This is a genomic window from Bacillus sp. FJAT-42376, assembly GCF_003816055.1.
GTDB lineage: Bacteria > Bacillota > Bacilli > Bacillales > Bacillaceae > Metabacillus_B.
Map to the genome: position 1 here is coordinate 2,695,823 of NZ_CP033906.1, position 115,343 is coordinate 2,811,165.

Annotated in this window: 118 protein-coding genes, 1 other RNA gene and 1 riboswitch (2 of these 120 running past the window's edge); of the genes, 15 read left to right on the forward strand and 104 right to left on the reverse strand. The window is 44.4% G+C overall.

All coding sequences use genetic code 11. The features are described from left to right. From CEF21_RS13510 to CEF21_RS13555, 10 genes are all read right to left on the reverse strand, one after another. Positions 1-122 carry the start of an ATP-dependent DNA helicase gene (locus tag CEF21_RS13510; RefSeq protein ID WP_123917178.1) on the reverse strand. The gene continues 1,807 nt to the left of window position 1, outside the view, so the window shows 122 of its 1,929 coding nt (coding positions 1-122); its start codon is at positions 120-122; its stop codon lies beyond the left edge, outside the window. A gap of 149 nt (positions 123-271) precedes the next feature. After that, the gene (locus CEF21_RS13515; protein WP_123917180.1) at positions 272-463 is read right to left on the reverse strand and encodes a hypothetical protein; all 192 of its coding nucleotides are present in this window, start codon (positions 461-463) and stop codon (positions 272-274) included. Between the two features lie 57 nt (positions 464-520). Next, a complete protein-coding gene (locus CEF21_RS13520) occupies positions 521-1,663 on the reverse strand; it encodes a THUMP domain-containing class I SAM-dependent RNA methyltransferase (protein ID WP_123917182.1) in 1,143 nt (380 codons plus the stop codon). A gap of 135 nt (positions 1,664-1,798) precedes the next feature. After that, an RNA gene (gene rnpB, locus CEF21_RS13525) (RNase P RNA component class B) lies at positions 1,799-2,191 on the reverse strand. Positions 2,192-2,285: 94 nt separating this feature from the next. Next, positions 2,286-2,582, reverse strand: a complete 297-nt coding sequence (gene gpsB, locus CEF21_RS13530) for a cell division regulator GpsB (protein ID WP_123917184.1) — start codon at positions 2,580-2,582, stop codon at positions 2,286-2,288. A gap of 96 nt (positions 2,583-2,678) precedes the next feature. Next, positions 2,679-3,227: an SLOG family protein gene (locus tag CEF21_RS13535; protein ID WP_123920238.1), complete on the reverse strand. Its 549-nt coding sequence runs from the start codon at positions 3,225-3,227 to the stop codon at positions 2,679-2,681. Positions 3,228-3,283: 56 nt separating this feature from the next. Further along, positions 3,284-3,508: a CotD family spore coat protein gene (locus CEF21_RS13540; protein WP_164462190.1), complete on the reverse strand. Its 225-nt coding sequence runs from the start codon at positions 3,506-3,508 to the stop codon at positions 3,284-3,286. A gap of 353 nt (positions 3,509-3,861) precedes the next feature. Beyond that, complete coding sequence (locus CEF21_RS13545) at positions 3,862-5,091, reverse strand: DUF6340 family protein (protein WP_123917186.1); 1,230 nt, start codon at positions 5,089-5,091, stop codon at positions 3,862-3,864. Further along, positions 5,060-7,360, reverse strand: coding sequence for a DEAD/DEAH box helicase (locus CEF21_RS13550; protein ID WP_123917188.1), 2,301 nt, complete (start codon positions 7,358-7,360; stop codon positions 5,060-5,062). Before CEF21_RS13550 ends, CEF21_RS13545 begins: the two co-directional genes overlap by 32 nt. Before the next feature lie 115 nt (positions 7,361-7,475). Then, positions 7,476-7,976, reverse strand: coding sequence for a PTS sugar transporter subunit IIA (locus CEF21_RS13555; protein ID WP_123917190.1), 501 nt, complete (start codon positions 7,974-7,976; stop codon positions 7,476-7,478). 186 nt (positions 7,977-8,162) lie between these two features. On the opposite strand from CEF21_RS13555, the gene CEF21_RS13560 reads away from it, so the two are divergent. Further along, positions 8,163-8,603, forward strand: coding sequence for an Hsp20/alpha crystallin family protein (locus tag CEF21_RS13560; RefSeq protein ID WP_123917192.1), 441 nt, complete (start codon positions 8,163-8,165; stop codon positions 8,601-8,603). 227 nt (positions 8,604-8,830) lie between these two features. Further along, a complete protein-coding gene (locus tag CEF21_RS21310) occupies positions 8,831-8,971 on the forward strand; it encodes a hypothetical protein (protein ID WP_164462048.1) in 141 nt (46 codons plus the stop codon). Between the two features lie 34 nt (positions 8,972-9,005). Here CEF21_RS21310 and CEF21_RS13565 read toward each other — a convergent pair whose 3' ends face one another. Then, positions 9,006-9,464, reverse strand: coding sequence for a YppG family protein (locus CEF21_RS13565; protein WP_123917194.1), 459 nt, complete (start codon positions 9,462-9,464; stop codon positions 9,006-9,008). A 184-nt stretch (positions 9,465-9,648) separates the two neighbouring features. Between CEF21_RS13565 and CEF21_RS21315 the strand changes: the two genes are divergently transcribed. After that, a complete protein-coding gene (locus CEF21_RS21315) occupies positions 9,649-9,816 on the forward strand; it encodes a hypothetical protein (protein ID WP_164462049.1) in 168 nt (55 codons plus the stop codon). Between the two features lie 164 nt (positions 9,817-9,980). On the opposite strand, the gene CEF21_RS13570 is transcribed toward CEF21_RS21315, so the two are convergent. The 3 genes from CEF21_RS13570 to CEF21_RS13580 form a co-directional block, all read right to left on the reverse strand. Next, entirely contained in the window at positions 9,981-10,343 is a 363-nt protein-coding gene (locus tag CEF21_RS13570) for a DUF1798 family protein (RefSeq protein ID WP_123917196.1), read from the reverse strand. 49 nt (positions 10,344-10,392) lie between these two features. Then, entirely contained in the window at positions 10,393-10,635 is a 243-nt protein-coding gene (locus CEF21_RS13575) for a hypothetical protein (RefSeq protein ID WP_123917198.1), read from the reverse strand. 527 nt (positions 10,636-11,162) lie between these two features. Further along, positions 11,163-12,158, reverse strand: a complete 996-nt coding sequence (locus tag CEF21_RS13580; protein WP_123917200.1) for a DUF2515 family protein — start codon at positions 12,156-12,158, stop codon at positions 11,163-11,165. 117 nt (positions 12,159-12,275) lie between these two features. Between CEF21_RS13580 and recU the strand changes: the two genes are divergently transcribed. Both recU and CEF21_RS13590 read left to right on the forward strand, forming a co-directional pair. Continuing rightward, on the forward strand, positions 12,276-12,878 hold the full coding sequence (recU, locus tag CEF21_RS13585; protein ID WP_123917202.1) for a Holliday junction resolvase RecU: 603 nt from the start codon (positions 12,276-12,278) through the stop codon (positions 12,876-12,878). A 54-nt stretch (positions 12,879-12,932) separates the two neighbouring features. Then, positions 12,933-15,572: a PBP1A family penicillin-binding protein gene (locus tag CEF21_RS13590; protein ID WP_123917204.1), complete on the forward strand. Its 2,640-nt coding sequence runs from the start codon at positions 12,933-12,935 to the stop codon at positions 15,570-15,572. Between the two features lie 24 nt (positions 15,573-15,596). Here the strand turns inward: CEF21_RS13590 and CEF21_RS13595 are convergent, their stop codons facing one another. From CEF21_RS13595 to CEF21_RS13675, 17 genes are all read right to left on the reverse strand, one after another. After that, the gene (locus tag CEF21_RS13595) at positions 15,597-16,133 is read right to left on the reverse strand and encodes a YpoC family protein (protein ID WP_123917206.1); all 537 of its coding nucleotides are present in this window, start codon (positions 16,131-16,133) and stop codon (positions 15,597-15,599) included. Next, entirely contained in the window at positions 16,123-16,770 is a 648-nt protein-coding gene (nth, locus tag CEF21_RS13600; RefSeq protein ID WP_164462280.1) for an endonuclease III, read from the reverse strand. The genes CEF21_RS13595 and nth overlap by 11 nt, the downstream gene beginning before the upstream one ends. A 45-nt stretch (positions 16,771-16,815) precedes the next feature. Then, the gene (locus CEF21_RS13605) at positions 16,816-17,517 is read right to left on the reverse strand and encodes a DnaD domain-containing protein (protein ID WP_123917210.1); all 702 of its coding nucleotides are present in this window, start codon (positions 17,515-17,517) and stop codon (positions 16,816-16,818) included. 203 nt (positions 17,518-17,720) lie between these two features. Then, positions 17,721-19,013, reverse strand: a complete 1,293-nt coding sequence (asnS, locus tag CEF21_RS13610; RefSeq protein ID WP_123917212.1) for an asparagine--tRNA ligase — start codon at positions 19,011-19,013, stop codon at positions 17,721-17,723. A gap of 323 nt (positions 19,014-19,336) precedes the next feature. After that, positions 19,337-20,521 (reverse strand): pyridoxal phosphate-dependent aminotransferase, encoded by a 1,185-nt coding sequence (locus CEF21_RS13615; protein WP_123917214.1) that lies wholly within the window; start codon positions 20,519-20,521, stop codon positions 19,337-19,339. A gap of 14 nt (positions 20,522-20,535) precedes the next feature. Continuing rightward, positions 20,536-21,060, reverse strand: a complete 525-nt coding sequence (locus CEF21_RS13620; protein WP_123917216.1) for a hypothetical protein — start codon at positions 21,058-21,060, stop codon at positions 20,536-20,538. Positions 21,061-21,073: 13 nt separating this feature from the next. Then, positions 21,074-21,244 carry a YpmA family protein gene (locus CEF21_RS13625; protein WP_123917218.1) on the reverse strand — a complete coding sequence of 57 codons (171 nt, stop codon included), beginning with the start codon at positions 21,242-21,244 and terminating at the stop codon, positions 21,074-21,076. 232 nt (positions 21,245-21,476) lie between these two features. Continuing rightward, the gene (dinG, locus tag CEF21_RS13630; protein WP_123917220.1) at positions 21,477-24,278 is read right to left on the reverse strand and encodes an ATP-dependent DNA helicase DinG; all 2,802 of its coding nucleotides are present in this window, start codon (positions 24,276-24,278) and stop codon (positions 21,477-21,479) included. A gap of 126 nt (positions 24,279-24,404) precedes the next feature. After that, the gene (gene panD, locus CEF21_RS13635; protein ID WP_123917222.1) at positions 24,405-24,791 is read right to left on the reverse strand and encodes an aspartate 1-decarboxylase; all 387 of its coding nucleotides are present in this window, start codon (positions 24,789-24,791) and stop codon (positions 24,405-24,407) included. 21 nt (positions 24,792-24,812) lie between these two features. After that, positions 24,813-25,670, reverse strand: coding sequence for a pantoate--beta-alanine ligase (gene panC / locus CEF21_RS13640; RefSeq protein ID WP_123917224.1), 858 nt, complete (start codon positions 25,668-25,670; stop codon positions 24,813-24,815). After that, the gene (gene panB / locus CEF21_RS13645) at positions 25,667-26,506 is read right to left on the reverse strand and encodes a 3-methyl-2-oxobutanoate hydroxymethyltransferase (protein ID WP_123917226.1); all 840 of its coding nucleotides are present in this window, start codon (positions 26,504-26,506) and stop codon (positions 25,667-25,669) included. The genes panC and panB overlap by 4 nt, the downstream gene beginning before the upstream one ends. 438 nt (positions 26,507-26,944) lie before the next feature. Then, complete coding sequence (locus tag CEF21_RS13650) at positions 26,945-27,934, reverse strand: biotin--[acetyl-CoA-carboxylase] ligase (protein WP_241156676.1); 990 nt, start codon at positions 27,932-27,934, stop codon at positions 26,945-26,947. Beyond that, positions 27,910-29,109 (reverse strand): CCA tRNA nucleotidyltransferase, encoded by a 1,200-nt coding sequence (locus CEF21_RS13655; protein WP_123917228.1) that lies wholly within the window; start codon positions 29,107-29,109, stop codon positions 27,910-27,912. Before CEF21_RS13655 ends, CEF21_RS13650 begins: the two co-directional genes overlap by 25 nt. Before the next feature lie 4 nt (positions 29,110-29,113). Then, positions 29,114-30,250, reverse strand: a complete 1,137-nt coding sequence (gene bshA / locus CEF21_RS13660; RefSeq protein WP_123917230.1) for an N-acetyl-alpha-D-glucosaminyl L-malate synthase BshA — start codon at positions 30,248-30,250, stop codon at positions 29,114-29,116. Between the two features lie 217 nt (positions 30,251-30,467). Further along, positions 30,468-30,890 carry a methylglyoxal synthase gene (gene mgsA / locus CEF21_RS13665; protein WP_123917232.1) on the reverse strand — a complete coding sequence of 141 codons (423 nt, stop codon included), beginning with the start codon at positions 30,888-30,890 and terminating at the stop codon, positions 30,468-30,470. Between the two features lie 14 nt (positions 30,891-30,904). After that, entirely contained in the window at positions 30,905-31,705 is an 801-nt protein-coding gene (gene dapB / locus CEF21_RS13670) for a 4-hydroxy-tetrahydrodipicolinate reductase (protein WP_123917234.1), read from the reverse strand. A 3-nt stretch (positions 31,706-31,708) separates the two neighbouring features. Beyond that, a complete protein-coding gene (locus tag CEF21_RS13675; protein ID WP_123917236.1) occupies positions 31,709-32,041 on the reverse strand; it encodes a nucleotide pyrophosphohydrolase in 333 nt (110 codons plus the stop codon). Between the two features lie 137 nt (positions 32,042-32,178). Here CEF21_RS13675 and CEF21_RS13680 point away from each other — a divergent pair, with 137 nt between their 5' ends. Continuing rightward, the gene (locus CEF21_RS13680) at positions 32,179-33,051 is read left to right on the forward strand and encodes a YitT family protein (protein ID WP_123917238.1); all 873 of its coding nucleotides are present in this window, start codon (positions 32,179-32,181) and stop codon (positions 33,049-33,051) included. 167 nt (positions 33,052-33,218) lie between these two features. Here the strand turns inward: CEF21_RS13680 and ypjB are convergent, their stop codons facing one another. From ypjB to hbs, 29 genes are all read right to left on the reverse strand, one after another. Next, positions 33,219-34,007 carry a sporulation protein YpjB gene (ypjB, locus tag CEF21_RS13685; protein ID WP_123917240.1) on the reverse strand — a complete coding sequence of 263 codons (789 nt, stop codon included), beginning with the start codon at positions 34,005-34,007 and terminating at the stop codon, positions 33,219-33,221. A 71-nt stretch (positions 34,008-34,078) separates the two neighbouring features. Further along, a complete protein-coding gene (lhaT, locus tag CEF21_RS13690; RefSeq protein ID WP_123920244.1) occupies positions 34,079-34,672 on the reverse strand; it encodes a lipoprotein heptaprenylglyceryl N-acetyltransferase LhaT in 594 nt (197 codons plus the stop codon). Positions 34,673-34,793: 121 nt separating this feature from the next. Beyond that, positions 34,794-35,561, reverse strand: a complete 768-nt coding sequence (locus tag CEF21_RS13695; RefSeq protein WP_123917242.1) for a menaquinol-cytochrome c reductase cytochrome b/c subunit — start codon at positions 35,559-35,561, stop codon at positions 34,794-34,796. 48 nt (positions 35,562-35,609) lie between these two features. Then, positions 35,610-36,284 (reverse strand): menaquinol-cytochrome c reductase cytochrome b subunit, encoded by a 675-nt coding sequence (qcrB, locus tag CEF21_RS13700; RefSeq protein ID WP_035408687.1) that lies wholly within the window; start codon positions 36,282-36,284, stop codon positions 35,610-35,612. 3 nt (positions 36,285-36,287) lie between these two features. Beyond that, positions 36,288-36,794, reverse strand: a complete 507-nt coding sequence (locus tag CEF21_RS13705; protein WP_123917244.1) for a QcrA and Rieske domain-containing protein — start codon at positions 36,792-36,794, stop codon at positions 36,288-36,290. Between the two features lie 144 nt (positions 36,795-36,938). Continuing rightward, positions 36,939-37,394: a DUF2487 family protein gene (locus CEF21_RS13710; protein ID WP_123917246.1), complete on the reverse strand. Its 456-nt coding sequence runs from the start codon at positions 37,392-37,394 to the stop codon at positions 36,939-36,941. A 107-nt stretch (positions 37,395-37,501) separates the two neighbouring features. Beyond that, positions 37,502-43,150, reverse strand: coding sequence for a type I pullulanase (gene pulA / locus CEF21_RS13715; protein ID WP_123917248.1), 5,649 nt, complete (start codon positions 43,148-43,150; stop codon positions 37,502-37,504). Positions 43,151-43,321: 171 nt separating this feature from the next. Next, entirely contained in the window at positions 43,322-43,861 is a 540-nt protein-coding gene (locus CEF21_RS13720) for a ReoY family proteolytic degradation factor (RefSeq protein ID WP_123917250.1), read from the reverse strand. A gap of 73 nt (positions 43,862-43,934) precedes the next feature. Beyond that, positions 43,935-45,206, reverse strand: a complete 1,272-nt coding sequence (locus tag CEF21_RS13725) for a tetratricopeptide repeat protein (protein ID WP_123917252.1) — start codon at positions 45,204-45,206, stop codon at positions 43,935-43,937. Positions 45,207-46,038: 832 nt separating this feature from the next. Then, positions 46,039-47,325 carry a 3-phosphoshikimate 1-carboxyvinyltransferase gene (gene aroA / locus CEF21_RS13730; protein WP_123917254.1) on the reverse strand — a complete coding sequence of 429 codons (1,287 nt, stop codon included), beginning with the start codon at positions 47,323-47,325 and terminating at the stop codon, positions 46,039-46,041. Positions 47,326-47,336: 11 nt separating this feature from the next. Continuing rightward, on the reverse strand, positions 47,337-48,440 hold the full coding sequence (locus CEF21_RS13735) for a prephenate dehydrogenase (protein WP_123917256.1): 1,104 nt from the start codon (positions 48,438-48,440) through the stop codon (positions 47,337-47,339). Between the two features lie 81 nt (positions 48,441-48,521). Continuing rightward, positions 48,522-49,601: a histidinol-phosphate transaminase gene (hisC, locus tag CEF21_RS13740; protein WP_123917258.1), complete on the reverse strand. Its 1,080-nt coding sequence runs from the start codon at positions 49,599-49,601 to the stop codon at positions 48,522-48,524. A 16-nt stretch (positions 49,602-49,617) separates the two neighbouring features. After that, positions 49,618-50,418, reverse strand: coding sequence for a tryptophan synthase subunit alpha (trpA, locus tag CEF21_RS13745; RefSeq protein WP_123917260.1), 801 nt, complete (start codon positions 50,416-50,418; stop codon positions 49,618-49,620). Then, complete coding sequence (gene trpB, locus CEF21_RS13750) at positions 50,384-51,607, reverse strand: tryptophan synthase subunit beta (RefSeq protein ID WP_123917262.1); 1,224 nt, start codon at positions 51,605-51,607, stop codon at positions 50,384-50,386. The genes trpA and trpB overlap by 35 nt, the downstream gene beginning before the upstream one ends. Continuing rightward, positions 51,594-52,247 (reverse strand): phosphoribosylanthranilate isomerase, encoded by a 654-nt coding sequence (locus CEF21_RS13755; RefSeq protein WP_123917264.1) that lies wholly within the window; start codon positions 52,245-52,247, stop codon positions 51,594-51,596. The genes trpB and CEF21_RS13755 overlap by 14 nt, the downstream gene beginning before the upstream one ends. Further along, entirely contained in the window at positions 52,244-53,002 is a 759-nt protein-coding gene (gene trpC, locus CEF21_RS13760; RefSeq protein ID WP_123917266.1) for an indole-3-glycerol phosphate synthase TrpC, read from the reverse strand. Before trpC ends, CEF21_RS13755 begins: the two co-directional genes overlap by 4 nt. Next, a complete protein-coding gene (trpD, locus tag CEF21_RS13765; RefSeq protein WP_123917268.1) occupies positions 52,995-54,014 on the reverse strand; it encodes an anthranilate phosphoribosyltransferase in 1,020 nt (339 codons plus the stop codon). Before trpD ends, trpC begins: the two co-directional genes overlap by 8 nt. Beyond that, positions 53,983-55,521, reverse strand: a complete 1,539-nt coding sequence (gene trpE / locus CEF21_RS13770) for an anthranilate synthase component I (protein ID WP_123917270.1) — start codon at positions 55,519-55,521, stop codon at positions 53,983-53,985. The genes trpD and trpE overlap by 32 nt, the downstream gene beginning before the upstream one ends. A gap of 289 nt (positions 55,522-55,810) precedes the next feature. Continuing rightward, positions 55,811-56,203 (reverse strand): chorismate mutase, encoded by a 393-nt coding sequence (gene aroH / locus CEF21_RS13775; protein WP_123917273.1) that lies wholly within the window; start codon positions 56,201-56,203, stop codon positions 55,811-55,813. Next, positions 56,200-57,291, reverse strand: a complete 1,092-nt coding sequence (aroB, locus tag CEF21_RS13780) for a 3-dehydroquinate synthase (protein ID WP_123917275.1) — start codon at positions 57,289-57,291, stop codon at positions 56,200-56,202. Before aroB ends, aroH begins: the two co-directional genes overlap by 4 nt. Next, positions 57,291-58,463 (reverse strand): chorismate synthase, encoded by a 1,173-nt coding sequence (gene aroC, locus CEF21_RS13785; protein WP_123917277.1) that lies wholly within the window; start codon positions 58,461-58,463, stop codon positions 57,291-57,293. Before aroC ends, aroB begins: the two co-directional genes overlap by 1 nt. Positions 58,464-58,556: 93 nt before the next feature. After that, positions 58,557-59,324: a CheR family methyltransferase gene (locus CEF21_RS13790; RefSeq protein WP_123917279.1), complete on the reverse strand. Its 768-nt coding sequence runs from the start codon at positions 59,322-59,324 to the stop codon at positions 58,557-58,559. A gap of 247 nt (positions 59,325-59,571) precedes the next feature. Beyond that, a complete protein-coding gene (gene ndk, locus CEF21_RS13795; RefSeq protein ID WP_123917281.1) occupies positions 59,572-60,018 on the reverse strand; it encodes a nucleoside-diphosphate kinase in 447 nt (148 codons plus the stop codon). A gap of 101 nt (positions 60,019-60,119) precedes the next feature. Beyond that, positions 60,120-61,082 carry a heptaprenyl diphosphate synthase component II gene (gene hepT / locus CEF21_RS13800; protein WP_123917283.1) on the reverse strand — a complete coding sequence of 321 codons (963 nt, stop codon included), beginning with the start codon at positions 61,080-61,082 and terminating at the stop codon, positions 60,120-60,122. Positions 61,083-61,106: 24 nt separating this feature from the next. After that, entirely contained in the window at positions 61,107-61,817 is a 711-nt protein-coding gene (locus tag CEF21_RS13805) for a demethylmenaquinone methyltransferase (protein WP_123917285.1), read from the reverse strand. Between the two features lie 2 nt (positions 61,818-61,819). Then, positions 61,820-62,635, reverse strand: a complete 816-nt coding sequence (locus CEF21_RS13810) for a heptaprenyl diphosphate synthase component 1 (RefSeq protein WP_123917287.1) — start codon at positions 62,633-62,635, stop codon at positions 61,820-61,822. Between the two features lie 175 nt (positions 62,636-62,810). Then, entirely contained in the window at positions 62,811-63,038 is a 228-nt protein-coding gene (gene mtrB, locus CEF21_RS13815; RefSeq protein WP_123917289.1) for a trp RNA-binding attenuation protein MtrB, read from the reverse strand. 34 nt (positions 63,039-63,072) lie between these two features. Beyond that, on the reverse strand, positions 63,073-63,639 hold the full coding sequence (gene folE / locus CEF21_RS13820; RefSeq protein ID WP_123917291.1) for a GTP cyclohydrolase I FolE: 567 nt from the start codon (positions 63,637-63,639) through the stop codon (positions 63,073-63,075). A 251-nt stretch (positions 63,640-63,890) separates the two neighbouring features. After that, positions 63,891-64,169 (reverse strand): non-specific DNA-binding protein Hbs, encoded by a 279-nt coding sequence (gene hbs / locus CEF21_RS13825; RefSeq protein WP_035408626.1) that lies wholly within the window; start codon positions 64,167-64,169, stop codon positions 63,891-63,893. Between the two features lie 408 nt (positions 64,170-64,577). Here hbs and CEF21_RS21320 point away from each other — a divergent pair, with 408 nt between their 5' ends. From CEF21_RS21320 to CEF21_RS13845, 4 genes are all read left to right on the forward strand, one after another. Next, complete coding sequence (locus CEF21_RS21320; RefSeq protein ID WP_164462191.1) at positions 64,578-64,967, forward strand: hypothetical protein; 390 nt, start codon at positions 64,578-64,580, stop codon at positions 64,965-64,967. A gap of 153 nt (positions 64,968-65,120) precedes the next feature. Beyond that, positions 65,121-66,227 carry a CotH kinase family protein gene (locus CEF21_RS13835; RefSeq protein ID WP_241156677.1) on the forward strand — a complete coding sequence of 369 codons (1,107 nt, stop codon included), beginning with the start codon at positions 65,121-65,123 and terminating at the stop codon, positions 66,225-66,227. Positions 66,228-66,355: 128 nt separating this feature from the next. Further along, positions 66,356-67,291 carry a DUF2642 domain-containing protein gene (locus tag CEF21_RS13840; protein ID WP_164462192.1) on the forward strand — a complete coding sequence of 312 codons (936 nt, stop codon included), beginning with the start codon at positions 66,356-66,358 and terminating at the stop codon, positions 67,289-67,291. Between the two features lie 35 nt (positions 67,292-67,326). After that, complete coding sequence (locus CEF21_RS13845) at positions 67,327-67,986, forward strand: DUF2642 domain-containing protein (protein ID WP_123917297.1); 660 nt, start codon at positions 67,327-67,329, stop codon at positions 67,984-67,986. Between the two features lie 32 nt (positions 67,987-68,018). On the opposite strand, the gene CEF21_RS21325 is transcribed toward CEF21_RS13845, so the two are convergent. The 8 genes from CEF21_RS21325 to CEF21_RS13880 all read right to left on the reverse strand — a co-directional run bounded on the left by CEF21_RS21325 (position 68,019) and on the right by CEF21_RS13880 (position 76,272). Beyond that, positions 68,019-68,174 (reverse strand): hypothetical protein, encoded by a 156-nt coding sequence (locus CEF21_RS21325; protein WP_164462193.1) that lies wholly within the window; start codon positions 68,172-68,174, stop codon positions 68,019-68,021. A gap of 35 nt (positions 68,175-68,209) precedes the next feature. Further along, entirely contained in the window at positions 68,210-69,559 is a 1,350-nt protein-coding gene (locus CEF21_RS13850; protein WP_123917299.1) for an ArsB/NhaD family transporter, read from the reverse strand. Between the two features lie 280 nt (positions 69,560-69,839). After that, positions 69,840-71,318, reverse strand: coding sequence for a stage IV sporulation protein A (gene spoIVA / locus CEF21_RS13855; RefSeq protein ID WP_123917301.1), 1,479 nt, complete (start codon positions 71,316-71,318; stop codon positions 69,840-69,842). Positions 71,319-71,646: 328 nt separating this feature from the next. Continuing rightward, a complete protein-coding gene (locus tag CEF21_RS13860; protein WP_123917303.1) occupies positions 71,647-72,363 on the reverse strand; it encodes a hypothetical protein in 717 nt (238 codons plus the stop codon). 17 nt (positions 72,364-72,380) lie between these two features. Then, positions 72,381-72,584 (reverse strand): DUF2768 domain-containing protein, encoded by a 204-nt coding sequence (locus CEF21_RS13865; protein ID WP_123917305.1) that lies wholly within the window; start codon positions 72,582-72,584, stop codon positions 72,381-72,383. A 307-nt stretch (positions 72,585-72,891) separates the two neighbouring features. Continuing rightward, entirely contained in the window at positions 72,892-73,929 is a 1,038-nt protein-coding gene (locus tag CEF21_RS13870) for an NAD(P)H-dependent glycerol-3-phosphate dehydrogenase (protein ID WP_123917307.1), read from the reverse strand. A gap of 34 nt (positions 73,930-73,963) precedes the next feature. Beyond that, positions 73,964-75,274, reverse strand: coding sequence for a ribosome biogenesis GTPase Der (gene der, locus CEF21_RS13875; protein ID WP_123920248.1), 1,311 nt, complete (start codon positions 75,272-75,274; stop codon positions 73,964-73,966). A 386-nt stretch (positions 75,275-75,660) separates the two neighbouring features. After that, positions 75,661-76,272: a YphA family membrane protein gene (locus tag CEF21_RS13880; protein ID WP_123917309.1), complete on the reverse strand. Its 612-nt coding sequence runs from the start codon at positions 76,270-76,272 to the stop codon at positions 75,661-75,663. 123 nt (positions 76,273-76,395) lie between these two features. On the opposite strand from CEF21_RS13880, the gene CEF21_RS13885 reads away from it, so the two are divergent. Continuing rightward, the gene (locus CEF21_RS13885) at positions 76,396-76,530 is read left to right on the forward strand and encodes a YpzI family protein (RefSeq protein ID WP_123917311.1); all 135 of its coding nucleotides are present in this window, start codon (positions 76,396-76,398) and stop codon (positions 76,528-76,530) included. Positions 76,531-76,591: 61 nt separating this feature from the next. Here CEF21_RS13885 and fni read toward each other — a convergent pair whose 3' ends face one another. From fni to CEF21_RS13980, 20 genes are all read right to left on the reverse strand, one after another. Continuing rightward, on the reverse strand, positions 76,592-77,641 hold the full coding sequence (gene fni / locus CEF21_RS13890) for a type 2 isopentenyl-diphosphate Delta-isomerase (RefSeq protein ID WP_123917313.1): 1,050 nt from the start codon (positions 77,639-77,641) through the stop codon (positions 76,592-76,594). 12 nt (positions 77,642-77,653) lie between these two features. Continuing rightward, positions 77,654-78,802, reverse strand: coding sequence for a 30S ribosomal protein S1 (gene rpsA / locus CEF21_RS13895; protein ID WP_123920250.1), 1,149 nt, complete (start codon positions 78,800-78,802; stop codon positions 77,654-77,656). 150 nt (positions 78,803-78,952) lie between these two features. Continuing rightward, a complete protein-coding gene (locus CEF21_RS13900; RefSeq protein WP_123917315.1) occupies positions 78,953-79,534 on the reverse strand; it encodes a lysophospholipid acyltransferase family protein in 582 nt (193 codons plus the stop codon). A gap of 5 nt (positions 79,535-79,539) precedes the next feature. Next, positions 79,540-80,211: a (d)CMP kinase gene (cmk, locus tag CEF21_RS13905; RefSeq protein WP_123917317.1), complete on the reverse strand. Its 672-nt coding sequence runs from the start codon at positions 80,209-80,211 to the stop codon at positions 79,540-79,542. A 79-nt stretch (positions 80,212-80,290) separates the two neighbouring features. Next, positions 80,291-80,464, reverse strand: a complete 174-nt coding sequence (locus tag CEF21_RS21330; protein WP_164462194.1) for a DUF5359 family protein — start codon at positions 80,462-80,464, stop codon at positions 80,291-80,293. A 51-nt stretch (positions 80,465-80,515) separates the two neighbouring features. Then, positions 80,516-81,175, reverse strand: a complete 660-nt coding sequence (locus CEF21_RS13910; RefSeq protein ID WP_123917319.1) for a flagellar brake protein — start codon at positions 81,173-81,175, stop codon at positions 80,516-80,518. A gap of 122 nt (positions 81,176-81,297) precedes the next feature. Next, positions 81,298-82,647: a germination protein YpeB gene (gene ypeB, locus CEF21_RS13915; protein WP_123917321.1), complete on the reverse strand. Its 1,350-nt coding sequence runs from the start codon at positions 82,645-82,647 to the stop codon at positions 81,298-81,300. Between the two features lie 15 nt (positions 82,648-82,662). Next, positions 82,663-83,589, reverse strand: coding sequence for a spore cortex-lytic enzyme (gene sleB / locus CEF21_RS13920; RefSeq protein ID WP_123917323.1), 927 nt, complete (start codon positions 83,587-83,589; stop codon positions 82,663-82,665). Between the two features lie 456 nt (positions 83,590-84,045). Further along, positions 84,046-84,702 (reverse strand): glutamic-type intramembrane protease PrsW, encoded by a 657-nt coding sequence (gene prsW / locus CEF21_RS13925; protein ID WP_123917325.1) that lies wholly within the window; start codon positions 84,700-84,702, stop codon positions 84,046-84,048. A gap of 84 nt (positions 84,703-84,786) precedes the next feature. Beyond that, entirely contained in the window at positions 84,787-85,758 is a 972-nt protein-coding gene (locus CEF21_RS13930; RefSeq protein WP_123917327.1) for an asparaginase, read from the reverse strand. Further along, positions 85,755-86,726, reverse strand: coding sequence for a YpdA family putative bacillithiol disulfide reductase (locus CEF21_RS13935; protein WP_123917329.1), 972 nt, complete (start codon positions 86,724-86,726; stop codon positions 85,755-85,757). The genes CEF21_RS13930 and CEF21_RS13935 overlap by 4 nt, the downstream gene beginning before the upstream one ends. A 124-nt stretch (positions 86,727-86,850) precedes the next feature. Then, a complete protein-coding gene (locus tag CEF21_RS13940) occupies positions 86,851-88,122 on the reverse strand; it encodes a Glu/Leu/Phe/Val family dehydrogenase (protein WP_123917331.1) in 1,272 nt (423 codons plus the stop codon). A 245-nt stretch (positions 88,123-88,367) separates the two neighbouring features. Further along, positions 88,368-88,952, reverse strand: a complete 585-nt coding sequence (locus CEF21_RS13945; protein WP_123917333.1) for a genetic competence negative regulator — start codon at positions 88,950-88,952, stop codon at positions 88,368-88,370. Positions 88,953-89,074: 122 nt separating this feature from the next. Then, positions 89,075-89,992 carry a MerR family transcriptional regulator gene (locus CEF21_RS13950; RefSeq protein ID WP_123917335.1) on the reverse strand — a complete coding sequence of 306 codons (918 nt, stop codon included), beginning with the start codon at positions 89,990-89,992 and terminating at the stop codon, positions 89,075-89,077. A 100-nt stretch (positions 89,993-90,092) separates the two neighbouring features. Beyond that, a complete protein-coding gene (locus CEF21_RS13955) occupies positions 90,093-90,869 on the reverse strand; it encodes a metallophosphoesterase (protein ID WP_123917337.1) in 777 nt (258 codons plus the stop codon). Between the two features lie 19 nt (positions 90,870-90,888). Beyond that, positions 90,889-91,347, reverse strand: coding sequence for a DUF2663 family protein (locus CEF21_RS13960; protein ID WP_123917339.1), 459 nt, complete (start codon positions 91,345-91,347; stop codon positions 90,889-90,891). Between the two features lie 102 nt (positions 91,348-91,449). Continuing rightward, positions 91,450-92,220, reverse strand: coding sequence for a LysM peptidoglycan-binding domain-containing protein (locus tag CEF21_RS13965; RefSeq protein WP_123917341.1), 771 nt, complete (start codon positions 92,218-92,220; stop codon positions 91,450-91,452). 4 nt (positions 92,221-92,224) lie between these two features. Then, positions 92,225-92,812, reverse strand: a complete 588-nt coding sequence (locus tag CEF21_RS13970) for a CPBP family intramembrane glutamic endopeptidase (RefSeq protein ID WP_123917343.1) — start codon at positions 92,810-92,812, stop codon at positions 92,225-92,227. After that, complete coding sequence (locus tag CEF21_RS13975) at positions 92,793-94,271, reverse strand: RecQ family ATP-dependent DNA helicase (protein WP_164462195.1); 1,479 nt, start codon at positions 94,269-94,271, stop codon at positions 92,793-92,795. Before CEF21_RS13975 ends, CEF21_RS13970 begins: the two co-directional genes overlap by 20 nt. 7 nt (positions 94,272-94,278) lie before the next feature. Further along, positions 94,279-95,319, reverse strand: a complete 1,041-nt coding sequence (locus tag CEF21_RS13980; protein WP_123917347.1) for a YpbB family protein — start codon at positions 95,317-95,319, stop codon at positions 94,279-94,281. Between the two features lie 267 nt (positions 95,320-95,586). On the opposite strand from CEF21_RS13980, the gene CEF21_RS13985 reads away from it, so the two are divergent. Beyond that, complete coding sequence (locus CEF21_RS13985) at positions 95,587-95,835, forward strand: ferredoxin (RefSeq protein ID WP_123917349.1); 249 nt, start codon at positions 95,587-95,589, stop codon at positions 95,833-95,835. 51 nt (positions 95,836-95,886) lie between these two features. Here the strand turns inward: CEF21_RS13985 and CEF21_RS13990 are convergent, their stop codons facing one another. Further along, on the reverse strand, positions 95,887-96,462 hold the full coding sequence (locus CEF21_RS13990) for an ECF transporter S component (protein WP_123917351.1): 576 nt from the start codon (positions 96,460-96,462) through the stop codon (positions 95,887-95,889). Between the two features lie 140 nt (positions 96,463-96,602). Further along, a riboswitch (FMN riboswitch) is annotated at positions 96,603-96,737 on the reverse strand. A 189-nt stretch (positions 96,738-96,926) separates the two neighbouring features. Here CEF21_RS13990 and serA point away from each other — a divergent pair. Then, positions 96,927-98,498, forward strand: a complete 1,572-nt coding sequence (serA, locus tag CEF21_RS13995) for a phosphoglycerate dehydrogenase (protein ID WP_123917353.1) — start codon at positions 96,927-96,929, stop codon at positions 98,496-98,498. Between the two features lie 199 nt (positions 98,499-98,697). Here the strand turns inward: serA and CEF21_RS14000 are convergent, their stop codons facing one another. The 9 genes from CEF21_RS14000 to resA all read right to left on the reverse strand — a co-directional run bounded on the left by CEF21_RS14000 (position 98,698) and on the right by resA (position 108,199). Continuing rightward, positions 98,698-99,510, reverse strand: coding sequence for a histidinol-phosphatase (locus CEF21_RS14000; protein WP_123920252.1), 813 nt, complete (start codon positions 99,508-99,510; stop codon positions 98,698-98,700). Between the two features lie 105 nt (positions 99,511-99,615). Beyond that, on the reverse strand, positions 99,616-100,842 hold the full coding sequence (locus CEF21_RS14005) for a GerMN domain-containing protein (protein ID WP_123917355.1): 1,227 nt from the start codon (positions 100,840-100,842) through the stop codon (positions 99,616-99,618). Then, complete coding sequence (gene sigX / locus CEF21_RS14010) at positions 100,823-101,368, reverse strand: RNA polymerase sigma factor SigX (RefSeq protein WP_123917357.1); 546 nt, start codon at positions 101,366-101,368, stop codon at positions 100,823-100,825. The genes CEF21_RS14005 and sigX overlap by 20 nt, the downstream gene beginning before the upstream one ends. A gap of 160 nt (positions 101,369-101,528) precedes the next feature. Then, entirely contained in the window at positions 101,529-102,110 is a 582-nt protein-coding gene (locus tag CEF21_RS14015) for a cob(I)yrinic acid a,c-diamide adenosyltransferase (RefSeq protein ID WP_123917359.1), read from the reverse strand. Then, the gene (locus CEF21_RS14020) at positions 102,107-103,930 is read right to left on the reverse strand and encodes an ATP-binding protein (protein WP_123917361.1); all 1,824 of its coding nucleotides are present in this window, start codon (positions 103,928-103,930) and stop codon (positions 102,107-102,109) included. The genes CEF21_RS14015 and CEF21_RS14020 overlap by 4 nt, the downstream gene beginning before the upstream one ends. After that, entirely contained in the window at positions 103,927-104,649 is a 723-nt protein-coding gene (locus CEF21_RS14025; protein WP_123917363.1) for a response regulator transcription factor, read from the reverse strand. The genes CEF21_RS14020 and CEF21_RS14025 overlap by 4 nt, the downstream gene beginning before the upstream one ends. 182 nt (positions 104,650-104,831) lie before the next feature. Beyond that, on the reverse strand, positions 104,832-106,007 hold the full coding sequence (gene ccsB / locus CEF21_RS14030) for a c-type cytochrome biogenesis protein CcsB (protein ID WP_123917365.1): 1,176 nt from the start codon (positions 106,005-106,007) through the stop codon (positions 104,832-104,834). After that, positions 105,994-107,658, reverse strand: a complete 1,665-nt coding sequence (gene resB, locus CEF21_RS14035) for a cytochrome c biogenesis protein ResB (protein WP_123917367.1) — start codon at positions 107,656-107,658, stop codon at positions 105,994-105,996. Before resB ends, ccsB begins: the two co-directional genes overlap by 14 nt. Before the next feature lie 16 nt (positions 107,659-107,674). Next, positions 107,675-108,199 (reverse strand): thiol-disulfide oxidoreductase ResA, encoded by a 525-nt coding sequence (resA, locus tag CEF21_RS14040; RefSeq protein ID WP_123917369.1) that lies wholly within the window; start codon positions 108,197-108,199, stop codon positions 107,675-107,677. An 817-nt stretch (positions 108,200-109,016) separates the two neighbouring features. Between resA and CEF21_RS14045 the strand changes: the two genes are divergently transcribed. Both CEF21_RS14045 and CEF21_RS14050 read left to right on the forward strand, forming a co-directional pair. Next, positions 109,017-109,325: a helix-turn-helix domain-containing protein gene (locus CEF21_RS14045; protein ID WP_123917371.1), complete on the forward strand. Its 309-nt coding sequence runs from the start codon at positions 109,017-109,019 to the stop codon at positions 109,323-109,325. Positions 109,326-109,357: 32 nt separating this feature from the next. Then, entirely contained in the window at positions 109,358-110,281 is a 924-nt protein-coding gene (locus CEF21_RS14050; protein WP_164462196.1) for an IS3 family transposase, read from the forward strand. Between the two features lie 999 nt (positions 110,282-111,280). Here CEF21_RS14050 and rluB read toward each other — a convergent pair. The 6 genes from rluB to scpB all read right to left on the reverse strand — a co-directional run. Then, entirely contained in the window at positions 111,281-112,015 is a 735-nt protein-coding gene (rluB, locus tag CEF21_RS14055) for a 23S rRNA pseudouridine(2605) synthase RluB (RefSeq protein ID WP_123917375.1), read from the reverse strand. Positions 112,016-112,114: 99 nt separating this feature from the next. Next, entirely contained in the window at positions 112,115-112,642 is a 528-nt protein-coding gene (locus CEF21_RS14060; protein ID WP_123917377.1) for a spore maturation protein, read from the reverse strand. After that, the gene (locus tag CEF21_RS14065) at positions 112,642-113,235 is read right to left on the reverse strand and encodes a nucleoside recognition domain-containing protein (protein WP_123917379.1); all 594 of its coding nucleotides are present in this window, start codon (positions 113,233-113,235) and stop codon (positions 112,642-112,644) included. Before CEF21_RS14065 ends, CEF21_RS14060 begins: the two co-directional genes overlap by 1 nt. Continuing rightward, a complete protein-coding gene (locus CEF21_RS14070) occupies positions 113,228-114,340 on the reverse strand; it encodes a D-alanyl-D-alanine carboxypeptidase family protein (protein ID WP_241156870.1) in 1,113 nt (370 codons plus the stop codon). Before CEF21_RS14070 ends, CEF21_RS14065 begins: the two co-directional genes overlap by 8 nt. A 206-nt stretch (positions 114,341-114,546) precedes the next feature. Further along, positions 114,547-115,035, reverse strand: coding sequence for a YpuI family protein (locus CEF21_RS14075; protein ID WP_123917383.1), 489 nt, complete (start codon positions 115,033-115,035; stop codon positions 114,547-114,549). A 195-nt stretch (positions 115,036-115,230) separates the two neighbouring features. Beyond that, positions 115,231-115,343 carry the end of an SMC-Scp complex subunit ScpB gene (scpB, locus tag CEF21_RS14080; RefSeq protein WP_123917385.1) on the reverse strand. It continues 478 nt past the right edge of the window, so the window shows 113 of its 591 coding nt (coding positions 479-591); its start codon lies off the right edge, out of view; it ends in the stop codon at positions 115,231-115,233.

Sequence of the window (115,343 nt, forward strand, 5' to 3'; positions counted from 1 at the left end):
TCTCTTAAATCGAATCCTTTTTCGGGCAAAATATCGTAAAAAACGTCCCCAATCCAATTGGATAACCCTTCATAAAACGTTTCTTCTTTAGAAATAGGAAAAGGCAATCGAGCAGTTGTCATATATAAACACCGTTCCTCTTTGTGAAATTCAGAATTTTAATTTTACCACGATGTTCAAACCACTGCAACCGGTATACATAATAAAAAGAGGACCCGGGATACGGCCCCTCTTCAATCCTGCTAATTGATCCATCATCCATGAATGTCTTTCACCGGTCATACAGTGTATGAACGATTAATTTTCTTTCAATAGAAGAAGCGTGGGACATTGCCTGAAGCAAATCCTCCCTGGCCGTTCCGATCGATTGAATTCCTGCCTGTCCGGCTCCCTGCTCAGATAATTGCTCATATGTCCGATTCAGCGCTCTCGTAATCAGCTGAAAGTCTTCATTGCCCAGCATAAACGGCTCCACTCCTTTTTGCACAGTTACTAGCAGTTTATGCCGGGCTTACGTATTTTATACGTTTCTTGGAGGCCTAGGTCCCCAATATTGATAATAATCGGTTCGGATAAACCCGTTGAACAGTTTTCGTTTTTTTGTCGCTTTTTTCCCGTAGAATTTCTCAAACTCAGGGTGTGAGGTCAGCATATAGACAGACCACGTATCAATCCCATCGAATGCCTGTCCCATTTCCCGGTACATTTGCTCGACCTGTTTTTTATCTCCCAGTCTTTCTCCGTATGGAGGATTGCCTACAACCACACCATATTTCAAGGGAGAGGTAAAATCCCTGACCTGCATTTGCTTGAATTGAATCAAATCAGACAATCCGGCCTCTTCCGCATTTTCCTTTGCGATTTCCACCATGCGGTGATCAATGTCGCTGCCCTGAATCTCAAGTTTCTGGTCATACCGGGCGAGGTCTTCCACTTCCATTCTCGCCTCCTGCCAGATGCTCTTGCCGATCCAGTCCCATTGTTCGGATGCAAAGTCACGATTGAAGCCCGGTGCAATGTTTTGTCCAATCAATGCCGCTTCCATGGGAATGGTGCCGGAACCGCAGAACGGATCTGCAAATGGTTTATCGGCATTCCAATTTGTCAGCATCACCAAAGCCGCCGCAAGCGTTTCTTTAATAGGCGCTTCCCCCTGGGCTATCCTGAATCCGCGTCTGTGGAGCCCGGTTCCGGAAGTGTCCAGAGTTAATGTACAGATATCTTTATGCAGAGCCACTTCTATTCGGTACAGCGGCCCTTTTTCTTCAAACCATCCGGATTGATGGTTATAATGCTTCTTCAGTTTTTCCACGACCGCTTTTTTTACGATACTTTGGCAGTCAGGTACAGAAAACAGTTTGGATTTAACGGATTTTCCGATAACCGGAAACTCCGCATTCTCCGGTATGTAGTCGCCCCAGTTTAACGCCTTTGTCTGTTCAAACAGATCATCAAATGTTTCCGCTTTAAACTCGCCGACTCTGATTTTAATCCGGTCAGCCGTGCGAAGCCATAGATTGGATCGGGCGATCGCGCGGCCATCCCCTTTGAAAATGACTTTTCCGTTTTCTGTTTCATATTCATATCCAAGATCTCCAACCTCTTTGGCAACAAGGGATTCAAGACCCATGGCACAGGTGGCAATCAGGGTAAGTTCTTTCATATTTACAGCTCTCCAATCTATCAGATGGCGGCGCCCTCATAACAGACGTCCGTACATATTGTAACGAAAAAGCTCCCCTTTCACAAGGAGAGCCGGAACAATCTTCATATTGTGGGTAACTTTTACCTAATAACGTTCGATAAGCCATGTTTTGTTCCTTCGTACTGCAAACGGCTGTCGCCTCGTACTCAGGCGGCAATCATCTATCTACAGAGACCACGGTCTCTGTCTTTCCCTTCGTTCAATTCCTCCGGGAAAATGCCCCTACCATTATTTGGGTTTCTCGCTCGAGGGGTTTACCGCGTTCCACTCCTGCAATTTCTTGCAGGACTACGTCACTGTGGCACTTTCAGAGTAGTTAAGCCATATTCCGTACGGAACTTAGGCTTGTTCCCCGCCGTTAGCCCAGAAATTCCGGGCTACCCTGGCTTATGAATTCGCCAGGCACGAACACTACGGGCATCTCAGCACCGTGCGAGCATGGACTTTCCTCTGCAGCCCTGAAGACTGCAGCGATTACCTGAACGTCATTATTTAGTTAGCCGCTGTTAACAGCAAAACTCATTATAACTTGTTATGATAAAAAAAACAAGAGCCTTTTTGGAAGATGAAAGAATATGTATCAGTCGTACAGTTTGCTTCCGAAAACATGTTTTTCAAGATTAGACAGCCGTTTGAGAATATCAAAATTTGTTGTATTTGTCTGGGAAGGCTGTTTTTTATACGCTTCCTCCAGCTGCTTCTTCAACCGGAGATTTTCCTGCTGAAGTTCTTCAATCTCCTGATGGAGTGTTTCATAATCCTTAATTATATAATCAAGGTATTTATCCACATCTTCCTGTCTGTATCCTCTTACAGAGGTTTTAAATTCTTTTTCAAGTATGTCTTTTGCCGTCAGCTTCACTTTATCAGAAAGCATCTCTTTCACCCCGATCGAAAATGGTTACTTCATATTTTTTCAGAAATCCTTCCAATTGTCAATTTCCCCATTAAAGTATATTTTTAAACAAGCTCTTTATTCATCTTCCTGGAGTTCTTCCACAATATTCTGAAGGTCATAAAAACTAAAGGCTCTAATGGTATATTCGTTTTGGGATTTCATTTTACGGGCGGTTTCCAGCATAAATTGCGGAGAACCCGGTTTTTCTTCGTCATAAATAAGCAAAAGCCCATCGGTTTTCTTTATAACAAACTGATTTTTCATCATAAACTGCTTCGGGTTTTCATATGGACGTTTTGTAATACTGTCAACAAAATCAGCTTCCATCAGAACCCTTTCATATTGCTCCTTGTTCGAGTCCTTCCACCTCTCTTCCTGATTAAGGAACGGAGTCAGAACAGCAAGGTTCAGCTGCGGATAGTCCAATCTTAATTCAATCACCACTTCCGCCGCCCACAGTTCCACGCCAAGCTGACCGGAAATGATGACCCATTCCAGTCCTTCATCAAGGAGAACTTTCAACTCCTTTTCAATTAACTTCTTTATGTAAAAAACAGCAGGGTGGCTTTTTGTAAAAACACCCAGCTCATGCGGCTTGTATCCTGTAATGGCTATTGTTTTCATCATCATCACCTGCAAAATAAGTAAAGGAGCTGAAACAGTCAGCTCCTCCCTGAATCTTAGCGTGGTCCTGGACCGCCGCAGTTAAAGTGCTGGTGGGAAACCTCATTCACAGCAGATTGAGTTTGCGGATGATAGTGCAGATGCTGATACATTTGATGGTTTACAAATGTAGTATGCTGAGGATGAATGTGGGGCACTGCTGTTGTTGAAAATGAATTTTGCACACAGCACTGGGTAGGGTGCACAATAGGAGGCATCATACATGGTCTTCTTCCAAACATTTCTTCCACTCCTTTAGTTGATCATCTTGCTTTCCATACAAGTTATGTGAAAAGGAGTGTACATGTACTATTATAAACACCTATTTTTTTGTGCAAATTACAAATACGCGTAAAACGTTTCCTTAAAAGCAGAGAAAACATAGACCGTTACAATCAGAACGATAAAAAACAAATAGAATACACCTTTATACATTTGAGCATTCTCCTAACAGATGATTGGCTTACAGTCATCTATTTTACATGGTTCTGCAGCATTCTACAATTAATGTTTTGATTTGTTTGAAAATGTCACAAAAACGTTAAAAAATTGGCGGATTTTCTCATTTCCTGCGCTTGCCCGGGGAATAATTTCTTCATAATTTCCCTTTAAGGCGTTCGATTCGTTTCTGCCCATCCTTCAGTGCCCGGTCGATTCCGGCGGTTCCAAGAAGCCGCTGCCGTTCTTTTACTTGAAACAAAGCCTTTTCTGCCCACTTAAGCGCCGTTTCAGGATTTTTCTCCACATGTTCATAATACATTGCCAGCTGAATGCAGGAATGAATGCTTAATTTCCCGGGTGCTCCCGCAGCAATTTCTTCCCACGCTTTTACAGCGGGAATCCAGTCTTTATCTTTTTTTAGTTTTGCCGCCACCTTGAATTTGGCCTCGTTTGACTTTTGATGGCCTTCCTCTGCAATCTTTTCGTATTCATTCATGGCAGTCCGCTGTTCACCTGCTGTTTCAAACCACCTCGCAATTTCATATTGCTCCACCTCATCCCGGGTATTTCCCGATCCGATATTAAGAAGGATTTTTGATAAGTGTGTGTACAGGGTGATCAGGGTTAATACGTCCAGTTCGTTATGCTTCATGATTCCTTCGAGGACCGACTCATCCCCTGTCTGCACATAATGCTGGTAAATGATCGGCGCCAGATACCCGGGAACATCGTCTTCCCTGTGTATTCCCAGTATTTCCGATTCCACATTTACAAGCTTAATTGGAAAGTCCCTATGCTTCCAAAGCCTTCTGGATGCATGATATAAATCGAAGTGTCCGAAGGATGGAAGTTCCGGTACGAAATCCCGGATCAGTGTGTGTCTCGTTTTTACCTGCGGCCAGTCGAATGATTTTCCATTATAGGTAACCAAAGTGGTGATATCCACGTACTTCAGGAAATTCTGATAGAGCGCAACCTCATGCCCCGGCTTTGGGAGCAGATGCTGGCGGATGATAACCTCATTATCTGTGAATGAGGCATGTCCAAGCAGAAAAATCATGTTTCCTGTCCCTCCGCCAAGTCCGGTTGTCTCCGTATCGAAAAAAAACAAGTCTCCCGGACTGTGCCCCTTTGAAGAAAGCGGATGGTTCAGCATGCTTTCATTCCAGTCCGATACAGCCTCCGCGCACTCCTTAAGCTTGTATAATCCGTGCCGGTGCTCAAGAGGATAGACGGACTCGCGCATCAGACAATAATCATCCCCGTACCTGACTTCTGCCAATCCGGAAGAACTTCTTTCCGCCGCAGCCGGTATAGGGGCGGTTTCTTCCTGTTCTTTAATTATATGATGTTTAAGTCTGTTTAATTTGTTTTTTAAAGACATGATCTTCCCTCAAATCATTTAAAAGAGTCAGCGTGTCGCGCTTTTGAGAATCCATGCTGCCGTCAGTGCCGATGCAGGACGGGCACCCGTGCTCGCAAGGACATTTAAAGATTAGTTCATAGCTTTCTCCAATAAGCTCATGAAATTGTTCAAAGATCTTTTTGGAAAGACCTACTCCGCCAGGATACCGGTCATACAAAAAGACCGTTGGCCGTTCATTGTGAGATGCTTTAACCTGGGATACAACATGAAGGTCGGAAGGGTCGCACATCACCTTCAGCGGGGCTATGTGGCGGAAAACATTGGCCATCCCCATAAGCGCTTCTTCAATCCGGTCCTCTCTCCAGTCCCGGTTCTCCATATGGAGACTCAGCCAGGCGGCATTCGTGTGCAGAATTTCCTCGGGAAGAGATATTGGACCGGAGCCGATGTTTTCATGGGTATCAAATTTTATCTTCTTAAAGATGGTCGCCATTGCCTGTACAGCCGCATCTCCAAATCCCGTTTCATATTCTGGAGCCTGGCTGGATAAATCGGTTTCCAGCACCTTTAAATGAACAGCTAGATTTGCATCGGTATAATAATCCGTCTTTACTTCCCTGACAAATGCCTTTTTTTCTTCCCAGTCTAAAAATTCAACCTGGAATTGAATGCCCTGATGCAGATAGATTGCCTCATCATGCAAAAGAGTCATGGCGCTGAAACGGTCCATCTCTCCGATAACTTTGACGGCCGATATGTCCGACTGATCAATAATGACGACATTTTCCTGGGAAGCGGACCTTAAAGAGATGTTGTGGGCGGGAAAAGATGCATTCATCCAGTGAAATTGGCCTCTGTTCCGGACGAGAACGTGTTCCTCGGCAAGGTAATCAAGAATCTCTGTAATGTCTGCCTCCCCGAATGTATCCTGCTCGCGGAAAGGAAGTTCAAATGCCGCACACTTAATGTGATCCACCAGCACAATTAAATTATCCGGATCAATAACCGCCGTTTCCGGATTTTGATTGAAAAAATAATCAGGGTTCTGGATGATGTACTGATCCAGAGGATTGGAGCTTGCAACCATGACAATGAAGGCTTCTCCGTGGCGCCTTCCCGCTCTGCCTGCCTGCTGCCATGCACTGGCAATCGTTCCGGGATACCCTGTCATTATACACGTTTGCAGCTGACCGATATCCACACCAAGCTCAAGTGCGTTTGTGCTTACGACTCCGATAATATCCCCTGAACGCAATCCTTTCTCAATCTCTCTTCGCTGCTTGGGCAGATAGCCGCCCCGGTAGCCTCTTATCGTTTTAGGTCCGAGCTTTTTCTTAATCAGTTCCTGTAAATAGGTCAGGATAATCTCTACCCTTACCCTGCTTCTCGCAAAAACAATCGTCTGAATGCCATTGCTCAGGAAATGGCCGGCAAGGTCCCTCACTTCAAGCGTTGCACTTTTCCGGATATTCATTGCCTTGTTCACAATCGGGGGATTGTAAAACACAAAATGCTTTTTCCCCGAGGGTGCACCGTTGTTATCAATGAGTTCCATGGCACTTCCCGTCAGGCGCTCACCAAGTTCCTTCGGGTTGGCAATGGTCGCGGATGTACATATGAATACAGGCTCACTTCCGTAATACCGGCAGATCCGCAGCAGGCGCCTCAAAACATTCGCCACATGGCTGCCAAATATTCCTCTGTATGTGTGCAATTCATCAATCACAATGTATTTGAGATTCTCAAAAAGCGAAATCCATTTTGTATGGTGGGGCAGAATGGCAGAATGGAGCATATCAGGATTCGTCATCACCACATGGCCGGCTTTTCTGATTACCTGCCTGATTGCAGGTGACGTATCCCCATCATAGGTATAAGAATGAATGTCCGCATCCATCGCCTGAATGAGTTCATTGATTTCGCTTTTTTGATCCTGTGCCAATGCCTTTGTCGGAAAGAGATAAAGGGCACGGCTGTCCGGTTTTTCCATAATGCTTTGCAGCACCGGCAAGTTGTAGCAGAGTGTCTTTCCGGAAGCCGTCGGGGTAACGGCCACAAAGCTCCTTCCATTCCTTGCTTCTGTATAGGCTGTTTTTTGATGCGTATAGAGTTCATGAATTCCCCTCGTATGAAGAGCTTCCAGGAGCTTTGGATGCAAATCCTCAGGCATAGCTGCCGTTTTCGCCTCTCTCGGCTCAATCGTCCTCCAGTGCACGATTTTATCTTTGAAGGCTTCATCCTTTTTCAGCCAGCTTACTAGCTGGTCCAGTGTTTTTTTCTTAAACAAAACGATCACCTCTTTCCTGCTATTGTATCGAATACACGTTCGTTTTAAAAGTTTTTTATCAGGATGTCCACGCTAAAAAAAAAGAGCCCCTTCCCGGGCGCTCCTGTATTTTCCTTTATTTAGCTGTAACATTGAAGATTTTCGTTTGTCCTTCCACTGTATCCTGCGAATCCATTTTCTCAACGGACTGAAGAATATCTCCATTTGTGATCACAATCGGAGTGATGGTACTGGATGCTTTTTCATTAATTAAGTTTAAGTCGCATGTAATCAGATGATCGCCGGCAGACACCTTGTCGCCTTCCTTCACGTGGGCTTCAAAGCCTTCGCCGTTCATTCCCACTGTTTCAAGGCCAATATGAATGAGAAGTTCCATGCCTGTTTCAGAGCGGAGTCCAATCGCATGTTTTGTGTGAAAAAGCTGGATGACTTCTCCATTAACAGGGGAAACAACCTTTCCTTCTGCAGGAATGATCGCCGCGCCGTCTCCCATCATCTTTTGTGAGAAAACCGGATCCGGAACTTCCTCCAGTGATACAAGCTTCCCTTTCATCGGGGCAAAGACCGTTTCATGTTTTGAAGCTTCTTCTTTTTTTCCAAATAGTTTTTTAAACATCGGGATTCCTCCTACCGCAATGGTCATTATTAAACATACCCTTGATTGGTGTCCATAAACACGCTTTTCTGCAAGAACTTGTATGTACAGGAATATTAAAGCATAAAGGACGCTGTGATTCAATCAATAACCTTTTCTTTTCCTCTGCATATTGTATGGTAGCCCAAAAGAAAGGCGTGAGCTGCATTGAAGGAAAAAAACCAAAAAGACAGCCATTCAGAATTGATCAATTTTGACGGAGATTTGACACAGGCAGTGGATTATTTTTTTAACTCCTCACCAGTGAAGCATTTTTTAAGGCAGTTTGAAGATATGCTGCTTCAAAACGCCTCTTTTCCGTACATGGATATTGAAACATTTGATTCTGATGAGGAAGTGATCGTCGAAGCGAACCTTCCTCCTGTTGCGATGGAGGATATCGAAATCGATATTACCGGGCGGACATTAACACTGGAAATTGATCATAAAGTACAGCATTCCGAGAATAAAGAAGATTTTTACTTTTCCCAATCGACCACCTACAGTCATTTTTCAAGATCCGTTTATCTCCCTGCCGAAGTAGATGACACCCAAATGATTACAGCTTTTCATAATGGAAAGCTCCTCATACGCATTCCAAAAAAATGACGCGCCGGGCGCGTCTTTTTTTTTGCTTACTCTTTCCTAACCCACTGTACCGTAGAGTCAGACAATTCCATCACAGGTAATGAATCCATCCCCTTTAAGATTTCCCGTCCATGAATGGTCCGGGCTGATCCGCAAATACTACAAGAGGTGAGTGCAGGGTCGCCTGTTTTTACGGAGCACCCTCCCGCCAAGCACTTTAAGACCCGTTCAGAGGAAGAAGGCAGGATATGATGGAAAAACGTTCCCTTTTAAAAACCTATTCCGATACAGATGCTGAAAAAGTAAAACAGGCGAACGCCAATTCAGGCTTGTCCTACCGGGAGACAATAAACAGACTCGCATCTGAATTTCAGATGAAACGGCAATAAATGGACCTCCAGGAGAACCCGGAGGCCGCTTTAGCTATTTAAAAAAGCCGGTAACGCCTTTAAACAAAGAACTCATTTGATTAACCGCACTCATCATCTGCCCGGCTGTGTCCATCATTTTATTGTAGTCATATTGTCCATTCGGTTTCTTGAACTGGGACATAACGGACTGCATACCGCCCTGCGGCTGCTGTTTTGGGAACGGTCCCTGTTTTGGGTATGGGTACGGGTATGGAGATTGAGGCTGAAAAACTGTATTTGGAGTAAATTGGCCGAGATTCTGCATATACGGCAGCGTAGGTGTAACTGGCTGATATTGATACAGCGTTTGGTTATAAAAAGGATTCGCCTGCTGATAGGCTTCATATGGATAAGCGTGCTGCTGAGGGCTCTGCTGGTAATTGAATCCCCAGCCTGCTTCTCTGCTTCCGCGTCTCCGCTTTATTCTGGGAGCTGTTTCAGATGTACCATCTGTGCCATACGGATAAAACATTGGGTTTTCCCCTCCTACACTGATTAATCGCTGGTCCATTCTGTACGAATGACCGGACGGATTGGGCTAATAACCATTTTATTCAATTTTTCCGCAAAGGTTCTTTTAAAAAGCAAGAGTTGATAAATCAGGAAAAGCTTGCATCGCAGTATTCAAAAATACGCTTTGGAGGAAGGAGGGATGGATGATGGGAAGAGGCGAACATTTTAACCACAAGCAAAAGGGACACAAACCGGAACAGCCGGCATATGGAAAAGACGTTCCGGCTAAACAGCATGAAGCTACAGGCTATGCAATTGAAACGACTGCATCAGCGGATCACGGTCCTGTTCAAGTGATATCTGAAAAATAAAGCTCTGATTGCAGCTGGCAGTCGTTCGCTTATCCATGGGCGGGCTGTGAGTCTCCTCCTGGTTTCGCCTGGGCCGCTTCTTAGCCCGGAGTCTCTCGCCATGGTCTTAAATATCAGCAACATGCTTTAAAATAGCAAAAAAAAAGCCTGGCCGGAATACCCGGTCAGCTTTCTTTTTTAATGAGCCAGTCAATGACTGAATTCACCACATAATCAATGGATTCTTTCGTGTTTTTATAGCGCACCGACTTAGCCTTCGGATCAAAGGATTGGAGAATCTGCTGCTCGATATTCGATACAGCCGATTCCAGCTGTGATGGATGAATATGTTTAGGACGGTCGGTTTTATACCGCTCTTCTATCAATTCCTTCCATTTCACAGCAATTCGTGAGCCCTCTTCAAAAACAGGCTTTATATCTTCATAAAAATCAAATGGACGTTCTTCCGCCTTGTTTTGTAAATAACGTTTCATTGATTCGTCGTTTATTTGTTTCACCTTATAGGATAATTCCAATTCGATATTCAAACAGGTTCACCTCTTCAAATATCATATCAGAAACGGTTTAGGAATGAAATCAGGTATTCAGGCCAAACGAGATCTCCCCCGGCCATACACGTTCAGCCGATGCGAGACGAGCCGTGTATTCAATATTATCCATCGTATCCATTGCCGCACATGTTTTGGCCGTAATGGACAGTTCCTTTTTATTACTCTCTGTCATGATTGCTGTCCCCATTTTTTCCTCAAGCCTTCTCATATCCTCTTCAATTTCTTTAAGAAGCTCCTCAATTTCACTGCGGTCGATCAATTTCTCCATGTCCGATCACTCCTTTCATGCTAATAGACATTCTCTCTTTTCCCCCCGCTCCCTTCCTGTTTGACAAAACTAGAAGCGTTTCGGCAAACAAAGAAATAAGCTCCCCCATTCCCCTTTCATTCGACAGCCTGCAAAGCGGCAAAAAGAATGAAATTTTTTTAAAGGTAAACAATAGAATACAGGAGGTGCGAACATGGAAAAACAAAAGCCAGCGCAAAAAAAGGAACAGCAAGAACGAAAAACCGGAGATAAAAAACTGGACGGACCAAATCGTCCTTCCGTATAAAGTTTAAAGCTTCTCTCCCTTTTTACCATTCGATTGTTTTGGCTGATTTCTGCTCCAGGCTGCTTGTTCATTTGGCGGGCGGTGAGCCTGCCCGGCGAATTTGCACATGCCGGGTCTCACCTGTCCTGCTGCTCATAGCACCTTCTGCTCCAATCAGCCAATATCAAGTAGGTTCAAAAAAAATAAACCTCCTGAATGCCATGAGCGTTCAGGAGGTTTTGGTTTTCATTATTTCCTCCCTTCAAGACTTTTCAGACGGCCCCTTTTTTTGCATCGTCCAAAATTCCTTCAGCGAGGAAATCAGCTGAAGCTGATTCCGTTTTTTACGGTGCCATTCCGTCAATTCGCTCCGCCCGTTAATGCGAGGGGCTTTGTAAAACCGGGATAAATCTTGTCCGTGAAACCAATTTCGCTTTGTCTCGTCTATATGATGAGAAACAGCAGGACAGACCATCCTTAAGATCGGAGACTGCCTTTTGCGCTTGTTTTTAAAATAGGCTTCGTAGTCAAATCTGGAACCTGTATGCGGAGCTTTAGCGGCAAAGGAATAAAAGTCGCTGCTCCATTTACTTTGAAACAGCAGCCAGGCCAGTTTTTTGCCGAGTTCTATTCTCGCTGCCGGGTTCTTAAAATCATAAACAGAAAACCCGAACAGGTGCCCGTCCAATGTCGGAAAAAGAACAGTTGAAAAATGGAACATATCCTGGAAGCGGTATACGAATGATGTAAAAACAGCTTTTTTAAAAACAGGATGACAAATAATGGGATGATGAATCAGGTGCTGCTCATTAATGATAAGCGACGTGAGAAGGTTCACCACGCTATTATCCTTCCAAAAAGATTCCCATACGGAAATCATAAACGGGGACACCGAAAAGGCCTTAAGGAGATGAAACAATGGAGTACCGGCGGATTTGGAGTACTCATAGACCAGAAGCTGCGGATAGGCATCGGAAAAAATCAGCCAATTGGCATCCTCATAGGTTAAAAACAGCTGATCCCGCATATTTTGATTAAGCGCAGCCGTGAAACAGGCAGTGTGCAAGTCTGTCATGTTGTATCCCGCATTGCGGGATACCATGCTTGCAAGAAAAGCCCATTGAATTTCCGGATTTCTCCTATAATAATGGAAATACGCATTTGTTCTTGAAATGTTATCAAAATTTGCACACTCTGTTCTCTCTTTTATAAGGGCCACGAGCCTGTTTTCTTTTCTTAGATCATATTCAATACGCATCCTTTCACCTCCGTGACGGTGCTTATAATGACAATCATGGGAAAAATCTCATTTTTTTATGACAAGGAACTTTTTTCTGATATGATAAGATATAGTCTTTGCCATGGGAGGGGAAATATGACTTATCGGTATCCTAACGGTAAAATATATTCACCGGCGGAAAAAGAGAGAGCTCCTGCAGCCAGGAAAAGCAATTCGATTTACAGCAACAGAGGCATGACGCTTGAAGAGGATTTAAATGAAACGAATCAGTTTTATCTGAATCGGGGAATTGCCGTTGTTCACAAAAAACCCACTCCAGTCCAAATCGTTAATGTGGATTATCCCCGCAGAAGCGCAGCTGTTATAAAGGAGGCTTATTTCAAACAGTCATCCACTACAGATTATAATGGGATTTATAAAGGCCGATATTTGGATTTTGAAGCAAAGGAAACAAAAAATGCGTCCTCATTTCCGCTCCAGAATTTTCACGGACATCAAATATCCCATATGAAGCAGGTTCTCGATCAGGACGGGATCTGTTTTGTCATTTTGTCCGCATTCGGGAATATTTACCTGCTTCCGGCCAATCATCTGATTGGCTATTGGAACCGCCGTGAAAGCGGGGGACGAAAATCGATTACGAAGCTGGAAATTGAAGAAAACGGCTTCCGGATTCCGCTCGGCCTGCATCCGAGAATCGATTATATTAAAGTTTTAGATGCACTTTATTTTAATTAGTTTCGTACATGGTTAAAATACAATCATGGTTTCGCAGCGAAAGGTAGAGATCAAATGTCAGATAATTATCAGAGTCGTGAAGAACGAAGAAGGGCCTCAAAACCCGGCAAACAGAAAAAAACTCCTAAAACCCGCAAAAACGGGCCTTTATGGAAGAAAATAGTTCTCGGTGTACTGGCAGCATGTATCGTTTTAATGATTGCAGGAGGCGTGGCCTTTGGCGTCATCGTCGCGAAGTCCCCTTCCCTTGACCAGAAGAAGCTTAAATCCATCTACACTTCCCAGGTGTATGATAAGAATAATGAAAAGCTCTTTGAAATTGGCGGCGAAGAAAAACGGACCTATGTTGCTTATAAAGATATACCGAAGAACGTGGAAAACGCGTTTTTGGCTACAGAAGATGCCCGCTTTTATGAACACAGCGGAGTCGACTTCATCCGTCTTGGCGGAGCCGTTCTCGCAAACTTTAAAGAAGGCTTTGGAGCAGAAGGCGGAAGTACAATCAGCCAGCAGGTGATCAAGAACTATTTGCTGACCAATGAAAAATCCGTGCAAAGGAAAGTCCAGGAAGTCTGGCTTGCCTTCCAGCTTGAGCGGAAATTTTCCAAGCAGGAAATCATGGAATTATATTTAAATAAGCTTTATTACACCGGCAACACATACGGAATCGGAAAAGCGGCAGAGAACTTTTATGGAAAAGAAGTAAAAGATCTGACATTGGATGAAGCCGCGATGCTTGCAGGTATGGTTAAGGCTCCGAATAATTACAACCCGCGCGTTGAGCCTGAACGGGCAACACAGCGGAGGAACACCGTGCTTAACTTAATGGCGAAGCATGGCTTCATCACAGAAGCGGAGGCTGAAAAAGCCAAACAGGCGGATGTTACAGCTGATATCGTTGCGCCAAAAGAGGATAAAAATCCGTACAAAGCATTTGTGGATAAAATAACAGATGAAATTAAAGACAAAACGGATGTAGAAGTCAGCTCTTCCGGTTTGAAAATTTATACAAGCATCGATCCTGATGCCCAGGATTATGTTAATCGTGTGATGCAGGGTGATGAAGTGAACTTGCCTGACAGTGAAGAATTCCAGGCAGGTCTGACATTGACAGATACGCAGACCGGAGAAATCAAGGCACTTGGAAGCCATGGACCGAAAAACGACTTTAACTATGCAACCATGCCAAAAAGGTCTCCCGGATCCACAATCAAGCCTGTTTTGGATTACGGTCCTGCGGTTGAATATTTAAAATGGTCGACCTATCATCAGATTACTGATGAAAAGTATCAGTACACCAACGGAAAACCCTTCAAAAATTTTGGGGATAATTACCACGGAAGAGTTTCTATCAGACAGGCTTTAAAAGGATCCTATAATACGCCTGCTGTTAAGACGCTTCAGGAAGTGGGATTGGATAAAGCGAAAGAATTTGCGCTGAAGCTTGGCATGCCGAGTGAAAATTTCTATGAATCCTCCGCAATCGGCGGATATGATTATGTTTCAAGTATGCATATGGCCGGTGCTTACAGTGCATTCGGAAATGGCGGAATCTACATTGAACCCCATGTGGTAAAATCGATCGAGTTCCAGGACGGAACGAAGATGGATCTTGCTCCGGAGCCTGTGGCAGCAATGAGTGATGCCACTGCCTTCATTATTACTGACATGCTGCGCTCCGTTATGGAAACAGGCGGAACGGGAGCCAAGGCAAACGTTCCGGGATTGGATATTGCGGGTAAGTCCGGAACTTCTAATGATGTCAGAGATTCGTGGTTTGTTGGCTATACTCCTTCCACTACCCTTTCAGTATGGACAGGGAAAGATAAAGGATTGAATGTCGACGCAGGCGAAAGCGATATAGCCAAGAAAATATTCAAATCCATAATGTCAGAAGTGGCTTCTGATGATAAATCAACTTTCAAAAAACCGGCAAGTGTATCAAAGGTTGAAGTATTAAAAGGATCTAATCCTGCAGCTGCTGCCGGACCTTACACACCGGACAGCGAAAAAACAACAGAGTATTTCGTAAAAGGCACTGAGCCTTCTGAGGATACGGAGCAATACACAGAACCTCCAAAAGAGGAAGAGCCTGAAGATGAACCGAAAACGGTGTCCAAACCGGACGTTTCCGTCAATTATGATCAGGCATCCAACGCGATTTCTCTCACATGGGGATACGATGAAGCAGAAAAGGCAAATGTTACATTTGAAGTGACACAATCCCAGGATGGCGGCCCTGGACAGGTGGTTACAAGCACGAAGGATACGTCCTTCTCGGTTTCCAATCCTCAGCCTGGGTCGACGTACCAATTTCAGGTAACAGCCATCCGGGACAGCGACAGTTCCCGCAGCGCCCCTGCAGCCGCATCGGTTACGATTCCAGCCGCGGAAGAAGAGCCTGCACCGGATGAAGGCGGCCAGACACCTGAGGAACCTCCTGCAGACGGGGAACAGCCTCCGGGTACAGAGCCTCCTGCGGGTGAGGAGCCTCCTCCTGGCCAAGAGCCACCGACTCCTCCAGCTGATGGCGGGAATGGCGGCGGCCAAGGTCAGGGCGGTCAGGGCGGTCAGGGCGGTCAGGGAGGCCAAGGCGGCCAGCAGCCAGGCCAGCCTGCTACACCGCCGCCTGGACAAGGCGGAACCGGCGGGACCGGCGGGACCGGAAATACCGGCGGAACAACGAATCAGTAAAATAGACTGCGAAAAAGCCGCTTGCTATTGCAAGCGGCTTTTTTCTTCCTTTATTTTCAGGAGAGCCATTTGTTTATGATGCATTTTTTCCAGCTCTTCAAAAAGCTGTTTTAACTGGATGAATGAGTGAAATTGAAGAGGATTATTCATAATATAGGATAGCCTATCTTCAACATTCACCGGTTTTCTTGTCAAGGGCCCGATGCTGCTGGATACAGACGGGGCGTGCTGTCCATTTATCCAGTGGATACAGGCTATAAAAGCGCTATAGGAATAACCCATCAACGCCAAATCTGCTTTCCCTCTTTTGTTTTGGAATCTTCTCTCCTGCTCTTCTTTTGCCGCTGACCAGGCCTTGAACAAGTGCTCAATGGGCTCCCTCCCATGATTCCACGGCTCATATGGAGCGGTTCCTTCATTTTCAGCGAGCATATCGAAAATCAGCGGGTATTTCCCGATTGTTTTAAGAGGATCCTCTCCCGGATCCAGGGATAATTCCGTTTCCTTCATCATAGCAGGCAGCATAAAGGACGGCGGAATGTTGAAGCGTTTATTTGGCATACTGGATAAGTCCTTTTTTCATTCTCTTTGTGCCTTCCCTGCACATGTGGAATAAAGGACACTCCGCACATTTTGGAGCCTGTGCCTTGCAATGGTACCTTCCGAAGAAAATCATGCGGTGATGGGTATCAGACCATTCTGAAGAAGGAATTTTTCGCATCAGCGTTTTCTCCACTTCCAATACAGAATCTTTCCATCTGCAGAACCCAAGTCTTTTGGAGACTCTCTCCACATGAGTATCAACCGCTATTGCCGGGATGCCAAAGGCTACAGACACGACAACATTTGCTGTTTTCCGGCCCACTCCGGGCAATTTCACCAGCTCGTCCCTGTCCATCGGAACCTCCCCGCCATACTGTTCCAGAAGAAGGGCACAGAGATTGCGGATATTTTTTGCTTTATTCCGATACAGACCAATCGAGCGGATATCTTGCTGCAGTTCTTCCAAGGTGACAGCAAGATAGTCTTCCGGTTTTTTATACTTGCTGAACAAGGATTTTGTTACTTTATTAACGAGCACATCCGTACATTGCGCTGAAAGGGCTACAGCGATGACAAGCTCAAAGGGATTATCATGGACCAATTCACAATGGGCATCAGGAAAAAGCTCCCCCATGGTATCGAGAGCTTCCCTCATTTGAATTTTTGTCAGCACGTCCGATCCTCCTTTCGACAGTCCCCTCTAGTTTTCGAGCCAATTATAGAATGGGACTTTTCTTTTATAAGGCTCGTTTGTATTTGAATCCGGCTGGCGAGTTTTACCCTGGCTTTGTCTGAATTGGCGGGAATGGGTTTTGGCTTGCTCAATCGATTTAATTCCATTTCTTTTCCACTCGAACAGAATTCGGTCAATGTACCGGAAATTGAGCTTTCCTGAGATGACCGATTCCCTTAATGCTGCTTTGATGATGTCGTGATCATGATGATCCTGATCGATCCAAATCCCAAGTGTTTCACATTCAAAAGGAGATAAAGGACGCCCGAATTCCTGCTCAAAAACAGAATAAAGGCTTTCTTCTGTCACTTCAGGCTCACACTCTTCTCTTTTCGCCTCTGTCAGGAACCGGTAAAGCTTGTCCCAAAGAGGTTCAAGAGAGTATTTTTCAAAACGGACGGATTGGATTTCTTCATCTTCGATTTTCAGAAACCCTCTCTGGATCAGGCTTCTGAGCATCATAGAGCAGTCCGGGGAAGAAGCAGACATTCTTCCGGCAAGCTCTTCCGGTGTAGGAAATGGCTTCCCCTGCTGGATATAGAGCTGCACCTGAAATAGAAGCAGCATTTCTGGTTCTGTGAGTCCGAGTTTTGGATAATTCAGCAGAAGGACACCGGGGATGGATAGAGACCCCTCTAACTGGACGGAAACAAACTGTTCTTTTTTCATTTTTATCCCCCCTTTTTAAATCGTTTTTGTCATGCTTGCTGTTCATTCCAGCTATAATTTAATCTTCTGGCTCAAGGATATGCTCCATAAGCCGCATCTGTACAGATCTCTTCCTGTCTGTACAGATGCGGCCATCATAAGATTCTCTTACTTATATGGCTGAAAAAAGTCTCCAATAATGGAGACTCTCGTTTGTTTGATTATTAAGGGTACAAACGGTTAAGCAGACGCGGGAATGGGATAGACTCCCGTACATGCTCCACTCCGCTGATCCATGCTACAGTCCGTTCTAATCCAAGACCAAATCCTGAATGAGGCACGGAACCATACTTACGTAGTTCAAGATACCACTTATAGGCGCTGCTATCCAATCCATGTTCTTCCAGGCGCTGCTGAAGCAGTTCCTGATCGTGAATTCTTTCAGAACCGCCTATAATTTCACCGTACCCTTCCGGAGCAATTAAGTCGGCACAAAGCACAACATCCTCACGGTTTTTATCAGGCTGCATATAGAAAGGCTTGAGAGAAGTCGGATAATGAGTAATAAACACCGGTTTGTCAAAGCTTTCCGCTATCGCTGTTTCATGAGGCGCTCCAAAGTCATCTCCCCACTGAACATCATCGAATCCTTTTTCATGAAGCAATGTTAGCGCATCATCATATGTGATTCTAGGGAATGGGGCTTTAATGTTTTCAAGCTTTGACACGTCCCGTCCCAGTGTATTCAATTCTAATGCACAATTTTCCAGTACGCTCTGAACGATGAAAGATACATAATTTTCCTGAACAACAAGGTTATCCTCAAACTCATAGAAAGCCATTTCAGGCTCAATCATCCAGAACTCAATTAAATGACGGCGTGTTTTTGATTTTTCAGCACGGAACGTCGGTCCGAATGAAAAGACTTTTCCAAGAGCCATAGCTGCTGCTTCCATGTATAGCTGGCCGCTCTGGGAAAGATAGGCATCCTCATCAAAATATTTCGTGTGGAACAGTTCGGATGTCCCCTCAGGCGCGCTGCCGGTAAGAATTGGAGGATCTACTTTAGCAAACCCTTCTTTATTAAAGAATTCATACGTTGCGCGGATAATCTCGTTTCTGATTTTCATCACGCTGTGCTGGCGTTTAGACCGCAGCCATAAATGACGGTGATCCATCAAAAACTCAGTCCCGTGCTCTTTAGGCGTGATCGGGTAATCTGTAGCCTCATGAATGACCTCCACGTTCGTTACGCCCATTTCATAGCCAAAAGGAGAACGCTCGTCCTCCCGGATGATTCCCGTCACATAAACAGACGTTTCCTGAGTTACAGATTTCGCTTTTTGGAATACTTCTTCCGGCACCTCAGCTTTAACGACTACACCCTGAATGAATCCAGTCCCGTCTCTTAATTGCAAAAAGGCAATTTTCCCGCTGGAACGCTTATTGGCAATCCAAGCTCCGATTGTCACTTTTTTACCTGTATACTGATGTACTTGTGATATGGTTGTTTTCAATTTCAGAATTCCCTCCACGGACTCTTTGTCCGAATATGTATGTTTTCTATTATACTAATCCTCTTCCCGGATGGTCAACAAGAGCCGGTTACGTTAAACGGGCGGTTTAACACCGCCCTCATCATCCCGCGCCATGCAGCTTCTTTATCCTTAGCTCTGTTAAACTTAGCTGTTGATTGCAGCTAGCAGGCCGTGAGCCTCCCCGCCGCTTTGCGTCCTGCTGCTCTTAGCAGGAGTCCCGCACCTTCCACTCCAATCAACAGGTGTTAAAATCACCATCAGGCTTTAACAGAGCCTTAAAAGCATTATGGAACTATTTTTCTTTACGCTTTGTGTTTCTCCATAAAGCGCTTCATTCTGGAAATCGCTTCGGTCAGAAGATCCTGAGAGGTCGCATAGGACAATCTGACATGGTCAGGCGAACCGAATCCTGAACCTGGAACAAGGGCTACTTTTTCTTCTTCAAGCAGGGCTTCTACGAAGGCATCGACAGAATCATGTCCTGTCATTTCCGCTGCTTCTGCTGCATTGGCGAACAGATAAAATGCTCCTTGAGGCTTGATGCAGGAAAAGCCCGGTATCTGTACAAGCAAATCATACGTTTCATTCAGTCTGCTTTCAAACGCTTTTCTCATCGCTTCAACCGGCTCCTGTGAACCTCTGTAAGCTTCAATTGCACCGTATTGGGCCATGGAGGCGGGATTGGATGTACTATGGCTCGCAAGGTTCGTCATAGCGCTGATAATATCCTTTGGACCTGCTGCATAACCAATTCTCCATCCAGTCATGGAATGGGATTTTGACACGCCATTAATGACGACTGTCCGCTCTTTAAGCTCAGGAGAAATTTCAGCAATGGATATATGATTAGCCTTTCCATAGATGAGCTTTTCATAAATTTCATCGGATATAATGAGCAAATCGTGTTTTTCACACACTTCTCCTATAGCTTTCAGCTCTTCAAGGGAGTAGATCATGCCTGTCGGATTGCTCGGGGAGTTGATGATGACAGCTTTCGTTTTCGCATTTGCTGCCTTTTCAATCTGTTCAGGTGTTATTTTAAACTGTTTCTCTTCCGTCCCTTCAATAATGACCGGAATTCCGCCGGCAAGCTTCACTTGCTCCGGATAGCTTACCCAGTATGGAGATGGAACGATCACTTCATCTCCCTCGTTTAGGATCACTTGGAACAGGGTGTAAAGTGCATGCTTTGCGCCAGTGCAGACAATAATTTCAGAATGCGCATAATCCAGTTTCTGATCAGTTTTAAACTTTTCGATGATGGCATCTTTAAGTGTCTTTAAACCGCCTGATGGAGTATATTTCGTGAAGCCTTCTTCCATCGAAGCCGCCGCTGCTTTAATAATGGCTTCAGGAGTGTTAAAATCCGGTTCACCCGCTCCAAGACCAATTACATCATGTCCTGCATCCTTTAATTCTTTTGCCTTGGCTGTGATCGCCAAAGTTGTTGAAGGTGTTAATGAAGCTGCTCGATCCGCTAATTTCATTTTCCTGTTCCCTCCTATTTCACTGCATAATGAGCCAATAACTTTCCGGTTTTAAATTCATAGTAATCATATGTATAACGGTCGTAACTGTCGATATATTTTACTTCCCAAACCGGCACCCGGCTTTCCTTTTGCATCAGGATGCCCATTTTGCTGCTGATCATTTTTCGGGGAGAATAATTCTTTTCTGCAAGATTTTCTGCTTGTTTTGCGGTAATCCCAGCAGACAATTCCAATACCGCCGGCTTAGCACCGAGGTCCCTTGCCGGAAGGAGTGCGACTGACTCTTTGCCTTTAGAATTTATTCCGTGTACAGCATAATAAGAAGCAGGTTTGTTATCCGAGCCGGGATAAGGTCCGTTAAACGTGGTCACCTTATCAGCAGATACCAGCATTCCTCCGCTGATCACGGCAGATTTCGCACGGTTCTGCCCTTTATTCAGCTCATTTATACCGCCCTGAACGGCAGAAAACACGTACCAGCCGGCAGCAAGAGCCGCCATAACAGCAATAATTGCGAACAGCCATCTTTTTTTCATGATGTCCGCTCCGTTATGTCCGGTAAATCGTGAATACAGCCTGGTTTTTATCTTCTTCATCAAGGGCCAGGCCAAACATCAGATTTTCCCGTTTCAGTGTCCGGTTTAATGAATCCACAATTTTGTACAAATCATCAGAATGTTCTACTTTAACAGTAGAGAGAATTTCAATTTTGCTTTCCATTACAAATTCCTCCTGCGAACCACAAATATTGTAACTAATATATGCCCGGGTCCGGGACAAACTACTAGTACGACAGCAAAGACTGCTGTACATGTTCCCATTATAACAAGAACCGTTCCATGTAGTGAAAATAAATTTCTCCCTAACCCACACCAACCATTGACTAGAGGCGCAGCCTGCCCTTCTAGTCCTTTTTTTGTTTACCATTCCTTGCGCTATCGGCAGCGGAGGATTAGTTTTGAAGCCAATCGGATGCCATTTCCGCAAGCTCCTCTGCCGGACTGTAATGAACGCCTACCTCCGGCATTGCCTGCAGAAAATATTTTCCGTAGCGGGCTGACAAAATGCGGCGGTCGAGCACAATCAATAGGCCTTTATCTTTTTCCGTCCGGATCAGCCGCCCAAATCCCTGTTTATATTTTAAAATGGCTTCCGGCAATGAATATTCATAAAATGCGTTGATTCCGGCATTCTCAAGCTTTTTGGATTTAGCTGATACAACGGGCTGATCGGGTGGCGCAAACGGCAATCTGACCATCATGACCGCTTTTACTTGTTCGCCGGGAAAATCAATTCCCTCCCAAAAACTATTCGTGCCGAGCAGAATACTTTTATCGGCCTGGCGGAACGATCTGATCAGCTTCATCTTGCTCCCACCCCCTATTCCCTGTCCGAGAATCGCATAATCATCCAATTCTTCCCCTTCTTTCAGCCAGGTATAGGTGCTTTTCAGCATATCATAAGAGGTAAAGAGAACAAGAATTTTACCGTTCACGGCAGGGGCAAATTTTTTGATGGCGGAAGCCACCGCCTCTGTATATACTTCCTGTGAAACATCCCTGATTCCGGGAACGTCTGATGGGACGAGCAGCTTTGTTTGCTTTTTGTAATCAAACGAAGAAGGAAGCATAAGCTGTTTAGGATAAAAATCGGTCAAGCCGAGCTGTCTGATGGCATGATTGAAAGACCCATTGACAGAAAGTGTTCCCGATACAAGAATCACCGAACGCTTTTTTTCAAACAGAGAGGCCGCAAGCTGTTCGGAAACATCAACAGGCCTGCTGCAGATCACGGCTGCATTTTTGGCCCCTTTTGCTTCCGCTTCAATCCAAAAAGCGGAATCGCCGCTGCCGTTTGAAAACAGATCATTGATTGCTTCACTCGCGTATTCAAACCGGTTGGCATAAGAGAAATATTCATTCATCTTCGACTGGGTTTTCAAAGGAAGATCAGCCGCATTCAATAATTGTTTTTGCTTTTTCATGACAAAAAGAATGTCATATATGTAAAACCGGATCCGGTCCCCCAATTCTTCAATCACAGACCAATAAGGTTCTGCCGCGGCATGATCCGCGACTGAATAGGAAACACGGTTCGCTGATCCTTTTTTTCTTTTCAATACAAAAGAATGCAGCGTGGTAAAAAAATCATTCAATTCATCTGCAAATTCTTTCAGTAAAACATCCATTTCCAGGCAGTAGTCATAGCCTTTTTCCCCTTCGAGCTCAAACCAGTCTGCTACCGATGCCAGCAAATCCCCGGAGTACAGGTGTCCAATCCTCTGAAGCCATGAATGCATCGTTACATATTCCAATCTGTACCCCCACTGCTCACCCGCCATTCTTTCTAAATGGTGGGCTTCATCGATCAGCAGATCATCAAAGTCAGGAAGCTGCTTTCTTTCGGCAGCCGCATCGTTCAGCAGTAATGCATGGTTTACGATAATAAGGGTGCTGTGCTCTGCTTTTTTCCTTGCCAGATCATAAAAGGACCGTTCCCGATATGGATTCTTCGGATGATTTGAAAGTTTATCGTGATGGATTCTCATCCAAAGATTTTTACCGCCTGAGGGCAGATTTAATTCATCCGCATCTCCTGTTTCTGTTTGCATCAGCCATATCAATATTTGGGCCTTCGCCAGGTTTGAGTCATAATTCTCATCTGTTTCCAGCAGAGAAAGCTCAAATTTGTGAGGGCAAATATAATGAGATTCCCCTTTTAAAATGACCGCTGTTATCTCTTTAGAAAAGATGCGCCCGGCTAGTTTTGCATCCCTGTCAATCAGCTGATTTTGCAGCGCTGTCGTATGGGTGCTGTAGACAATTCTAGTTCCGTTATCCATTGCGTATTTGATTGCAGGAATTAAAAGCCCCAGTGACTTTCCGCTGCCGGCCGGCGCTTCTGCCAGCATATGCTCCCGATTAAGCAGGGCTTCATACACTTCAGCTATCAGCTTTTGCTGCTGCGGCCTTGATTCGTAACGATCCAATCTGCTTTTCATGATTTCTGTCAGTTCGCTAAGTTCAGGCTGTGTTTCTTTCTTTCCCTGCTGTTCCATTTCTTCGTTCCTGTTAAAAACAGGCGAGAATGCAAACGAGCCGAATAGATCCACATCTCCGCCCTCTTTGCTGAATCCCGATTGGTTACCTTCTGCGATCAGCTCATCCAGCAATTCATGGAGATCACTGATAAAAACGTCGGAAAGATTTCTCAGCTTTCTAAGTGTCACCATAGGCAGTGCTGACAGCTTTTTCAGGATGATTCCAAAAATTTCAGCGGTCACTTCTGCGTCGCTGTCTGCCTGGTGAGGCCGGTCATGCTGAATCGCCAGTTCCCGGCAAAGCTCGGACAGCTTATAGCTTTCAAATGACGGGAACATCATTCGCGAAAGCTCAACCGTGTCCATGATACCGCCCGAAAAACGGGGATAGCCTGCCTGTTCAAGCTCTGCCTGGACAAAGGACAAATCAAAATGAACATTATGGGCAACGAACCATGCGCCATCCAGCATGCTGTTTACTTTGTCAGCAATTTCTGAAAAGACAGGTGCATTTTCCACGTCCTCATCACTAATTCCCGTCAAGGATTGTATAAAAGCGGGGATGGGCTGAAGAGGATTGACATAACTCATAAAACGGTCTGTTATTTTCCCATCTTCAAAAACCACGGCCGCAAATTGTATAATTTTTTCTCCCTTTTTAGGGGAAGTTCCAGTTGTTTCAACGTCCAAAACGACATAACGCCGATGCTCCATTATTGACACCTCAATCAGCTTGCATTCCTGCTTATTGTACCATTAACCGAAGCAAAACGCTCGGGAGCCCCGAAGAAATGAAAACAGCCGGCGATACGGCAGCCGGCCAATTTCCGCTTAATATAGTTACATGCGGACGGTTGATGCGGGTTCCGTCCCCAGCATTTCAACAATCCGGTTATTTTCATCCATTATGGCAACCTTTGGAGTATGGGTGCGGATTTTTTCTTCCGCCATCATTGCGTACGAAATGATAATGACCACATCTCCTTCCTGAACCAGTCTGGCAGCTGCCCCATTTAAGCAGACGACACCGGAATCCCTTGGACCGGGAATAATATAGGTTTCAAAACGTGCGCCGTTATTATTATTAACAATCTGCACTTTTTCATTGGCTGCCATCCCGACAGCATCCAGAAGATCTTCGTCAATCGTAATGCTTCCCACATAATTTAAGTTGGCTTCTGTAACACGGGCACGATGGATTTTGGCATTCATCATGGTGCGGAACATAGGATCTCCTCCAGTAGGTGATTATTTATCGTTTACCTTCCAAATCAAGTTATCAATCAGCCTGGCACCGGAAAATTTAACAGCGGCAGCCGCAATGATTTCCCGGCTGTTTTCCGTGACCGGAATCAGTTCAGGGTATTGCAAGACTTCGATATAGTCCATTTCTGCCCCTTTAATTTCTCTCAGCAGGCTTAATATATGGTTCTGGATATCTTCAGCACTTCGATTTGCCTCTTTTGCAAAGGTATAGCCAGCCTGGAGACTTTCGTAAATTTTCGGTGCCTCTTTTCGCTCTGCTTCTGTCAAAAACACATTTCTTGAGCTTTTAGCCAGACCATCTTCTTCCCGGACTGTATTTACCGGCACTATATCCAGGGGAAAGAAGAACTCATCGACGAGTCCTCTGATCACAGCTACTTGCTGAGCATCCTTTTGGCCGAAATACGCACGGTCAGGCTGAATAATATGAAACAGCTTGGTCAGGACGGTGACCACCCCGTCAAAATGACCGGGTCTTGATTTTCCGCACAGCACATCTGTTCTCGCAGCGGCTTTAAGAGTAACGTAAGGAGCATGGCCATACATTTCGTCAGGTTCCGGGGTGAATACGAGATCCGCTCCTGCCTCTTCAGCCAATTTCAAATCTCTTTCAATATCCCGGGGATAAGATTCAAAATCTTCATTTGGACCGAATTGAGTTGGATTTACAAAAATGCTGACGGCTACTTTTTCATTTTCTTTTCGTGCCCGTCTCATTAATTCCAGATGTCCTTCATGCAAATAGCCCATAGTAGGCACAAATCCAAGTGAACGGCTGTTTTCTGCTTTCCATCCTGCCACAATTTCTTTAGCTTCGCTCACTTTTTTTACAACGATCATTTTGAGACCCCTCCGTACAAGCCATTCAGCAATTCTTCATTCATCGTAAACGTGTGCTCCTGTGCAGGAAACTTCCGTTTTTTCACATCTTCAACATATTGGTTCAACGCCTTTTGCATTTCTCCATCTGCGTTTCCATATTGTTTAACGAACTTCGGTGTCCGCTCCACTCCATACCCTGCTACATCATGATAGACAAGAACCTGTCCGTCTGTATCCGCACCGGCACCGATTCCGATTACCGGAATGGCGAGCTGCTCTGACAGGAGAGCGGCAAGCTGACGGGGAACACATTCTAAAACAAGAGCGATGGCGCCAGCCTGTTCGCATTGTTTTGCATCATGAAGCAATTTCGCCGCAGCTTCAGGCGTTTTGCCCTGCACCTTATATCCGCCAAGCACTCCGACAGACTGCGGCGTCAGACCAAGATGTGCAACAACAGGAACTCCCGCTTTCGTTAATGCATCGATCATGCCGGCAACTTCGTCTGCTCCCTCCAGCTTTAACGCATCACTTCCAGCTTCCTGCATCAGCCTTGCACCATTCCGAAGCGTATCTTCTTTGGAAAGATGGTAACTCATAAAGGGCATATCCGTTACGATAAACGTCTCAGGAGCCCCCCTTTTTACAGCTTTCGTATGATGAATCATATCTTCCATCGTTACCGGAATGGTTGAATCATACCCCAGTACAACCATTCCAAGGGAATCCCCTACGAGAATCATGTCTGCACCCGATTTTTCCGCTTGTTTGGCAGACGGATAATCATAGGCTGTAATCATGGCAATCGCTTCGGAATCCTGTTTCATTTTTTGAAAATCTGCTCTGCTTTTCATTCGTTTCCCTCCTCTTTATAGAGGAACAAAGGGATCCACAACATAAAAATTCCTTCTTCTGCAAGTGGAGAAGAAGGAATGGACATACCAAATTAGCCGGATCATTCCTCTGTCCCAGTCCTCTGGATCAAGGCAGATTTACTATGGTTTATTTTTTGGATAAGCTCTGTTAAACTTTGCTATTGATTTCCGTTACAGGCGCTCGCTTTCCGCGGGGCGGGCGGTGAGCCTCCTCGCCGCTTTGCGCCTGCGGGGTCACACCTGTCCCGCTGCTCCCGCAGGAGTCTCGCGCCTTCCACTACAATCAACTGGTGTTAAAATCAACAAAATGCTTTAACATAGCCTATGGATAAAAAACCGGTGGTGAAGTTCCGTGAAAACGGATACTGCCCGCATTAAGTATACCAAAACCGGCTTATTTTTCAATCCATTTACCTTTTAGACGATTTCAATATCAGCTGAATAAATCTTTTCTATTGAGCCTTCAGCTGTTTCAACAAGCAGGACACCGTCATCGTTGATTCCGAGCGCTTTCCCGCAAATCGTCCCCTGGAGCGTTCTTGCCTTAATTTCGCGGCCCAGACTAATCGCATACGATTCCCAGAGGAGCTTGACCGGACGGAACCCGACTGAAAGATAGGTGGTGTACAGCTGCTCCAAATTGTACAGAATCGACTGGATGAGCCTGGATCTTGAAACTTCCTTTCCCTCTGCCATCTTCAAAGAGGTCGCGATCGTTCTTATTTCCTCTGGAAAGTCTTCAGCATCCTGATTTACATTGATGCCCATTCCGATAATGACAGAATGCACCGAGTCCGCTTCCGCCTGCAGTTCAGTTAAGATCCCGACAGCTTTTTTTCCATTGATCAAAATATCGTTCGGCCATTTAATGGAAGGATGGATACCGGTTGTTTCTTCGATCGCCTGAACGATGGCAACCGCCGTAAGCAGAGTTAGCTGAGGCGTCCGGCTGAGAGGGATTTCGGGCTTTAAAATACAGCTCATCCAAATCCCTGTATTGATGGGAGAATGCCAAACCCTGGCGAGCCTCCCTCTTCCCTCTGTCTGTTCATCGGCAATGATAATCGTCCCTTCATCTGCTCCCTCACCGGCGTGCACGTACGCGATTTTCTGGGTGGAAGGCACGGATTTTTCATAAATGATGGACTGCCCGATAAAGGAAGTACGGAGTCCGGATTGGATCTCTGCTGCACTCAGGACTGATGGCTTTTTCTTCAGCCGGTATCCTACCCTTCTGACGGCTTCGACCTCATATCCTTCCTTCCGGAGACTTTCAATATGTTTCCAAACAGCTGTCCTGGAACAGCCGAGCATATCGCTGATTCTCTGGCCGGAGACATATTCCTGACCGGATTCGGCAAAGGCCTCCAGCAGCTTTAGCTTTACATTTCTCTTTGCTTGCTCCAACGGACAAACCACCTTTTTATATCTGTACTAGAGTTTGGCAGCCTGGCTGCCAGTACTTCCAATTCAATCTTGCGCAGCGCTTCCGCAATCCATGGACCAGGCTTTTGCTCAGCTGCTGCCAAAAGATCATTTCCATTTATTTTTAAATCATTTCGTGAATGGATCGGGAGCTTGCGATACCTGTAAACTGCATGATCTGGACCGCCTTCATCGACCCATTCAGGCTGCAAGCTGCAAATTTTCTCCGTTAAAGCAACGGTCTCTTCCCCTGCCTCGTAGAGCATGACGTTCGTCCATGGACTGTTTAATCTTTTCAGCAAAAAAGAATGGATGGAACAGATCTTATCGATTCTTTTTGAGGACATTTTCCACCGTTTTAAAAATGCTGCTGGATTTTCTGTTTTCAGGTCGAAAAGGAGAAGAGCCCACCTTTCCATTAACCCAAGTTCAGCTGAGAGCATCCTTTTCAGGAAATTCGTCCATCCCGGACGATCCAAACCAGGCAAATGACGGATCAGTCCTGTTCTTTCAAGAAGCACCGATGCAGAGGAAAAAGCTTGTCCTGTAAGGAGCTTGTCAAACTCCGCCAGCTTTCTTTCAATGGAAATGTGCTCCATCAGATGGGACAGCTGACGGATTGCCTGAACGGATTCATCTGCGATCATAAAATCAAGCTGGCTTGAAAATCTTAAAGCCCTCAGCATTCGCAGCGCATCCTCAGTAAACCTCTCTTCCGCTTTTCCCACTGTTTCAATTCTTCTTTCCCGCAGGGCTTCCCGCCCGCTGAAGTAATCATGCAGCGTGCCGTTCTTATCCATAGCGATGGCATTCATAGTGAAATCCCTTCGCTTCAAATCCTCTTTCAAGGATGAAACAAAATCAACCTTTTCGGGCCTTCTAAAATCCGCATAACCCGACTCTGTGCGGAACGTCGTCACTTCGTAAGATTCTCCATCCTGAAGGACGAGGACTGTCCCATGGGCCGCCCCGACATCCGCAGTTTTCACAAAAATCCTCTGGACTTCTGCGGGCACAGCCGATGTCGCAATATCCACATCATGAATCTCCCTGCCAAGCAGAGAATCGCGGACCGCTCCTCCAACAAAATAAGCTTCATAGCCTTCTTTTTCAAGCTTGCTGATGATAGGCAGTGCGTTCAGAAATTCCTTTTCCATCGCATCAGTCTCCCTGAAGCAATCCGTAATAGATGGATTCATACTGCCCGACAATTTGATCCCGCTTAAAAATTTCCTGAGAATCAATCATTGCCTGCTCTGAAAAACGGCTGTGCAGCTCTTCGTTTTCCAATAAGGAAAGGACATTCTCCGCCGCCGCTTCTACATCCCCTACTTCCACAATGAATCCATTCTTTCCGTCTGAAATGACTTCCGGAATGCCGCCTATATTGGTTCCGATGCATGGAACACCGCATGCCATTGCTTCAAGAAGGACAAGGCCGAAGCTTTCCTTCTCTGACATGAGCAGCTTGATATCACTAATGGAGTAAAGCTCGTCCAGATTCTCCTGTTTGCCTAAAAACAGCACCTTATCCCGCAACCCCATTTCTTCAACGAGTGCGCACACACCTGACATTTCAGGACCGTCTCCGACTAAAAGAAGTTTAGAAGGCATTTTCTCAGCAACACGGGCAAAGATTTTCACAACATCCGTTACCCTTTTTACCTTCCTGAAGTTCGACACATGAATGAGCACTCTTTCATCGTCCTGAATGCCAAAATCCTTCTTCAGATAGGCTGCGTCCTTTTTGAAATAGACTCGTTCATCAATAAAGTTGTAAACGGTTTCGATGTGCTTGTTCGGAGCAATCAAATCGTATGTCTGCTGAACGAGAGCATTTGAAACGGCTGTCACCCGGTCGGAGGCTTCGATCCCAAACCTGATCAGCTGGGCCATAGAAGGGTCTGAGCCGAGTACGGTAATGTCTGTCCCGTGAAGGGTCGTAACGATTTTCAGCTGATCGCCGGTCATCTGCTTAGCCAAAAATGCACATATCGCATGCGGAATCGCATAATGGACGTGAAGGATGTCCAGATTCTCTCTTTGCGCTACCTCTGCCATCTTACTTGAAAGAGCAAGGTCATACGGAGGATTTTTAAAAACTGAATATTGGTTCACTTCAACACCGTGAAAATAGATATTGCTGTAGACTTTATTGAGGCGAAACGGGATGCTGGAGGTAATAAAATGGATTTCATGCCCCTTTTCTGCAAGCAGCTTCCCGAGTTCTGTGGCTACGACTCCCGATCCTCCTACAGAAGGATAACAGGTTATGCCAATTTTAAGTTTCTTTTTCATTTTTTTCACCTAGCAATTCACTTATTACGAATGGATTTTCGCTGACTAACTCTTCAGCACTCTGTTAGTGGGCGGCCTTCCAAAACCGCTTCAGAATACGGAAGAATGGCGGTCCGGATTCGACTTGTTTCCAAACACCGGTCTTCAAGACCTGCCAAAGGCACGGCCCGCATTATTTCCTCAAAGGTACAGGCCGTTTTTAAAAGAATTCTGCGGATTACGATTCATCATGCTCTTCTTTTCGCTGGTGAATCACTTTTCTCCATGTTAAGTCCCCTCTGTTTAATCCATGGATGACTATTTCTGCGGTACCCATATTGGTTGCGAGAGGAATGGCATACACATCACATAGCCGAATAAGAGCTGAGACATCAGGTTCATGCGGCTGAGCGGTCAGCGGATCCCTGAAAAAGATGACAATATCCATTTCATTTCTTGCAATCATCGCACCGATTTCCTGGTCTCCCCCAAGAGGGCCCGACTGGCATCTTGTAACAGATAATCCGGTTGCCTCCATTATCCGCAGTCCGGTCGTACCTGTCGCATACAAATCATGCTCTTCTAAAATACTTTTATAAGCCGTAGAAAATTGAACCATATCATTCTTTTTTTTATCATGGGCAATCAAGGCTATTTTCATCAGCTAATCCCTCGCTATTCAATGATATTCTCCAGTCCATAAACAAGTGTTTCAATCTTCATTACCTGCTCTGCAGAAAGTCTGACTCCTGACATAAAAGATTTGCGGTCATATGAATCATGCCTGATCTTCAGCGTTTGCCCTTCTCCTCCGAATAAAACCTCCTGATGGGCCACAAGCCCCGGAAGCCTTACACTATGTATTCTGATTCCGCTGTAAGAAGCTCCTCTTGCACCGGAGAGCGTCTCTTTCTCATCCGGATGGCCCTGCTGTTTCTCCTGTCTGACTTCTGAAATCATTTCAGCTGTTTTCAGACCGGTGCCTGATGGCGCATCCAGTTTCTGATCATGGTGCTGCTCGATAATTTCTACATCGGGAAAGTATTTGGCTGCCATCTGTGAGAATTTCATCATGAGAACGGCTCCAAGCGCAAAGTTGGGGGCGATGATCACACCGAGGCCGTTTCTCTCGGATAACTCTTTCAGTTCTCTTAAATCGTCCTCTGTGAACCCTGTCGTTCCTACAACCGGCCGCACTCCCATCTCAAGCGCCGTTCTGGCATGAAGCATTCCGGTTTCAGGCGTTGTCAGGTCGATGAGCACATCCGGCTTCGTTTCAAACAAGCACGTTTTTAGATCTTGATAAATTAGGGCTTCACTTGCAAACCCTTCACCGGTCTCATTTAATTTTTGACCGCCATTTTTCCGGTCCAGAACCCCGGCCAGTTGAAAATGCTCCGTTTCTTCCACTAAAGCTACTGCTTCTCTCCCCATTCGCCCGCGGGGGCCGGCTACAACGATTTTAATGGTTTCCATCACTTAAAGCTCCTCTTTCTTTGTCCAGCGGTCTTGGTCCCGGACAGTAAATTTTTTCATGACGAGATCATGTGCATCCGCTAAGTTAATATTTAAAGAATTAGCCATACAGACTAACACGAAAAGAACATCGCCCAGCTCTTCTTCAATGGCTTTATCCGCTTCCGTTGATTTTTTAGGTTTTTCACCATACCGGTGATTGATTTCACGGGCCAATTCTCCAAGTTCCTCTGTCAGCCTGGCGGTCATGGCAAGCGGACTGAAGTAGCCTTCTTTAAACTGGCCGATATACTGGTCTACTTCCTGCTGAATGTCATTCATCGTTTTCTCATTCATCTATGACACCTGCTTTCTATATGTACGATTATGCACTTAATTATATCATTTCAATAGGGGATACGTGCTGATTTGCTGTTTCTTCTCCGGTGAACTATAATATTATCGCCATTATAAGCAGAATTGGGAGCTGATTTATTTTGAAAGGATTGAAAATTCGCAACATCCTCTTTATCCTGCTTGGATCTGCAATTTTTGCATTCGGACTTGTTCATTTTAACATGCAGAACAAGCTCGCTGAAGGCGGATTTACAGGGATTACGCTTCTTCTTTATTTTATCTTTACCATTGACCCTTCCATATCCAATCTTGTCCTGAACATACCTCTGTTTTTCTTGGGATGGAAGCTTTTAGGGAGAATCTCCTTTATTTATACGATGATTGGGACGGTCAGCTTGTCCGTATTCTTATGGATCTTCCAGCGGTATCAGTTCAATCTCCACTTATCGGACGATCTTCTCCTCGTTTCCCTTTTCGCCGGTGTCTTTATAGGCGTCGGACTTGGGATCATCTTCCGCTATGGAGGGACGACCGGAGGTGTGGATATTATCGCAAGACTTGTCCAGAAATATAAAGGAGTCAGTATGGGGAAGACCATGTTCCTATTCGACGTCTGTGTCATTGGATTGTCGCTTTTGACCTATCTCGATCTCAGAAAAGCAATGTATACACTGGTGGCAGTCTTTGTTGGAGCAAGGGTCATTGACTTCATGCAGGATGGCGCCTATGGAGCAAAAGGGGCCACAATCATCTCCTCGCAAAACCAGAAGATTTCCAGAAAAATTCTGGAGGAAATGGACCGGGGTGTAACCATTCTTAAAGGCCAGGGCTCGTATTCCGGTCATGCTATGGATGTATTATACTGTGTGGTAGATAAAAATGAAATTGTCCGGCTTAAGCAGGTTATTACGTCCGTTGATCCGCATGCCTTTGTTGCCGTTACCGATGTTCATGATGTGCTTGGAGAAGGATTTACGCTTGACAGCGAGAAAAACCCTATCCAGCGTTAAACAGCATGCCAGTGGGGGTCCCTTTTCCTTAGCGGGTAGTCATCCCGCAGCTTCCTCTCTGATCCGTCTTGCCTCTAAATAAATAACCCCCGGACTGCTGAGCCCCGGGGGTTGTTCATTTGAATCCGTTCTTTACGTGAAGGCCGTTTTGAGAGCCGTATAATTGTTTATCTTTCCCGCTCTCTTTCCACCTGCTTTTCCTTTTCTCCCTTAAACTTTCTCCACCCGGCATAAATTAAGGTTAAAATGATCATTCCTCCTGTAGTAATAATCACCCACAGTAAAGATGGATCTGCCTCATCATCTTTCACCCGGTCGAATATATTTTTGAACTCTGTCTGCATTTCTGTTAACTGACTGATTCTTTCCGCTTTAGGCAGGCTTTTTGATAAGTCCGACTCCACATTTGCGATCATTGCTTCTACTTTTCTGATTTGGCCCGGCGGAACATCTACAGAGACGGAAGGATAAATTGTATCATAGAGAGTCCGAAACTCATTCCAGTCCTGTTCAAATGAAACCTGCTTTCCTCCCTTTGTATCTTGTTTCAAGTGATCGAAAGAAGACATCACGCTCGCTTCCATCGAACTCCACAGGGGCTCATTTTCTGTGAATGCCGCATCTACGACCATATGGAACTGGGTAATGGCCCGCATTTTTGATTCTTGGTCGCCGTCCTGGTCCTCCAGCGTTTCAATGGCCTTTCCGTGAACCGCTGAGATGGTGCGGACCGTTTGGCTCGATACAGCCTTTCTGGCTGCAGGCTGTTTATTAAACTGCCTGGCAAAATATTTCAGCATTTGAAGAGATTCGTCCGTTCTCCCCTGCTTGGCCAGCTGAAAGGCATTAAAGGACGTTTCAGATAAGCGATTCCATCTATTGGTCTCTTCCGCTTTCCCCTTCGTTCCTGAGATAAGAAGAAACAGGATCGTGAAGTATACAATGAATCTTTTCATGTTTGTCCCCCCCAAATCATCTAGTAAAAAATATGTTGGCGGGGACAAGATTAGACCACTATGAAGACCCTTTAAAAAATCTCAAGCTTCCATCTTTTTTCCTTTATGACAAACCAATAGGCAATTCCAAGGGAAACGACACTCAGCCAAAAAGTAAAGTAGCCGATATTCGGCAAATAATCCATAAGAGAATAATAGATTGGCATCTGTCCAAATACATAATCAATCACATCATTGTGCATAGTCCAGACGGCAGCAATGATAAGGTGGCTCATTTTAAAACGGTAAAATGGAATATAAAGCAGCCCCTGGATCGCCATCGCCATGTGAGAGGCCATCAGCATATATCCTGTCGGCTCAAGCTCCCCGGTTGTGATCAGAAGCAGCAAGTTCATTACCGTAGCCCATATTCCATATTTGAAAAGAGTCACGACTGCCAGCGCCTCCATCAGGCGGGAACGTTTTCCGAACAGATAAAATAACAGAACCAGTGTAAAGAACAGACTTGCCGTCGGGCTGTCCGGGACAAATAGTAAAAATTTCGGCTCTGTAATCACAAGCTGGCCTGTATACCAATAATACCCGTATAGTGTTCCAAGCAGATTAACGATAAATAATAACAGAAGAAACGGCTTTCCGGCTAAAACGTAATAGATGGTCTTCATATAAACAGCACTCTTTTCAATTAAATTTCGGGCTGATCCCGGATACGGGATCTCTGGCTCTTTTTGCATGAGCAAGACCTGTTTTTTAATCATATAAAAAAGCTGACAGATTGTCAGCTTTTTACTTGGATGAAACTTTTGAAACAAATTCGCTCAGAACCTTCAGCTCTTCATCGGTTCCTTTAAATACGCCGGCGGGCATGCCACCCCGGCCTTCTTTCGCGATTTTGGCAATTTCCTCAGGTTTGAGTCCGTTATCAACTAGAGAAGGTCCTGCTGCTCCCCCTTGAAGATTATCCCCATGGCAGGAAACACAAGTCTGCTCCTGAAAAACTTTGTATCCAGGTGAACTCGTATCTATTTTTGCTTCAGCCTGAATTTTCCCCTGCTGCTCTACTTTTTCCCAGTTCGTCGTCGAGACGGATTGCCAGGTAAGAAAAATAATCGCTGCTGTTGCAAGAAGCATCATCCCGACGGTTACCGGACGTTTAGCAGGCCGCCGCTCAGGACCGGGATCTAAAAACGGGGCTAAAATAAGAGCCCCCGCAGCGATGCCGGGCATGATCATTGCTCCAAGAACCGTATACGGGCCGGAAGCATATGTGTATTTCAGAAGCTGGTATAGAAACAGGAAATACCAGTCCGGAAGCGGAATGTATCCCGTATCTGTAGGGTCTGCTACCCGCTCAAGCGGTGATGGGTGAGCAACTGTCAGGCAAAGGAACCCAATTAAAAACACAGCTCCGACAAGCCATTCCTTCAAAAGGAAATTTGGCCAAAACGCTTCTGTTTTCCCTGGAAATTCCGAATAATCTTTCGGAATGTTCGGTTTTCTTTCGGCAGGAACCCTTGAATCCCCGACGAACTTCATGCCTTTTCCGCGATGCATGAATCCCCCTCCTTATTTAGATGGTTCTGCAATCATAACTCGGGCATTTTAAAGCGGCCCGGAAATTCCCTGCTTTCTGATCATGAGAAAATGGGCAGCCATCAGACCGAATAAAGCGGCCGGCAGGAAGAATACATGGATCGCAAAGAATCTCGTAAGTGTCTGTGCTCCGACGATTTCAGGGTGTCCTGAGAGGAGCACTTTTACCTGGGTTCCGATAAAAGGCGTCGCTTCTGCAATCTGCAGGCCTACCTTCGTGGCGAAAAGCGCTTTCATATCCCAGGGCAGCAAATAACCTGTAAAACCAAGTCCAAGCATGACAAAAAAGATCAAAACACCGACAATCCAGTTCAGTTCACGCGGTTTCTTATAGGCACCCTGGAAAAAGACGCGAAGTGTATGAAGAAACATCATGACAATAACAAGACTTGCTCCCCAGTGATGCATCCCTCTGACGATTTGCCCGAATGCAACTTCATTCTGGAGATAGTACACCGATTCCCAGGCATTTTTAATGTCCGGAACATAGTACATCGTTAAAAACATCCCGGAAAGCACCTGGATAACCGTTACAAAAAAGGTCAATCCGCCAAAGCAATACACAAAAGCAGAAAAATGGTGGGCAGGGTTGACATGCTCCGGCACTTCATGATCGGCAATATCCCGCCATAAAGGGGTAATATCGAGACGCTCATCGACCCAGTCGTAAATTTTATTCAGCATCTGCTAAGCTCCCCTCTTCTTGGCTTTCCCGAGAAATAAGTAGCCGTCTTTTACCTGCTGTTCAAATACATCGAGTGGTGCGAGCGGAGGCGTTCCCGGAACGTTTTTCCCGTCCTTTTCGTAGCGTCCGTAATGGCATGGACAGAAGAACTGATTTTTGTTCTCAGGATCCCCGTTCCAGCTGACCGTACATCCCAGGTGTTTGCAGACAGGCGATAAAGCGATAATATCTCCTTTATCATCCTTATACACCCATGCTGAGCGCGGTTCATCTGATTTGTGCCAGGCATCTACCTGCTTGATCTTAAAGTTGAATCGTTTTGGCTCTTTTGTAATTTCATCCACTTTGACCACCTGAACCAACTCCTGGCCTGCAACAGGGCGCAGAACCGGGTCAAGGGCAAACCGGACCATCGGCATAATCATTCCTGCGGCCATAAATCCGCCTACGCCTGTCAGCGTATAATTTAGGAATTGCCTTCTTGATACCCCGTGTTTTCTCTCGCTCATTTTTCTCCCCCTTCTATCCCCTATAGATGAAGTCTGGATGCAAGGTTATAAAAATTTATAGTACTAGGACATTCTAATGATATATCAATCTTCCAAACCGGTCAATATCATCCTTTTATGGAAAAAAGTATTATGACAGGGTTTTCATTTACAATTCCAAAATTGTAATAAAATGTTCATAATTTGCTGCAAATGACTGTCCAGGAGCTGTCCTGTTACTTCTTCATTCATATTTTGCAAAGGAATGGAGGGCATCCAAAGCAGCGTTTCCTGGAATCCTTCTTCTCCTGCTGTTTTCCAGGCGGAATCGGTAGTCAGAAAAAAGATATACTTAAAAGTCCCCTCCATATCTCTTTTCCAATCCATCAGTCTCGAATTCTTGTCTTTTTCGTACGGATGGTAAGTAAACGGCGGGCTAAGCAGGATTCTTCCCCTGAGCTGTCTTTCCAGTTCATCCGCAAGGAGCATCGCGAATTCTCCTGCTTCAACATTTTGGAGGAGTGAGGGGCTTGCTCCTGCCGGTATGAGCGGAATAACCAGCGTGTCTATGTATTGCTTTTCTTTCTCGAAAGCCAGTGCGTCATCAGCAGCCCATTTCATTCAGTTCACCCCCTGTTTAACTCATCATAATCAAAAGAAGACAATGGAGACAAGCCCCATTGTCTTTATTTTACATGATTTCAGGCAAAAATTTTAGAAAATTTTCATTATTTCCAATTTGTCAAGATGACGGTTCCGCCATCGGATCTTGGCGGAATCTCCACCGTAACTTTGCCATCTTTTGATTTTTTATAATCTTTATTGCTGTATAAGTCTTTTACATGCGGGAACTTAGAATCTTTGATCGTAAGGGTCACTGTTTTAGCAGTATTCCCGGTATTAATCCCAATCCACAGCTCCTGGCTTTCATATTTTCTCGAAAATACGATATAGCCATCTTCATTGCTGCCTGCAACCTTTTTGCGGTCCCCTTTTGAGAAAACTTTAGAATAATGTTTTCTCGTTTGAAGAAGTTTCGCGTAATGGACCGTCAAATCATTTCCTTTAATCCGGTCCCAGGCCATGTCATAGCGGTTTTCGTTGAATTCTCCTTTATCAAAATCTCCTCCCACTTTCCCCGAAAGGCCCAGTTCTTCACCGTAGTAAATGACAGGCTGTCCTTTTGAAGTGATTTGAAGAGATGCGGCAATTTTTTGTTTGGAAAGATCTCCTTTAGCATGGGCATAGAGGAAACCATCCTCATCATGACTGCTTAAAAATTGACCAAGTGAAGCCGTGTTATTGATCAGTTTGTCCCTTTTCTCCAGATTTGCTTCCGTTTCATCAACCTTGCCCTGGATAAATGCTGCTGCTTCGTTTTTAAAGCCAAAGTCAAGCAGAGAATCCATTTGTCCGCTGTTCAGGTAGCCTCCTGTGTTATCAGCACTCGCTCCGAAGTTTTCCCCAATCAGCTTGAAATCAGGCTTGATTTTCGTCAGTTCATTTTTAAAGGCGCTCCATGTAGTGGAATCTACATGTTTTACGGTATCCACCCTGAAATAATCAATGGTGTCACCGCGCTTTGTTTTTGCATTTTTCAGCCAGTCTGTCTGCCATTTGATGATTTGGTCCCTAACTGCCGGATCCTCTGTTTTAAAATCAGGAAGTCCTGCCAATTCACCTTTAATGACGTCAGTTCCCCCGTCACGGAGCATGTCTTTGAAACGCAGGGAATCTTCAATGGTCGGATAGTTGCGGATGTTTTTTTGTCCGCCATCCTTCACACCATATCCTGCATGATTCAATACGACATCCACCATAATTTTGATGCCTTTGTCATGGGCTTTATCAATCAGCTTCTGGAAAGTCTTCATATCTCCCAGATGTTCATCCAGCTTAGTGAAATCCTTCGCCCAGTACCCATGGTACGCATATTGCGGACCTTCTTTGCCTGAACGGATGTTCCAGTCCACATTGTCGACGATTGGCGAAATCCAGATTGTGTTAATCCCCATATCTTCAAGATAATCCAGTTTCTTCGTAATACCCGCCAGATCCCCACCGTGATAGGTTTCCGGATGCTTTTTATCATAGTTTTCTTTATTCGGATCATTATTAGACGGATCGCCGTCATAGAAACGGTCTGTCAGCATGAAGTAGATTCGGGCTTCATCCCAGTCAAATTGGTCCTTGCCGGATCCGGAAACCTGAATCGGCTTTACTTCAAGCTGTACTTTCCCTTTATGAGTATTTCCATACTGATCTTTTACAATAATCGGAAGAGTTTTCATTCCGGCTGTTATACTGTCTTTAACTGGCACGCTAATCTCACTCAGGGCCGGATCGATCGGTGTATTTTCAGCCCCTCCGAGAGCCCGCAGATCAATCGACATGCCCGTTATTTTGGCGTCTTCACCGGCTTCGGCAGCCACCGTGATGACCGCATTTTCCCTTGAGGAGATTTTTTTAGGATAAGCGGACGCTGAGACATTGATTTTCGGCACAACATACTTAACAACCGATTTTCCATCCTCACCCGTATTGTATGGATCACTGATTTCTGTTGTTTTGCCGTCTTTTGTTACTAGAAACGTATATTCATAGTTTCCTTCTTTGAGCTCATCCAATATGTAGCTGAAATATTGATGTTTTGCATCATACGTCATCGGGAAAAGCTTGCCGTTGATTTTTACCTGGACACGCTCTATTTGCTCTTGGGAACTTGTTTCATAAAGCTCCTGATCCCGGTACAGGAAGGTGAGTTTTCCGCCTGCCAATACCGGTCCCTTGACTGGAGGAACGGTGTCAAATTCGCCAACTCCGCTTGTTACGGTAACCTTCGTGACAGATTGAGATAAATCTGCATCGATGTAGCGGTCCTGTCCATATGGATCCTTGACCGCCCAGTCTGTTCCTTTTCTTAATACGAAACCGATTTTTGTTGTGTCAGGCCCAATTGGGAACTTTGCCACAGCCCCATTGCTTGTGACGCTTGAAAACCGTTTTTCTCCATCTTCTACACCTGTCTGCCATGTCCAGATATTCCAGCCATCGTATTGGCTGTCTGCTCTTTTATACGTGAATTCTACAAATCTCTGTACATATTTTTTCACTTCGATTTGCTTTTGAGCAGAAACAGAACCGATTTTGGCTGTTACAACCGCTTTTCCGGCGCTGAGTCCCGTGATCTCGCCTGATGAAGAGACAGACGCAATTTTCGGATTGGATGATGTCCATTCAATCGCCGGATCTCCGACCGTCTGGCCAAACTGATCCTTCACCGTGCTTTGCAGCTGGATGGAGCTTGATTCATAAACAGAATCTTTCCCCTGCAGAACGATGGATGCAGGCTTAATATCGGCTACTGTTACCGTTACGGTCGTTTTCAAAGATCCGCTTGAAACAGTCACATTCGTTTTGCCGTTCTTTTTGGCTGTCAGCTTCCCTCTGGAATCTGCCGCAGCAACTTCTTCATCTCCGCTTGTCCAAGTAATCTTCTGATCTTTCAGATATCCTCCAAATTGATCCTTTACAGAAGCCTGGAGCATTCGGGATTCACCGGCCGTCATGTATATATTTTCAGACGAAACGGTCAGCACGGACGGAACCGGCTTTTCGGTTCTTTCCTCATCGTATAAAACCATCATCGATAGCGGCTGAACCTGCGCCTCTGTTCCTTTAATTTCTTCAAGGATTCCTGTTCCCGCCTTTTTATCGTTTACAACTGCTTTCCATCCTGCTGGAGAGGCAGGAAGCTGAACTTTTTTCGCTGCTGTATTCGCATTGTAAATCACGACGATGTTCTTCCACTTGTCGCCGTTTGCATTATTTTTGAGCTGATAAGCGACCAAATTATCTTGCTTCTGCAGGATTTCCACATTCGCTTCTACCTGCTGTTTCCCAGTCATTTTAAAAGCAGGATGACTGTTGCGCAATTGGTATAAACCTTGATAGTACAGATTGACCTGGTCAAAATCCGAAACATTCTTCCAGCGGATCTGGTTGATGGCATCAGGACTCCTGTAGCTGTTATGATCACCGTATTTTGTCCGCAGCATTTCATCACCGGCATGAATGAACGGAATGCCTTGAGCGGTAATGGCAATTCCATTTGAAAGCAAAGAACGCTTAACGGTCTCGTTCGCAAGCTCGTCCTCTTTGTTTACTGCATGATATGGAGTGGCTGCAGCGACCGCCTCTTCTACCGTTTTGTATCGATTAGCGTCTTCTCCCTGCAGTTTTCCGTCTTTTATATCCACGAAGCCCTCTTTTTCCTCAAGCCCCTGTGTTTTTATAATCTTATCCCACATATTTAAGTTGTCATGAGCGGTTACATAGTTAATGGATTCTGCGGGGGAATTCGTAAAATCGGTAATGGATCCTTTAACACCCGCTGCAATGGCTTCTTCTTTTCCCTTTTCTCCCGTTGCAAATCCTTTTGAAGCGTCATCGCTTCCGCCTTTGATTGCCCCGCGGATGTTATCGTTGAATACCGCAAACCCCTTGTCTTTCTGAGCACCTTTAGTGGTCTGGAGACTCTCTGCGAGCGGAGAACCGCCTGCCTGCCATGGCTCTCCATAAACAAGCATGGAAGGATCCACTTGTTCTTTCAATTCTTTTGTCAGCTGTTCCATCGTATTTACATCAATCAGACCCATTAAATCAAAACGGAATCCGTCTACACCGTATTCCTCAGCCCAATATTTCACTGAATCTTTAATATATTTTCTTACCATCGGTCTCTCGGAAGCTACTTCATTTCCGGTTCCGCTCCCGTTTGTATAAGTTCCGGCATCATTGCTTCTGTAATAATAGCCAGGCACTATTTTATTGAATGGACCGTTTTCAATTTCGAACGTATGGTTGTAGACAACGTCCATTACAACGCGAATCCCTTTATTGTGCAGAGCTTGTACCATTTCTTTAAATTCAAGAATCCTTGTTTTCGGATTGGCGGGATCTGTTGAGTAGGATCCTTCTGGAACATTAAAGTTCTGCGGATCATATCCCCAGTTAAACTTCGGCTCTTTGGATGAAGGATCATCCACCTTCAATTCATTCACTGTTTTGAAATCATAGGAAGGAAGTAAATGGACATAGGTAATACCCAAATTGGCAAGATGATCGATTCCTGTCGAATCGCCCTTGCTGTTTTTCGTCCCTGTTTCTGTAAACGCTTTAAATTTACCTTTGTTTTTCATACCCGAATCTTTGTCCGATGAGAAATCTCTTACATGCAGCTCATACAGAGAAGCATCGGCAGGTGATGAAACCTCCGGCTTGTCCATCGGCTTCCAATTCGCAGGATCTGTTTCGTCAAGGCTCACGACAGCAGACCTTTGGCCGTTCGCGCTGACTGCCTTTGCATAAGGATCGACTGCATAATTCACTTTTCCATCAGAGAATTCGACCTTGTACATATAGAATTTTCCGTTTAGATCACCAGAAGCGGAGGCCGACCAAACTCCGTTTTCAGCTCTTTCCATGCTTTGCTCATTTCCATCTTTGTGCTGTTCTACTGTTCCCTGCTCTGTGTATGTACCAGCGCTGTCAAAAAGAACAAGACTGACTTTTTGAGCTGTGGGAGCCCATACTTTAAAGGTCGTATTTGAAGGTGTATAAGAGGATCCTAAATCATTTCCTGCATAGAAAAATTTTTTATCATCCAGCGCTTTTCTTACGGTTACCTTCTTTTTGCCGAATCGGGTGCTTTTTACAGAATAGGCATTCCTCACATCAATGGAACGGGAATCACCGATTAAAAGCATAACCTGGTTGTCTTTCACTTTTTTTGATTGTGCATCCATTTCTTTTCCCGTTGTTTCATCGATAAGGGTAAAATCATTGATATCTTGTTCATTAAGAGGATGCGAGGAAGTGACCATGATCCGGTCCATGGAATCCATCATCGCAGAAGTCATTCTTTCTCCTACATTTGCTTCTTCCCTGCTGTAATAGACAGCCGGATCCCCCTCCACGATATACGCTTCAGCAGCTTTTTCCCCTTCAGGAATCTGAATCACTCTCGTCATTTCCTGCGAAGTCCAGTTCCCCGGCCTGGCGATGACGTTAATTTTATTCGAAGCAGCTTCAACCTTGACTTGGGCAAAGCCATCTGTTACTTGACTGAAATCAACCTCTTTCCCATCTTTTCCATCTTCCCAAATCCATAAGTCCCAATCTTTCGCTTTCCCATCGTACCTGTAATAATTTAGTGTGAAGCTATACGTTTGCTGCGTCTGATCAGCATTTGCACCTTCCAATGCAACCGTTTGCAAATTAGACTGTGCAAACGCTGAAGGTACACCGCCTAACGTACTGAGTACGAGCAAAACGGCCAGTAAAGATGAAATAATTCCTTTAGCTCTCCCTTTCATTGCCTTCCCCCCATGATTCGGACTGTGAAATCGATTGCGCTTGCAAGCGGTTTCAAGTTTTATTTTCACACGTTAATGAGATAAAATCAATCAGTTGCAGAAAATTGAGATAAATTTACTATCATTTAAAAATACAAGAAAAAAAGCCCTCGAAACCCGAGGACTTTCAGCTTATTTTATCGCATTCAATTTGCTCGTTAATTCTTTGAATGCATGTTCATCATGGCGGTCCAGCGCTTCATCGATTAATTGAAGCAATTTATCTTTCTGATAGGACTGAATGGCACGTTCAAGCACTCTTTCGGCAATAAGGCGGTCTTTCTCATTTCCGTTTAAATGTTTCGGCAAAAATGGATTGGTTTCCATCACTGCAGCGTATTGCGGAGACTGATAGGACGATCTGAAATTAATCTGAATATAGAGCTCTTCATCCCTGTTTAACCGAATGTCGTGAAATGACTTTTCCGCATCCGTAGTCATGACATTTTCTTTGTAAAACCTGAATGGAACCTCTTCCACACAGTGGGTTGACATGATAATTCCGCGGGGACAATACTGAGCCTGCTCTACAAAATGGACTCTTTCCATCAATGCGTCATGGCTCATCAGGTAATTCAGAATCCATACGCATTCTCTTCGCTTTAGCTGATAGTGATTCAAAAACCATCTGATAAAATCTTTCTTCTCGTGAACAGATACAGGGGTCATCATTATCGTTCCCTCCTCTGCAAGAACGTTTCTATATATGAAAATTTCAACATCGAGAAATCAAAATCCTGCATTTTTACTGTTTAAATTCGTCTTCTAAATGCATCAATAATGCTTCAATTTCGACATTGGCGGGATCTATGGATAGGATTCTTCTGAATAATTCCATCGCTTTTTGGCGATTTCCCTCTTCTACAAGGAAGCGGGCATATTCTTCAAGAAATTCAACGTGGTCTTTAAAGAATTTATATGCACGCTCATAATAGTCCGATGCCTGAGAAAAGTTTTCTGTTTCATTGTAGCTCTTGCCCAGCAGCCAGAAATATTGAGGATCTTCTTCTTCATATTTCATCACTTCCTCAAGCAGTTCAATAATCTCATCATACTGTTCCTGCTGGAGATAAATATTGGCAAGGATCAGAACTGCCTCAGCATGTCCGGGATCAATTGCTGCCGCTTCCCGCAGCAATTCAGCTGCTTTCTCAGGCTGCTGATTTTTCAGAGAGATTTTCCCCGCAAATACGTACAGCTCTTTGTTGAATTCATCTTCCCGGATTCCCTCAAGGGCCGTATCCATGCTTTCGGTAAGCAATCCCTCTTCTTCATATGACCGGGCCAGCGGCAAATAAAGGGAGGAGAAGGATGGGTCAAGCTCTTTTAATTTTTCGAGCTGCTGGATCGCGGTTTTCGTCTGGCCCGCTCTTAATGCCGCGAGTCCGTATCCGAATACCGAATGGGGATCAACCTTCTCAGCGATTGCTTTTTCATAATATGGCATGGCCGCTTCAAATTCTCCGGATCCGCTCAATGCATCTGCTAAACGCTGGCTGATGCTCACCCCGGCGTATATCTCTGAAGTGAGTGCCGCTTTCTCATAGTAGGCAACAGCGGTTTTGTCATCACCGCTATGATAATAAAATTCCCCCAGGGCAAAATCAATAAGCGGTTCATCAGGCAGCAGCTTTTTGGCCTCTTTTAGTTTTTTCTCACTGACTTCCTGCAGTCCCTGAAGCTGATACAAATCTGCCTGGAGAAGAAGAGCTTGCGGATAGGCAGCATCCTCCGGACTGATTTCCCCCAGAATGGAAATGGCTTCATCCTCCTGCTCCAAATCAATATAGGCTTCCGCCATAAGAAGGGATATATCCGTTTCATGAGGGTAAAGAAGGTGGAGATCGGTCAGCAGTTCCAAGGCCTGATCAGGCAGGCCCCACTCGTAATATTTATCTGCCAATCGAAATTTTTCTTCATCATGAATAGAAGCCCTGATTTCGGAAAGTTTCCTTAATCCCTCTTCCGCTTCTCCATTTTCCACGAGGATAATAGCTTCTTCTAAAGAGCTTGTCACGCAGCATGTTCCTTTCTATAAAAGAGGCAGAGCAGGCGAAAAAGGGGAATGAACCGGCTCATGCCGATTATCCTCAAATCCAGACTGAAATGCATGGAACCGTCCGGCATTACCATACCCTGCCTCTATGAATTGTTATGGTTGGAATATGACTATCATAATCGAGAAGCGGGATCGTTTCAACCGAATCGCTTAAACTGCCTCTTTTATAAACCCTTTGTCAGCATCTCCATCCAACACAGGATATCCCTTTAATAGCGGGTCCGGCTTTGCGTGATACCGGAGCATGTAATGATTCCCGGCAGGCGCGTTTTCAAAAGCACTTCTGTTCAGACATTGCCAATCTTCCATTTCATTCAGCCGATAGAGATTTCTTCAGATATCCAGTGCGGGCTCCCTGGCCGGACGGAAACGGGTACCGCCAGCTTATCGGAGCTTGTCTATTAAAAATGCACGGTTAAACTTGGCTGGTGATTCATACAGCTGGCGTTCGCTTCCATCAGCATAGCCTCGAAAAAAGTAAGTTGATCCGTCATGACAACAGTTTTTCATGGCGCCTCTTTATAAGACAAGTTATGCGAATGGACATATGATTATGACGGGGGCGCACTGGTTTAAATGCGGAGAAGATAAAAAGAAGCTTACAAGACTGTGATTTCTGATTTGTAATCCCACTTTGTCTGACTGTATCCGCTGCCTTATTCCGGCAGCGGAGCCACTTCCTCTTTAGAACACAAAACCCAGGATCGCTCAAATAATCTGCGTTCCTGGGTTTTTGACTCAATATCGTCTCTCGGCAGAACTTTTCAAACTGCTTCATTCCCTAAGCAGATTATTGTTCGTTTACCCGCTTTAAGTCCGTGAAAAAGTCCGGATAAGATACTTTAATCGCATCAGCCCCAGACAGGTCAAGAGGACTTTCTGTCAGACAGGCAGCAATGGCCAGCATCATACCAATCCGATGATCACCGTGGCTCGATACCTCTGCCCCGCCTTTTAAAATTGCAGGACCATTAATAATCATTCCATCTTCAGTAGCTTCGATGTCGGCTCCAAGCTTTTTGAGCTCGTTTACGACAGTATCAATCCGGTTTGTTTCTTTTACTTTCAATTCTTCTGCATCTTTTATAATTGTTTTTCCTTCAGCCTGTGTTGCCATCAGGGCAATTACTGGAATTTCATCGATTAGCTTTGGAATCAAGTCTCCGGAAATGGTGATTCCCTTTAAATTCGACGTTTCGATTGTAATGTCTGCCATAGGCTCATATGTTGAAGTTTTGAGTTCAGTCACCTGGATAACCGCACCCATTTGCTCAAGAACCTCCAGAATACCTGAACGGGTAGGATTAATTCCCACTCTTCGCAACACAAGTTTGCTGTTCGGCACGATGGCACCGGCAGCCAAAAAAAAGGCGGCAGAGGAAATATCTCCAGGTACTTCAATCCTTGCACCCTTCAAGTGCTGTCCGCCTTTTACAGAAACGGTCAATCCTTCCTCTTTCACACTTGCTCCGAACGATTTCAGCATTCTTTCTGTATGATCTCTGGATTTATGGGGCTCTGTAACACTTGTCCAATCCCCATCTGTACGAAGGCCCGCAAGCAGAATAGCCGATTTCACCTGGGCGCTTGCAACAGAAGATTCATAGCTGATTCCTTTTAGCTTTCCTCCTCTTACAGAAATTGGTGTCAGGTTCCCCCGTTCTCTGCCATCGATGGAAGCTCCCATCTGTTTGAGTGGCTCTGTTACTCTCTTCATCGGCCTTTTAGCGATGGATTCATCCCCAATCAGACAGGAGTGAAAAGAAGTTCCCGCGAGAAGACCTAAAATAAGCCGTGTTGTGGTGCCTGAATTGCCGACATCCAAAATGTCTGAAGGCTCAACGAGTCCATCTATTCCCTTTCCCGTCACTTCCACATTTGTTCCATCCACTTTAATGTCTGCTCCCATGCTTCTAAAACAGGAAATCGTGCTTAGGCAGTCCGCTCCATTTAAGAAATTCGTGATCACGGTTTTTCCTTCTGCAATCGAACCGAACATCACGGCACGGTGGGAAATGGATTTGTCGCCGGGTATCTGGATTTCTCCCTTAAGCCCGCTGCTTGAATAAAGTTTCATATTTATTCCTCCTAGCCAAAAAACGTTCCGTAATTTGTATATTTGGCGATGCACGTTTTCGCGCGCTCGCGGTCTGCTTCTCTTTGAAAGCTAATCCGCAGCACTCCATTTATATCCTCTCTCGTTTCAATGATGCGAATATTGGTTATGCTGATGCTTTCTTTAGCAAGATAGCCTGTAATTTCTGAGATGACCCCCGGATAATCGGGCACATCAATGTACAAATCATAAAAAGAAGGAATTGCTCCCTGCTGCTTAACAGGGAGACCGTCCCGGAATTCTTTTGCATCATAAAAGTATGTAAGTATTTTCGCGCCGTCCTCTTCCCTGATCAAGTGACGGACATGCTCCATTTCCTTCATCCATTGCTCTAAAAGCTTGAGCATATGTTCTTTGTTCTGCAGAAGGATATCACGCCACATTTCCGGGCTGCTGGAAGCAATCCTTGTAATATCCCGGAAGCCTCCCGCTGCAAGCCGCCTTGTCAGCGGATATTCCTCCTCATGCTGCACAGCCTGATGAACAAGACCTGCTGCAACAATATGAGGGAAATGGCTGATTACGCCTGTTACTAAATCATGTTCTTTAGGTGTCATGGTAACGAAATTCGCTTTTGTACCGGAAAAAAGGTTTTTTAATTCTTCTGCATAGGGTTTATGCTCTTCAAGATGATGACATAAAACGTAAAAAGCATTTTCAAACAAATGGGCTTTTGCGGCTGAAACTCCTGATTTATGGGATCCTGCCATTGGATGACCGCCGATAAAAATAATGTTCTCACTGAACACCTTTTTAGCATGGCGGTCAATTGTTTCCTTTGTGCTTCCGACATCGGTTATAATGACTTGTTTTTTTAGCGGAAGCCTGCTTAATTCGCTCATAATCAGCAGCGTCTGCTGCACAGGAGCAGACAGAATGATGCAGTCTGCTTCTCTCGCACCTTCCTCTATTGACGAAACAGCTTCATCAATGACGCCTAATGTAACAGCGAGCTGTGCTTGCTCCGGATCAATATCCAGACCTGTTATTTTACAGGAAGGATGCTCCTTTTTAATCGCCATAGCCAAAGATCCGCCAATCAAACCGAGTCCGATAAAAAATACGTGATTTCTCATTGCGGGCACATCCTATCGTTATGTAAAAATCTCCTGGCTGATCAAGCCTATGTAAGGGTCTGCTGAAGAGGCACGCGCCTCTTACAGCAGAGTTTTCAGCAGCTCAATGATTTCCCTGTTCTGCCCTTCAGAACCGACAGTGATTCTTAGTGATGTCGGAAATCCGAGTGCAGCACCGGATCTGACAATATATCCCCGTTCAAGCAGCTGCTGGAATAAGGAATTTGCATCCTGATTGAAGTCAATGAGGATAAAATTCCCTTCAGAAGGGTAATAGGAAAGATTATTTTCCTCGCAAAATGCATAATATTGCTTCAAACCCGCACGATTTCGCTCACGGCAGGTTTGAATAAACTCCTGATCATCCAGTGCAGCAAGGGCAGCGGCTTGAGCAATCCTGCTTGTATTAAATGGCTCTCTTGCAGGCTCAATCATTTGAACGAGCTTCCTGCACCCAATTCCATACCCGATTCTTAAGGCAGCAAGGCCGTATGCTTTGGAAAACGTTCTGAGAATCATCACATTTTCATATGTTTGCAGGTAAGGAACCGAATCTGGATAATCCTCTGCCGTAACGTATTCAGCATACGCTTCATCAAGGACAACCAGTACGGACGGCGGCACTTTTTTCAGAAAGGCTTCCATACTGCTTTTATTTACATAATTTCCTGTTGGATTATTCGGGCTGCATACCCAGACAACCTTCGTGTAATCATCAATTGCCTCAAGCATAGCATCCAAATCATGCTCGCCTGCTTTTAGAGGAACCTCTCTGATTTCTGCATTTTCAATTATGGCATTATGTCTGTATTGCGGAAAAGTCGGTGTTGCCATAACGGTGTTGGAATTTTGGTCCAGCAGCGCTCTGCAAATGATTTGGACGATTTCATCTGATCCATTTCCAAAGATGAGCTGATCTTGATCGACTCCCACCATACTTGAAAGTTTCTCACGCAGTTCCGCGCTGTATCCATCCGGATAAAGCGCAAGCTGGCTGATCTCCCTTTCAACGGCTTGTTTCACTTTCGCTGAACTCCCATAAGGATTTTCATTGGATGCCAATTTTACAATATGGTCCAATCCATATTCCTTTTTCACCTCATCAATGGGCTTTCCCGGCTGATACGGCTTCAAGTTGAGAAGCTGGCTTTTCACTTCCATTTTTTAAACACCTCTCCTAGACAGTATGGACAAACGACCTGGCGAAATCCTCCACTTTTTGAAGGGCTTGTTCCCGTTCTGAAACTGAAATGAGTTCATCCTGAAGTTCTTCAACCTGACGGATGATGGCACTCCCTACAACCACTCCATCGCTCACTTCATTCATTTGCATAGCCTGCTCGCCGGAAGATATCCCAAATCCTACAGCCACAGGGATGGGGGAAACGGCCTTTACCTCTTTAATAAATTCAAACACGTTTTCATTAAAGGCTTTTCTCTCTCCCGTTACTCCCAGAGAAGATACGCAGTATAGAAATCCTTCTGAAGATTGAGCGATTTTCTTTAACCTGGAAGAGGATGTTGGGGCAACCATTGAGATAAAGTACAGATTTTCCGCTTTGCAGCGTTCCCGCATCCGTTCATTCTCTTCAAATGGCAAGTCAGGAACAAGCAGGCCATTTACATCATTTTCGCGCATTAAAGCGAAAAAGTTTTCTTCTCCCAATTGTAACACAGGATTATAATAAGTGAACAGGATGATTGGGATCCTTACCCCATTTTCCCTCATTTGCGGAACAAGTTCCATTGCTTTTACAATGTTCATTCCCTGCTTCAGCGCCCTTGCTGATGCACGCTGTATGACCGGGCCATCCGCCAGCGGATCCGAATAGGGAATGCCGAGCTCAATTGCGTCAGCCCCTGCATTCTGAAGAGATAAGGCCAAATCAATCGTAGCGGCTGGAGATGGATCACCTGCCGTAATAAAAGGAATAAATAGTTTTTTATTTTGCTCCAGAAGAGACTGAAAGTAATTCATCTTGATCCACTTCTCCTTTCAAGGCTTTCATCAGCGTATGAACATCTTTGTCGCCGCGTCCGGACAGGCAGACAAGAATGGACTGATCCGGAGACATATCCTTTGCCATTGAAAAGGCCTGCGCCAGAGCATGGGCAGATTCTATGGCAGCGAGCAGTCCCTCTTCCTTCGCAGTCCTGTGCAGCGCATCAAGGGCTTCCTGATCGGTAGCATGAACGTATTTGACCCTGCCTGTGCTCGCCAGATGAGCGTGCTCAGGTCCCACTCCGGGATAATCAAGCCCAGCAGAAATAGAATACGGCTCAACGATCTGTCCAAATCTATCTTGGATTAAGTAAGTCAGGGAACCGTGAATGACTCCATTCGTTCCTTTTGTAATGGTTGCCGCATGAAGAGGTGTGTCAATTCCTTTACCGGCCGCTTCTACTCCAATCAGCTCCACTTCATCTTGAAGAAAGGGATGGAACATGCCAATCGCATTGCTTCCTCCGCCTATACAGGCAATGACTTTATCCGGAAGGCCGCCAGTCCGTTCCAGGAATTGTTTCTTTGATTCTTCCCCGATTACTTTCTGAAAGTCCCTTACCATCATTGGGTATGGATGGGGACCGACAACAGAACCAATCATATAGAAATGGTCTTCACAATGCTGGACCCAGTAGCGGATTGCCTCATTTGTCGCATCCTTCAATGTCTTATTCCCGGAGTGAACGGGAACGACTTCTGCACCGAGCAGTTCCATCCGGAATACATTCAGCTGCTGTCTCTCCACATCCTCATGTCCCATAAACACTTTGCATTTCATTCCAAATTTAGCTGCTACAGTCGCAGCCGCTACTCCGTGCTGTCCTGCCCCGGTTTCAGCGATCAGCTGATTTTTCCCCATCCGTTTCGCAAGCAAAGCCTGGCCTATTGCGTTATTAATTTTATGGGCACCCGTATGGTTAAGGTCCTCTCTTTTTAAATAGATTTTGGCTCCGCCAATTGATTTCGTTAGATTATCTGCAAAAGTCAATGCTGTCGGCCTTCCGGAATATTCTTTCAAAAGCCGGACGTATTCTTCTCCAAATGAAGGATCAGCTATTGCCTCTCTATAGGCTGCTTCAAGCTCCTCAAGGGGCTCCATCAGTGTTTCAGGTACAAATTTCCCGCCAAATTCTCCGTATCTGCCTTTATTATCGGGATACATATTCAAACACCCTCTTCTCTAAATTTCTGATTCTCTCTGCATTCTTCATTCCATTCCGTTCAATTCCGCTTGCCAGATCAATGCCATGCGGATCGGTTTGTAACAGATCTGCAATATTTTCAGGATTAACTCCTCCTGCTATAAAACATGCTTTCCCTAATTTTTCAGCTTTTTCCGAATAGACGCGGACGGCTGACCAATCGAATGCTATCCCTGTCCCCCCCCGCGAACCCGGAACCTTGCTGTCGATTAAAAATACATCAGTAAACGGGGCATACCGTTCCATTTTTTCAACTGCTTTTTCATCATGGGGTATCGCTTTCCATATTTCCGCGGAGCCGTTTTTTTGCCTGAATTCTTTTAGAAAATCAGTGGTTTCTTCTCCATGGAATTGGACGGCATCGAGACTGAGAATATCGCACGCCCTTTGTATCTCTTCGTGTGAAGGATGAACGAAAACTCCCGTAAGCTTCTTTCCGTTTCTTCCGAATTCCTCTACCCACTCTGCGGCCGTTTCAGGTTCTGTCTTCCTCTTGCTGTCTGCAAAAATCAGACCAAGATAATCAGCTTCCGAATGAATCGCCAGTTCATAATCTTCTCTGCTTTTATTTCCGCAATATTTCAGCAGGGGGCGAATCATGCATATTCACCAAAAAGGTTCAAAACCGCTTCCTCCTGGCTTTGATGCTTCATGAGAGATTCTCCTACCAGAACAGCCTGGGCTCCGTATTCTTTTACCAAGGTCAGATCTTGAGACGTATGAATCCCACTCTCGCTTACAAGCAGAGAATCTTTCGGAATGTATCCTTTAAACTCCGCAGCACGGCGGATGTCTGTATGAAATGTGGTTAAATCCCGGTTATTGATGCCGATTAATTCAGGAGTGATCTGTTTTAAAATCCTCTCAAGGACCGGTAATGAGTGAACTTCCACTAAAGCATCCATTCCCCGTTCTATTGCATGATGATAAAGTTCAGACAGATATACAGGATCCAGCGCCTCCCCGATAAGCAGGATGGCGTCAGCGCCAAGATAATCCGACTCCTCGACCTGAAGGTGGTCTACGATAAAATCTTTCCTTAGTACAGGCAGATTCGTTTCTCGTTTGGCGATGCTTAAGTAGGCATTGTCGCCCTTGAAAAATTTAGAGTCGGTCAGTACGGAAAGACAGTCCGCTCCCCCTTTTTCATATTGTGCTGCGTGCATTTCAGGTTTAAAATTTTCTTTTATGATGCCTTTTGAAGGAGATGCCTTTTTCACTTCTGCAATCAGCCCTACTGTTCTGTTAGGATGTTTTAGCGCTTCATAAAAAGAGCGTTTCGGGAGTTTCTGGTCTTCGGGCTGAATTAAAGTTTGAATTTCAGTTTTTTTATGTTCAAGAATTCGGTCAAGCATACTTTTCCACCTTCTTTTTCTGGAGTTTTTGAAGCTGGGCAAGGGCTTGCCCGGAAATAATGGCCTGTTCGGATAGTTGGACACCTTCGTTCAGAGTCTGCGCATAGCCGGATGCATAAAGGGCTGCGCCCGCATTTAAAGAAATAATATCTTTAACGGCTTGCGGCCCCCTGTTCTGAAAGGCTTTGCAGATCATCGCCGCGCTTTCTTGCGGGCTGCCAGCCTTCAAATCGAGGGGATTTCCCCGGCTCATGCCGAATTGCTCCGGTGAGATTGTATAGCGGCTGATGGTTTCACCTTTTACTTCCAATACCATCGTTTCGTCTGTTACCGTAATCTCATCAAGCCCGTCTGCGCCTGTAACAAGGAGAGCATGCTTTGTACCAAGCTTGCAGAGAGCTTCAGCCATTAATTGGGCATAACGCTCTGAGAAGACTCCAATTACCTGTTTGGAAGCATTGGCGGGATTCGCCAGAGGTCCCAGCAGATTAAATGCCGTCCTGAATCCGATCTCCTTTCTTGGATTCACGGCATGCTTCATGGATGTGTGATAGAGCGGTGCAAACAGGAACCCCATGTGGTATTTTCCAAGTTCCTCCGCTGCCTGGCATGGAGATTCCAGCGGCTTAATATCCAGCGCCTCCAATACATCCGCGCTTCCGCTTTTTGACGTAAAGGACCGGTTTCCATGCTTTGCCACTTTCACCCCGAATGAGGACGCCGTTATTGCTGCTGAAGTCGAAATATTGAATGTGGAGGCCTGATCTCCTCCTGTTCCGCATGTATCTACCGCATCTTCGAGCCCTTTAATTACAACCATCTTCTCTTTCATGGCCTCAGTAAAACCGATAATTTCTTCTACTGTTTCTCCCCGGAGTCTCAATATGGATAAAAAACTGGCAATCTGGGCTTCTGTTGCACGCCCCTCCATAATGGACCGCATTGCTTCCTTCGCTTCGAATCTCGTAAATCGTTCTCCTTCAACGGCTCTGGATAGTATGGATTTCATCATTTGCCTCCTTTCCGAATTGACGGTTGGCAAGCTCAATGGCTTTTATAAGTGCGCTCGCTTTGCTCCGGGTTTCTTCCCATTCGCTTTCAGGCACAGAATCCGCTACAATACCCGCACCAGCCTGGATATAAGCTTTATTATTCTTCACAACCGCCGTCCGGATCGCAATACAGGAATCGATGTTTCCATCAAAACCGATATAGGCGATGCTTCCCGCATATTGGTTTCTCGGTGTAGGCTCAAGCTCTTGCAGAATTTCCATAGCCCTGACCTTCGGAGCTCCGGAAACGGTACCTGCCGGGAACGAGGCAAGCAGGGCATCCGTAGGATGAACATCCTTCCTTAAGCTCCCGGTCACCTTTGAAAACAGGTGCATCACATGAGAAAAATAGGTCAATTCCATATAATTTTCCGTTTTTACAGAATGATAGTTTGCTACTCTTCCAATGTCGTTTCTAGCCAAGTCGACAAGCATCAGATGTTCGGCTTTCTCTTTTTCATCGGCCAGGAGGCTTTCAGCAAGCTGTGCGTCTTCTTTCTCATCTTTCCCCCTCTTTCTGGTGCCTGCAATCGGGTGAATTTCGAGGTGCCCGTTCTGAACATGAATCAGTCTCTCTGGAGAGCTCCCTACAATTTCCGTTTCATCATTTTTTAAATAGAATAGATAAGGGGATGGATTTACTTTCCTGAGTATTCGGTAAAGTTCGAATCCATTTGCCTCCATGGGCATTTCAAAACGCTGGGAAAGAACCGTTTGAAAGACATCGCCTGCCGCAATATAATTTTTAATTTTCTGGACTTTTTGTATAAACTCATGTTTTTCCATATTGGAATGAACATGGTCGAAGCTAACCAATGAGCGCTGATCATAGTTCAAAAACAGTTCCTGAAGGGGCTCCTTGTTTTGAAGTTCTTTCACCAATTCCTGAATCTTCGCTTCCGCTTTCTTATAAAGCGCAATCTTTTCATCTTCCTGCTCATTTCCATTCAAAAAAGAGAATTGTATAAAATAAAGCTGGTTCTCCGCATGGTCAAACGCTATATACGTGCTGCATACGGCGAGACTGCATACGGGGTCTGAATCGTTTAGCCCTGAATGCTTTTGCACCTTTTCAAAGAGGCTGACAGAATCATATCCGATAAAACCGACTGCTCCTCCTTTAAAAGGAATCGGAAGATCAGGCAATTTAATTTGAAGGGACTGATCAAGGTGCCGGAACACATCAGAGAAGCTGGAAGATTTATACTTTACAGCTCCATTCTTTTCCTGAATGACAAAGTGCCCCTGTTTTTCTTTTATTGTCATAACGGCATTTAATCCGATAAAGGAGTAATTAGACCAGTTGGATTCCCGGTCATTGCTTTCCAATATATAAACTGCCTGCTGTTTTAAGGAGTTAAAAATCTGAATGGGAGTTAATGTATCGATTTTGTAGGACTGCACAACCGGGATTGTCCGGCAGGTCTTTGCATCCTCTAAAAATGAAGGTAAATCTGAATGGGTCATACCTGTTTCCTCCTCTTTAATTCGCAGAGGAGAATGGGATGAGTCGGAGGGAATGAACGGCTATGCCTATGCTGAATAAGCAGCTTACACAGCATATTTGTTATGAAAGAAATAACGAAATAAGCCCAAAAACACATAAATGTGTCTTTGGGCAGCATAGTCCGAATCATGGACAAGAAAGTGATTCCTCAGCTATACTCAATCATTCTCAGCTACCCTAAACTCTTCTCTGCTCTTGCTCTCAACTAATACTCTCTTGTAACTTATTGATTATTCTAGTACGTTCCCTCTACTCTGTCAATGGAGAAGATTCTTGCCTGGAATTTGTCAAGTCCGGTCTTAAAACAGATGCGCCTTTCAGATATACATGCTGTACTTCATTTTGGTTCAAATCCGTTTCCACATGCATCATGACCCTGATGCATTTTTGCAAGGCCCCGGGAACGTCAATTTCAGCCATGCACATAACCGGAACATGGTTCCAGCCTGTTAATTCTCTCAATGCTTTTGCCGGAAATGCCGCATCCAGATCCTTCGTCACCGTCACAAGGACACTGCTGACTTTTTCAGGAACAATTTGATTGTCAGCCGCCATTTTTTTATAAAGCTCCTCCGCTGAACTTAATACAGATTGAACGGTGTTTTCAGAAGCTGTTGTAGCCCCTCTAATCCCTCTTATCAATTCAGCTCCTCCTTTCGATACTGCTCAAGCAATTCCTGCAGTCTCACAGGAAGAAAAGAATGAATCACCGGAGATCCGATTTCTTCAAGGAGCACCATATTCACGTTTCCAGATGCCGATTTCTTATCTTTGAGCATATAGGAAACCAGTTCTTCCGTACGAACTTTTTCTGGAATCGCAACGGGAAAACCGATCTCCTTAAACCACATTTTATGTTCTGTATAATAAATGCTCGAACCTAGTTCCTTTTCACTTAGCCAGGAAGCAAAAAGCATGCCCTGGGCAACTGCATCACCGTGCGTAATCTTTCCATACCCGAGCGCTGCTTCAATGGCATGGCCGAGCGTATGGCCAAAATTCAAAAAAGCCCTGACTCCGGTTTCTTTTTCATCTTCAGACACAATAGCTGCTTTTACCCGAATGCCTTCCGTAATCATCTTAATGAGCTGTTCTTCATTCGGACTCCTGACAGCGGTCAGGTCCTTTTGCAGCCATGACAGGAAAGACGGATTTGCAATCAGCGCATGTTTGATGACCTCTGCCATACCCGAACGCATCTCTCTGTCCGGAAGGGATGCCAGAAATTCAGGATGATAAAAGACCGCTTTGGGCTGATGGAAAGCGCCGATCATATTCTTCCCTTTAGGATGATTGATACCGGTCTTGCCTCCGACTGCACTATCGTGGGCGAGGAGTGTCGTTGGAATCTGGATAAACGGAATGCCTCTCATGAAAGTGGCAGCAGCAAACCCCGCAAGGTCTCCCACAACTCCCCCTCCAAGAGCGGCAATCATGCTTTTCCTGTCCAGTCCTATTTCAAGCGCATATGAAAGAATTGCATAATACTGCTCAAAGGATTTTGCTTCTTCTCCATTTGGAACAGCCATTACCTCAACGGGTGCATATTCACATAGGGATGCTTTCACTTTTTCCCCATACAGGCGATAAACTTCATCATCCGTAATGAGAAGAATTTTCTCAGGTTTTATCCCGGAGTCCGTGAGTACATGTTTAAAAGATGACAAGGCCCCGTTACCGATTATAACCTGGTAGGAATGATCAGCCGACGCAACGGTGACAGCTTCCATTAAAATTCCCTCGCACGCTGGCGCATTTTTTCAGCGTTTTCCCGGATGAGATCCATTCTGTCCTGGCCGAATTGTTCCGTAATCGCTGCAGCAAGCTCCCATGCGACAACTGCTTCCGCCACAACACTTGCAGCAGGGACTGCACAGCTGTCTGAACGCTCAATGCTTGCCGAAAACGGTTCTTTCGTCTCTATATCTACACTTTGCAATGGTTTATACAGCGTTGGAATGGGTTTCATGACACCGCGGGCTATGATTGGCATACCGGTGGTCATTCCGCCTTCAAGTCCGCCGAGACGATTGGTTTTCCGGTAATAGCCGCGCTCCTGATCCCAGGCAATCTCATCATGAACTTCACTTCCGAACAATCGTCCAGCTTCAAATCCAATCCCGATTTCCGCTCCTTTAAAAGCATTGATGCTCATAATCGCAGCTGCAATTTTCGCATCGAGCTTCCGGTCGTAGTGAACGTAGCTTCCCACTCCCGGAGGCATTCCTTCCGCAACCACCTCTACAATGCCGCCGATCGAATCGCCGTTTTCCTTGGCACGGTCGATGGCCTCCATCATTTTGGCTGCCGCCTTTTCATCAGCACATCGTACCGGAGATTCCTCTGTTTTTGCTAAAAGTTCATCAACATCGGAAAAGGCAGGATGCCCGGAACGGATTCCGCCGATTTCCAGGACATGTCCCGCGATTTTTATTCCGCACTCAGCAAGGATCCGTTTGGCCACAGCTCCTGCAGCCACACGGACTGTCGTTTCTCTGGCAGAAGATCTCTCTAATACATTTCTCATATCCCGATGGCCATACTTAATCGCCCCGTTTAAATCCGCATGCCCCGGGCGCGGTCGGCTGATCTGCCTTTTTACCTCTGAATCTTCCATATCTTCCAGAGGCTCAGCCCCCATTATTTTCGTCCAGTGCTTCCAGTCTTTATTTTCTACAATGAGGGCAATCGGAGAACCGAGCGTTTTGCCATGGCGCACCCCGCCGGCTATAACCACCTGATCCTTCTCGATTTGCATTCTGCGTCCTCTGCCATATCCCTTTTGTCTGCGTGCCAAATCTCTATTGATGTCCTCCGCAGTAAGACTCAGACCTGCGGGGATTCCTTCTAATATCGCTGTCAGCTGAGGACCGTGTGACTCCCCGGATGTTAAATACCTCATTGTGATCTCTCCCTTCAACGCGTTAACGCTTTTATGTATGTAAATGATTAGTTAACACTATACCACAATTTTTTTATAAAAAGTAGCATCTGTCTATTTTTTGCGGTAGAAAAAAGGTTCAGCCGATTCAAACCCGTATCTGTCCGGATGAAAAATCTGCTCCGTACTGCCCACAAACAAATATCCGTCTTTTTTCAGTGCCTGACTGAACTTTTGATAAATGATTTCTTTTGCTTCCTCTGTGAAATAAATTAATACATTTCGGCAGACAATTAAATCCAGCTGATTTTCATAAGGATCTGAAAGCAGATTATGCTTTTTGAACTGGACCATTTTTTTTATCTCTTCTTTTACTTCAAATGCATCCCCGTTCGACGTAAAAAACCGGTTTTTACTGGTTACAGGTACTTCTTTAAGCGACCTTTCAGCATATAGTCCGAGCTTTGCCCGAGCCAGCACATTTTCGTCTAAATCTGTTGCGGTAATCATCGGAGAGGATACTCCAAGATTCTTTGAAATCATAGCCAGGGTATATGGTTCTTCACCTGTGGAACAAGCAGCACTCCAGATTTTAAGCCTGCCTGTTTTTAAAGCGAGCTCAGGCAGTATGGTTTTTTCTAAAGTCTCCCACCGTTTTCCGTTCCGGTAAAATTCGGAAACGTTAATCGTCATCCGGTCAAGGAATTCAAGCAAAAGAGAATCCTCTTTTTTTATTGCCTGGAAATATTGCGAAAAGGAAGCAAATCCTTTTTTTTCATACAAAGAAGTTAAACGGCGTTTCATTTGCGCTTCTTTATATAATGACAAATCAATCCGGGTTAACTCATACATATTTTTTGCAAAAAGCTGATATTCATCCATCGTCTCTTCTCCTGTTTCCTGCATTCTGCTAATACTTTACAATGAGTATATCGTGAACCGGCCACTCCTTACCACCCTTTCAGACTGCTTAGTGCAGGGTTTTCAGTCATAACCTCTTTCATTTTCCAAGGCAGCCGGAAGGGCCGGAATACCTTCTTTGCCCTTCACAGATGCTGATGAAGGAATATACTGTCGAACGATTGAATCGGCAAAAATAAAAGGCCAGCCCGGAAGGCTGACCAAAGTATTAATAAATGCAGCTATTCATTAGTTTTTCATACCCAACAAGCTCTTCCTGCTTAAAGAAAAGATCAATTTCTCTCTCTGCGCTTTCGGGCGAGTCAGAGCCGTGAATAATATTCTTTCCGACAATCACACCATAATCCCCTCTGATGGTGCCGGGAAGAGCTTCCTTCGGATTGGTTTTGCCCATCATCTGGCGTGATGTCTCAATGACATTCTCCCCTTGCCATACCATAGCAAATACCGGTCCTGAAGTAATAAAATCCACTAATTCATTATAAAAACCTTTCCCCTTATGTTCCCCGTAATGCTGTTCTGCAAGCTCCTGTGAAATTTGCATAAGCTTCGCTCCGGCTAATTGAAAGCCCTTTCTTTCGAATCTTTGCAAAATTTCTCCGATTAACTGCCTTTGAACACCATCAGGTTTGACCATCAAAAATGTCTTTTCCATATACAATTCTCCACCCCGTCAAATTATGTATGGGTTTTCATTTACCCTTTAAAATCGTAACACTTTTACAGGAATTATTCAATCAGGAGTGGAGAAAGTATTCAAATTTTTCTTTTTCCAATATATTTGGCAATCGAATGCATGGTGCTTCTCGCTTTATTTGAAGGCATCTCATTCAAAAGAGCAAACGCTTTTTCCAAATATCGATTGCTCACCTCATAGGACTGTTCAATCGCACCTGATTTTTTTATCGCTTCAATCAGAGGCTTGATTTCATCCGGCTTTGTTGATGGTCCGACCTTCATGATCTCTGCCTTCAAATCATTGTCTTTCATGGCAATGAGCACAGGCAGAGTAATATTGCCTTGAAGAAGATCGCTGCCGACTGGTTTTCCAAGCTGTTTTTCAGTAGATGTAAAATCAAGAATATCATCAATGATTTGAAAGGACATGCCGACATTATAGCCAAAGAGGTAAAGCTTTTTATGCAGGAATTCGTCGGTTCCAGCAGCAATTGCTCCAAGCTGACAGCTTGTCGCAATCAAGATGGCCGTTTTTCTTTTGATTCTTTTCAGGTAATCTTTAAAAGATTGCTCATACCGGTACTTATCCTTCAGCTGCTCAATTTCTCCTACCACAACATCAACAATTGTGCGTGAGAGAATTTTATGCGCGATAGGATCGTGCAGTTCGGTCATAAGCTCAAGCGATTTAGCAAACAGATAATCCCCTGTGTACATAGCAATCCGGTTATCCCACCGCGCCTTAATCGTTGGCTTTCCCCTTCTCAGCTCGGCATCATCAATTACATCGTCATGAACGAGCGTAGCCATGTGGATAATTTCAAGTGCAACAGCCACATCTTTAATTTTTTCGATACGGTAATCGCCAAACATTCCGGAAAGGAGAACAAATACCGGACGAATCCGTTTTCCTCCTGCCTGAAGCATATCCAGCCCGGCTTCGCTCAGCATCGCATAGTTTGACTGAACCACTTTTTCAAGCTCCTGTTCAATCAAATCCAGATCTTTGTTTAAAAACGTATATAAATTTTTAAATTTCATTCCATCCACCAACAATCAAGTGTGTTATTTAACCGGCTTTGTGCCCATATGCATCGCTGCTACCCCGCCTGTAAAAGGTTTTACTTCCACCTTCTCCAAACCGGCAGACCTGAACATATCCGCGAGCTCCTTCATTCCCGGGAAATCTCTTGCGGATTCCTGAAGCCATGAATACTCTTTGAAGCTTTTTGCAAATACTTTGCCGAACAAAGGCATTACATACCGGAAATAGGCATAGTAAAGCTGCTTGAATCCCGGCATCTCCGGCTGGGATGTTTCAAGGCAGACCACTTTTCCGCCTGGTTTTACTACTCTCTGCATTTCTTTAAGGACAGTCATATAGTCGGGAACGTTCCTTAACCCGAATCCGATTGTGACATAATCAAAAGAGTCATCCTCAAAAGGAAGTTTCATGGCATTGCCATGAAGCAGGGATACTTGCTTCATACCTGAAGACTTAACCTTTTCCTGCCCGACCGAAAGCATATTCCGGCTGAAATCCAGTCCGACTGCTTTGCCTGAGGGACCTGCTGCTTCTCCAAGCGCAAGCGTCCAGTCTGCCGTGCCGCAGCATACATCCAGTGCGGTTTCTCCCGGCTGGACATTCATTCGTTTCATCGTTTCTTTGCGCCACGCCACATGCCGCTGAAAGCTGATGACCGAATTCATTTTATCATAATGAGGCGATATTTTTTCAAATACCCCATGCACTCGTTCTTCTTTAGATTGCTGCATTTTTAAAACCCTTCTTCCGCAAGCTTGCCTGACAGAGAATCCTCATGAAACTTGATGTTTTCGAGCCTGCCAAGCAGGGCGTGCTTCAATGTATTCGAGCTTTCAAGACTTCTTTCCACCAGGGAGACTGCTTCGTCAAAATAAAAATTGCACCGCTTTACCAAATCGCTTTTTACTGCATCCATTTCCTGAAACGTTATTTTCCCTGAAGAAAATCCTTTCACCATCTGCGAGCTGCCAGCTGCCATTTTTGCTTTTTCTGCAGACAGCCGCTTAAAGGATAAGAATTTCTTTGAAACGGCTTTCCATAAATCAATGCCAAAGTGATCTGAAAGGTGCTGGCAAAGAGCTGTCTCAATAACGAGCATGCTTTTAACTGCTTCTTCCATATCCAAATCGGCTGACTCATACAGTCTTATTTTGTGTTCATTAATTTCTTTTATCGCCGTTGCTAACGTTCGAACCATCATAACGTCATTCATTTCGGCCAGTAAAGAATAATAAAGGCCGCTATAATAGTCCCCCGCAAGGACTGTAAGCTGCCGTTTAAAAAACTGCCCTCTCTCTACATTGCCGGAAGTCGTTACATTATCATGGGTATCAAGGGCAATCTGGACAAGCATCGCTGTGACCGTATAATTTTTCTTTTCCTCTTCTGTTACAGGAGCTTCATCTAAAATTGCATAAAATAGAAGCAGTTTATCTTCATCCACTACAGGTGAAGATAAAAAGCGCGCCAAATAAGGATGGCTCAACTTCAGATTTAGTCGCTCTTTTAATTCCGCCAATGTTTCATAGATGTTCTGCAAAGAAATCACCCTTGTCCCCTAATCATTTGATCGTCATTCGACCTGCTAGCAAAGACGTAAAAGCCAAGACCGGCAGAATTTATTATATCATAACCTGTTCATTTATTCCCGAAATAAACTTCCCCCGGGAGCGGGCGCTTAGAGACAGGCTTACATTCCCGCCATCTCTATGCGCAGCCCTTGCTCATTTTCTAGGATCGCTTTCCATTTCGCCGTGGCTTGTAAGGATTTTCGCGCTCCCCCGCACTTTAATAGCGGATGTATGCTCGGTAAACTGGGCAATCATCACTTCACCTTTGTCCAATTTTTCGGAATGATGAAATCTCGTATCAGAACCCCGGGTTAAACCGATAACGTGTACTCCGTCTTCTATCGCTTTAATCACGACAAAATCATTAGCCGGATTTTTCATCCTGTTCGCCACCCTATCTTTTGTAATTTTCTTATTAGCTCCGGATCAATGAAAGGACTTCAGCTCTTGCAGCCTGATCATTTTGGAAGACTCCCCTTACGGCCGAGGTAATGGTCTTGGATCCCGGTTTTTTTACGCCCCGCATCGTCATGCACATATGTTCTGCTTCCACTACAACCATTACTCCATGCGGCTCTAGCGTATGTAAAATACTGTCGGCGACTGTGGATGTAATCCGTTCCTGCAGCTGCGGCCGCTTTGCAACCGATTCTACCGCTCTGGCAATTTTGCTTAATCCTGTTACTTTCCCGCCCTGAGGAATGTATGCCACATGAGCATGGCCATAAAAAGGCACTAAATGATGCTCGCAGACCGAATAAAACGGAATATCTTTTATCAGGACAAGTTCTTCATGATCTTCACCGAAAATTGTTTTGAAATGTTCGGAAGGATCTTCATTTAAACCGGCGAAAATTTCCGCATACATGCGCGCTACCCTTTTCGGGGTATCCAGAAGACCTTCACGATTCGGATCTTCTCCAATCGCTTCAAGAATAGATCGTACCGCTTCTTCTATTTTTCCATGATTAATTTCTGTCATATAGCTGCCTCCTGCTAACAAAACAAATAGTCATTTTCGTTCGTTTGATTCAGATTCTAGCACATTCATGAGTTTAAAAGCAAAGCCGGTGTCCTCTCCGATGCTTTTTAAACGCCCTGCCAATCAGAGGGGCTCTGACAATGTATACCGTCTCGAATCTATGTATAATGACAAATGAAAAGCCCCTTTAAAAAGGGGCTATCTGTGAAGAAACGTGTATGTATTTGCTTATGCCATACACAAATAAAACCTTATTTGCCAGCAACAGCATCTTTAAGTGCTTTACCTGGTTTGAATGCAGGCACTTTGCTTGCAGGGATTTCGATTTCTTCACCAGTTTGAGGGTTGCGTCCTTTACGGGCAGCGCGCTCGCGAACTTCGAAGTTACCAAAACCGATAAGCTGTACTTTATCGCCGTCTTTCAACGCATCAAGGATGGTATCGAATACGGATTCAACTGCTTTAGTAGCGTCCTTTTTAGAAAGTTCGCTAGCTTCAGCTACTGCATTGATTAGTTCTGTTTTGTTCATGCCTTTCACCTCCTCCCAAGAATGGGTAGAATAACAGTCATGCTGTTATTACATTTCTTCACAGAAATCACTTGAAATATACGTCATATCAAGCTTTTACTGTTAACACGCTTATCTTAACGGATAATAAAAGAGAATTCAATGATTTTCCGCTGAAAATGCGCATGTTACAGGCAAATCTGACCATTAAAGAGAAATAATTCTCTCAATGCTGATAGTAGATTATCATAATTGATTTCCCTGTGCAAGAAATTATCGCTAAATTCCTTGATATTAAAGGGTTTGAGAGAATTTTGAAGAGGATTCAGTCTAAAATCCTGTATTATGTCAACAAAAAAAGGCTGTATAAAACCAGCCTTTTTTCTCTTTATTGCATAAAACCGCGTCTGCGGATTGAACGGCAAACCCATGGAGAATTTCCGCTCCCTCTCATACCGCGTGTCCCCCGCTGTGATCCTCTTCCAGAGCGGCGGCTTCCTCTCCGTGATCCTCTTCCGGAACGGCGGCTTCCTCTCCGTGATCCTCTTCCAGAACGGCGGCTTCCTCTCCGTGATCCTCTTCCAGAGCGGCGGCTTCCTCTCCGTGATCCTCTTCCGGAGCGGCGGCTTCCTCTCCGTGATCCTCTTCCGGAGCGGCGGCTTCCTCTCCGTGATCCTCTTCCGGAGCGGCGGCTTCTTCCAGGCGGCATCAATAACATTTCTTCCAACTCTGCTTCAGATGGATCCTGATGAAGGAATCCTTCAAGTCCGTTTTCAAGTGCAAGCAGATGAGCCTCAAAAATATCATGCTGTGTCATGAACTAACCCCCTTTAATCTTTATGCTTCAGCATACTCATCTGCAGACCCTTTTGATTGGTTTGCTGCCCTGTGAGAGGAAAATTATACGTTTGCCCTTTAACCATCATGAGCTGTCCCGTCATAGGATGGGAAAGGGATAACCATAAAGGTGTGATGATGATGAAAGACCCGGATTATTTTCTAAAGAAGTTAAATTGCTCGATCAGCCCCCGCCATCTGACAGATTTGAAAAGAGACGTCTGGAATGACGACCCCCTTCCGATTACGTTTTCCTTTCAGGATAAGGCCTCCGTGCACGCAGAAATAGCCTATAGAGGCGCTCATACAAGGAAGGCAAAGAAAAAATCCTATTTCATTCAAAATGCACAGGGAAACAAAGGAAAATCCGAACGGGAGTTCCACTTAAATGCAGAATTTTATGATCCCTCATTTATGAGGAATGCGCTCTCTTTTATCTTTTTGAAAGAAATCGGCTTAATTGTTCCGCATGCAGAATACGTAAAATTTTTTATGAATGGAAAGTACGAGGGCGTGTATTTGAAGCTTGAATCTGTGAATGAAGATTTTGCAGAAAAACAGAATCTTTCTCCATGCTCCATTATTTATGCAGTAGATGGTGATGCCAACTTTTCTTTATACAGCGATCTTGACCGTTCACTGAAAAAAAGCCTGCTCCAGGGATATGAACTAAAATCCGGAAAGAAAAGCGCCATGACACGATTAACGGAGTTTATCCTCTTTACGAATACTGCCTCCCATCATGAATTTGAAAGCCGGATTTCGGATTATATGAATGTCAGGCAGTATCTGACCTGGCTTGCAGGGGTGGTATGCCTGCAAAACTTCGATGGATTTGTTCACAACTACGGACTGATTCTGAAGGAAGAAACAGGGCAGTTTATGATCATCCCCTGGGATTATGACGCTACTTTCGGCAGAGATGTCAACGGCATAGATATGGGGGCGGAGTATGTCCGGCTTGAAGGCTTTAATACCCTTTCAGCAAGACTTCTGGCCATTGAATCGTTCAGGGAAATGTACGCCGGGCTTATGCGGACGTTATTAGCTGGGTCGTTCACAATAGACGCGCTGTCTCCTGCTATCGATGATCTTTATGGCCTTTTGGAAAAGGCCGTTGAAACTGATCCCTATACCGGTAAATACATGAAGGAATTTACGCAGGAACCGGATTTTATCAAAGCTTTCATCCAGGCTAGAAACACGTATTTATCCGCCGAACTGTCCAAAAAGGGATGGTAATAGGCAAAAGAACCATTTTAGGTGTTTTTCTGTAAATTTGGGTTTATGTATAGGTTCATCTCATCCCATGGGTGAGTATAAATGCATTATAAATAACCACTATGGACATTTTCCGAGGAGGAAGACTGATGAAACAAAATCAAAACTCGAGATACTGGAAAACGTATGTCGGCGAAACCGTTAAAATTAATCGCGGGGGCCCCGAAGCCAAAAAAGGAAGGCTGCTTGATTTAGGAACGGATTTTCTCGTTTTAGCAGTAGAAAAACCAGGTCCTAAAAGCCCGGTTGTTTATTACCAGCTTCACCACGTTAAAAGTGTGACGTCAGAATCCAATGCCGAACAGGAAGAAGAAACAGCAGCTGAAGAAGCAGAAAACGAAGTGCCGGAAGAAGCAGAAAAGGAAAAAGAGGGGAAAACACAGGAAATCCCTGACTATTACTTTTCACGCAGTTTCCGGAGCCTGCTCCGCATGCATGCAGGAGAACAAATTCAAATCAACCAGGGAGGACCGGACTCTGTTAAGGGGCTGCTTCTCGATGTAAAAAGCGATTATGTGATCGTTAAGTCAAAGAAAGATATTCTCTACATCAGCATGTATCATATTAAAAGCGTGGCCGGAATTGTCAGCAAAGATGATAAAAACGGGAACAATCAGGAAGAGGATTGCGGGTGTGAAGATGAATACTATCTTGCCCACAGCTATGACCGTCTTTTCCAGGTCCTGAAAGGCACAGAAATCGCCGTCCACAGCGGAGGACCTGAAAAAGCGGAAGGCATGCTGAATGAACACACAAAAGGCAGATATGTCCTTGAAGGAAAGAAAGAAGCCGTTATCATTGAACCCGGCCATGTAAGAAGCATTAAAGCGAAAAATGCAAACAATGAAGAAAACAGTGAAGAAAACAGCAGCCAGGAAGCAGCTGAAAATGGAAATCAAAATCAAAACAACAGCGCTCAATCTGATGAGCAAAAAAGCAAGCAGGATGATAAGAGACGCGAACCTGAGCGCGACAGAGTGTATACTCAAGTAACGAAAACGGTTGATTTTCACTGGAAACGATAAAATAGCCAAACCCGTCAAATAAGGAGGAGCATCCGTTGACTTACACACAGCTGATTGGAAAACCGGTTGAAGCAGAAATCACGGGCAAAGTAAAATTTTTCGGCCACCTAGTAGACGCAGGACTTGACATCATTGTACTATTCAACGGGACCCAGCACCTATATATCCCCCTTCTGCACTTGCACAGTATTCAGCAGACAAATGAATTCGAAGATGCACAGGGAGATCCTCCGGCAATGCCTCTGCAAGGTGATGAGCAGATCTCCTACCGGAAAACCCTGAATCAGGCAAAGGGAATCTTTACAGAAATTTATGTAACCGGAAATAAATCCCTGCACGGATATATCACAAACGTTTTAAATGATTATCTGGTTTTTTATTCTCCAGTCTTTAAAAATGTGTTTATCTCCCTTCATCATTTAAAATGGCTGATTCCTTATCCTGCCAACACCTCTCCATATACTCTGAACAGCCGGGAATTGCCTGTGACCATCGCAGGACTGAGCGTCAGCCGGAATTTAGAAGAGCAACTAAAAAAACAAGTCGGACAAATGATTGTTTTTGATTTGGCGGAAAACCCGGATAAGCTTGGATTGCTTAAGAATATTGATCAAAATATGATGGAGCTGATCAAAGCCGACGGCCAGCCTATCTATTTGAAAATCAGCCACGTTAAAGCCGCCCATTTGCCATAAACTGAAAGTCATTTCCTAGCTTTTCTCCTGTTTTATACGTGAAATGTGAATCGCAATTCCCGCTGTTTCCATGCAGAATGTTCCGGCAGCTGCCGGTGTTTCAGCTTTTCAATACCCGCTTTAAAATCCTCCATATAAAACAAATACCCAGGATCGCTCATTACAGTCAGCGCACCTGGGTTTTCCATTTGGCTATTTCCTGCCTTTATGGATTTCTCACCCATTACATAATCATATTAAGGTAAATCCAGCCGAGCAAGAAGAATACAGTAGCTGCAGTCGTAAGCGGAATCACAAGAATGGTTATTTTCAAATAGCTTTTCCATTTGAATTTTATCCCGTTCTCTTTAAGGATGAACATCCACAGCATGGTAGCCAGGGTTCCAATCGGTGTTACAAGAGACCCGATGTCACTGCCGATAATAATCGCCATGTATGATGCTTTCAGAATGACCGGACTCAAGTGAGCATCCGATAAGGCAAGCATCATCAGCATCAACGCCGGATGATTATTGATCAAATTTGAGAGAACAGACGTGACTAAAGCAATGGTCATAGATGACTCCACAAGAGGCATTTGCTCAACGATATCCGTTAAATATTTCGTCAGTTCAGCTGTAATCCCCACGTTGTTTAAAGAGAAAATGAGGATATACATTGAAAAAGCGAATATAAACACATGCCACGGTGCCTTAGCCAATGTTTTTCTCATTGAAATCTGATAATTTTTCCGGGTTAGCATATACAGCAGCAGAACACCTGCGATAGAAAGAAAGGACAGGGACAGGCCGAGGAGAGAACTGCTGATCAGAACTAACCTCATTCCTAAAATAAAACAGCAGATTAGAACCACATGGCGGGAATTGATTTTTGCCTGTGGCACTGGTTTAAGCGGATGATGGAATCTGCTGGAATCAAACGTCACGGATCCTGAATGAAATTGCTTCGGGATTTTTTTCCTAAACAATACATATAAAAGGAAGGTGAGAAAAACCACTCCCATTGTGGCCGGAAGAAACATCATCCATACATGTTCATGCAGGGACATTCCAATAATCTTTAGTGCAACTAAATTGACCACATTGCTGACTCCGATGGGAGCACTTGATGCCGTAGCGATCAGCGCACTCGTCAGCAGAATGGGAATCTTCTCATGCTTTTTAAAGGAAGTGGCATTCAGAAGTTTAATCAGCAGCGGAGTTAAAATCAATATACATCCATCATTGTTAAAAAGAAGCGTCATTAGATAACTTAAACCTGCAGTCAGCCAGAAAAGCCTTATCCCCGAATTTCGGGACCGTTTAATTAAATACTCTGCGACCAGCTGGAAAAAGCCGATTTTATCCAATATTAAAGCGAGAATGAAGTTGGAAATGATGGTTATGGACGCATCTTCTATTTTAAAATAGATTTGCGAAATATCAGAGAGGGATACAATCCCAAGCAGGACGACTATCAGGGCTCCTGCGCTCGAATAAATCGCTTCATTAAGCTTCATCGGCCTTGTAATGACAAGTATCATCGTAAATAGGAAAATAATCGTTGCAGCGGCAAAGCCGGGTGAAAATATCATGGTGTTCCCCCTCTCTCTTTCAATAAACGCTTGTCTTGCTCCATCACCCGTACTGTATTTATATGAGACTATCAAATAATTGCCTGATAATAATACCTATTGGCTGTAAAATCCGCTGATTCCTATGAAGGCTGCGGACGGAATCCAGGCATCCGTCAAACAGCCGGCATCATTATCCGGATATCAGCCCCGCAAGCTGTGTATGTGCTTTCGGATATATATATCCACTATATATGTACGCACAAAAAAACCCGTCTCCATAGTGGACGGGTCATTTGTTTTATAGGATGATTGCGATCAGTCCGCCTGATCCTTCATTAATAATTCGTTCGAGCGTTTCTTTTAGCTTATATCTTGCATTCTCTGGCATGAGCGAAAGCTTTGCCTGAATGCCTTCCCGGACAATGGAGCTGAGTGAGCGCCCGAAAATATCGGAATTCCAGATGGACAGCGGATCATCCTCAAAATCCTGCATTAAGTAGCGTACAAGCTCCTCACTTTGTTTTTCCGTTCCAATGATCGGAGAAAACTCTGATTCTACATCTACTTTTATCATATGAATTGAAGGGGCGACCGCTTTCAGTCTGACTCCGAACCTGGATCCCTGACGGATGATCTCCGGTTCATCAAGGCTCATATCCGACAGCGCAGGTGCAGCGACACCGTAACCTGTCTGTTTTACCATCCGGAGGGCATCCGACACCTGATCATATTCCGCTTTCGCATAAGCAAAATCCTGCATCAGCTGGAGGAGATGGTCCTTTCCTCTAATTTCAACTCCAACCACTTCCCGGAGGATATCATCATAAAGATAATCAGGTGCATACAAATCAATCTCAGCAATTCCCTGGCCCATTTCAATCCCCGCAAGACTCGCTCGTTCAATAAATTCATATTCACTGAAAAAGCTGACGACTCTGTCTACATCTCTTAAGCGCTTGATATCTTTTACCGTGTCTTTAACCGCTTCCTGATAGCTTTCACGCAGCCAGTGGTTTTCTCTAAGCACCATAACCCAGCTCGGAAGATTCACGTTCACTTCAAGCACCGGAAACTCATACAGCGCCTCTCTCAGGACATTCATAACATCACTGTCCCTCATGCTTTCAACACTCATCGCAAGTACGGGTATGTCGTACTTTTCGTTCAGCTGCTGCTTCAGTCTCTCCGTATCCGGGTGATAAGGCTGGACCGTATTGATGACCATAATAAATGGTTTTCCTACTTCTTTCAGCTCATCAATGACACGTTCTTCGGCTTCGATATAATCTGTTCTCGGAATTTCACCAATCGATCCATCTGTTGTTACGACAACTCCAATGGTTGAATGCTCCTGAATGACTTTCCGGGTTCCGATTTCAGCAGCTTCATGGAACGGGATCGGCTCTTCATACCATGGAGTTGTAATCATCCTTGGCCCGTTTTCATCTTCATATCCTTTTGCCCCCGGTACCGTATACCCCACACAATCGACAAGCCTGATATTCACTTCCAGCCCGTCTTCCACATGAACACTGACCGCTTGATTTGGTACAAATTTCGGTTCTGTTGTCATAATGGTCCTGCCGGCTGCACTTTGAGGCAGTTCATCCTGGGCACGCGCTTTATCCGCCTCGCTGCCGATGTTCGGAAGAACCACTAGCTCCATAAATTTCTTAATAAATGTAGATTTTCCCGTTCTGACTGCTCCGACTACGCCAAGATAAATATCACCGCCGGTGCGTTCAGCAATATCTTTAAAAATATCTACCTTTTCCAAGCGATCCCCTCCCGGTTTAGCTATATTGGGATACCCCGTTTTTTTTCACATTTTAAGGACACTATATGTCTATGATGTTGTCCTAATTGTTTATGCCTGATGAAGAAAAATTTTCATTCCCGGTTCACTACATAATGCGAAATTCCTTCTTTTTTGCTGTCTCGGCACTCCGCAAGTTTTGGTCAATGCCAGATAAGGCTGCATCGACTTGACCGGGATTTTGCACGAAAGGCATCTTCTTCTGCCTTTCTTCATCCATTGCTCTTCATATGAGGATTTAAAAAAACCCTTCTATCGGAGTGTATGGGTCTCCAGAAGGGTTCATTCCTCAATTCTTCATAAAAACGGGTTCATTTTTTTTGTTAACGGTGTAAGGCTTGGAAAAGGCGGGTACAAAAACGGAATCTTCCACCAGTATATCCCTTATGTCTTCGCCTGGTTTAGGGTGTTTTCCTGTCTCTTTAAGCTTCATCTGCAAATCAATCCTGTAGTCTGCAAAAATCTCGCCGTCACTGCCGATTAAAAGAGGCAGCCGGTTCCCGGTATAGGGGCTCTCAGCGGTCGGTGCCTCTTTAAGCCCGAGTTTTTTATAATCGAGGGAAAACACACCCGCTTCATATACCTTTTTATATGGAGGGTAGCGGTTAGACTGGGTATACGCACTCAGCCGGATGCGCAAATCTCTTATCTCTTCTGCCATGCGCAAATCAATTAGCTTCACCTCAGGCTTTTTCTCTGCATCAATCAGAACATACTGATAGATTCCTCCATTTTCGTATGAAGTTCCTGGCGGCTCCGGTAAAAAACTTGGAACGATTTTTGAGAAATCAATTGGATATTTTTCATAGATTGGGGTTTTCATATCTTTGTTTTTAATGGGCAATAGCCCTCCGGTATCATTCCGGTAATCATTCACTGCCTTTTGTACGCTCTCAAGCTGGTTTTCATAAGGAATTTGATTTTGTACAAGCTTTGCATCAGGATATAAACACCCGCTTAAAAGCAGCAAAATAGCCATCCATCCAAAAGCAGCTAATTTTTTCATTTTCGTCACCTCTAATGCTATTTGGATACTGGTCCGCTAAAAACAACGAAAATCATCAGAATTCCGGCCGATATCATGAACAGGTATGCAGCAGCGGATACAATTCCTTTTAAAATTCCGCTCTTAATCTTGTATCTGCTCAAATAAATAGAAAAAACAGCAATAAACATAAAAACCATGGATGAAAGAGCAATCCACATTTTAATGAGGCCAGGTGTCATAAACTTCCCTCCCGCAGGAATGTTAACGGTTACATTTAGGCTTGTCCAAATTTATTCTAATTAAAACTGAAGTAAAGAGGGGGCATCCTTACTTCAGCTTAGGGGAAACAGACTAATGATCCCAGTCAAGAGTAACAACTCTGCAAATGCTTCGGTTTATTTTATGCGATCCAATGATGAGTTGCATCCTCAAATGCCTATTTTCATGCATTATTGCCCCATTTTCATGAGACATGGGCTTTTGAGGAACAGGCAAAGACTTGAATCTCTAGATATAGTATGCATTTTGCTCAAATTAGAGGCATGGTTATTGCAAACGGTTCTCCATTATATTCACAAGGTCTTCCATTTCATGGGTTTTTCCTCTTCCCATTAACGAATCGACTGCCTTTTTAGGTGATTGCTGATGAAATAGAACATGATAAAGAGCTTCAGCAATCGGCATATTTACCTTGTATTTTTCAGCAAGCTGATAAGCGGCCTTTGTCGTTCTGACCCCTTCAACTACCATTCCCATGCTGTTTAAGACTTCTTCAAGATCATGCCCTTTCCCGAGCATATTGCCGGCTCTCCAGTTCCGGGAGTGAACGCTCGTGCACGTTACAATCAAATCTCCAATTCCAGTCAGTCCTGAAAAAGTGAGCGGATTGCCGCCCATTACGCTCCCGAGCCTCGCAATTTCTGCCAGCCCCCTGGTAATCAAAGCTGCTTTGGCATTATCCCCGTATCCAAGACCATCGGTAATGCCTGCCGCAAGGGCAATCACATTTTTAAGTGCTCCTCCGATCTCTACGCCTACAAGATCCGGATTCGTATAAACCCTGAACTGCTGATTCATAAACAATTCCTGAACGAATTCAGCCGCCTCGAGGTTATCAGAAGAAGAAGTAACAGTGGTCGGATGCCTCAGACTGACTTCCTCTGCATGGCTTGGCCCTGATAAAACTACAAGGTCTTTCAGCCATTCCCCCGGAATTTCTTCTGAAATGATTTCTGAAATTCTTTTCAGGGAATCCGGCTCAATCCCTTTGCATACATGAACAATCGTAACAGGTTCTAAGATTATTTCGCGCACTTGCCCCAGCACTTCCCGGATGGCTTTTGAAGGCACCGCAATAATAATCGTTCTGGCCCCTTCAAGAACGGCTTCTAGATCGGCTGATGCTGTAATTCCATCCGGCAGTTCAATCCCCGGCAAATACTTCAGGTTTTGCTTCTGAGCGTTAATTTCTTCCGCCAGTTCCTTCCTATGACTCCAAAGCCAAACATTATGGCCGTTATCAGCAAGTACTAAAGAAAGCGCGGTTCCCCAGCTTCCTGCACCAAGTAAGGCAATCTTATCCAATATTACTCCCCCTGCCCATCGTTCTCTTTATGATTTATTTACGTGCTCTTGAGAATATTTTAATTGGTGTCCCTTCAAATCCAAAAGCTTCCCTAATACGGTTCTCGAGGAATCGTTCGTAAGAGAAATGCATCAGTTCCGGTTCGTTCACAAAAATGGCAAAAGCGGGCGGCTTCACTGCAACTTGAGTGGCATAATAGATTTTCAGGCGTTTCCCTTTATCAGAAGGTGTAGGGTTCATCGCGACCGCATCCAGCACGACTTCGTTCAGGATATTCGTCTGCACTCTTAGTGAATGGTTTTCACTGACTTTAATAATTTCCGGAACTAATGTGTGAATTCGTTTTTTAGTCTTTGCCGAAAGGAAAACAATCGGTGCATAGCTTAAAAACAGGAAATGCTCCCGAATTTTTTGTTCGAACGCCTTCATGGTTTTTTCATCTTTTTCGACAACGTCCCATTTATTTACGACAATAATGACCGCTTTGCCCGCTTCATGGGCGTATCCTGCGATCTTCTTGTCCTGCTCAATGATTCCTTCCTCTCCGTTAATGACGACAAGAACAACATCTGAACGGTCGATTGCCTTCAGCGCCCTGAGCACACTATACTTTTCAGTCGTTTCATACACTTTTCCCTTTTTTCTCATCCCGGCTGTATCAATAATGACATATTCCTGCCCGTTATGTTTAAAAGTCGTATCGACTGCATCTCTCGTTGTCCCTGCAATATCACTGACAATGACACGCTCTTCGCCGAGCATCGCATTCACAAGAGATGACTTTCCAACATTCGGTCTTCCAATCAGACTGAATTTAATAATCTCTTCATCGTAATCGGACTGGCTAATGCCCGCAAAATGTTTAATGACATCGTCAAGCATGTCCCCAAGACCAATCCCGTGAGAACCCGAAATCGGAAATGGATCTCCAAAACCAAGCGCGTAAAAATCGTACATCGCTTCTCTCATATCAGGATTATCGATTTTGTTGACTGCAAGAACAACCGGCTTTTTCGTACGGTAAAGAATTTTAGCTACCTCTTCATCCGCTGCAGTTACTCCTTCTCTTCCATTTGTCATAAAAATAATGACATCTGCTTCATCAATCGCAATCTCTGCCTGATGTCTGATTTGAGCCAAGAATGGCTCGTCTCCTATATCGATTCCGCCAGTATCAATAATATTGAATTCATAATTCAGCCATTCGCCTTTGTTATAAATCCTGTCCCTTGTCACCCCTGGACGGTCTTCCACTATGGATACACGCTCTCCTACAATCCGGTTAAAGATTGTGGATTTGCCTACATTCGGTCTTCCTACAATTGCCACTACTGGTTTTGCCATTTCTTTTACATCCTTTCCAACACGATCCTGCATACGAGTCTGCTCTGCCGGCAAACGATTTCTGCTTGTATTAAACGAATTTATTATTAATACGATCATATCATTTCAATCTTCATTAAATAAACCCTTCATCAGTTTTCGCAGAAGGGCATTCAAACCTATCATATCAGCTTTTCTCTCAATAAACAATTTAATGTCGAACATTTAAACCGGCCGCCGCGGGATTCAGGACAATGGCCGCTTATGCAGCCCAGCATCTTAATTGCCAGGCTGATTTTACCGGTTTAGATGAAATCGTTACCCAATGGGCTTTTTTTAGGTCTATCTATTTCTCATATTTTAATGCAAAGCCTCTGCAGCCGTTATTAGGGGTTGCCTCTTTAGCGTTATGAGGCATTTCTGCTTTGTCTGGGCCTTATTTGCTTCTGGAATATCGGATTCCCTATTTTAAGCGTGTATTCAATCAGCATCCATATACTAAATCCCGCCATCCCCAGCAGGACAAAATCCAAAAACCAAGCCTCTCCTAGCTGTATGGATCCTGAAATAGGAAATATTATCCCTTCATACAGCAAATCACCATTGCAGCTGGCAAGCAGAAACAGCGCAAGTTTGTCTGAACCGTTTTTTCCGATGAACCCTGCTGAAATAAACATGATCGAAAAAAGTAGGAAAAATGGACTAAGCGTAAACCAGACTGGATCAAAAAGCTGCATAAGTTTAAGACCAGCAAACCCACCAGTCAGGCCTACAGCCGCCAGCATAAAACGCAGAGACCGGTGCAGATTGTGGCGAACCGTCCATCCATATGCTGCTGCAGACAGCAGGAAATAAGCACACCCTGCTGTGCCGAAGGGTATGTGATAGGTAAACTGCTCAGAAATAATGAGAATTAAAAAAAAGAAAGACAAAAAAGTGCGGACAAGCGTCTTTTTCATTAAAAACGTATACACAATCCACATTGACCAGGCAACCCAATAAAAGATTATTCCTTCCATCGTGACCTCTCCTTTCCCTATCATTATGGAAAGAAAAAGTCTTTTTTAATCGGCTGTCCGGCATTTATGAGTGATTTATCAGAACTGAAGCAAACTACCAATAACTGAAAGGAGGTTATAAAGATGGGAAAAGATCGTCAGGAAAAGAAACTGAAGCAAAGCAGACGAGTGGAATCAGACCGCGACCAAGCTCTTGAAAACAAGGGGGCTACTGGTCTTGAGAGTCCGGAACAGTCGAGGGAAAGAAACAGAAAATAAAAAATAAGCCTATACGGCCCGATAACCTGACAGGCATCGGACCGTTATAGGCTTTCCCTTTTTATCTGCGGCTGAAAGCAGATGTATGGTATCCTCTTTCAGAAAGCCAGTGATGAGTAGTTCCAGAAAGGATAAGGGGAACGTTCTGCAAATCATGGATCGTTGAGGCACCAAGGGCGCACATGATCCATTTAAACTCTTCATGAAGAAGTGAAAGTTCTTCATAAAGTCCATCTTCTCCCTTTTCAGTCAGAACCGATAGCAAGCTTCCTGCCATTCCGGCAGCTGATGCACCAAGGGCAATCGCTTTTGCTGCATCGAGTGCGTCCTGTATTCCGCCTGAACCGAGAATACTTGCGTTCCCAGCAGAGGCGGATCCTTCTACAATGGACACACTTGTCGGAATTCCCCAGTTATTAAAAGCATGCAATGCACGGCTGCGCCGTTCATTTTCAATTTGTGAGAAATTCGTTCCGCCATACCCGCCAACATCAATCGCAGTCGCGCCGGTCCCGATTATTTTTGCTGCGGTTTCGGCACTCATACCAAACCCTGTTTCTTTAACAATGACCGGAACTCCTGCATGGTGAACGATTTGTTCGATGCGCTTTAGGGCCCCTCTAAAATCACGGTCCCCTTCAGGCATAACCAGCTCCTGAATAACGTTCAAATGAATTTGAATGGCGTTTGCCTCAATCATATCAATTGCTTGTTTAGCTTGATCTACTGTAGCCTCACTGCCTAAATTGGCAAGAATGATACCGTTTGGATTTGACTTGCGTACGATTTCATAAGATGGCCTTTCATCGTTATCACGGATGGCCGCCATTTGTGATCCTACTGCAATCGCCATTCCAAATTGTGCAGCCGCCTCTGAAAGGGCTTTGTTGATTGCTTCGGTTTTGCTGCCGCCCCCGCCTGTCATCGCGTTGATGAAAATAGGCGAACTTAAAGCAAGTTCGCCTATGTTTACAGATATATCAATATCTTCAACGGTTGAATCAGGCAGGCTGTTGTGCACAAACGTGACGTCGTCAAACCCGCTTTGCCTGCTTTGCCCAGTAGACAATGCATGATTTATATGATCTAGTTTGCGTTTCGCTCTGCTCAAGAATCATCACCATTATTTAAGTTTTTTTAATTGATCGCCAATCATATCGCCTAAAGAAAATCCTGAAGACTCTTCTTTTGGCTGATAATTTTTATAATCCGTTTCATCGGCTTTTTGAGGCTCTTCCAGCTCTTTCATGCTTAAAGAAATTCTTTGTTCATTTTCATTAACATCCAGCACCTTCACACTGACTTGCTGTCCTTCTTCAAGAACTTCCTGAGGCGTGCCGATGTGCTTATGGGAAATTTGTGAAATATGAACAAGCCCTTCTACACCTGGAAGGATTTCGACAAATGCACCAAAGCTGACAAGACGTTTGACGGTACCGTCTTTCACATCTCCTGCTTTGACCTTATCTGAAATTTCAGCCCACGGTCCAGGTAAGGTTTCTTTAATGGATAGTGAAATTCTCTCATTGTCGCGGTCTACTGACAGCACTTTTACAGAAACCTTCTGTCCCTCTTCAACCACATCGGAAGGTTTATCCACATGCGTATGGGAGAGCTGGGAAATATGAACAAGTCCATCAACTCCGCCGATATCAACAAAGGCACCAAAGTCTGTCAGGCGCTGAACGGTACCTTCAAGCACTTGATCCGCCTGAAGGGACTCAAGAAGCTCCTGTTTTTTATCAGATGTTTCTTTTTCAAGAACCGCTCTGTGAGAGAGAATCACCCGGTTCTTTTCACGGTCAAGCTCTACAACCATAAGGGAAAGAGTTCTCCCTTTATAATCCGCGAAATCTTCGACAAAGTGTGTTTCGACCAGTGAAGCAGGAATAAATCCTCTCACGCCTAGGTCGACAACAAGCCCGCCTTTAACGACGTCTTTGATTTCCGCTTCAAAAATCCCTTTTTCTTCATATTTTTTCTCAAGGTCATCCCAGGCCTTATCCGCATCTACTGCACGCTTGGATAAAATAATGGCCTCCTCTTCTACTTTGGAAACTTTCAGTTCAAGTTCATCGTTTTCCTGAACAGCATCTGAAGCTTTCTCGATATGAAGGCTGGAAAGCTCACTAATCGGGATGATTCCCGTATGCTTGCAATTGTCAATTTCGACAATAACCTGCTTTTCCTCAACCTTTGTTACCGTACCTTTTACGATGTCTCCTACTTCAGGTACAGCCACTTCCACGTTATTCATTTCCCCATTGTTCATTTCATCTACCATTCCATTTACCTCCTTGGTCAAAACCTGCGCAACTTTGATATATGTATGGTATTTCATTCAAATAAACGAATGAAATGAAAACCCCTCTTTGTACTAACTTCTAATAAATGCTACTTTTTGTCAAGTCAAAACTCTTGCTTACTGATGTTTTTCGAGCAATTCCCCAATTTTATTCATGATAACCCCGGTCATCTCATCAGCAGAGACTTTATTTTCCCGGTATTCACTGACATTAAGAGGTTCACCAAAATAAATCCGCACTTTTCTGAAAGGCTTATACGGACCTACCACTGCACAAGGGACGACAAGCGCATTTGAACGAAGAGCGAAAAAACCGGCACCGGCAAGGCCTTTGCCAAGCTTTCCGTCTTTACTTCTAGTTCCCTCGGGAAACAAACCTAAAACCTCTCCGTCTTTTAAAATTTTCAACCCTTTTCTTAATGCTTCCCTGTCGCTCAGGCCTCTTTTCACAGGAAAGGCTCCTACTTTGATCAAAATTTTGCCCAGTACAGGGATTTTAAACAGTTCTTCTTTTGCCATAAAATGAACCATTCTAGGAGTACATGCTCCTACAATTGGAGGATCCAGGTTATCGATATGATTGCTGCATAAAAGGACGGAACCTTCTTTTGGGAAGTTTTCCGCTCCATGTACTTCCATTCTGTATATAGGTTTAAAGATCACTAACACTAAATTTTTCCCAAATTGGTATAAGGACATTCCTATCAGAGCCTCTCTATCATCAATTCTTTAATCCGGTCAACCACTTCAGCGATGCTGAGCGATGTCGTGTCTATTTCAATTGCATCATCGGCTTTTTTTAACGGAGATACTTCTCTTTCAGAATCCAGCTTGTCCCTGCGTGCGATCTCCTTTTCAAGCTGCTCCAGGTCTGAATCGTATCCTCTGCGGAGATTTTCCTCATGTCTCCTTTTTGCCCGTTCTTCAACCGATGCGAGTAAAAAGACTTTTACATCCGCATCCGGCAGGACATGCGTTCCGATATCCCGGCCATCCATAACTACCCCGCCGATTTTTGCCATATCCTGCTGCCTTCTAACCATTTCTTCCCGGACCATCCGGTGCATGGAAACAGCGGAGACCTGATTGCTGACTTCACTTGTACGAATGGATTCTGTCATGTCTTCCCCGTTGACGACCACCAGCTGATAGGATCCATCGGGAACGAGGGAGATCTCCATAGAATGAAGAAGATCCATGAGCCCGGCTTCATTCTCTGGATCCGCTCCAGTTCGAATTGCTTTTAATGTAAGGGCTCTGTACATAGCCCCAGTATCAATATAAATATAGGAGTAGTCCTTTGCTACTTGTTTTGCGACAGTGCTTTTACCCGCTGCGGCAGGTCCATCTATTGCTACTGATAGTCTTTTTTTCATGCTTTTTCTCCTTCTGAGAGTAATAGATTCGTTGCAGGTTCGCAGCAAAAAAGAATGCAGAGCGGCATCTGCAAACAGTTTATTTAAACGTTTCAAGCCATTCACTGACAGTTTGTCTGTTTACGCCCTCATATCTTACAGCTTTAGAGACGTAGGGCTTAAACGCCGGCTGCTGCATAATTGCCTGTGCGGCAATCAGTGCGGCCAAATGAAAAATAATCAATCGCACTAACATTCTTTCTGCTCGCTTCAATCCTCAGCACTCCCTGCCTTTTTTTAAAAGTATGGGTGCAGGAGGATATTCTTATTCATAGGCAGCTTCTTTTTTCCTGTGAAGGATTTGCTGATCAAAACAATAGCGGACAATTTTTTGCTGATCTGTCTCGCTCACGTCATGAAACTTAATAGTTGCCTTCGTTACGCCAGAAGAGTCTTCTATAATCCGGATGGATTCTGAGTCGATTGTCACATAGCTTATCGTCCCATCATTTAACGGCATCGCCATCCAAACGATCAGCTGCTCCTTCTCCTTCAAGCCGGCGTTCTTCGGAAGGATAAGGCTTGCACCTCCCGCGCTTAAATCGGACGTGACAGTGACAAAAGGTTCAAACGCATTGAAGGGGGAATGGACAGCGACATTTACATCTGTATCTATTCTTACATATTGTCTTCTCTGTATTTTAACCAGATCGCGCGGATCCGGCTTTTTAAGAATAATGACAGGAATGTTTTCTTTTTTTCTTCCCATTACGGCGGTTTCAAAGCGGTAAGGGTTTTGATCAGCTCCGACAATCAGGCAGGAAAGCATCGCTCCGTTCATAATAAAAGCGGTTTTTCCTGTTTTCTCGTTAAGAGGGTAGTCGATGGAGAATGTCCCCTCATCAAGGGATACGATTTTGCATTTATATACATCACCAGGCTCATCGGTCAGCTCCAGCGTCAACAAATTCCCTATCTCAAGCATTTCATCACTCTTTTCAAATCGGTCTATTCTATTTTGTTCCCACACTTTATTAAATCATGGAATAAGAAAAAGGAAAAGTCTCGACTTTTCCTTTTTCATCCCATCTTCATAATGGTTTAGCATTATAGTTCGTTAAAGATCGGCTCTGCGTTTTTCAATTTTTCCACTTTCTCTTCCATTCCTGAATCTGCGTTAATAAACATTCTGTATGTGTCTTCATCAATGGTTCCAAGGAACTCATAGCATAGCACCTCTTCGCCAAGTTCATTAGTAATGACAGCCAGTCTGCTTTCCTGGATCATGACCTTCTGGTTAATTTTCTGTCTTGCCTGGTCTTCTTTTAAACTTGGTTTTGGAATATCCCTTTTCCGGTGAGCAGCGAGAAAGTCCTTTGCAGAAAAGCCGATAATTTGTCCATCATCAAGTGCGACCTTGATTCTTAAAGTATCCGGGTAAAGCAAAATCCCGTTTTCATTCGGCACGTAAGAAAAGACTCCAATGTTATCATACTGAGCACTTTCATTTAATACAAGATCTTCCGTCTCGAAACCATGCTTCTTTAAAAAGGAAACGGCATTGTTTGAAGCATCGTTCAAACTGATATTTGCTTCCTTTACATCCCTGCTTTGAATGAGCCAGATTGGATACCCGCCTTTTTTTGTAATATCCATATACAGATCAGCTTTATGCTTTTTGTCATACATGGACACACTGTAAAATTCGTATCCGGCGCCCTTTCCGCTTTGAGTAACTTTAGCCTGATTGGTTTCAGTGGATGCAAACTCTTTCGCTCTCTGCTTTGCCTGCTCTGCTGTAATATCCTTCCCTTTCAGCTGCTCAAAGCCTTTCTCTTTCGTTTTCATGGAAGTGAAACCAGGTCCGAAGTCTGTTTCTGAATAGGCGCTCACATTATTTTCAACCGATTTAAACCCATCGACGATTGTATTATCCTGCTGTTTTTTCCCGGATGCGAGAGCAAGCTCCACATCCATCCAGCGAAGGTTCTTATCGAGAACCATATGCTGAACGTTCCTCAGCTCATTTTGGATATCTGTGGATTTTCCATAAAGGGCCTGCAGGGAAGCGTATTCGTCTTTGGATAAAGGTTTGTTTTCCAGATCACGAATGGCCGCTCTATAGCTGAAATCTCCTATACTTGCCAGAAATTCTTCGGTTTTATTGAATGGGAGGAGGGTTAAAGGAAGCTGCCCCACATCATTATGTGCCTCCGAAGTAATTCTCCAAACTTCTGCAAGCGCAGGTGAAAGGGATTCCCTGGAATTCATCGCCAGGGTAGTCCCGATTTTGTCATGCAGCTGATCCATTTGATAGGACAAATCATGGAATGCACGCTGATAATTGTTCTCTGCATGAATCAGAACTGCGTTTTTTTCCTGGTGTTCCTTATAACCCCAGTATCCGGTACCAATCACGCCAATTGCAAGAAATGCAATGATAATTCCGCGTATCACTGGATAACCCCCTTCTTATTTACAGAAAATATGTTTTCCGATTTGTTTAATCTGCGGTCTGCCCCATATCCATCCGCTAGTGGCGGTATCCGGATTAAAGTAATACAACGCATTTTCCGTCGGATCCCAGCCGTTAATCGCATCTAATACAGCTTTTTTCGCCTGAGCATTCGGTTCTAGCCAAATCTGGCCGTCAGCAACCGCTGTAAATGCCCCCGGCTCAAAAATGACTCCTGAGGCAGTATCCGGGAAAGTCGGACTTTCAATTCTGTTTAAAATAACCGCAGCAACCGCAACCTGTCCCACATAAGACTCTCCGCGCGACTCTCCGTATACAGCATTTGCCATGAGCTGGATGTCATTTTGAGAATAGCCCGCCGGCATATTTACCGCCGTATTTTGGGATTTCTGCTTTTGTGCAGATGGTGTTTTGCTTGGGGCTGGCTTATTATTGGTTGAACCCTTCCCCTGATTTTGTGCGATTTTTTTACCGTTTCCCTGATTTTTAGTCCGCATTTGCTCCCTCAGCTTTTTGGAAGGACCCGTTTGTTTTTCCAGCGGCATTCCGCCGTAATGCGTAAAATCCTTTCCTTTTGCGAGCTGAAGATGAACAAACCGGTCATTAAAATCTGACTGATTGACAAGTTTCTGCTTGGTTGTTAACCCGACAAGGCCATCAACATTCTCAAGCCCGTAATCATGCTGAAAATTTCTGACAGCCCAATACGTACTCCATCCATATACCCCATCGATTTTCCCGTGGTAATATCCTATATACTGGAGCCTGGCCTGTAGTTCAATGACATCATTGCCTACCGCCCCCCGCTGGATGACTTGCTGTGTAAATGCATTTGCCCTAGGCTGATCTTCGTATACGAAAGACGCCGTCAGAATGAAGGTAACTGAGAAAAGTACCATCCATGCAAAACGAATTCTGTTCATGATGCTGCCTCCTATGATATGGATGATTTTTGTTACATGTATTTTTTGTAGTGAATGGCATTTTATTCATGAACTTTTTATTGGGATTACATGGGAATAAGGAAGATGGAGGTAAAGACCGGACGATGCCCTGTGAAAACCCCGCTGCTCTAAGCAGGAGTCTCACGCTTTCCGCTTCAATCAACAGGGTTTAAAAATCATTAACATGCTTTAACATAGCGAATAAAAAAACCGAACGATTATTTGAAACTCTGGTATAGAGCTTCGTAATCGTTCGGTTTTTATTGTTTTTCATGCTTTCTTTAAAACCGCTGTTAAACTTGGCTGTTGATTTCCTCTGCAGTCGTTCGCTCCAATCAACAGGTGTTAAGTAGCAAAAGCATGCTTCAACATGGCCTTTTCAAAAGGAATATTCGGCTTAAGGACAACAATTTTAGTTTTGTCCCAACCTCTCCTTTAATGAATATGTTTTGCCATACGCGCCTGTTTGGCTTTATGCAGCGCAAACCACCAAAGGAAAAGCATAAACGGCAGCATGATGACTGGCCAAAATTGATAAGCAGATAAAATGTAATCGTATAGCCCATGCAGAATGACAGGAAGTGCAAGACTGAGTATGAGCCATTTTTTCTTATCCTGAGGATTTTGAGTGAATTTGCTTTTACCGAGGTAATAGCCCATGATGACACCAAAAAGAGCATGGCTTGAAACAGGAAATACTGCTCTGCCCATGGCAAACTCCAGTCCATTTGCGAAAAGAAACAGAATGTTCTCAAGAGTAGCAAATCCTAAAGAGATGGAACTGCCATACACAATCCCGTCGTAATGCTCATCAAAATGGACATGCGGATAAATGGCAACCAGAAAAATGAACCATTTAAAAAACTCTTCCAAAAAACCGTAGGCGAAAAATATGTGCAGAAATTCGTTCGGCCACACCTTTTCAACGTCCATTATGTATTGGATAAACATGAGAGGGAAAACAAGAATCATTCCGAAAATGAAAGCCCGGATGACCATATAAATGGGCTCTGTTTCAAATTGATCTTTTAAATAAAAATAGCATAAAATGGCAAGACCAGGGGCGAACCCTGCCGAAATGGCTGCGATCATACGGAAAGCCTCATTTCAAGTTTTGTCAATTGCATCCAATTACATCGTATCATGTAATCCGGCAATTGAACATGTCCTGCGGACTTAGAAGGAATCGAAATCTTCCTGTACCGCAAACCCTTTGCTTGAAAGCAATACCCCCAGCTTGATTCTTGCTTTTTTGCTGTCATAATCTCCTCCAAGCAAAACTCCCTTGCGCTGAAGATCTTCTGCGCTCCCTGCGTAACTATACGTCGGATGAACCTTTCCTTCTTCTGCACTTGTCGTCACCACGACCGTAATGCCCGCTCTCAGAGCCTCCTCAATTGCAGGCACCATGAATGGAGTAACCTGCCCCCTGCCTACCCCTTCAATAACAATTCCTTTGGCACCGGCTTGAATGGAAGCCTGAATGAACAACCCGTCCTGCCCTGTATGGGATTTAATTAAATCAACCCGCGGAAAAGGGCTTACAAGATTATGCTGGTCTCTCCTGATCGGTTTCTGATAGATCGATACCCGGTCATTATCGATAATCCCCATATAGCCGTAGCCGAAGGACTCAAATCCCTGAAGGTTGGAGGCATGAACTTTTTTAACATATTTTGCTGAATAAATCCGTTCATTAAAGACAACCACCGCACCTGCATCTGCCAGGGCATCATTTGCCGCAGCATAGATGGAATTGCGGAGATTCGAGTATACATCCGTCCCGACATCATGAGGGGCTCTTTGAGAGCCTGTAATCACGACTGGTCTTTTGTCGCTTATGGTTAAATCCAGAAAATAGGACGTTTCTTCCAGGCTGTCCGTACCGTGGGTGACGACCATTCCCGACACTTCTGGATCTTCAAATTCTTTCAAGATGATTTCTTTTAATTCATTCATTTTCTCCATCGTAATATGCATGCTGGGCATCTTCATGACATCAATGACTTTTACTTCAATCTCCTCCGGCAGCCTGCACAGTGCAGCCAGTTCTTCGCCGGACAGCTCTCCAGATGAAAGCAGACCCTCTGCAATCTCCTTGCTCGCAATGGTACCTCCCGTTGTAAGCAAAAGAACTTTTTTCTTCAATTGGACTCCCCCTTTTTTATTGCATCCGCAATGATTCCCCCATGAAACCGGCCATTTTCAATGAAGATTTCATTTGCGTTGTTTCCTGCAGCGAGCACTCCAGCTATAAAAATGCCCTGCACATTTGTTTCCATCGTTTCCGGGTTATAGATCGGCCTGCCCGATTCCGAATCCACTCCGATGCCCATGCTTTTTAAAAAATGGTGGTCAGGATGATAACCGGTCATTGCAAAAACAAAGTCATTCGGGATTCTTTTTATCGTTTCACCGATTGTGTATACCAGTTCATTTTCGGTAATTTCTGAAGCACAGGCTCCAAATTCCATCTTAATAGAACCATTTCTAACGAGCGCCTCAAACTCCGGGAGAATCCATGGTTTTACACTTTTTGAATACTCATTCCCTCTGTAGAGAACCGTCACTCTTGCACCGGCTTTTACAAGCTCTAGCGCAGCATCAACACTTGAATTCTTTCCCCCGATCACAGCCACATCCTGATCAAAATACGGATGCCCCTCTTTAAAGTAATGGAATACTTTCGGCAGGTTTTCGCCAGGGATATTCATATAATTAGGATGATCGTAATAGCCTGTCGCGATAATAACATGCTTTGCGCGATAGCTTGTTTTAGAGGTTCTCAGCGTAAATGTTTGATCCGTTTCTTTTTGTACTTGCTCCACCTTTTCAAAGGGGTTGATTCTAAGGCCTTTCCTCTTAACTACAGACCTGTAGTATGCGAGTGCCTGATTTCTGACCGGCTTTCGATTTTCGGTAATAAAAGCCACATCCCCGATTTCCAGCTTCTCACTCGAGCTGAAGAACGTTTGATGGGTCGGATAATGGTAAATGGCATTAACGATATTTCCTTTTTCGATGATCAGCGGATCCAATCCGATGTTTTTGCATTCAATAGCCGCCGACAAGCCGCATGGGCCGCCGCCGACAATGATTACATTTTCTGTCTGCATAAATGGTATCACCCCTATAGGACCTGCTTCGTGTGAGCTTCTCTCAATCAGAAGTTCTCTGAAGGTAATAGATAAAAAAATCTCCTATCTAATGATAGGAGATTTTCTGTGAGCTTGCAACGGATTAAATCCAGCCCCTGAATCTGCTGGCCTCGGCTGTTTTGCGAACGCCGACCATATAGGCTGCGAGTCTCATATCCACTCTTCTGTTCTGAGACGTTTCATAAATATTATTGAATGATTTCACCATTACTTTTTCAAGCTTTTCTTCTACTTCCTCTTCGGTCCAATAATAGCCTTGATTATTTTGCACCCATTCAAAGTAAGAGACCGTTACTCCCCCCGCACTGGCCAGTACGTCAGGCACGAGCAAAACGCCGCGGTCGCTTAAAATTTGGGTCGCTTCAAGCGTAGTCGGGCCATTTGCTGCTTCCACAACAATGGACGCTCTGATATTATGGGCGTTTTCTTCTGTAATCTGATTTTCTATTGCAGCCGGTACAAGAATATCGCAATCCAGCTCCAGAAGTTCTTTATTTGTAATTGTATCATTGAAAAGTTTTGTTACGGTGCCGAAGCTGTCTCTTCGATCGAGAAGATAATCGATATCGAGTCCATCAGGATCATACAATCCGCCATATGCATCGGAAATCCCGACTACTTTCGCTCCTGCATCGTGCATGAATTTAGACAGGAAACTTCCCGCATTGCCGAATCCCTGAACCACTACACGGGCTCCTTCAAGTGAAATCCCTTTCCGTTTTGCCGCTTCAAATATGCAAATCGTTACCCCTTTGGCTGTAGCCGATTCCCGGCCGTGAGAACCTCCGAGAACAAGGGGCTTGCCTGTAATAAAACCTGGAGAATTAAATTCATCAATCCTGCTGTACTCATCCATCATCCAGGCCATAATTTGGGAATTGGTAAAAACATCCGGCGCCGGAATATCTTTGGTCGGTCCGACAATTTGACTGATCGCCCGAACATACCCCCGGCTCAAGCGCTCAAGCTCTCTGAAAGACATGTCCCGCGGATCGCAGACTATGCCGCCTTTCCCTCCGCCGTATGGCAAATCTACAATGCCGCACTTAAGACTCATCCAGATTGAAAGCGCTTTAACTTCGGTTTCCGTAACATTTGGATGAAAACGGATTCCGCCTTTTGTTGGTCCGACTGCATCATTGTGCTGCGCACGGTAGCCCGTAAAAATTTTAACGGAACCATCGTCCATGCGGACAGGGATTTTCACAGTCATCATTCGAATTGGTTCTTTCAGCAGTTCGTACACTTCTTCAGGATAGCCCAGCTTCTCAAGGGCTTTATGTATCACCGTTTGGGTCGATTTTAACACATCATGCTTGTCATGATTATTCTCGGTGTTTTTCTCGGCTACCATAAGTAAACCTCCTAATGTCAATCAATTGATATAGACGGCCTTTCAGACAATAGTATACACCTTCAATGTTGTTATGCAAAGACATAATGGCTGTTTTGAGGGGAAATTTTGACATAGAATTGCGAACGGTTCCAGCAGATTGAAATTTCGGATTGTAAAAATTTCCGGGACGTGCAGACGAGAAAGATCCCATTAAAAATAAAAGCCGGAAAGTCCTTTGTTTAAAGGCTTTTCCGGCTTTTTCGCTAAAAATAATAATTGAGCTGGCGAACCGCTTCATCTTCCATAATGAGCTTGCCATATTCATGGAGCCTGTGAAGGGTAAGTGTTGTCGAACTTCCGAATTCCGCCAGTACAGCGATAACCGTTTCGATCTCGGCGGGTGCATAATCATCTAAATGAAGGAAGTATTTCTGATTATAGAAATAGACGGCTCCCTGAGTCAAACCTATAAGATTCAATGCTTTAGACAACTGAATGAGATCCTCGAATGTTTGAAATTCATAGACAATGTCTATGCTCTCATCGAGTTTAACCTGCATTTCAATATAATCGTCTGCATATTCTTCCTCTTCTTCTTCTGTTTCTTCATTGCTTTTCGTTACAATAACTACCATCCCCTGAGCCTGGAGAGAAAACACTTCCACAGCAAGAGATCCGTGAGCCTCAAAGCCAAGTTCAAGGCTTGCTTCATTCATCATATCTTTGAAGAGCTGATGCACCTTGAATGAATCCTTCCACAGGTCTTCCTTAGTCAGACCGCGATCCATAAGATCGTCAATCGTGAGAAATATCTTGATTTTGTTATAATTAAGGCGCTCCAAACGCATCTCTTTCCCTCCTGCCGTAAAACCCTTACCATGTAATTATTGTATGATTTACAAGTAAGATGGTTCGTTATTTTGTTAACAGTTTACAACGGCATCGAAAAATAGACAAGTTTATTCCCTTGTTATTGAGCAAGCTTCTCTTTCAGCCAGATCTCCCATTCATGATTGGAATCTCCAAGAAGAAAATCCTGATAATCATCCCTCTTGTCCTCTTCCATCAATTGGAAAGCGGTGCCGCCCAGTCCAATCTGAAGATCTGGAAATCTTTCCTTAAGAGTATTTACGGTTTCAAGAGTCCCATTAATATTTTTTGTTAACGTACATGATAAAAAGAGGAATTTGGGACGCACCTCTTCCAATACAACAGGAAGATCGTTTTCTGCAATACTGGATCCTAAGTAAATGACTTCAAAACCTCTTCTCCGTAAAAACAGAGTAAAAATGAGCAAACCCATTTCATGCCATTCACCTGGTCCGCATACAGCAATGACCTTAGGGAGAAGTCCGTTCACCGGGAGGGTATGAAGAATCATTCCGATTCTGGACCTCAAAAAGGAGGTGGCAAAATGTTCATGGGCCGTCGTAATTTTTCCCTGCTCCCACAGATCCCCTACTTTGGCCAGAACATGTCCGAGTATATCAATCATTACCTTATCAATTGAATATAGACTGAAGGCCCGGTTCATCAGTTCATGAGCCAGATTTTCATCAAACGCCAGCAACGCTTTTAATAGGTCATCCATCAGCTCAACAGAACGGTCTGAAGTCTGTTCAGGTTCCAGTAAGCCATCATTGACCGGGAGACCGTTATTTTCAAGCAGATGAACGGCCTGACTGATTGAAAAACCTTTATTCACCTTATTTATGAGCCATTTTAAAATCCGGATATGGTCTTCTGTATACAGCCGGTGGCCGGATTCATTCCGGACTGGAGCAATCATCTGATAGCGTCTTTCCCACGCTCTCAATGTACCGGGCTGAATCCCCAGCATTTTCGAAACCGCTTTAATATTATATTTACCTTCTTCTGGATTTGGCATTGTCAATCCTCCATCACAGCACAATGACACATACATGCAAAAACTTCTTATCTGAATTATATCTAAATGAACACCTTGTGTAAACTTTGTATAAGTATTGTTAATCAACTTTTTTAGACGTTATGGTAATGAAATGTGCTTCTGAACGGGCTCCGAGCCGGAGTGGCAGCTGTGTAGTCCCATATCCATTGCTGATAAGGTGATCTCCAAACTCCTTCTTATGAAATTTCCCCTTTTCATATGGCCCAAAACCGAATAGACGGATCTGCCCGCCATGAGTGTGTCCTGATAATGCAAGCTGAATCCCAGAGCCCTTATCCAGCTGTCTTTCAATTTCCGGGTTATGGCAGAGTAGGATCCGGAAATCAGCCTCCTTCGATTTAAGTAAAGCAAGCTCCAGCCTGTCCCATTTAAATTTCAGCTCGCTCACTCCGACAAGCTGAACATTTCCGGGTTTGTCTTTTGCAATCGGGAACGAATCATTTTCCAGGAGAATAATCCGTTCTTCTTCCAGTACTTGCTTAAGTGCCGAAAGGCCGGCTTCCGGGTCATTATTCCCTAGCACCATAACGGTTTCTCCGTATGTCCTGAGCATGTTTAAATTTTTGCGGGTTCTTTCAAGCGGAACTCCTTTTTCCGTTAAATCCCCGCCTATGCAAATCAGGTCCGGTTTATGAGGCATCCGGTCCAGCAGCTTGCCTGATATCCTTCTTCTGTGTATGTCTGAAATAAAAAGAATACTCAGCTCTCCCTTCTCTAACGGGAAATTGCCATACTCCAGATGAAGGAAAGCGAGGCGGTTCTGATGTGCCTGCATAAACATATAGGCCAGCATAAAAAAGCCTGCCAGCACCACTCCCAAAAGTAATAATCCCATAAGACCACCTGACTTCTGCTTATTTGCTTTCGTAGAAAAGATTAATGTCAAATTCACTTTTCATGATTTGAAATACGGCCGTTCTTTTTTTCCAATGATAGGGCTGAGGCCACAGTTCGCCGCTTTTTCGGATGACCTCGCAGCGCAGTGTGTGAAATTCGGCTTCCGCTTTTTCTTCCTTTTTTTTAAAATATAGGGCCGTGGCATAGATTCCTGCAATGGCCACAAGGAAATACAGATGAAATGATTCGTTTACAAATTGGGAAAGCACCTTGGATAAGCTGTTATCACTTGTCAGTACCACCGCTTTATAAAAGTAAAGCATAAAGGCAAGCACGCAAACAAACGCTGCAAGCTGGAAAGTCAGAACCTTTTGTTTCAATCGGTCAAATTTTCTCTTTTTCTCGACCAGCCCCTGCAGCATTTTTTTTGTCGGTTCATCTGTAACGGGATCCAGTCCTTTAATCGCTTTTTCCATATTATCACCCTGAATTCAGTCTTTCTTTATACTTATTCGCCATAAAGACAGGGTATGTAATGACAGAGCTAAAAAAATCTCCGTTCACCTGAACGAAGATTATCATTGCTTTAATGGAATTTCAAGTACTTGTCCGGCATAAACCTCATCAGCTGACAGCTGATTATAATCTTTAATAATCGCTTCTCCTTCTCTGCTTTTAAAATATTTCAGAGAAATGCGGAATAAGTTTTCATTCGGCTTTACGACATGTTCAACCACTCTGTCCGAGTTTGCTTTTTCATCGTCTCGTTCTGCTGATGGTTCTGCTTTTACAGCTGGTTCAGCACGCGTATCCGCTTTACCGGCCGGTTCAGAGGGAGCACTCTTTTTCTCCCCTCGGTCTGGGGAGGCTTCAGATGCACCTGTAGACGGTACCGGAGATTCCTGTTTTTCCTCTCGTTCTGAATCCTGTCCGGTAACAGGAAGAGAAGCAGCCAGATTGTCCGATTCGCTTTCCTGCCTGGCACCGCTGCTTTCTTCTTTTGGAGATTCTGCCGGATCTGATCCTTCAGTGGACTTTCCATCCGTTTGATTGTTATCAATAATAATGGAGTCATAATCTTTTAGTTTCTGTCCATTGTCTACTGTCGTGCCGCCATCATAATAATAGGTGATAAATAGAAAAAGGACGGGCAGCAGAATAAAACACAGCGCCAGAAAGCTGATGAGAGGGTATTTAAGCTTCACTTTTTTCTTGCTGTCCTGAGTGCGTTTTCTGGATCGGTGGATTTCGGTTCTTGATGGATATTCTCCATTCCTGTCTTTCAAATCTGAAATGGATTGCTTTCTCGGACCTTCAGCATGTTCCGGAGAATACATTCGCTTTCTCATCGCGTTAAGATTCACCTCTATTAAGATACTTTTTCCTGATCTGGACGCCAAATATAAAATCAATCAGAAAATGGGCAATGACGGTAGTAATCAGATTGCCGGTCAGATCATATAGGATACCTATCAGCAAACTAACCGCCGTAACCATAGAAAATAAAAGAATTTTAGATAAATAACGGATATGAAGGACAGAAAAAATAATGCTTGCCGCCGCCAAACCAAATTCGGTTTGCAGGACACCCCTGAACAGCCACTCTTCTGTCATAGCTATACATGCAGCCATCAGAGCGATATGGGGAATGGAGCAGCTTCTGAAAAGCTTCTCATTGATGCCCCCATCGTCATACCATTCAGCAGGAGCCGTTTTCACCATCACCCAGTTTGCGCCGATTACACCAGCTGCAAGACCGGCTCCGTATAAGATATCCGGTATATTAAAGCCTATTGTCTCTGCAGGCGCAAACATATTCCCAAGAAAGATGAAAGATGCCGCGAGTCCGGCAATGGCTAATATCAATTGAGTAAGGTACAGCTGCTGAATCATCTGGCGGTCTGACAGCGCATGAATCACATCATTTTGTTTTTTTAACAATCGGTTCACTCACTTTAAACATCGTCATCAGCTCTTTTTTCCAATCGCCCGCTTCTTCAAAACAGGATGATTGCCTTGTTTGGCCATAATAGGCAGATTCCTCAGCGCCGCAGTGGTCGCAGCAATATGAGGTGAAGGACGGATTTTCGCTTTTTTCACCGAAATGAGCCAAAATTCCACTTCTTCTGCAAGCATCTGTCGAATACCATTTTATCATATCCCTTAGCTTTTCGGTCTTATTTTGGTGACGCTCCTGAATTTTCTTCCAGATTTCTGCGGTTTTTTCATTCAGCCCGAGTCCCTTTAATTTTTCTGCATGGTGAAGGATAAACCGTTCATGGGTCTCCTCAATTTCGATCTTATATGTACCGGAATCCAGTGAAGATAGATAGGCTTGAAGTTCATCGAATGCGGGCAGTTCTCTTTCAATCATAAAGAACGGGAGCTGCACATCCTCTTGATCATATAAAGTGACCGCAATAGCAGGGAGTCCATCGCGTCCGGCTCTTCCGGTTTCCTGCATATAGGCGTCCATCCTGGCCGGCATATGAAAATGGATGACATACCGGATATTATTTTTATTCACGCCCATGCCGAATGCACTTGTGCAGCAGACCATATCCAGCTGGCCATTTATAAACTGCTGCTGAATGAGCATCCGCTGCTCATTTTCCATTCCTCCATGGTAATAAGCCACGTTCCCGGACGTTTTCTCTTTAAGAAAAGAAGCGATCTTTTCTGTCCATTGCCTGCTGGCGCAGTAAATAATTCCCGGCCCCTCCAGATGTCCGGCAAGCTCTGAAAGCTGACTCATTTTATCCTCGAGCCCTTCTGTTCTTTTGACCACTAAAGCGATATTCGGCCTGTTGACCGAATGTAAGTGCAGCGCAGGATCAGCCAGTTCCAGCGAAGATTGAATATCCTCTAATACCTCTTTTGTTGCCGTGGCAGTCATAGCTAAACACGGCGCATCATTTAACTCCGCTCTTGCTTTTCCGATTAGCGAATAATCGGGCCGGAAATCGTGCCCCCATTGTGAAATACAGTGGGCTTCATCCACAACAAATAATGAAATATCAATTTTCTTAAGGGCATTTAATATCCATTCACTGCTCAGGCTTTCAGGAGAGAGAAAAATAAACCGGTACTCAGAAAGATGATGCAAGGCAATCCGCCTTTCTTCATAAGGCAAAAAGCTGTTCAGAGCAATAACCCTTTTTTCCCCGTTTATTTTTAATTGAGCGGCCTGATCCTCCATTAGCGCAAGCAGCGGGGAGATGATAATGACAGTCCCCCTCATTACGTAGCCGGGAAGCTGATAGCAAAGGGACTTCCCTCCTCCGGTCGGAAGCATCGCGATCACATCTCTGCCAGCTAGTAGATCTTGGATGATTTCCTTTTGACCTTCCCGGAACGTATCATGTCCAAAAAATTTTTTTAAGACCTCTTGAATATCCATTTGCCATTCACCTCTTTGCTCCTGCCATTCCAAGCCTGATCTGAAAGTAGCTATAGTTCCCATCCAAGTGGTCTTTGATTTTTTTCAGCTGTTTCGTTTTCAGCTGTCTGACGGCCAGCAGGATTTCTTCCTTTTCAGAAGGAAGAATATAGGGAGTCAGATCAAAATGCGCATCATGCATGGCGATTTCTACTATATGGTCTTCTATGGTACTTTGCTTTAGGTTTCTGATTCTGCCTGCAGATTCCTTGTCGATACCCTGCAGAAGCAAACGATGTGTTCTTTTGGCTGATTGAGTGAGGGGCAGGGCATAAGACTGCTCCTCTGTTTTCAGCATTGATAAAAGAGGGAACGTTTCAGATGTACACCGCTCAAGAAGCCCGTGCATCAGACCCCAGAAACAAATCTCTAAATACACAGAATCTCTGTCAAGCCTGTCTTCCAGCTGCATATATGTCAGCCCCGCACGGGATGGAGTTGTGAGGCGGAATACAAACAGCTCAGCCAGGAAATCCTCTTTATCCGATAAAAAAAGTTCCAGCTCTTTATATAATCGCGAAGAGAGTTCCGATTTGCTCACATTGCTGGATAATACAAACTTTTTCACCCATAATTGCGCCTCATCGTCAGCGGTAATAGGAAGAAAACGGGATTGCTTATGAATCAAATGGGTAATGGTCTGAACGAGAAGCGACAATTTCGTCCAAGCCTCTCTCGCCTCTTTACCAAATTTCCAGCTGTTCAATTCAGATGGAACCGGCATAATGGATAGGTTTTTTTTCAGAACCTCTTTGCCTTGTCCGGTAAGAATTCCCTTCTCATTGATGAGCCCTTCCATCTTTAGGCTTTTGCATGCCTCTTCAATTTTATCCCGGCTGATTTGCGGGAATAGGGAAAAGAATCCTGTGAGTTCAAACAGCTGCATATCCTGAAGTGTTTGGGATGTTTTTTTTCCTCTCAGCAAATGATAAATGGCTGAAAAAGACCTTTCCCCGTTGAACCGGTCCAGACACAAAAGAGAAATATATGAATATCCTGTCACGATCATTATGAATCACCCGCACTTTGCAAAAGCATTTTCTCCATTTATATTCTAGCAGATTTTTCACAAACCGGAGACGTTTAAAGCTCCTGCAAAAGGGTATTGTAAGAACGGGAAATGCAGATATGATAAGTATTCTCAATGGATTTTTTTATTGAAATGTTCATACAACATCTATACAATAGGTATAAGTTAAGGACTTCACATCCGGAACACTGAGGATTGCCGGACGTCAAATCGTTCAGTCCTAAGAAAGATCAGGAGGTATGTTTTATGGCAAAGTATACGATTGTTGATAAAGACACATGCATTGCATGCGGAGCTTGCGGAGCTGCAGCACCGGATATTTATGATTACGATGATGAAGGGATTGCATTCGTGACACTTGATGAGAATCAAGGGATCGTTGAAATTCCCGAGGTTTTAGAAGAGGATATGATGGACGCTTACGAAGGCTGTCCGACAGATTCCATTAAAGTTGCGGATGAGCCATTCGAAGGCGACGCACTTAAATTTGAATAGAAACACTAAAAATCCCCCGGCTTAATCAGGCCGGGGGATTTTTTTATAGGATCATCCGGTTTGGATGGATTTCTGATCAAACCAGGATTTCATTCTTATATAAACCATTGTGAAAATCGCAGAAACCAGGATTCCCTTAATCAAATTAAATGGCAGGATCCCGATTATGATAAATTTGTAAATCTGTTCAGCGTTCATTTGCGGCATCCCCATAAAATAAGTGTAAACCGGGAGTGCAACATAATAGTTAAACACGGACATCAGTACAGCCATTGAGAGGATGCCTGCACTTGCACCCATAATCAGGCCTTTCACCGTCTGGTTCTTTTTATAAACAAACCATGCCGGCAAAATCAAACATGCACCTGCTATGAAGTTAGATGCCTGATCAATAGGAATCCCCGTGCCGCTGCCCTGCAGAAAATAATGAAGAACATTTTTCAATGCTTCAACCAGAAGTGCTGAGCCCGGTCCAAAAAGGATCATAGCAGCCAGTGCCGGAACATCACTGAAATCGATTTTTAAAAACGCACTGCCCGGATAAGGAATTTCGAGCATCATCAGTAAGTAAGCTATACTGCTTAATACCGCTGTAACCACTCTTTTTCTTAGTTTGCTTTGTACCATTGCTGTTTCTCTCCTTTTCATGATCTCTCTCTTGAAAAGAAGGGCTGTTCTGATTTGCAAAAAACCCCCTGCCGAATGGACAGAGGGAGTTAATGTGCAATCTGAATAAACGTGAAAAATTGAATTTTTCATCGTTCAGCCACCATCTTCTCCCATCCAGACTATACTGTCGGCTCTGGAGTCGCACCAGATCCTGCCCTTATCAGGCTCGCGGGCTTAGAGACTATTGCCTCATCACCGCCGGTAGGGAATTGCACCCTGCCCCGAAGAATGATCATATTATATTTTGTATTCCAAGTAATTATATCGGCTTTTTCCTCATTTGTATAGAAAAAAGTCTTCGGGTCCGCAGAGAAAAAATATTCCATAAGTAACCGCTTTCACACTTTACCGTGATGATTAGTATTGTTACACTATTCTCAATATGATAAATTATCTAACAAATTGAGACCGGAGGCGATTTCATGTTTCGAGTTCTTGTATCAGACCCAATCAGCAGAGATGGATTAGAGCCGCTGTTAGAGGCGGACCATATTGAAATCATTCAAAAAAACGCGCATGAGGAATCTGACTTGTCCCAATATGATGCCCTTTTTGTTCGAAGTGCCACAAAGGTAACGAAAGAACTTATGAATCAAATGCCGAACTTAAAAATTATAGCCAGAGCCGGTGTGGGAGTCGATAATATTGATTTGGAGCAGGCAACACGCAGAGGGATTATCGTAATCAATGCACCTGATGGAAATACTATCTCTACTGCTGAGCATACGTTTGCCATGATTGCTTCTTTAGTGCGGCATATCCCTCAGGCCAATATGTCCGTGAAAAACCGCGAATGGAAAAGATCTTCCTTTGTCGGAAGCGAACTTCATGGAAAAATGCTTGGAATTGTGGGCTTGGGCAGAATAGGCACTGAACTTGCACGCAGGGCGAAAGCTTTCGGAATGAGAGTGGCTGTATTTGATCCGTTCCTTACAAAAGAGCGGTCTGAAAAGATCGGTGTTGAAAAGCATGATTTCAATGAACTCCTCACCCAGGCTGATATTATTACCGTTCACACGCCCTTAACGAAAGAGACAAAGGGTCTGCTCAATAAAGAAACGATCGGAAAAACAAAAAAAGGGGTTTACCTTGTAAACTGTGCACGCGGAGGGATTATTGATGAAGATGCGCTCTGTACATATCTTGAAAATGGGCATGTGCGGGGTGTAGCACTCGATGTGTTCGAGGTTGAACCTCCTGAGCATACCCGGCTCCTGGAATTTGAACAGGTCATCGCCACACCGCATCTCGGCGCCTCCACAAAAGAAGCCCAGCTGAATGTAGCGTATCAAGTGTCTAAAGAAGTTCTTCTTTTCGTTGAAGGAAAACAGGTGACAACATCTATTAATCTTCCTGCCATGTCGGATGAAGCTTATCAAAAAGTGGCTCCTTATGATACTTTGGCTCAGAGAATTGGGTCTTTCCTGTCTCAATATATGAATGAACCGGTTCACAGCATCACAATCGAATACGAAGGGACCGCGGCGGAGATTGAGACAGCCTATGTGACTAAAAGCATGATTGCCTCCTTCCTGAAGCAGCGTATGGACATTACAATTAATACAGTAAATGCCGGTGTACTGGCGAGAGAACGGGGCATCCAGTTTATCGAAAAAGTCTCGGACGTCAATTCCGGTTATTCCAACAGCATGACGGTGACCATTCACGGTGAGCATAAAACCTCCGAGCTGAAAGGGACCTTCATCCCCCATTTTGGAGAAAGAATTGTATCGGTAAACGGATTCTCCATCGATTTTCATCCTTCTGGCCATCTTCTATATATTCAGCATACGGATGTACCCGGTGTAATCGGGAATGTAGGGAAGATTCTCGGGGATCATGCGGTGAATATTGCGACAATGCAAGTTGGAAGGAAAGAAAAAGGCGGAGAAGCCATTATGATGCTCTCCTTCGACCGGTCTCTTGAAAAACCGACCATAGCGGCACTCTCCAATTTGGATGAAATTGTTTTCGTGAAGGCGATTGATCTCTAAAGAAGAGGATCTATCTGCCAGAACAGATGGATTGGCTGGTTCTCCTGTTTATATGAGATACAAGGAGGAATCTCAATGCCTCCCGCTTCAAATACGATACATCTATATCCTGCTAAAATAAAATCCCCGGAACGGGTTCTCACCGTCCGGGGTATCTTTTTTATTCATTCTTCTCAGCAGCTGACAGACCCTCCAAGTATTAGCCAAGCGGAACAATCGTTCTTTCACCTTTAGAAAACGTCACAATGGTCTCATAGCCTGTTCTTTTTGCCAGAGCCACAGCCTGGTCATAATCCGCGCCTACATCCTGAGGCTGGTGGGCATCAGAGGAGAGGACGATTGGCACGCCTTTGTCATGACACATCTTTAAAAGTCTCTCATCCGGATACAGCTGACCTGTCGGCTTTCTTAATCCGGCTGTGCTAATCTCCACACACGTTTTACTGTTGGAAAGGGCACGGGCAGCTCTCTCATACTGTTCAAGCAAAAACTCTTCATTTTCCGGCACGTAGTTAAAAATCTTAACGAGATCCAAATGACCGACAATATCGAATAGATTGGACTCAGCAAGCGTTACAACCTGATCATAGTATTTTGTATATGTATCATACAGGTCCCGATGATCCCATTCATGGATGAACTCCTTTAGATCAATGCCAAAATCATCCACCCAATGGATAGAGCCGATGACGTAATCAAAATCATACTGCTTGATAAATCGTTCCATTTCTTTATGTTTTCCAGGAGTATAGTCCATTTCAATGGACTTTTTCACATCAAGGCCGGCATTGGAAGCTTCGCGGAATAAAGCGTTATAGTCTTCCATATCATAAAATCTTCTTTCATCCACCCAAGGATTGCTTAAAATATCGGCTGTCTGATAAAAATGGTAAGCATGTTCAGAGATACCAAAATGTCCGATATTCTTCCGCTTTGCCTCATCCGTAAACTTTTTCAGATAATCTAATGTAAGGGTCCCTCGTTCGAGATGGTTATGGTAATCCGTTAGCATAATCATTCCTCCTTCTCCTTCTATCACTTTAACATAGTGAAGCGATAGAGGTAAGAAAAAAGGAGAATCTTTTGACAATTTCTATTTGTAAGCAGATATCCGCTCTTATTTCATCTTTACAGGTACAGGGTTGGGCCCGAAAGGCACGGGAATCGGCTTGCTGACATCCATCGTGCCGATTTTTTCCAGACTGATGTTCTTAAATTGCACCGTCTGAAAGTCAAATTCTTTTGCTGTCAAAAGGAGAGCTTCCAGCATAAAAATGGTTTGCTCGTCATTATTAAAATCATATGGAGTAAAGGTAAGAATGAGTTCATGGTCATTTTCTATTACAGATTCAATTTTTGTTCCTTTCACAAACACAGACTGCAAATCGCTGCCTGGAGGCTCATACATGTTTTCGATGGCATCACCGGCCGTTTCAAAAGAGGCCATCGACTGCACAAATAACGGTTTGCTGCCCTGGCCGTATTTATAAAAGGCCTTTTTCCCTGCCGGTTTCAGCTCAATTTCCTCCATCTCCCCGAGTGGTCCCATATCCATACCCGGGCTCTCTCCCGTAAAAAGTTCTGCAGACGTATACCCTTTGCCGCTGAATGATTCCTGAATCATTTCCGCAAAAAGGGCATCTGATGAACTGGTGATTTTCCGGCTGTCATTTATATGAATTTCGATATGCTCCGGATTTTTTGATGCCCGGATTTCCGTGTCCTGAAAAAAATCTGTTAAACCGAGCTCTTCTTCTTTAAAAGAGGCATGCGCCTGATTATATTGATCCGCTTGAAGAGATCCGCTGTCCGATATGAGCGTTACAGGGATCGTATAATTTACGCCGATGTCCGAGTAGGCCAATACGAGCGACCGGTTTTCCAGGTTATTCCCTGCGAGGAATGTCACATCCAGATTTTCAGGAGGGGACGGATTTTTCTCTGTACTTTCCTCTTGTTTCGGTTCCGGGGCGGCGTTTTTAGGAGGCAGCTCTTCATCGATGGAACGTTCCTCTGACGGTTTGCTATCAGGCTTCTGAGCTCTTTTTTCTTCTTCTGTCTCCTTTTTGGACGTATCGTAAGCTTTATCCATGGATGTTTCAGGAGGCTGTGAACCGCTGCTGCCTGATTGGAATTCATCCATCCAAAACGGAGAAATCAAAGCTAAGATAAACAGTGCTGCTAGGCTTGCGACTATCGGGCCAAGCCAGATTTTCCGGAATATAACAGGCCGGTTTCTTCCGATGCCTTTATACACTTCATCTCTTGGGCGTTTATCCTTCATTTCAGGAAGCTTTGACAGAAGTTCTTGTATATCATGATCGTTATACTCGGATTTTTTCATTATTTGCTCCCTCCTTCTCGCTGAGATGAGCCATGCTCTTTTTCAAAGTCTTGATTGCGCGGTGCTGGGTCGTCTTTACTTTGCTCTCCGACCATGTAAGCGCTTCAGCTGTTTCCTGAATGGATAAACCCTGTATGTATCTCATAATAACAACGGTGCGCTGATCCATAGTACACGAGTCAAGCGCCTGATAAATCCACTGCACCTGTTCGTTTTGCAGGGCTATTTCATCAGGTAATGGTGCTTGATCCTTCACCTGATTGGCATCCCAGTCAAATTTCTCCATGATCCGCTGCCGTATGGTTTTTTGTTTTCTGAACCAGTCAATCGCGACATGCCTTGCGATTGAAAAGAGCCACGTTTTTTGTGAGCTTCGTCCTTCAAACTTATCGTAGGATTTCAATACACGGATGTAGACCTCTTGAACAAGATCCTCTGCCTGTTCACGGTCTTTCACCATATAAAAAAGAAATTGAAACAAATCCTGATGATGCTTTTCATATAAAGTCTGAAAGGCTTCTTCCATGGAAACCCCTCCGTTCATTTGCTTAGTCGTTTCAGACCATTTAAAGTTACACCTATTCAGGTGACAAGTGCTTGTAATTTTTGAAATATACGATTCCAGTAAAATTATACCTTTGCACAACAAAAAAAAGGAAGGTGCTTCCTTCCCTTTTCATGAAAATTTACTGATTTTTATTTTTTCCTTTAAACACAATCGCACTTCTTTCGTATTCTACATCCTTTGCACCAGCCCTGAAGTTAATGACCCTTGCAGCAGAAAAGAAATAGTCTGACAGCCTGTTAATATATTTTAATACATGCTCATTTATTTCAGAATGCTTCTGCAGGGTTACAATTCTTCTCTCGGCTCTTCTTGCTACCGTTCTGGCAAGGTGAATAACGGCAGCTGCCTGAGCTCCTCCCGGCAAAATAAACCGTTCAAGCGGAGGAGCTTCTTTTACATACTCATCAATTCTGTTTTCCAAAAACACAATCATATCCGGACCTGTCTTATCTTGTCTCTTATCTGCGCTCAGTACAGAAGCGAGATCTCCCCCGCAATCAAATAGCTCATGCTGAATTTTTTCCAGTTCCTTAAAAATGTCCGTGTATTTTTCTTCTGTGAGAAGCGTCATGGCATGTCCGACAATTGCATTCAATTCATCAAGTGTTCCGTATGCTTCAACCCTGATATCATCTTTGTCTACACGGCCTCCGATTAAACTTGTCTGACCCTTATCACCTGTTCGGGTGTATAAATTCATCTTTCCTCATCTCCCTGAATTTGAGTTTCATCCATATGCGGTAAATAAAACGTAAAGGTTGTACCCTCATGAATCTTGCTATGAACCGTTATCGTTCCATGATGGGCCTCGATAATATTTTTTGCAATTGCCAGTCCAAGTCCGGTTCCAGACCTCCCTCTCGTCCGTGCTTTATCCGCTTTATAAAACCTTTCAAACACAAATGGAAGATCTTCTTCCGGAATGCCTGTGCCCGTATCGGTCACATCCGCTCTTAGACCGTTATCAGCTGATTGCACTTCAAACGTCACGGTTCCCCCATCATCGGTATGACGGATCGCATTATCTACAAGGTTCGTCAGGACTTGCTCAATTTTATCCGAATCCAGGACAAATGAATCCTCTTCCAATGCAACCGATGTAGACAGCTTAATCGATTTTTCCCTGGCCATTCCCTGGAATTTACGGGAGATTTTGCTGACGAGTTCTGATATTTCAACTTTCTCATAGCGGAGAGTAATATGACCCGCTTCCATTCTCGCGAGATCAAGCAATTCGTTGACAAGCCTTCCCATTCTCAATGATTCCTCGTATATGATTTTAGAAATTTCCTTTTTCTCTGCATCTGTGCTTGCAATATCATCAACGATCGCCTCACTGTATCCCTGCAGCAAAGCAATGGGCGTTCTTAATTCATGACTGACGTTTGCAATAAAGTCTTTTCTGAGTTTATCAAGACGCCGTTCCTCTGTCATATCCCTCAGAACGGCGACCGCTCCCCGGACATAATCCTGATCATAAAGAGGACTCATGACCATGACCCAAAAGCGCCCCTGCAAGGTCATTTCAATAATCTGTTCCTTTTCTGTATTCACTACTCTTCTAAAAAGCTCGTTTGCTTCAGGCGGCAGTTCCTCGCCATTTTTAATATCCATCTGCTTCTCATAATACCAAGCCTGTAAAAACCGTTCAGCAGGAGGATTCGTGACGAGGATGGTTCCATCAATATTCAGTGTAATGACTCCATCTGCCATGCTGCTTAATATACTCGTTAAATGTTCTTTTTCCTGATTGAGGGCGTTAATATGGTATTTCAGCTGCCGGCCCATCTGATTAAAGGCAGCTGCAAGCTCGCCAATTTCATCCCCGGTCAGAATCGGTACTTTTTTATCGAATTTACCTTTGGTGAGCTCAAGTGCCGCTTCTCTCATTTTCCTGAGAGGATACGTAATTCTCGTTGAAAGAAAAAAAGCAAAGATGGTAGTTAATATAAGCCCCACCGCGGCCCCGATGAATGTATACCTGGTCGTGCTGCTGGTTGCTTCCCTGATAGCAGCGAGCGATTGGGATACGAAGACCGCCCCATGCTCACCGCCGGACAATCGGTAAGGGACACCCTGCAGAAGCACTTTTTCTTTAACATGGCCGGTTTCATCATCTGCTGTGATTGTTTTCATCCGTTCCTCTGTTCCTTTTAAAACAGCAGAAAGCTCCCGGTCACTTTTGATCGTCTGCAAACTGATATATGGCTGCTTTCTTTTGTTTCCCGCTGAGGAATACCAGGCTTTTCCGTTTTCATCCACTATCATAATTCCCGTTTTTTCATCTGAAAGCTCAAGCGCAATGGATCGGGCAAGCGCAGATGAATCGTGAATATCATCATGATTTTCCAGAATACCCGATATTTTCCCTGCAAGCTGGGATAATTCAATCTCCGCCTGGTTCGTCTGGTAATTCTCAATGAACTCAAACCAAAGAATGGTCAGAACAAGAAGAACGAAGGCTACGAGCAGCAGAATGGTCCCCCATAGCTTTCCTACAACGCTGCGCCAAAGTCTCATTCATTGCCTACCTCAAATTTGTAGCCGACTCCCCAAACCGTTACAATCATTTTGGCTGCTTCCTGTGAGACCTTGTTTAATTTTTCACGCAGTCTTTTTACATGTGTATCCACAGTCCGCAAGTCACCGAAGAACTCATATTGCCAGACTTCTTTAAGAAGCTGTTCCCTGTCATAGACTTTATCCGGAGTGCGGGCGAGGAAATAAAGAAGTTCATATTCCTTAGGAGTAAGGCTTACTTCTTTTCCATCAGCCGTAACCCGGTGTGCATCATGATCAATGGTCAAGTGGGAGAAGACAATAACATTTTTGGCTTTCGTTTCTGTTTTGAGGAAGCTAGTAGATGAAGATCTCCTGAGCAATGCTTTGACCCTTAAGACGACTTCCCTTGGACTGAACGGCTTAATAATATAATCATCCGTACCAACTTCAAATCCCTGGACACGGTTCGCTTCTTCGCCTTTCGCTGTCAGCATTATCACAGGTGTAGCTTTTACTTCACGAAGCTTCCGGCAGACTTCTACTCCGTCAATACCGGGCATCATCAAATCGAGCAAAATCAAATCATAGTCATTCGCCAGTGCCAATTCAAGTGCTTCATCCCCGTTTTCAGCTTCCTCGGTGGTATACCCTTCTCGCTCCAGGTACATTTTCAATAATCTTCTGATACGGTCCTCATCATCTACTACAAGAATTTTTCCATTCATCATTTCATTCATCTTAATTCCTCCTTTAAGTTGAGATTCGATTATGTATGTCTTCATCATACTAATTAAGAAGCACTTCCTGCAACGAAGAGCCTTTTTTAACCTTCTCCGCCATCCGTGATTCCGTTATTATGCCTTCTCGCATCCTATAAAGATAAAGGGACTGGTTTACTGGAAACCGGCCCCTTTTATGGTTATGCATATGAATGAAGCCCTGCAATGACCATATTAACAAAAATAAGATTAAACATGATAATCGCAAAACCAATCACAGCCAGCCAGGCGGATTTTTCCCCATGCCATCCTCTGGATAATCTCAAATGCAGATAAGCCGCATAGAATAGCCAGGTGATCAATGCCCATACCTCTTTTGGATCCCATCCCCAAAAACGGTTCCAGGCAAGCTGTGCCCATATCATGGCAAAAATCAAGGCACCGAGCGTAAATACCGGGAAACCGATCGTAACAGACCGGTAGCCGATTTCGTCGGTTAAATCCAGGTTCACTTTTTTGGTTAAAGGCTGAAGCACCGCAGAAATTCTTTTTCTTGCAATCAGTCTGAAAAGTCCGTAAAGAATAAGACCTGAAATCAGCGACCAGACGACCGTGTTGAACTTGCTTCCATTGATAATCGGAGGAAGGGAGAACAATGGCTTCATGGCCCCTTCAGTTTGGAGCTCCCATTTATTCGGCCCCGCTATGGCAGGAAGATGATAGGACATTTCAGCTTCGTTCCCCCGTTTATCTGTCCATGAAAAATCACTTTCATAATGAGCAAGACGGAAACCGCTTGTAATCAGGATATAGCCAAGTGTCATGACCAATACAAACATGATGGCTTCCAGCCAGAATGTTTTCTTTGAAGGTTTGGACTGATCCACATTTCTTATTAAATAAATGAGCCCTGCAATGAAGCTGATGGCCAGAATCGCCTGCCCCAGAGCAGCGGTCGTCACATGGATATGAAGCCACTGGCTTTGCAGCGCAGGAATGAGAGGTGTTACATAAGATGGAAACATACTTCCGTATGCGATAATCAAAAGAGCAACCGGAAGTGTAAAAAGACCAAGAATCGAGACCTTGTACATAAAATAAATAATAATAAAGGCTAATACAAGCATCATTCCGAAAAACGTGGTGAACTCGTACATGTTGCTGACAGGGGCATGCCCGGAAGCCATCCACCTTGTAATGAAAAACCCGAGCTGAGCTGCGAAACCAATAATTGTTACAGCAACGGCGGCTTTTGACCACCGGTTCGGTCCGGATGCTGTTTGTCGCTTATCCCGGATGGAACCCCCAAAAAGAAAGGTTGCCACAAGATATAATATAAACGCCGCAAATAACAATCCGCTGCTAATTTCCGCCAACTCCAACCCCTCCGCTTCTTATTTCACTAGTTTTTTGATCCCACGGTGCCGGAAAGGCCGTTCCCTCCACTGCATCGTCTATCTCTTTTTTCAGCGTATACCAGTTTTTGTTTGTATGGCCAGCCACATAAACCATTCCGTTTTCCCTTTTAAACCATATTCTCCGGTGATTCCAGTACATACCCTGACACACTCCGACCATAAATATAAGTCCGCCAAGAGCGATGACCCATATGGTCAGATCTTTCTTTACCGTGAGCAAAGACTGGCTGACCGTCTCGACTCCGGCAAATTTCATGGCCATTTTGTTTTCACCATTTGGCTCCAGGTTCATTTGAATTCCGACGAAACTAACTTCTCCATCCGGGGTGCCGGGAGAAATCATATTGAACACAAAGGCCGGATTATTCGGTGCGCGGGATTTCGTATCCGGCTTCCCGTCTTCATTCAGGTAAAAGTCGGGCAAATAACTCAGAAGCTCCACTTTATATCCCTTTCCAAAATCATACGACTCCTTTGGTTCATCCAGGCTGATGGCGACAGGCCCGAACGTTTCATTCGTTTTTTTGTTCAGCAGGCTGAACTTCAGTTCTTTCAGCGCGCCGGTTGAGTAGCTGCTCTGATACAAGCCGAACGAATCAAATTGAAGCGGCTGATTAACCCTTATCGCATCCTGCCTTACTTTTTTCAGCTGCGGCTTTTCCCCTGGGAGCGATTGGCCGCTTTTTTCATAAAGAATAACATCCGTCTGAAAATTTTTAGCTACATTGCCTTCTCCCGCTTCACTGATTGCCTCCTGGAAAACGGCCTTTTCTTTTCCGGATTTGTATGTTTCGACAGTAAACTTCTCATTTTTCAAAAAGTATTTCCCGTCAGTGCCGGGTATGGCGGCCACTTGCCCTTCCCTCAGCCACATATTTTCATCCACATACATACCAGGCACAAACCGAAGCATGGCTCCAAGAAGAACAATGATGAGACCAACGTGGTTTACGTATGGGCCCCACCTTGAAAACCTTCCTTTTTCTGCAAGGAGATTGCCGTTTTCGATGCGGATCCTGTACCTTTTTTTCTTCAGTTTTTCTATGACTGCTTCAAGGTCGCTTTCCTTATCCTGGACACGTTCACCAAATAGACGCTGCCTTTTCAAAAAAGCTGTGTTTTTTGTGACTCCCTGGACTTTTAAAGTCCTGTATAAAGGAATGACCCGGTCCAGACTGGCGATCACAAGAGAGATTCCAAGAGAGGCAATAAGGATAATATACCACCATGATCCATACAAATTATGAAAACCAAGAGTATAGTAGATTTCCCCGGCAACGCCGAATTCATCTTTGTAATAATCCTCCGGCAGAACATTAGAAGGAATATACTCGACCTGAGTAAAGATCGTTCCCACTGCTGATGCAAGAAGAGTTAATACGATAAGCCAGATTCCTACCTTTACTGACGAAAAAAAGTTCCAGACTTTATCAATCCACGTTTTCGTATACGTTTGAGATCGTCTTGCACTCCCGTCATATCTCATATCAAGCAGCGGTCCTGAATCGGTGACCGGATTTTTATAATCTGCCAGCTGCTTTCCGCAGGACTCGCAAAGCAGGGTCCCGGGAGGATTGATGTGTCCGCACTCGCACTTCAGTTCTTCCATGTGCATGACTCCCTGTCTAAGGTTTGATAGATTCCATCATATCTCTAATGTTCCGTTCCGTTAACTGACCTTTTACAATATCCTTTACCTCTCCGGTTTTATCAATTAAATACGTAGTAGGTAGAGGCTTCACTCCGTATTCATCGAGAATTTGCCTGTCTTTATCAATTCCAATAGGAAACGTGAGCCCATATTGCTTCGCGAAGCTGTTCACGGCAACATCTGATTCGGCGATGTTAACGGCAATTACCTCGACCCCAAGATTTTTATAATGCTCATACTGATTATCCATATACGGCATTTCTCTTTTGCACGGTTCGCACCAGGTTCCCCAAAAATTCAATAAAACGCCTTTACCCCGGTAATCAGAAAGCTGATGGCGTTCTCCCTGCAAGTCAGTGACCACAAAATCAGGAGCCTCACTCCCTACTTTTACTCTTTCTTTATCAGCAAAAAAGTTGGAGTACAGCGTATAGGCCAGCGCTGCAGCCAATACAAAAAGAATCGCACTCCTCAACAAAAGCCGCCTTCTTTTCTTCATCATAACTCTCCTAATATGTATCCATTTCCTCTTATTATATCATTAGGTAAACGCTCTCAAAATATATTCTTTGAAGGTTGTGTGAAAAAAGAAAAGCGGAGGCGGCTTGCTTAGCCTTGAGAGACGGTGGAGCTTCTGACCGAGAGGCGCTTTTTGCCTCGACCGAAGAAGCGAAGCGGCCGAAAGGCTAGCCGCCGGAGCTAGACATAGAATGAAGTACGAGGCGGGGATTTTAAGGATGTTCTGCTAAAAGCGCGACGTCCTGTCGCAACGCAGAACTGACCCGCATCCTGCGGGCCTCCGACAAGCATAAGACGATCAGCCGCAGGAAGGTGGTTTTGCCTTCCGGAGGATGAGCGGCTTATGACCTCGAGGGGCTAGCCGCTGCAGCCGGAAGAAAAAAAAGCGGAGGCGGCTTGCTTAGCCTTGAGAGACGGTGGAGCTTCTGACCGAGAGGCACTCTAGTAAGGATGTTCTGCTAAAAGCGCGACGTCCTGTCGCAACGCAGAACTGACCCGCATCCTGCGGGCCTTTGACTGAAAAAGAGCAGTGGCCAAAGGGATAGCGCCCCGAACTGGAAGAGCAGAAAAGCAGCAAAATCTTATGGAACTAATCAAATGAAATCCGATAGAACCGAAAAGTGAGGAGAAAATGATTGTTCTAAGTTCTGACTATGAAGGTATATAATTATTTCAGCTTAATTTAAAATATAGATTGTAATGAACTATATTAATCTTTTCAGCCCCCTTAATCATTTGGACACGAAAGTAAGAGACAAGTAAACTGAAATTGTGAAAAATGATGAGGAGGTGAGGGCTTGGTAAGGAAAAAGATTGAGATTATAGAAGATGTTAAAAAGAAGTATGTCCGGATTGCCCTCGAGACTGGGAACTACACTTCTACAGCCCGAAAAGCTGGGATTGATCGAGCAACCCTCTCTGGCTGGATTAAAGAGTATAAAGATGAGATAGAGGAATCAATGGAATTAGATGGGCATCATCCTCTTTCCTCCAATCCAACTAAGGATGAGCTTCAGATTAAATATGAGCACGCAATGAAGCTACTGGGGGAAAAAGAGTTAGAAGTTGCGATGCTTCGAAGCTTATTAAAAAAAAGCGAGTCCTAATTAATCTTCGACTAGAAGAAATAAAGCTGTGGGTGTCAGAGGGATTTTCTGTTCTTCGAACAACCATTGCATTAGGGGTGCCTAGATCGTTGTACTATTACCATCAAAAGGCGAACACGGAGGAAGAAGGGGTTGGAAGCAGGGGCCGGCCCCCTATTGGCTACTCTTTTACCGTCTTAGATTCAAGAATATCAGATGAGCAAATCAAAGAATATCTGATGGAAGCTATAGAGGGCGAGGAAGGCATCTATGGATATCGCAAACTGAATCACTTTTTACGAAAAGAATACCAACTGATTATCAACCCTAAAAAGACCTACCGGCTGTGTAAAGAGCTGGAGATTCTGTTACCTCAACGAGGTAAACCTTCTCCTCATCAAAAGAACTGGGCGAAGCAGCATGAAATTACAGGCCCTAATCAACTATGGCAAATCGACATCAAATATGGATCTCTGGAAAACACCGGGTACTTCTACTTTCTTGCGAGCGCCATCGACGTGTTTGACCGAAGCATTGTAGGCTATTACCGTGGACCGGACTGTAAAGCCCCCAGTATCACGATGATGCTTACCCAAGCCTTAATGGATCGGGGAGTTGAAATTCCTGAAGGGAAAGACGAATACAGCCTGATTATCCGGTCTGATAACGGACCTCAGTTTCTTAGCAAGAACTTCGGGGAATTCTGTAGGGTCAGTAAGATCTTTCATGAACGGATCCCACCTAAATCACCGGATCTCAATGCCTATATCGAATCCTTTCACAGCGGCCTGGAAAAGGAGTGTTACCGGCGTTTTAATATCCAAAGCTATGACGAGGCTTACTACCGAATTGACGAATATATAAACTTTTATAATGAACGCAGATATCACGGAAGTTTAGGCTACCTCAGTCCAAAACAATATCTTGAGGCGTACCAAAACCAAGAATTATTAAGGGAAGAGACGGTCCGTTTATAGGATCGTCTCGAAAAAAAATGAAAAACTAAGAACGATGATGATTGAGCGAGAACGTGTCCAATAATTAGGGGGTCGATACGTAATTGCTGACTTTCTCTGAAGAATTGCTGACTTTTCAAATTAATTGCTGACTTTCTCCGGGGAATAGCTGACTTTTTAAATTAATTGCTGACTTCCTCCCGGGAATGGCTGACTTTTTGAATATAGTCCAATTGCAGTTAAAAACCTGCTGCGAAAGGAGGAAACCAGCAAACCCATATAGCCCGGTCTGAACTTTCAACAAGGGCAAGCGGCAGTAATGATTAGGTTTAATCTTTAAATTGTTTAATTACATAAAGCAGAAAGGCCATTTTAGAAAAAAACAAAAATAAAGAGGCTGGGACATGATTAAAATTGTTGTCCTTAAGCCGAATATTTCTATTGAAAAGGCTATGTAAAAGTATGTTGTTGATTTTTAACACCTGTTGATTGAAGCGGAAGGCGTGAGACTCCGAGCTGAGAGCAGCGGGACAGGTGAGACCCCGCAGTGGCGAAGCCAAGAGGAGACTCACCGCCCGCCCAAGGATAAGCGAGCGCCTGCTAGCTGCAATCAACAGCCAAATTTAACAGTGCTTTTGAAAAAAGCAAAAAAAAACAATAAAACCGAACGATTACGAAGCTCTGTACCAGAGCTTCAAATAAACGTTCGGTTTTTTTATTCGCTATTTTAAAGCATGTTGCTGGTTTTTTAAACCTTGTTAATTGAAGCGGAAGGCGTGAGACTCCTGCGGGAGCAGCGGGACAGGTGAGACCCCGCAGTCGCAAAGCGGCGAGGAGGCTCACCGCCCGCCCCGCGGAAAGCGAGCGCCTGCAGCGGAAATCAACAGAGCTTTTTATTAGCCGGAAATCTTTTGTCCCAGCCTCTTTACCATTTAAAAATCTTCCTGCTTAAAAAACGGACAGCCCTCTTTCATTCCTCTTTTGTAAAACTCCCCGGATCAGCAGTGTTTGATTTCTTCATTAAAACCCAATCTTACCAGTTTCAGCCAGCGCGCGAAGCTGCTTCACTTCGTGGGGTGTCAGTTCCCTAGAGTCGCCAGTGCTTAAGCCTTTCAGATCAAGGAAAGCATACGATTCTCTTTTAAGTTTAGTGACAGGATGGCCCATCGCTTCAAACATCCGGCGCACTTGATGGTTGCGTCCTTCATGGATCGTAATCTCGATGATGCTTGTTTCTTTCTTTTTATCAAGCGACAGCATTTTCACTTTTGCAGGAGCCGTCATTCCGTCTTCAAGCTTCACACCTTTTTCCATTGTTCTTAAGGTTCCTCTTGTCGGAATCCCTTTCACTTTTGCCACATACGTTTTGTCAATCTCGTAGCGGGGATGCATGAGGATATTCGCAAACTCCCCGTCGTTTGTAAGCAGAATCAGACCGGACGTGTCGTAATCCAGGCGCCCGACAGGATAGATGCGCTCTTGGATATACGGGAAGAAGTCCGTTACAATTTTACGGTTTTTATCATCCTGCGCTGCAGAAATTACACCTCTTGGTTTATATAATAGAAGATAAACGGGTACTTCCTTCTCTAAAGGAACCCCATTCACCTCAACCCGGTCATTTCCAGATACTTTTACACCCAGCTCTTTAACGGTTTTTCCGTTTACTTTTACTCTTCCATCTAATATAAGCTGCTCCGCATTTCTTCTTGATGCTATTCCTGCGTGAGCAATTACTTTTTGCAATCGTTCCATGCTATTCACCTCTTTGTACATCTTACTTGTTTCCATTGCATTAAACAAGCAAGTTTCCAGACAAAAATTAAACCTGCTTCAGAAGCAGGTTTATTCCTCTTAAAATAAAAGCGAAACAATCACGATGGAGGCGATTACACCAATTAAGTCTGCAAGGAGTCCAACTTTTAATGCATCTCCCATTTTTTTTATCCCTGCCGCACCAAAATACACAGTTAAAATATAGAGCGTCGTATCTGTACTGCCCTGCATAACAGCCGCAAGCCTTCCAATAAAGGAATCGGGTCCGTTGCTGGCTATCAAATCGGTTGTCAGGCCGAGTGCCGCCGTCCCAGAAATAGGCCGAATGAAGGCAAGCGGAACGATATCCGATGGAACGCCGATGGCCGACAGTGCCGGTTTTATAAAGTCAAGGAGGAAATCCAGCGCTCCTGATGCCCTGAAAATGGTAATCGCCACAAGCATCCCAACGAGATAAGGAATAATTGAGAAAGAAATCTCTATCCCTTCCTTGCCCCCTTCAACAAAGGCTTCATATGTCTGAACTTTCTTGAATGTTCCATAAATCAATATAAAAGCGATCACAAGCGGAATGAGCCATAAAGACAGCAAACTGATCCATTCCATCAGGCTCCCCCTTTCCGCTTCCTCCGAAGGTAAAAATACCGGTCAATCAGCAGAGCTCCGATTGCTGAGATTATCGTAGCGATTAATGTCGGCATGACAATATCAGCCGGATTTGCAGAACCATACGATATTCTTACGGCTATTACCGTAGTCGGAATTAACGTGATGCTTGATGTGTTCACTGCCAGGAACGTGATCATTGACCGGCTGGCGGAATCCTTTCCTCCGTTCAGCTTTTTCAACTCCTCCATCGCTTTAATACCAAGAGGAGTTGCAGCATTTCCCAATCCAAACATATTGGCCATCGTATTGGAGAGGATATAGCCCATTGCCGGATGATCAGGCGGAACCTCCGGGAATATTTTTTTTGCTATCGGCCTGCACAGCTTTCCAAGCGCCTCCAGCATCCCTGCTTTTTCCGCAATCCTCATCAGTCCAAGCCAGAAAACGAGAACGCTCATTAAGCCGAATGAAATGGTAACCGCATCTTTCGCTCCTTTAAAAATTGCGGCATTGACAGAATCCATTGTCCCATTAAATAAAGCGTAAACGATTCCAACTACAATCATTCCTACCCATATATAGTTAACCATCGGTACCGGCTCCTGCAAGTGCAAAGAAAAGGCGTTTCACTGACTCCCAAAGAGAAACTTCAGGCTTTCTTGTCCGGCCGTTTTCAAAATAGACAGGAACGTTCAGTACAGGATCTTCTTTAACAAAGACCTTCAATTGTCCGACCACAGAAGGGACTTTTTTCGGATCCTTCCATGTTTTTAAAGGCTTTTGCAGGCTAACTTCTGTCCGGATGGATGCCTTTTCATCCTCCGTCAGCGGATAATACACATCCCTTTGGATAAAGGCTTTATTTTGATAAAACGTATCGTTGAGCGATTGCAGGTTCCCTCTCGGTTTAATTTTATAAAGATTATAGTGGTCAAAGCCATATTCATACATGCCTATATGGTCATTCCAGTCATCTCCGTCATTGATCGTGACTGCGATCAGATTCAGCCCATTCTTAGATGCGCTGGTAACGAGTGTCCGTTTCGCTTTTTTAGTAAATCCCGTTTTTCCGCCAGTGCAATATTCATAAAGGGTGGTCAGCAGTTTATTTTTATTTTTCCATACTCTGTCCCATTTTTCATTCGGGTTCGGCGATCGATGGATCTCGGTGCCGGAAACTTCCTTAAAAATAGGATTGTTCATAGCGTATCTCATAAGAAGCGCCATGTCATAGGCAGTCGAATACATCTTTTCATGATCATCCAGTCCGTGGGGATTGGCAAAAAGCGTATTGCTCATGCCGATTTCCTCTGCTTTTTCGTTCATTTTATAAACAAAGCCTTCAAGACTTCCGCCTACATGCTCCGCAATTGCCACTGCCGCATCATTCCCGGAACGGAGCATCAATCCGTAAACCAGCTCGCGGAGCTTAATTTTTTCACCCGCCTGCAGATAGATGGAAGATCCTTCTGTATAAACAGCTCTTGAACTGACGGTTACATTTTCATCCAATTTTCCGGATTCAATTGCGAGAATCGCGGTCATAATCTTCGTAATGCTCGCTATCCTCAATTTTTCGTTCTCATTTTTGGAAAGCAGTACTCTGCCTGTCCCCTGTTCTATAAGAATGGCGCTCTTCGCACTGACCATTGCTTCTTTAGACACTTCAGCTCGTGCATATCCTGGAATCAGCATTGTCAGAACAAAAACTGCTGCTATTAAACTTATAAATCCTTTCATCTGCCTCCACGTCCCTTGTCCTTATTTGTACAAGTTTATGCGAAGGAGGATGACTTATGACACGATATGTATTGCTGCTTATCTATTAAGAAAAATGGTATATCCGGCTGTTTACGGCTTCGGGCAAAAGAAAAAGCAGCCCATATCAGGCTGCTTTTCCATTAGCGGGACTGCATCATTTTTGTCCGGTAATCCGTTTCGTAATATTCAAGTTCTTCCCGTGTCTGCTGGAATTGGCTTTCAAGTTCAGCAACAAGCCGGTTTACTGAAACAGGAACAGCCTGTCTGAATTTAATGGAGTTTTTTCCAGTGTAAGCAGAGCGGCTGTCTTCATACCAAACGTCATGCTTCGGCTGAAAAAATTCTTCAATGCACTGATGGTAAACACGGTAAAGAATTTTCTCGGCTGCCGCTTTGCGAAACGGCTCTGTTTGTGTAATGATGCTGCATGCTTCAAGCCCTTCCTCGCAAAAAACGGTCAGACGGCGAAAGTTGCTCAGCAATTCTTCATAAAATAGACGGTCTCCAGGCTGTTCCTCAAGCATCGAATCGATGGTTACCGAATTTAAATGCCTGGAAAGTCCGGAAACCACTGTTTTTAAAAAATCGGCTGTCTGTTCTGTTTGCAGCTTTACCATTGAATTACCCAAATTGATCCACGTCCTCTCAAAGCATCATTTTCAGCACACGGTCTCTTATGTTAATTCATATCGGTGCGTGTTTCATTTCATGCTTGTTTTCAGTCTGATACTCTATTTTTTTATGTATACCCTATCGGAAATAGATTAAGACATTTCCTGAATGCTACCTCTTTATAGTACCATATTTTCTGAAAATTAGATCAGCTAATTAAGGTCATCCATCGTCTGGCTGAATTTTTCAAAAAACAAGTCGGCCTCATCCTGCTCACCCTCATCGCCATCCTCCGGAAGCGGAGGCAAGTCACCGATTGATTTCA

Coding starts and splice junctions, on each gene's coding strand:
- CEF21_RS13515 (WP_123917180.1), bottom strand. CDS start 463: ATGCTGGGCAATGAAGACTTTCAGCTGATTACGAGAGCGCTGAATCGG.
- CEF21_RS13520 (WP_123917182.1), bottom strand. CDS start 1,663: ATGAAAGAACTTACCCTGATTGCCACCTGTGCCATGGGTCTTGAATCC.
- gpsB (WP_123917184.1), bottom strand. CDS start 2,582: ATGCTTTCTGATAAAGTGAAGCTGACGGCAAAAGACATACTTGAAAAA.
- CEF21_RS13535 (WP_123920238.1), bottom strand. CDS start 3,227: ATGAAAACAATAGCCATTACAGGATACAAGCCGCATGAGCTGGGTGTT.
- CEF21_RS13540 (WP_164462190.1), bottom strand. CDS start 3,508: ATGTTTGGAAGAAGACCATGTATGATGCCTCCTATTGTGCACCCTACC.
- CEF21_RS13545 (WP_123917186.1), bottom strand. CDS start 5,091: ATGTCTTTAAAAAACAAATTAAACAGACTTAAACATCATATAATTAAA.
- CEF21_RS13555 (WP_123917190.1), bottom strand. CDS start 7,976: ATGTTTAAAAAACTATTTGGAAAAAAAGAAGAAGCTTCAAAACATGAA.
- CEF21_RS21310 (WP_164462048.1), top strand. CDS start 8,831: ATGATGGAAAAACGTTCCCTTTTAAAAACCTATTCCGATACAGATGCT.
- CEF21_RS13565 (WP_123917194.1), bottom strand. CDS start 9,464: ATGTTTTATCCGTATGGCACAGATGGTACATCTGAAACAGCTCCCAGA.
- CEF21_RS21315 (WP_164462049.1), top strand. CDS start 9,649: ATGATGGGAAGAGGCGAACATTTTAACCACAAGCAAAAGGGACACAAA.
- CEF21_RS13575 (WP_123917198.1), bottom strand. CDS start 10,635: ATGGAGAAATTGATCGACCGCAGTGAAATTGAGGAGCTTCTTAAAGAA.
- CEF21_RS13580 (WP_123917200.1), bottom strand. CDS start 12,158: ATGCGTATTGAATATGATCTAAGAAAAGAAAACAGGCTCGTGGCCCTT.
- recU (WP_123917202.1), top strand. CDS start 12,276: ATGACTTATCGGTATCCTAACGGTAAAATATATTCACCGGCGGAAAAA.
- CEF21_RS13590 (WP_123917204.1), top strand. CDS start 12,933: ATGTCAGATAATTATCAGAGTCGTGAAGAACGAAGAAGGGCCTCAAAA.
- CEF21_RS13595 (WP_123917206.1), bottom strand. CDS start 16,133: ATGCCAAATAAACGCTTCAACATTCCGCCGTCCTTTATGCTGCCTGCT.
- nth (WP_164462280.1), bottom strand. CDS start 16,770: ATGAGGGAAGCTCTCGATACCATGGGGGAGCTTTTTCCTGATGCCCAT.
- CEF21_RS13605 (WP_123917210.1), bottom strand. CDS start 17,517: ATGAAAAAAGAACAGTTTGTTTCCGTCCAGTTAGAGGGGTCTCTATCC.
- CEF21_RS13615 (WP_123917214.1), bottom strand. CDS start 20,521: ATGAAATTAGCGGATCGAGCAGCTTCATTAACACCTTCAACAACTTTG.
- CEF21_RS13620 (WP_123917216.1), bottom strand. CDS start 21,060: ATGAAAAAAAGATGGCTGTTCGCAATTATTGCTGTTATGGCGGCTCTT.
- CEF21_RS13625 (WP_123917218.1), bottom strand. CDS start 21,244: ATGGAAAGCAAAATTGAAATTCTCTCTACTGTTAAAGTAGAACATTCT.
- dinG (WP_123917220.1), bottom strand. CDS start 24,278: ATGGAGCATCGGCGTTATGTCGTTTTGGACGTTGAAACAACTGGAACT.
- panD (WP_123917222.1), bottom strand. CDS start 24,791: ATGTTCCGCACCATGATGAATGCCAAAATCCATCGTGCCCGTGTTACA.
- panC (WP_123917224.1), bottom strand. CDS start 25,670: ATGATCGTTGTAAAAAAAGTGAGCGAAGCTAAAGAAATTGTGGCAGGA.
- panB (WP_123917226.1), bottom strand. CDS start 26,506: ATGAAAAGCAGAGCAGATTTTCAAAAAATGAAACAGGATTCCGAAGCG.
- CEF21_RS13655 (WP_123917228.1), bottom strand. CDS start 29,109: ATGGAAAAGGAATTTCTGAACGCACTGCCTATCATCAGCAAGCTTGAA.
- bshA (WP_123917230.1), bottom strand. CDS start 30,250: ATGAAAAAGAAACTTAAAATTGGCATAACCTGTTATCCTTCTGTAGGA.
- mgsA (WP_123917232.1), bottom strand. CDS start 30,890: ATGAAAATAGCCTTGATTGCCCATGATAAAAAAAAGAATGATATGGTT.
- dapB (WP_123917234.1), bottom strand. CDS start 31,705: ATGGAAACCATTAAAATCGTTGTAGCCGGCCCCCGCGGGCGAATGGGG.
- CEF21_RS13675 (WP_123917236.1), bottom strand. CDS start 32,041: ATGAATGAGAAAACGATGAATGACATTCAGCAGGAAGTAGACCAGTAT.
- ypjB (WP_123917240.1), bottom strand. CDS start 34,007: ATGAAAAGATTCATTGTATACTTCACGATCCTGTTTCTTCTTATCTCA.
- lhaT (WP_123920244.1), bottom strand. CDS start 34,672: ATGAAGACCATCTATTACGTTTTAGCCGGAAAGCCGTTTCTTCTGTTA.
- CEF21_RS13695 (WP_123917242.1), bottom strand. CDS start 35,561: ATGCATCGCGGAAAAGGCATGAAGTTCGTCGGGGATTCAAGGGTTCCT.
- qcrB (WP_035408687.1), bottom strand. CDS start 36,284: ATGCTGAATAAAATTTACGACTGGGTCGATGAGCGTCTCGATATTACC.
- CEF21_RS13705 (WP_123917244.1), bottom strand. CDS start 36,794: ATGAGCGAGAGAAAACACGGGGTATCAAGAAGGCAATTCCTAAATTAT.
- CEF21_RS13710 (WP_123917246.1), bottom strand. CDS start 37,394: ATGAAATGGGCTGCTGATGACGCACTGGCTTTCGAGAAAGAAAAGCAA.
- pulA (WP_123917248.1), bottom strand. CDS start 43,150: ATGAAAGGGAGAGCTAAAGGAATTATTTCATCTTTACTGGCCGTTTTG.
- CEF21_RS13720 (WP_123917250.1), bottom strand. CDS start 43,861: ATGATGACCCCTGTATCTGTTCACGAGAAGAAAGATTTTATCAGATGG.
- aroA (WP_123917254.1), bottom strand. CDS start 47,325: ATGAAACTTTATTCAAGCAGCGGGCTTAAGGGAGAAATCCAGATACCC.
- CEF21_RS13735 (WP_123917256.1), bottom strand. CDS start 48,440: ATGAGAAATCACGTATTTTTTATCGGACTCGGTTTGATTGGCGGATCT.
- hisC (WP_123917258.1), bottom strand. CDS start 49,601: ATGGAAGTGAAAAGCCAGCTTCTCAACTTGAAGCCGTATCAGCCGGGA.
- trpA (WP_123917260.1), bottom strand. CDS start 50,418: ATGAATTACTTTCAGTCTCTTCTGGAGCAAAATAAAAAACTATTTATT.
- trpB (WP_123917262.1), bottom strand. CDS start 51,607: ATGTATCCCGATAATAAAGGCAGATACGGAGAATTTGGCGGGAAATTT.
- CEF21_RS13755 (WP_123917264.1), bottom strand. CDS start 52,247: ATGATTCGCCCCCTGCTGAAATATTGCGGAAATAAAAGCAGAGAAGAT.
- trpC (WP_123917266.1), bottom strand. CDS start 53,002: ATGCTTGACCGAATTCTTGAACATAAAAAAACTGAAATTCAAACTTTA.
- trpD (WP_123917268.1), bottom strand. CDS start 54,014: ATGATGAAATCCATACTATCCAGAGCCGTTGAAGGAGAACGATTTACG.
- trpE (WP_123917270.1), bottom strand. CDS start 55,521: ATGACCCATTCAGATTTACCTTCATTTTTAGAGGATGCAAAGACCTGC.
- aroB (WP_123917275.1), bottom strand. CDS start 57,291: ATGGAAGCTGTCACCGTTGCGTCGGCTGATCATTCCTACCAGGTTATA.
- aroC (WP_123917277.1), bottom strand. CDS start 58,463: ATGAGGTATTTAACATCCGGGGAGTCACACGGTCCTCAGCTGACAGCG.
- CEF21_RS13790 (WP_123917279.1), bottom strand. CDS start 59,324: ATGGATGAATATCAGCTTTTTGCAAAAAATATGTATGAGTTAACCCGG.
- ndk (WP_123917281.1), bottom strand. CDS start 60,018: ATGGAAAAGACATTTTTGATGGTCAAACCTGATGGTGTTCAAAGGCAG.
- hepT (WP_123917283.1), bottom strand. CDS start 61,082: ATGAAATTTAAAAATTTATATACGTTTTTAAACAAAGATCTGGATTTG.
- CEF21_RS13805 (WP_123917285.1), bottom strand. CDS start 61,817: ATGCAGCAATCTAAAGAAGAACGAGTGCATGGGGTATTTGAAAAAATA.
- mtrB (WP_123917289.1), bottom strand. CDS start 63,038: ATGAAAAATCCGGCTAATGATTTTGTCGTGATTAAAGCGATAGAAGAC.
- folE (WP_123917291.1), bottom strand. CDS start 63,639: ATGACAGAAATTAATCATGGAAAAATAGAAGAAGCGGTACGATCTATT.
- hbs (WP_035408626.1), bottom strand. CDS start 64,169: ATGAACAAAACAGAACTAATCAATGCAGTAGCTGAAGCTAGCGAACTT.
- CEF21_RS21320 (WP_164462191.1), top strand. CDS start 64,578: ATGGAGAATTTCCGCTCCCTCTCATACCGCGTGTCCCCCGCTGTGATC.
- CEF21_RS13835 (WP_241156677.1), top strand. CDS start 65,121: ATGATGATGAAAGACCCGGATTATTTTCTAAAGAAGTTAAATTGCTCG.
- CEF21_RS13840 (WP_164462192.1), top strand. CDS start 66,356: ATGAAACAAAATCAAAACTCGAGATACTGGAAAACGTATGTCGGCGAA.
- CEF21_RS21325 (WP_164462193.1), bottom strand. CDS start 68,174: ATGGAAAACCCAGGTGCGCTGACTGTAATGAGCGATCCTGGGTATTTG.
- CEF21_RS13850 (WP_123917299.1), bottom strand. CDS start 69,559: ATGATATTTTCACCCGGCTTTGCCGCTGCAACGATTATTTTCCTATTT.
- CEF21_RS13860 (WP_123917303.1), bottom strand. CDS start 72,363: ATGAAAAAATTAGCTGCTTTTGGATGGATGGCTATTTTGCTGCTTTTA.
- CEF21_RS13865 (WP_123917305.1), bottom strand. CDS start 72,584: ATGACACCTGGCCTCATTAAAATGTGGATTGCTCTTTCATCCATGGTT.
- der (WP_123920248.1), bottom strand. CDS start 75,274: ATGGCAAAACCAGTAGTGGCAATTGTAGGAAGACCGAATGTAGGCAAA.
- CEF21_RS13880 (WP_123917309.1), bottom strand. CDS start 76,272: ATGGAAGGAATAATCTTTTATTGGGTTGCCTGGTCAATGTGGATTGTG.
- CEF21_RS13885 (WP_123917311.1), top strand. CDS start 76,396: ATGGGAAAAGATCGTCAGGAAAAGAAACTGAAGCAAAGCAGACGAGTG.
- rpsA (WP_123920250.1), bottom strand. CDS start 78,802: ATGAACAATGGGGAAATGAATAACGTGGAAGTGGCTGTACCTGAAGTA.
- CEF21_RS13900 (WP_123917315.1), bottom strand. CDS start 79,534: ATGTCCTTATACCAATTTGGGAAAAATTTAGTGTTAGTGATCTTTAAA.
- cmk (WP_123917317.1), bottom strand. CDS start 80,211: ATGAAAAAAAGACTATCAGTAGCAATAGATGGACCTGCCGCAGCGGGT.
- CEF21_RS13910 (WP_123917319.1), bottom strand. CDS start 81,175: ATGCTTGAGATAGGGAATTTGTTGACGCTGGAGCTGACCGATGAGCCT.
- sleB (WP_123917323.1), bottom strand. CDS start 83,589: ATGAACAGAATTCGTTTTGCATGGATGGTACTTTTCTCAGTTACCTTC.
- prsW (WP_123917325.1), bottom strand. CDS start 84,702: ATGATCGCAGCCATTTCGGCAGGGTTCGCCCCTGGTCTTGCCATTTTA.
- CEF21_RS13935 (WP_123917329.1), bottom strand. CDS start 86,726: ATGCAGACAGAAAATGTAATCATTGTCGGCGGCGGCCCATGCGGCTTG.
- CEF21_RS13940 (WP_123917331.1), bottom strand. CDS start 88,122: ATGGTAGCCGAGAAAAACACCGAGAATAATCATGACAAGCATGATGTG.
- CEF21_RS13945 (WP_123917333.1), bottom strand. CDS start 88,952: ATGCGTTTGGAGCGCCTTAATTATAACAAAATCAAGATATTTCTCACG.
- CEF21_RS13950 (WP_123917335.1), bottom strand. CDS start 89,992: ATGCCAAATCCAGAAGAAGGTAAATATAATATTAAAGCGGTTTCGAAA.
- CEF21_RS13955 (WP_123917337.1), bottom strand. CDS start 90,869: ATGGGATTATTACTTTTGGGAGTGGTGCTGGCAGGCTTTTTTATGCTG.
- CEF21_RS13960 (WP_123917339.1), bottom strand. CDS start 91,347: ATGGAAAAAGCGATTAAAGGACTGGATCCCGTTACAGATGAACCGACA.
- CEF21_RS13965 (WP_123917341.1), bottom strand. CDS start 92,220: ATGAGAAAGCGAATGTATTCTCCGGAACATGCTGAAGGTCCGAGAAAG.
- CEF21_RS13975 (WP_164462195.1), bottom strand. CDS start 94,271: ATGGATATTCAAGAGGTCTTAAAAAAATTTTTTGGACATGATACGTTC.
- CEF21_RS13980 (WP_123917347.1), bottom strand. CDS start 95,319: ATGATCGTGACAGGATATTCATATATTTCTCTTTTGTGTCTGGACCGG.
- CEF21_RS13985 (WP_123917349.1), top strand. CDS start 95,587: ATGGCAAAGTATACGATTGTTGATAAAGACACATGCATTGCATGCGGA.
- CEF21_RS13990 (WP_123917351.1), bottom strand. CDS start 96,462: ATGGTACAAAGCAAACTAAGAAAAAGAGTGGTTACAGCGGTATTAAGC.
- serA (WP_123917353.1), top strand. CDS start 96,927: ATGTTTCGAGTTCTTGTATCAGACCCAATCAGCAGAGATGGATTAGAG.
- CEF21_RS14000 (WP_123920252.1), bottom strand. CDS start 99,510: ATGCTAACGGATTACCATAACCATCTCGAACGAGGGACCCTTACATTA.
- CEF21_RS14005 (WP_123917355.1), bottom strand. CDS start 100,842: ATGAAAAAATCCGAGTATAACGATCATGATATACAAGAACTTCTGTCA.
- sigX (WP_123917357.1), bottom strand. CDS start 101,368: ATGGAAGAAGCCTTTCAGACTTTATATGAAAAGCATCATCAGGATTTG.
- CEF21_RS14015 (WP_123917359.1), bottom strand. CDS start 102,110: ATGAATTTATACACCCGAACAGGTGATAAGGGTCAGACAAGTTTAATC.
- CEF21_RS14020 (WP_123917361.1), bottom strand. CDS start 103,930: ATGAGACTTTGGCGCAGCGTTGTAGGAAAGCTATGGGGGACCATTCTG.
- CEF21_RS14025 (WP_123917363.1), bottom strand. CDS start 104,649: ATGAATGAAATGATGAATGGAAAAATTCTTGTAGTAGATGATGAGGAC.
- resB (WP_123917367.1), bottom strand. CDS start 107,658: ATGGAAGAACTGAAGTGCGAGTGCGGACACATCAATCCTCCCGGGACC.
- resA (WP_123917369.1), bottom strand. CDS start 108,199: ATGAAGAAAAGAAGGCGGCTTTTGTTGAGGAGTGCGATTCTTTTTGTA.
- rluB (WP_123917375.1), bottom strand. CDS start 112,015: ATGGAACGATTGCAAAAAGTAATTGCTCACGCAGGAATAGCATCAAGA.
- CEF21_RS14060 (WP_123917377.1), bottom strand. CDS start 112,642: ATGGAATGGATCAGTTTGCTGTCTTTATGGCTCATTCCGCTTGTGATC.
- CEF21_RS14065 (WP_123917379.1), bottom strand. CDS start 113,235: ATGGTTAACTATATATGGGTAGGAATGATTGTAGTTGGAATCGTTTAC.
- CEF21_RS14070 (WP_241156870.1), bottom strand. CDS start 114,340: ATGCTGATTCCAGGATATGCACGAGCTGAAGTGTCTAAAGAAGCAATG.